Consider the following 111514-nt stretch of genomic DNA (forward strand, 5'->3'; position numbering starts at 1 on the left):
CGGGGCCCACGGTGGCTCCGCGGTAGCAGCCGTCCACGACGTCCATCAGCGCCGCGCCGACCTCGTGCACCCGGCCCGCGCCGTCCACGAACCCGTCGTACGTCAGGTCCCGCGGGCCGTCCGCGTCCCCGTCCGGGCGGCCGACGAACTCCTCCACCAGCAGCGGCCCTCGCGGCAGCGCCCGCAGTACCGCCCGGGCTCCACCCGCGGCCCGGACCCGCGCGGCCGTCACGACCGTCGTGCCCGAACCCCCGACCCCGTGCTCGGACTTCAGGACGGTGCCCTCGCCCGCCCGGGTGCGGGCCGCCAGCAGCCGGGCCGCCGCCCACCGGGTCGTGGTCCGCCACTGCCGCGGGAGCACGATGCCCGGGTGCCCTCCCCCCGACAGGATCCGCTCGAACAGCCCGTGCGCCGCGTGCTTCGACTCGTACGACAGCTCCCCGGGCCGCCACGGCGGACCGGCCAGCTCGGCGAACGCCCGGGTGCGGCCCCACGGTACGAGGGTCCGCCCGGCCCCGGTCAGCAGCGCGGCCAGCGCCGGGCGGGCCCGTACCGCCTCGCTGAGCCCCGTACCCCGCTCCGCCAGACCGTCGTACACCTCGACGCCCGTCCACCCCAGCCGGCGGCAGACCCGCTCCGTCCACGCCGCGGGCACGGCCCGCGGGAGGACCAGGGCCGCCGGGTACGGACTGTAGAAGGCCGCCAGGCAGGCGTAGTGGTCCGCGGCCGGCTGCGCGCGGCCGAGGGAGGAGTCCGCGAACTGCGCGTTGAACTCCGCGACATTGCCCATGTGCACGGCCGGCCTGCCACCGGTCCAGGCCCGCGCCCAGTCGGCGAGGGGGACCGGCTCCGTGGCGAACCGGAGCAGGGGAGGGGCCGGGGCCGGAAGCCCCGCGTCCTGCCCGGAGGGTGCGGCCACCGCCCCCATCGCCCGGTAGAAGCCGGCCGCGTGCGGATCGGAGTCGATGACCAGGTGGCGCACGCCCAGTTCGACGGCCCGGCGCAGCACCTCCCGGTACAGCAGCCGCCCCACCCCCTGCCCGATCGCGGACGGCTCCACGAAGAGCAGTCCCAGCCGCGCCCGCGGGGCGGAGCCCTCCAGGGAGGCGACCCCGAGCAGCCCGCGTGCGTCCTCGGCGACGAGGATCCGGCGCGTGGACACCTCCTCCGGCCGGATCAGCAGCTCCGGAGCGCACGCGGCCAGGTGCGCGGCGTCGTAGCCCCAGTGCGCCTTGGACCGCATCACCAGCGCCGTCAGCGCCCCCGCCTCGGCCGCCCGCGCGGCCCTGACCTCCGTCAATTTGCCGACCTCCCCATGGTCCGCCGGAGAGCCGTGCGATAGATTCGGCCTCCCCACGGCTCGTATCTTCCCACCCACCCGGAGACAGGCTTCTCAATGAGCGACATCATCAACGGACTTGGCCGCACCAGCGCCTACGGCGCCCTCGGTCTGGTCCTGCTGATCCTCGGCATCGTGCTCGTGGACGTGCTGACGCCCGGGAAGCTCCCGAAGCAGATCTGGGAGGAGCGCAACCGCAACGCGGCCCTGTTCCTCAGCTCCGCGCTGCTCGGCATCGGCGGCATCGTCTTCACCTCGATCTGGACCACCTACGACGACTTCGGCAAGGGCCTGCTGTCCACCGCGGCCTTCGGCGTCCTCGGCCTGGTCCTGATGGCGGTGGCCTTCCTGGTGCTGGACATTGCCACCCCGGGCAAGCTCGGTGCGATCGTCGTCGACCCCGAGCCGCACCCGGCGGTGTGGGTCTCCTCCGCGTGCAACCTGGCCGTCGCGGCGATCGTGGCCGCGTCGATCGCCTGACACCACGGCATCCACGGCGTCCGCCGCCGGTATGACCTGAGCGCCGCTCCGTCAGGGGAGCGGCGCTCTCGTCGTGTCCGGGGCCGTACCGGCCGTCACGCGAGACCGAGGGCGAACACCGCGAACCCCGCCGCCAGCAGCCCGGCCACGGCCCGGCGCGCCGCCGGCGCCCCGCGCCCCCGCGCCGGCGCCGGCGGCGCCTCGAACCTCCGCGCCCAGCGGGCGATGCCCACCAGCAGCACCGCGAACACGGGCATCCAGGCGATGCGCGCCGCGATCCACGCCGCGGTGTCCGGAGCGGTGGTCAGCCCGGCCACCCCGCCCGCGAACGAAGCCGGCACCGCCGCGGCCAGCATGGCCGTCTGGTGCCAGCACAGGATGGTCATGGCACACAGGTTGACCACGACCACCGGAGCCCACACCGCGGGCCGGGACAGCAGCCGCGCCAGCCGGTCGCGGACCAGGATCGCCGCCCCCGACTGCGCCGCGGCCAGCGCCAGGACCAGCAGTGACGGAGGATGCGAGTTGGTCCGCTCCGCACCCGGGACGCCCACCATCGACGCCGGGTAGTGGAACACCGCGAGCAGCACCGCGAAGAGCAGCACCCCGCCGACGGCCAGCAGCCGCGCCCCGCGCCGCCCGATCCGCCCCTCGCCCCACGAGACGCCCAGCTGGTACGCGAACAGCCAGCCCGGCAGGATGTTCAGCACCGCGATCCAGGAGGGCACCGCGCCGGCGGCGGGCCCGTAGCGCAGCAGGTCCACGACGGCCACCGAGAGCAGCAGCGGGGCGGCAGCCCACCCGCCGAGACGGCGTGCCGCCCGGACGCAGTACGGGGTCAGGGCCGTGACCACGACGTACACCCCGACGAACCACAGCGGCTGGATCACCAGCGTCGCGCCCGTCCGGAGCGACGCCTCCGGCACCCCCGCCGCGTACAGCACGGGCGCGGCCAGCGCCCATACCGCGGTGACGCCGAGCACCGGCCGCCCCAGACGGACGATCCGCCCCCGCAGCCAGGCCCGGGCCGATCCCGGACGCCGCCGGTAGGACAGTGCCGAGGCGTAGCCGCCGACGAGGAAGAAGATGCCGAGCATCTGCAGCACCCAGCTCGCCGGGGCCAGCACGCCGAACGCGGACAGCGGACTGGCGTTGTGCAGGCCGCCGTCGCCGTCGAGGGTGAATCCTCCGAGCAGCCAGTGCCCGGTCGGCACCGCCAGCAGCGCCAGCGCGCGCAGCCCGTCGACGGCCCGGTCGCGGCGGGCGGGCGTGCGCCGGTCGATGCGTTCGGCGGCGGCGCGCAGCCGGCCGGCCGGGGTGGAGCGCGCCGGAGGGGCCGCCTGGACGTCCTGGTTCACCGGGACTCCCCCTTCGCGATCGCGGCGAAGGTCGCCAGGGACCGGGAGCCGGGGGCGAAGTAGCCGGCGTGGCCCCGCACGTCACCCGCGGGCACCGGGCGGGCGCCGAAGGCGGCCGAGGCCGGGTCCGTACCGTGCCCGAGCCCGCCGACGCGGACGTGCGGGACGTCCGCGATCCAGTCCGACGGCCCCCGGGCCGCCCACACCCGGGCGCCGGTGTGCAGGGCGGCCGCGCTGCCGGCCCGCATCCCCGGGGAGCCGAAGGCCACCACGTCGGAGGCGTCCGTGTCGTGCGCCGCCAGCCCGCAGACCACCGACCCGTAGCTGTGGCAGAACAGCACCGGGTCGGGGGTGCCCACCGCGTCCAGACCGGTGGTGAAGCGGGCCAGCCGGACCGCCCCGCCCTCGGCCAGCCGGCCGTCGGCCGCGTCCAGTCCGACGCCGACCGGGGTGGTGTACCCGGTCCACGCGACGACAGCCACTGCTCCGCCGGTCGCCGTCCGCAGTGACCGGGCCATCCCGGCGGGCCCGGTGTGCGCCCGGTGCGGGGCGTCGTGCGCGGTGGCGTCGTTGTCCGACCCGGGCACGATCACCGCGACGTGTTCCGCACGCTCCAGGTCCCCGAACACCTCGGCGACCTGACCGCGCCCGCGCGGGTCGAAGGCCAGGATCCTGCGGCCGGGGGTGGCCAGGGAGGCGTAGCGGGCCTCGCCCGTCGCGACGACCGCGATCCGGTTGGCCTCGTAGCGCAGGGCGAGCGGGGCTCCGTCCAGATTGCCCACCACCAGAGGGTGGGCCCGCAGCAGTTGCTGCAGGGCGCCGTCGTCCAGGCCGTCGAAGAAGCGGGCCACCTCGGCCGGCGCGGCCGTCTCCGGATCGGGCAGCGGCCGCCCGGACACGGAGTCGGACCGCCAGGCGGCGGTGCCCGGAGGCGGCCCGGTCACCGCGGTCTGCCGGTCGCCGGACGCCCAGCCCGCGGTCCCCCCGACGACGGTCACCGCCAGCGCGGCCGTGACCAGTGTCCTCCCGATGCGGCGCATGCCCCTTCTCCTCTCCTCGTGACGAGGGGGAAGGTAGGAACACGACACCGGCGCGGACGTCCGACCGTGGAGCCAAGTCGGATGTCATACCCCGGTAGGGGGTGGTGGAGACCGGTGGGGCCACCGGGCCGCCGGCCCGATCCGCGGACAGCGGCCCCGGGTTGATGGCATGGTCGGGGGAACGGGCCGCCGGCCCGCCCGGACCGCGCACGCCACCCTCCGCGAGGACGAGGGCGTCGGCTTCGTACGAGGAGCGCAGTGAGGACACGGCAGAAGGGCCGCGGCACGCCCGAGCCGACCGAACCGTGGAACGAGGTCGTCCCCGGACTCTGGATGGGCGGCCACCACTGGACCGACCGCCTGGGCGTCCGCCACCCGGCCGTCGCGGACCGGGAGTTCGACCTGGTCGTCAGCCTGTGGACCCGGCCGGGCCACGGCCCCGCCCCGGGGGTCGAGCACCTGGTCGCCGAACTCCCCGACGGCCCGCTCGACGCGCGGCAGATCGGTGCCGTCCAGGCCCTGGCGCGCACCGTCGTCGAGGCCCTCGGCCGGGGCCGGACCGTCCTGGTCCGGTGCCACTCGGGCCACAACCGCTCCGGGCTCGTGGTGGCCCAGGCCCTCGTGGTACTCGGCCGGAGCACGTCCGAGGCCGTCGCGGCCGTCCGGGACCGGCGCTCGCCCCACGCCCTCGGCACCCCGGTCTTCGAGGAATACCTCAGGACCGGCCTGGACGTCGCCCGGCTCCTCACCGGCCTCGACACCCCGGCCTGAGGACCGCGCGCACCTGCCTCAAGCGGAATCGCCGGGGCGGACCAGGCCCGCCTCGTACGCGAAGATCACCGCCTGCGCCCGGTCCCGCAGGTCCAGCTTGGCCAGCACCCGGCCGATGTGCGTCTTCACCGTCTGCTCCGCCAGGACCAGATGGGCCGCGATCTCCTGGTTCGACAGGCCGCGCGCGATCAGCTCCAGCACCTCCGTCTCCCGCGGGGTCAGGCCCTTCAGCCGCAGCGACGGGTCCTTGCGGGGAGCCGGCCGCTGCTGCACGAAGTCCGCGATGAGCCGCCGTGTCACCGAGGGCGCGAGCAGCGCCTCGCCCGAGGCGACGACCCGTACCGCCGCGATCAGGTCGGCCGGCGGGGCGTCCTTCAGCAGGAAACCGGAGGCCCCGGCGCGCAGCGCCTCGTAGACGTAGTCGTCGATGTCGAAGGTGGTCAGCATCAGGACCTTCGGCCGGTGCACGACCCCGGGCGGGGGGTCCAGGAGCTCGCGGGCCGCCGTCAGACCGTCCATCTCCGGCATCCGTACGTCCATGAGCACCACGTCCGGGTGCGCGGACCGGGACACCTGCACCCCCTGGCGCCCGTCGGGCGCCTCGCCCACCACGTCGATGTCCGCCTGCGCGGAGAGCAGGGCGGCGAAGCCCGCCCGCACCATGGCCTGGTCGTCGACGATGACCACGCGGATGGTCAACTGCCCTCCTCGTCCGTGTCCTTCGCGGCGTCCGGGACCACCGGGCCGGTCGGCCCGTCACCGGCACCGTCGCCCAGCGGCAGCCGGGCGGCCACCCGGAAGCCTCCGTCGGGCAGCGGACCGGTGTCCAGGGTCCCGCCGGTCAACCGTACGCGCTCCCGCATCCCGACCAGTCCGTGCCCCGTGCCCGAACTCTCCACCTCCACCACCGCGTCGCGCGCCGGGCCGTTGACGACGAGGACGAGCACCTCGTCCTCGTCGGCCGTCACCGCGACCCGGGTCGTCGCGCCGGGCGCGTGCCGCACCACGTTGGCCAGCGCCTCCTGCACGATCCGGTACGCCGACAGGTCCACCGCGGGCGGCGCCACCCCGACCGCGCCCGCCGCGAGGGACAGTTCCACGGGCTGCCCGGCCCGCACGGTCGCCTCCACGAGCTGCTGGAGCCGGCCGATCCCCGGCTGCGGCGCCAGCGCCGTTCCCTCGCCGCCGCCGTTCGTCCCGTCCCCGCGCAGCACGGTCAGCAGCCGCCGCATCTCGCCGAGGGACTCCCGCGCGCTCGCCGCGATCGCCGCGAACTCCTCCCGCACCGGCTCCGGCATGCCCGCGATCCGGTACGGCGCGGAATCCGCCTGCACGGTGATCACCGACATGTGGTGGGCCACCACGTCGTGCAGCTCGCGCGCGATCCGGGCCCGTTCCTCCAGCAGCGTGCGCCGCGACCGCTCCGCCTCGCTGATGACCTCCTGCTCGGCGATCCGCTGCCGGGCGTCCCCGAGACCGCGCAGCGCCCCGGTGAGGGCCAGCACGGTCCCGCTGAGCACGAACAGCAGGGCGGAGGTGTCCGTCGTGCCCGCGGGCCGGAAGAGGGCGAGCACCAAGGAGACCGCGCCGGTCGCGAGCCAGACGCCCACCAGGGTCCGGACGGACTCGCGCAGGCCCATACAGGCCATCAGCACCAGGTAGCCGATCAGGGTCATCGGCGGCCACGGCCAGGCGTGCCCGCCGACCTCGTCGGCCCGCGTCAGCAGCAGCGCCCCCAGGACGTCCGCCCCCAGGACCAGCAGCCACGCGGGCAGCGGGCGGGTCAGGGCGAGCAGCAGCGGTACGGTCTGCGCCACCCCGAGGGCGCCCGCCCAGCCGCCGGCCGCCCCGTAGTCGTCGGTGAGCACGGTGATCGTCACCGGCAGCAGGGTCACCACGAAGATCCCGACGACGGCGTGGGGGAGCAGCCGCTGCCAGGCCTTCGGTGCCTGTGCGAACAGGGGCTGCGCGGTCCGGGCCGGGGTGCGCAGGGCCGTGGCGAGCTGGGCCGGTACGCCGCCGGCCCGCCGGAGGCGGGACCGGGCGGGCGGCGGGGCGGGGGCTTCGTCGCTCATGATCGGTCCAGCCTATGCGCCGCGGGGCCGACCGCACGGTACGGGTAGGCTGCCGTGCGGCGATCATGGGGGTCGGGCACATGGGCGGGGCGGCGGCACTGGAGAAGCTCGTGCCCGTCCTGCTGGCGTTCGGCGGCGGGGTGCTGCTCGCACGGCGCAAGACCGTCCCGGCGGAGGCCTCGAAGGCCTTCTCCGACTACGCCTTCCTCTTCGCGGTGCCCTGCTACCTCTTCGGCAACATCCACGCCAGTGATCTCGCCGCCCTCTTCGACTGGCGGGCGATCGGCGGCTACGCCGCGGCCGCCGCCCTCGCCGCGGTGATCGTGGCCGCGGGGGCCGTCGCGTACGGACGCCGGGAGCCGCGGGACGTGGCGCTGCGGGTGATGGCGGGCGTCCAGGTGAACACCGCGTACTTCGCCGTCCCGGTGTTCATCACCGTGTTCGGTACGGCGGCGCCGATCTTCCCGGTCCTGCTCTTCCAGGTCTGCGTCCTGTCCCTGGTCGTCATCGCCCTCATGGAACTGGGCCGGGACGGCCCGGCCGGGGCGGGCCCGGGCCGCCGCCTCGGCCGGGCCGCCGTGGCCTCCCTGGTCACCCCGCTGGTCCTCGCCTGCAACGCGGGCATCCTCCTCAACCTGCTCTCCGTACGGGTTCCCGCCGTGGTGCTGGACGGAGCCGCCTTCGTCGGCGACAGCGCCTCGCCGGTGGCCCTGTTCGCCCTCGGCCTCCACCTCGGCGGGACCGGCCTCGGCCTGCGGGACACCACGCGCGAGGAGCTGGCCCTCATCGGCTTCAAGTGCCTGGTCTTCCCGCTGCTGGCCTGGGTGGTGTGCGGGGCGCTGTTCGGGGTGCGGGGGGAGTGGCTGGTCTACCTGGTGCTGATCGCCGCGATGCCGACCCCGCAGAACCTGTTCATCTTCGCCCAGCGCTACGACGTGGGGGTCGGCCTCTCCGCCGCGGTCGTCATCAAGAGCTCGCTCGTGTCCCTGCTGTTGCTGCCCCTGTGGTTGCAGACTGTCCTCCCATGACCGCATCGTCGATACCGCCCGCCGTCACCCTCGGACTCCTCGCCGCCTGGGCCGTGCACGACCTCGAGGAAGTCGCCACCATGGAGCGCTGGTCCAGGGCCCGCGTCCCCGGCCTGCGCGCACGCCACCCCGAGGTGCCCGACCGGGTCTGGCGGCTCCTGGGCTCCGTGAACGGCCGGGAGTTCGCCACCGCGGTCGCCGTGATGGGCGCCGTCGTCGCGGCCGCCGCGGCCGACGGCCACCGCACCGGCGGACGTTCGGGCTTCTACCAGGCCGCGCTGAACGGCTTCGGCCTGCACGGGCTGGTCCACCTCGTGCAGGCCGCCGCGACCCGGGGCTACACCCCGGGCGTGGTCACCTCTCCGCTGGTCGTGGTCCCCTTCACGCTGTGGGCGCGCGGCCGGCTGCGTCGTTCCGGGGTGCTGCGGCCCGCCCGCGCGCGGGACGCGGTCCAGGGGCTGGCCCTCGCCGCCGCGGCCACGGCTGCCTCCCACGCGGCGGCCCGGCTCGTCCGGCGCGGCCGGCCCGCCCGCCCGGGGCCGGCGGCGGTCCGGGTCTGACGGCCAGGCCGCCGAGTGGCGGGGCATCCGCTCGTACCCCGGGCGGCACCGGCTCGTTGACCCGGCATGGAACTGCCGACCATCGCGGCGCCGGGTGTCGGTGAACGGGCCGACGCCGCGGCCGATGCCGCCTGCCACCTCTACGACGCCGTCGCCCTCTGGGGCGAGGGCGCTCCCGGGGGGTGGAGCCGGGCCGCGGCCGAGGACGCCGCCGAGGCCATCGAGACCACCGCGCACGCCCTCGCCCGCGTCGACGCGGGCGCCGAGCTGGTCCTCGCTCCGGTCCACACCGCGCTGGCCGAGCTGCGCCGCCGGCTCGGGCTCGCGCCCGCGGAGGGCCTGACCGGGGACGGGATCCCGACGGCCCCGCGCACGGTGGGCAACCCGCGCCGCACTCGGTGGGTGCGGGTGCTCACCCCGCCTTCGCCCCGGCAACCGCCTTCTCGTACAACTTCCTGACGTCCGCGCCGAAGTACGAGCTGTACGAGGTGTCCGGCTTGTCCCCGCCGGTCTTCCAGCCGCCGATCACCCCGACGACGTCGCCGGTCCCGGTGCGCGCGTCGTAGCGGGCCAGGAAGGGGCCGCCGCTGGTCCCGCCGGGGTAGCCGGTGCAGGCGATGCGCAGGAAGGATCCGGGGATCTTCGGGTCCGCGCTGGTGAACTTGGTCGTCCGGTTGGTGCACACCCGCGGCCGGGCCGCGGTGGACGGATGCCCGATCAGGGTGACCCGGGAGTGGGCGTAACCGGCCCCGGTGACCAGTCTGTTGGCGCCCACCACGTCCTGCACCCGCAGGCCCTTCGCACCCGGTGCCACCTGGGCGAAGGCCACGTCGAGGGCGGCGGCCCGGTTCACGCCCTGGGACCGGTAGCGCGGGTCGATCCAGATCCTGGAGCGCTTGGAGGCGTCCCGCACGACGGGGAACATGCCGAACGGGCGCGGCTTGGCGCGCGTGTACTGCGGGACGAAGGCCACCTGCTGGGCATCCGCGCCGAGCAGGCAGTGGGCCGCCGTGATGATGAGGTTGCGGCCGGGCGAGGCGACCACGCTCGCGGTGCAGAAGTAGGAGCCGCCGCCCTTGACGAGGAACATGCGGCCGACGACGGGGACGCCGTTGAAGTCCTGGCCGGTGCCCGGACCCAGCACCGGCACCCGGGGACCGCTGTGCCTGGCGGGGGCCGGCGCCGGGAGCAGCGAGGGCCGCGGCTCGGGCGGGGCGGGCGCCGGTGGCGGGGAGGCCGGTGCGGGCGCGGCCGGGGGGAGGGGCGCGTCCGCGGCGGGCCCGGGATCCGCCGGAGCCTGCGGGGCGGGCCGGTCAGGGGCGCCCGGACGCGACGGCAGCGGCGGGACGGTCGGCAGGGGCGGCAGCGGAACGGCGGTGGCCATCCGGTCGGCGGTCCAGAAGGACTCCGCGTCCTGCGCCCCCCACCGGCCCGCCGCGGCGGGCCGGCCGGGCTCGGCCAGGGCCACCGGCCCCGCGGACACCAGGAGCAGGGCGGCCAGCGCGGCCATGGTCAACGTACGTCGCATGCGGGAGACTCCCTCAACGGCCTGGGGGAAACGGATGAACGGATCCGGGTCGCCGGTGCGCCGGACCTCCTGCGGCCGGGCGGGGACCGGGCCGTGGTGGGCCCCGCGCCGGCGGTCGACCCCGTGGTCCGGTGCGCCGGAGTCCGGGCCCCGGGGCGCCGCGCCGACGGTGGCGTGGGCGGCCGCGGCCGCCCGGCCGGGCACGTGGCGGCGATGGAGGGTCATACCTCCTTCCTGCCACCGCCCGGCCCGAACCGGGCGCAGGCGGGTCCCGGCCGGGCCGGGGTGCCCCCCGAACGGCGCACGGCTGAAACGGTTCGATTCCTCATACGATCCGACCGGATCCGTCAACGGCAGCCGTACGCTGGCCCCATGGCCCCCGCCGATCCCAGCGCCCACGCAGCGGACTTCAACGCCGACCCCTACCCCTTCTACGCAGCACTCCGGGCCACGGGTCCCGTCCACCGGCTGGAGCTCGGAGGCACCCGGTCCTGGGTGGTCGTCGGCCACGACGAGGCCCGGGAGGCCCTGGCCCACCCGGCCCTGTCGAAGGACTGGATCGGCTCCGACTTCCCGGATGACCCGCAGGTCCCGGCCGTGGCCAGGAACATGCTCGACGCGGACCCGCCCCACCACACCCGGCTGCGCCGCCTGGTGGCGCGGGAGTTCACCGCCCGCCGGGTCGAATCCCTGCGTCCGCGCGTCCAGGGGATCACCGACGGACTGCTGGACGCGATGGAGGGCCTGCCCGGTCGCCGGGGCGACCTCGTACGGGAGTTCGCCGTACCGCTGCCGATGACCGTCATCTGCGAACTGCTCGGCGTCCCCGACCTGGACCGGGAGCGCTTCCGCTACTGGTCCGGCGAGATCGTCGCCCCGCTGGACGGAGCGGGTGCAGACCCACGCGCGCTGGAGGAGATGACGGCCTTCCTCGCCGAACTGGTCGCGGCCAAGGCCGGTGATCCCGGGGAGGACCTGCTCAGCGCGCTGATCCGGACCCGCGACGAGGACGGCGGCCGGCTCTCCCCGGACGAGCTGATCGGCATGGCCTTCCTGCTGCTCGTGGCGGGCCACGAGACCACCGTGAACCTCATCGGCAACGGCGTACGGGCCCTGCTGGCCCACCCGGACCAGCTCGCCGCCCTGCGGGCCGACCCGGACGGGCTGATGGAGGGCGCGGTGGAGGAGATGCTGCGCTACGACGGCCCGGTGCTGCACGCGACGTACCGGTTCGCCGCCGCCGACCTCGAACTGGGCGGCGTCCGGATCGAGTCCGGCTCCTCCGTCCTGGTCGCCCTCGGCGCCGCGGGCCGCGACCCGGGGCGCTACGCGGAGCCGGGGCCCGAGGTGTTCGACATCCGGCGCACCGGCCCCGGCCACCTGGCCTTCGGCCACGGCATCCACTACTGCCTCGGCGCCCCGCTCGCCCGGATGGAGGGCCGCATCGCGATCCGCTCCCTCCTGGAACGCTTCCCCGCCCTCGCCGAGGACCCGGACGCGGGCCCCCACGACTGGCTCCCCGGCATCCTGATGCGGGGAGTCTCCCGCCTGCCCCTGCACTGGTGACCCGGCCGCCCCGGCGGAGCGGGGCGGCCGCCCGCGGCCCCGCCAGGCCGCGGGGTCAGGGTTTGCGGGCCAGGAGGAAGGCCTGCGGGGAGTGTTCGTGGGCGTCCGGTGCGCGCAGCAGGCGGGCCACCTCGGTCAGTCCGGCTGCGGCGAGCAGCTCCGCCACCCGCCCGGGAGGCGTCCGGTACACGTCCAGGTCGACGGGGTGCCCGGTGGCCCCGTTCCCCGTCCCCGGGCGGATCATCCCGTCGCCCGCCTCGAAGGCGATCAGCACGTGGCCGCCGGGCGCCAGCACCCGGGCGAACTCGCCGAACAGCGGCGGAAGTTCCGAAGGCGGGGTGTGCACGGTCGAGTACCAGGCGAGGACCCCGCCGAGCACCGCGTCGGCCATGTCCAGGGAGGCCATCGACCCCACCTCGAACCGCAGCCCCGGATGGCTGCGCCGGGCCACCGCGACCATCGCGGGCGACAGGTCGATCCCGAAGGCCCGTACGCCGAGGCGTGCCAGCTGCGCCGTCACCCGGCCCGGACCGCAGCCGAGGTCCGCCACGGCCCGGCCCCCTCCCGCTTCGCCCCGCACGCACTCCGCGAAGGCGGCGAGCATGGCGCGGTCGAGCGGTCTCCCGGCCGGCTCCGCCCCGAGCGGCCGCGCGTAGTCGGCGGCGACGGCGTCGTAGGACGCCCGTACGGAACTCAGGTACGAGGAGGCTGTCATGCCCCTGAACAGTAGCCCGCCCGGACGCCCGGCTCACCCCCCGATCAGCGGATTGGGCAGTTCCGCCCACTGGTCGCCCGGAACGCCGGGGCTCAGCCGCATCAGGGTGAGCGCCTTGGTCGGCAGCGGCCGGGTCAGCAGCGCCTGCGTGTCGGCGGTGGGCGGCAGCGCGGCCGCTTCGGCGAGGGCCCCGGCGAAGGCCTCCGCCGACCCCGTCACGGCGCCGAGCGCCCCTGCCAGCAGCGAACCGAACAGCTTGCGGCGCAGCACGGTCACATCGTCGGTGACGAGCCTGCCCGACAGGGGCGGCACCGGCACTCCGTGCGCCCGCAGCCTGGCCGGGCTGATCCGGATGTCGGCGAGGTCGCGGTAGACCAGCCGCAGCGGCCGGCCGGTGGCGGAGACGACGACCAGGAGGTTCTGGCCGTGGGCCTCCAGTGCCACCCCGAGCTCCAGCACCCGCAGGCACACCGAGAGCGCGAGACGGGCGAACTCGGTCCGCCAGGCCGCCGATCGGGCCGACGGGAACGCCGCCAGCGCCGCCACCGGAATCACCCGTTCCCCCGCGGAGGCGTCCGCGTACGCCTCCGGCCGCTCGCGCAGCACCGCCGCCAGGTCGGGGCTGTGCGCGGTCGCCGCGCCCAGGGTGCGGGTGACGTGCAGACGGCCGTCGAGCCGCTCGGTCAGGCCCTGGACGAACGCGGACAGCGCCGCCGCCACCTCGACGGAGTACACGGAGATGTCCCGCACGGAGGAGGTCAGCCGGGCGCTGAGGGCCGTCTTGACGTGCGGTCCGCCGTCGGTCGGGGCCAGGGTCCGCAGGGCCATCAGCGGATGCGCCTCGAAGCCGGGCCGCACCCGCTGGTGCTTGAGCACGTGTTCCGCCTGCCACGGGTGCACCGGGACCAGGATCCGGCCCGCGTCCCGCAGCTCCGCCGGCCACTCGCCCGTGACCAGGGCCTCCTCGGCCCGTACGGAGACCAGCCCGAGCTCGACGACCGGGGCGTGCTCGGGCGCGTACGCCAGCTCCTCCGCGACGGAGAAGCCCGGCCGGGAACGGCAGTTCGGGTGGTAGGGGTGGCCGTCGACCACCCGCTGCTCCCACTCCCACAGGGTGCGCGCCGGGTGCTCCGCGCCGGGGCCGGCCGACCCGGCCCGGCCGGCCCGGGACAGGGCGAGGGAGGCCGTGCTGCCGTCCAGCTCCGCCGCGAACCCCTCGCCGTGCGGCACGCCGAGCTCCCGCACGAGAGCTCCGGCCTGCCGGTACGGGCGGCCGTCGAGGAGCAGCTCGCCGACGTACTCCGTGGTCGCGTACGGATCCGGGGCCGGGCCCTCCAGCCGGCCGCCCCCGGCCGACAGGACCGTCAGCCCCTCCGCGGACCGCTCCCTGTCCACGATCCAGGGCAGCGGTTCGAAGGCCAGCGCCCGCCACAGCCGGGTCAGCACGGCCGCCCGGGCACCGTCCAGCGCCGCGGCGTAGGACGCCGAGAGTGCGGGGCGGACGACGGCCAGTTCGGCGGCGACGGCGTTTTCGGCCCCGTTGGGGGGAAGGTTCATGCTGCGCTCCGGCCTCGGAATATCGCTTTTCGGGATGATCAAGTAATCATTGCGGATACCGAAGATCACGGCTGGTGGTGCGCGCCCCGCGCATCTCCGGCTCACCGGATGGACCGAATGGAACCAGTGGACCTCAACGCAGCCGCCGACGCGTACGCCGCCACCCCGCTCCTGAACTGCCTGCTGCGGGAAGCGGCCGATCCGGTGCCGACGCGGACGCCCGCGGGCGTGCGGCAGGAGCCCGGCGAGCCGGACGGTCCCGCACGGCCCGCGGAGCCCGCCGAGCGGCCAGGGTCCGGCGAGCCCGCCGTGCACCGGCTGCGCGGCAGCGGGCGGCTGCTGCGCGTGCGCGGAGGCCGCCGCCCCGAGCTCCCCGAACTGCGTACGGCCGACGGCTGGCACCCGCTCACCCACACCGAACTGGTCAAACTCGTCTCCGACGAGCTGGCCCGGTACACCGGCGTCCCCAACGACGAGCTCCCCGTCGAGATCACCGACAGCCGCGACGCGATCGCGGCACTGCTGGCGGCCCGACGCCTCGCCGAGCCGCCGGCGGACCCGTACGTCCTCTCCGAGCAGTCCCTGGTCATGGGCCATCCGCACCACCCCGCCCCCAAGGCCCGGGGCGGCGCCCCGGCCGGCAGCTGGCTGCCCTACGCGCCGGAGGCCCATGCCCGGTTCCCGCTGGTGTTCCTGGCGGTGCGCGAGGACCAGATCGCCGAGGAGGGCGGAGCGGCCGCCGCCGAGGCCGTCGACTCCCTCGCCGAGGTCCTCGGAGGACCGCGCCCGCCCGCCGGCCACCGGCTGCTGCCCGCCCACCCCTGGCAGCTCGACCTAGTGGGCGACCGGCCCGCGCTCCGCGACGCGTTCGCCGACGGCCGGCTGCTGCGCCTCGGCGAGAGCCGCCGCCCGGTCTGGCCCACCGCCTCGATCCGGACCGTGTACGTCCAGGACGCGGCGGCCGACCTCTTCGTCAAGTTCAGCCTCGACGTCCGCATCACCAACGACGTCCGCCGGCTGTGGCGGCACGACCTGCTGAAGCTCCGCCGCACCGACGCGGCCGTGGAGGCCGCCTTCGAGGAGCTGCGCCGCGACGGGGTGTCACAGGCGGCCTGGCTCGCCGACCGCGGCTACCGCACCGCCGCCTTCGCCTTCGAGGAGCTGGCCGTCCTGGTCCGCGACGGCCTGCACGCCCACATCCGGCCCGGGGCGACCACGTTGCTGGCGGCCGCGCTCGCCGAGGGCCACCCCGGCGGTCCGCGGGCCGAGCAGGGCGATCCGCTCCGCTGGTGGCGGGCGTACCTGCGCCAGGTGGTGCCCCCCGTCCTCGCCCTCTTCGCCCGCCACGGGATCGTCCTGGAGGCCCACCTCCAGAACACCCTGGTCGCGGTCGACGGCGAGGGCGTGCCGGTGCAGGCGCTGTTCCGGGACGCCGAGGGCGTCAAGCTGCCGTCCGACCTCCCGCGCCGGGAGGCGTGGGAGCGGCTCGTCTACTGCCTGGTGGTCAACAACCTCATGGAGATCGCCGGGGCGCTGGCCGGTCGGTATCCGGACATCTCGTCGCAGCTGTGGCGGGCCGCGCGCGAGGAACTGCTGCGCAGCAGCGAAGCCGGCGGGCCGCCCGAGGTCGCCGAGCTGCTCGCGGCGCCGGTCCTGCCGGCGAAGACGAACCTGCTGCTGCGCTGGACGCGGGCGGACGGCGCGGACGCGCGCTACCGGCCGCTGCCGAACCCGCTGGTGGGCTGAGCCGGAAGGCGCGCAGGGGCGGGCCGGGGCCTCGGCCGGTGAGCATATGCGGGCCGGGGTGCGGAATCGGCCAAGGTGGGCGGCCTGCCTTCACCTAAAGGTATAGACCAATGCTAGGTTGGTCGGGCAGACCGCGCAGTCCTTGACCACCCGTCAGAGGAGTAGCCATGCCCTCCCCTTCGCGGGGCGGCGGCCCGGCCGTCGTGCCCAAGTACCAGCGGATCGCCGCAGCGCTGCGCCGCGATCTCGAGCACGCCGCACGCATACCGGGCGGCAGACTCCCCTCCGAACGCAGCCTCGCGGCCCGCTACCAGGTCAACCGGCAGACGATCCGCGCCGCGCTCCAGCACCTGCGCGAGGACGGCCTCGTCGTCACCGGCAGGCGCGGCAGCCGCCCGGCCGTCCGCCCCGCCGCCGCCGCGCCGGGCCGTACCGCTCCGGACGCGCCCGGTACGGCCGGGCCGGCGGCGGCCCTCACCCGGAGCTGGGTGACCGTCGTCACCGTCGCGCCCTCGCTCGCCGGACTCCTCGGCATGTCCGGCGGGGACCGCACCCTGGTGCACCACCACCGCGAACGCGGCCGCGCGGGGGAGACCCTCCGGCACGCCGTCACCTACTTCAACCCGCACGCGGTCGCGCGCAGCCCCGAACTCACCGCCTGCCGCAACCGCGCCGCGTACGCCCGGGAGGAGGACCCGGGGCCGCTACGGGCCTGGCTCGACCGGGCCGCGGCCGCCGGCCGCGTCGCCGAGACCATCACCATGACGCGCACCACCCACCCCCCGGCCGCCTCCCAGGCCTGCGGCCTCACGGTGCGCCGCACCGTCCACGACGCCTCCGGCACCCTGCTCGCCGTCACCGACCTGGCCTTCCCGACCTGGGACCGGCTGACCTTCCACCGCGATCCGGCGGCGGCCGGATACCTCGTCACCTAGGGCCCGTCCGGCGGCCCAGGGCCGGGGCCGGCGGTCGGGGATCGGGGCCGGGGGTTGGCGTCCGTGGCGGACCGCGCGATCGACCGCCGACGCGCCGTCCGCCGCGCGCCACCATGCCCCTGTGTCCCGCGCCACACCGAGGGCGCCGGTTCCCGGCCCGCCGCGTGAGGTGGATCACCATAGCGTTTGCTCCGGCGAAGGCCGGGCATCGGCGCTGCTGGAGCGGAACCACGTCTTCCACCGGATGCGGGCGGAGGCGGGGCGCACGCGGGCCGATCCCGTCCCGCTCCACGGTCCGCCGGCTCCGGCCGGCGCGCGCCGTACCCCGTACGACTCGCGAGGTTCATGTGTCCACGCTCCAGGCCGAACACGTGTACAAGGTGTTCGGAAGGAACCCCGACGAGAGCGCGGCAGCCGTCCGCGCCCTCGAAAGCGGCAGCGACCGCGACGAATTGCGCGCCGACGGCGCCACGGCAGCGGTCATCGACGTCTCCTTCGAGGTCGAACCGGGCCAGATCTTCGTCGTCATGGGCCTGTCGGGATCGGGCAAGTCGACGCTGCTGCGCATGCTGAACGGACTGCTCGAACCCACCTCGGGTCGCATCCTCTTCGGCGGCCAGGACCTCACCGCACTGACCGCGCGCGAGCTGCGCCGCGTGCGGTCCGAGAAGATCTCCATGGTCTTCCAGCACTTCGCGCTGTTCCCGCACCGCAACGTCCTGGAGAACGCCGGATACGGTCTGGAGGTGCAGGGCGTGCCGCGCGCCGAGCGGGAACGCCGCGCCGCCGAAGCCCTCGCCCTGTGCGGGCTGGAGGGCTGGGAGAAGTCCTGGCCCGACGAGCTGTCCGGCGGCATGCAGCAGCGCGTGGGCCTGGCCAGAGCCCTGGCGACCGACGCCGACCTGCTGCTGATGGACGAGTCCTTCAGTGCCCTCGACCCGCTGATCCGCCGCGACATGCAGGACCAGCTGCTCGAACTCCAGCGCACCCTGCGCAAGACCATCGTCTTCATCACCCACGACCTCAACGAGGCCATGCGCCTCGGCGACGGCATCGCCGTGATGCGCGACGGACGGGTCGTCCAGCAGGGCACGGCCGAGGACATCCTCACCCGGCCCGCGGACGACTACGTCGCCTCCTTCATCCAGGACGTGGACCGTTCGCGGGTGCTCACCGCCGACGCCGTCATGGACGAGCCCGACGCCGCCGCGGACTCCTGCGACTGCCCGACCGTGCACGCCGACACCCCCATCGCGGACCTGTGCGCGGTCAGCGCCCGGGTCCCGCACCCCGTCGCGGTCACCGACGAGGAGGGCGCCGTCATCGGATCCGTCCCGCAGGACCGGCTCGTCGCGTTCATCGGTGACGAGCAACGGCCCCCGATGGCCTGCACGGAGGTGGCCGCCTGATGCCCCGTCTGCACCTCGGCGCCTGGGTCGACAGCGGTGTCGACTTCCTCCAGAGCCACCTGTCCTGGCTGTTCGACGCCATCAGCGCGCTCGTCACCGGCCTCTACGACGGCATCGACGCGGTCCTGTCCGCCCCGGCCCCGCTGCTGTTCGCCGGCATCCTCGCCGTCGGCGCCTGGTGGCTGCGCGGCCTCCTCGCGGGCCTGCTGGCCTTCGCCGGATTCGCCCTCGTCGACTCCGTCGGCCTGTGGTCCGACGCGATGTCCACGCTGTCACTGGTCCTCGTCGCGACGCTGGTCACGCTGGTGTTCGCGGTGCCGCTCGGCATCTGGGCGTCCCGCTCCGACCGGGTGAGCGCCGTCCTGCGGCCCGTCCTGGACTTCATGCAGACCATGCCGGCCATGGTCTACCTCATCCCCGGCATCATCTTCTTCGGCGTGGGCGTCGTCCCCGGCATCATCGCCACCATCATCTTCTCGCTGCCGCCCGGCGTCCGGATGACCGAGCTCGGCATCCGCCAGGTCGACGGAGAGCTGGTCGAGGCGGCCGAGGCCTTCGGCACCACCCCGCGCGACACCCTGGTGCGCGTCCAGCTGCCGCTGGCCCTGCCCACCATCATGGCGGGCATCAACCAGGTCATCATGCTGGGCCTGTCCATGGTGGTCATCGCCGGCATGGTGGGCGGCGGCGGCCTCGGCGGCGCCGTCTACCGGGCCATCGGCAACGTGGACATCGGCCTCGGCTTCGAGGCGGGCGTCTCCATCGTCATCCTGGCCATGTACCTCGACCGGATGACCGGCGCCCTCGGCCGCCAGGTCTCCCCGCTCGGCCGCCGTGCCCTCGCCAAGGCGCAGGCCGCGTCCGCGGGCGCCGCCCGGCTGTGGAACCACCGCCCGCAGCCCGTTCACGCCCTCGCGGGCGCCGTCGTGCTCGCCCTGGTCGCGGGAGGCCTCGGCGCCTTCGGCGGATCCGCCACCGAGGACGGCCCGGCCGGCGCCGCGAACGTCGGCAAGGGCCGCACCGTCTCCATGGGCTACATCCCCTGGGACGAGGGCATCGCCTCCACCTTCCTCTGGAAGGAGCTGCTGGAACGCCGCGGCTTCAAGGTGGACGCCCGCCAGCTGGAGGCCGGCGCGCTCTACACGGGCCTCGCGGGCGGCCAGGTCGACTTCCAGACCGACGCCTGGCTCCCCGTCACGCACAAGCAGTACATGGAGAAGTACGGCAACAAGCTGGAGGACCTCGGTTCCTGGTACGGCCCGACCTCGCTGGAGCTGTCGGTCCCCTCGTACATGAAGGACGTCCGCTCGCTCGCCGACCTCAAGGGCAAGGCCGACCGCTTCAAGGGCCGCATCATCGGCATCGAGCCCAGCGCCGGCGCCATGTCCATCCTGAAGGACAAGGTCCTGAAGGAGTACGGCCTGGAGGGCGAGTACCAGGTCGTCGACGGCTCCACCCCGGGCATGCTCGCCGAGCTGAAGCGCGCCTACGAGCGCAAGGAGCCCGTGGCCGTCGTGCTGTGGTCGCCGCACTGGGCGTACTCCACGTACGACCTGACCAAGCTGGATGACCCGAAGGGGTCCTGGGGCAAGGGCGACGGCATCCACACGCTGGCCCGCAAGAGCTTCGCCGAGGACGAGCCCGAGGTGGCGAGCTGGCTCCGCTCGTTCAAGCTCACGGAGGAGCAGCTGACCGGCCTGGAGGCCAGGATCCAGGAGACCGGCAAGGGCAAGGAGCAGGAGGCGGTCCGCGCCTGGCTGAAGGACCACCCGGAGATCACCACCCCGGCCTGACGGCCCCCGGTCGCCGCCGGCCGCGCGCAGGAGCACGTACGCAGCCACGCCCGCTCCCGCACGCGGCCGGCGGCGTTCCGCGGTGGGGGAGAGCGGGCCGAGGACTGCCGCCCCCCGATGGGGTGATGTTCGATCAAACCGGCGCACATGCCGGGCCGGACGCCCAGCGGGCCGCCGTCGAAGCCGAGCTGCGCGCCCGGGACAACTTCCTCATCGCCTATGTCGGGGCCGACACCCGCCGACCCCGCCCGGGGCACGGTCGCCGGGCCGGATCTGCCGGCCGCTCTGCGAGGATGGGGCGCATGGACGAGGAAGTCATCCCCACCCTTCGCGTCGCGGACGCCGAGGCGGCGGTCGCCTGGTATGCGCGGCTCGGATTCGCCAAGCAGTGGGAACACCGCTTCGAGCCGGGGTTCCCTGCGTTCGTCGAGGTGGCCCGGGGAGCGGTGCGGCTGTTCCTGTCGGAGCACACGGGCGACGCCCGCCCGGACACGTTGGTCTACCTCCGCGTACGGGACGTCGATGCCGTCGCTGCCGAGTTCGGCGTACAGCCCGAGGACGCCCCGTGGGCCCGCGAGATCGAACTGCGCGACCCCGACGGCAACCGCCTCCGCATCGGCACACCGCCCCCCTGACCCCGGGCGGCCCCCGCCGGGTCCTCCGGCGGAAGGACCGCACCGCGCCCATTCGCTTGCGCACCCTTCGTCGCGGGGGGCCAGTGTCGCCTGACACCCGACGAAGGCAGAGAAGATGACCACGCAGACCCACCCCGTCGACCATGAACTCGTCCAGGCCGCGGCCCACGTCGCCCGCACCCGCTGCCGGGGCGACAACCACACCATGGCGGCCGCGGCCCGTGCCCGGGACGGCCGGATCGTCACGGCGGTCAACGCCTACCACTTCACCGGGGGCCCCTGTGCCGAACTGGTCCTCATCGGTGCGGCAGCCGCCCAGGGCGCCTGTGAACTGGACACGATCGTCGCCGTCGGCGACCGTGACCGGGGCGTCGTCCCCCCGTGCGGCCGCTGCCGTCAGGTCCTCCTCGACTACTTTCCGACCCTGAAGGTCATCGTCGGCGGGCACGAGCACCTTCGAGCGGTCCCCATCGCCGACCTGCTCCCCGAGAGCTACGTCTGGGCCGACCACCAGCTCGACGCCGAGTAGCCGCGGCTCGCGTCTGCGCCGAAGCGGCGGCCGACGAGCCTGATTCGTCAAGCCGGCCCGTGCACGACGAGCCGGTTCTGCTCTCCGTCGAAGATACCGGCCAGCACCCTGGCCTCCCTCTGCTCCCCGCCGAACAGGCCCCGCTGGTCGACGTGCACGATGAGGACGTCGTGACTGTCGATCACATCGGAAATGCCGCGGCTCGCGATCGTGTCCGCCCACGCGTCCAGGTTCCGGCCGAACCACTCCGGCAGCCCGCACGGTTCACTCACCGCGTCCCAGAAGTCGCCGAGTGTCTCGATCCGCCGACCCCGCAGGTCAACGACCAGCTCGCTGTCCGTCATGGCAGCAGCCCAAGGGGCGTCCCGCCGCGAGCGGTTCAGCGGTCGAGGAGACGGGGCGTGGGGGGTTCCTCAGGGGTCGGGGCCTGGGGAGTGGGCGGGGTCGAGGCGCGGACGAGGTTCTGTTCCAGGCGTTCCAGGGCGCGGAGGGCATCCGTGCGTTCCTCGTCGGACAGGCCCGCCGTGGAGATGTCCTCCAGGCGGCTCCACACCCGTTCGACCTCCTCGCGCAGGGCCTGGCTCGCCGCCGTCGGCTCGATGATCGACACCCGCTTGTCGGTGGGCGACGGACGCCGCCGGACGAAGCCGGCCTGCTCCAGGCGGCGGACCGTACGGGTCATGGTGGCGGCGTCGGAGTCCAGCAGGCGCACCAGGTCGATCTGGCGCTGGGCGCCCAGCTCCCACAGGTGCATCATCACCAGCTCCTGGCCCGGGTGCAGGCCGATGCGGCGCAGCAGCTGTCCTGCGTACATGCGGTGCAGGCGGGCCAGGCGGAAGATCGCGTGGCTGATGGGACCGCTCAGGGCCGCGCCCGGGACCGGGACGGTGGGGGACGGCCGCGTCGTGCCCGTGGCCGGGTCGGCTTCAGGTCCGGACTCTTCCATGTCTTCCTCACTCTGCTGCTTGGACAGCATGATTCTAGCTTTTGCGCCCAGGGGTCGACGTACTCCCCGGTGATCGGCATGCCGTGTGGCTGGTGAATGGGCTGTTGGGAGGGCATTCGGAGGGACCGGGAATGGATCCGGGTGGGATTACTGTTCGGACAAGTGATTTACTTGTTCGGACAGGCATTGGCTGTCGGAGGCCCGCACGCCCGGGCTGCCGCAGCCGATCACTCATCCCGAGGAGCACAGCCATGACCACCGCATTCGACCCGATCGTCCTGGGCGGCACCCGCCTCGCGAACCGCCTCGTGATGGCCCCGATGACCCGCAGCCGCGCCCACGGCCCCGGCGCCGAGCCGACCGCGCTGATGGCGACCTACTACGCCCAGCGCGCGGCCGCCGGCCTGATCGTCACCGAGGGCATCCAGCCCTCCGCCGTGGGCCAGGGCTACCCCGACACCCCCGGCCTGCACACCCCGGGACAGGTCCGCGCCTGGCGCACCGTGACCGACGCCGTCCACCGCGAGGGCGGGGTGATCTTCGCCCAGCTGATGCACACCGGCCGGATCGGCCACCCGAGCCTGCTGCCCGACGGCATGGCCCCGGTCGCCCCGTCGGCCGTGGCCGCGCAGGGCCGCGTCTTCACCCACGAGGGGCCCAAGGAGTTCGTGACGCCCGAGGAGCTGGGCGAGGCGGAGATCCGGCAGACCGTCGCCGACTTCGCGCAGGCGGCCCGCAACGCCGTCGAGGCCGGTTTCGACGGCGTGGAGATCCACGGCGCCAACGGCTACCTGATCCACCAGTTCCTCGCCGACAACACCAACCTCCGCACCGACGCCTGGGGAGGCGACACCGAGGGGCGGATCCGCTTCGCGGTGGAAGTGGTCACCTCCGTGACCGAGGCGATCGGCGGCCACCGTGTCGGACTGCGGATCTCGCCCGGGAACCGGTACAACGACATGATCGAGAACAACGCGGGCGAGGTCTACGGCGCGCTGCTGGACCGGCTTGCCGGCCTGGACCTGGCCTACCTGCACCTGATGGAGGGCCCGGACCGCACCCTGACCGCCCGGCTGCGCTCCGCGTGGCCCGGCACGTTCGTCCTCAACCCGTTCACCCACCCGGACGTCACCGGACCCGACGCGCTGAAGCTCGTCGAGGACGGTAGCGCCGACGCCGTCGCCTACGGGGCGCTCTTCCTGGCCAACCCCGACCTGCCCCGCCGCCTCAGCGCCGGCGGCCCCTTCAACACCCCGGACCCGTCCACCTTCTACGGCGGCGACCACCGCGGCTACACCGACTACCCCACGCTCGGCGGCTGACCGCCGGCCCTCCGCCACCACCCCCCACCAGGAGGTTCACCATGTCCCGAGCAGTCACCTTCTCCGCGTACGGATCGCCCGACGTGCTCCGCCCGTCCGAGGTCACCCCGCCCGAGCCCGGCCCGGGGCAGGTCCGGATCCGGGTGCGGGCCGCTTCCGTCAACCCGTTCGACATCAAGCTCCGCTCCGGCCTGATGGCGGCCGGCGCCCCGGCCCGCTTCCCCGTGGTGCCGGGCCTGGACGCCGCCGGTGTCGTCGACGCCGTCGGCGAGGGGGCCCGGGCGGCGGTGGGCGACGGGGTCCTCGGCGCCACCCCCGGCGGTGGCTACGCCGAGTACGCGCTCCTCGACCGGCCCGTGGCCAAGCCGGACGGCCTCTCGTGGGAGCTGGCCGCATCACTCGTCACCGTCGGCCGGACCGCCGCTCGGGTGCTGGACGAGCTGGGCGTACAGGCGGGCGGCACCCTGCTCGTGCACGGTGCCGGAGGCAGTGTGGGCACCCTCGCGGTGCAGCTGGCCGCCGCCCGCGGCGTCACGGTCGTGGGGACGGCCGCGGAGCGCGACCTGGAGCGCGTCACCTCATACGGCGCCACCGCGGTCCGCTACGGCGACGGCTGGGCCGAGCGGGTGCGCGACGCGGCCCCCCAGGGTGTCGACCACGTCCTGGACGCCTCCGGAGCGGGCGTACTCGCCGAGTCCGTCGCCCTGACCGGCGACGCCGCGCGCGTCCTCACCATCGCGGACATGTCCGCCGCCCAGCACGGGGTCCGCTTCAGCGCGGGCGGCCCCGCTGCCTCCGGCGCGGCGGCCCCGGACCCGCTGCCGGAGCTGGTCCGGTCGGCCGCCGCGGGCGCCCTGGACCTGCCCGTCGGGCGCACGTACCCGCTGGAGCAGGCCTCCGCCGCCCACGCCGACCTGGAGGCCCGCCGCAGCCGGGGCAAGGTCGTCCTCCTGCCCTGAGCCGCACACCGCCGCAGCCGGCCCCGCACGGCCGGCAGCGGTCCCGCCCGGCGCCCCTTTTGCTGCCCCTCCCGTCGCCGTCCCCCTGCCGGGACGGTGACGGGGCGGGCCGGTCCCTGGCGGCAGCCCCGTCACCCCTGGCACCCCGTCCACCCCGCCCCCCTTGCCCGTCCCTCCCCTCCGGATCGGAGACCCCTCATGTCCGCACCCGCCTCCTCGTCGGCCTCCCTGCCGGCCGCCACCTTCGCCCGTACCGTCCTCGGCTCCGGTCCCGGGCTCGCGCTCGCCCACGGCGCGGGGAGCAGCGCCGTCGGCACGTACGGCCCGATACTCGACGGCCTCGCCGCCCGCCACACGGTCGTCGGCGTCGACTACCCCGGCAGCGGTCACACCCCCCGCTCCGCGGTACCGCTGTCCCTCGACGACCTGGCCGACCAGCTCGTGGCGGCCGCCGTCGCCGAAGGCCTGGACACCTTCGCCGTGTCCGGCTACTCCCTCGGCGGGCCGGTCGCCGTCCGCGCTGCCGTCCGCCACCCCGAGCGCGTCACCGCCCTCGTCCTGACGGCGACGTTCGCCCACCACGACCAGCGGCTCGCGCTCGCCCTGCCGATCTGGCGGGAGCTGGCCGGATCGGGCGACCGGGACCTGCTCGCCCGGTTCCTGACCATGATGGCCGTGGGCGCGGACGCGCTGGAGGCGATGCCGGCCGAACAGCTCCGGCAGGCCGTGGGGTTCACCGCCGCGGGCATCGCCGAGGGCACCCCCGAGCACGCCGAGCTGGCCTCCCGGATCGACGTCCGCGACGACCTGGCGCGCGTGGCCGCGCCGACCCTGGTCATCTCCACGACCCAGGACTGGTTCACCTCCACCCGCCTGCACCGCGCCCTCGCCGACGGCATCCCCGGGGCCAGGCTCGCGGAGCTCAGGACCGGCCACCTGCCGATGGTGGAACGCCCCGCCGAATGGCAGGCGCTCATCACCGAGTTCCTCGCCGGACACGGCGACCGGTGACGAACGACCGCTGACCGGCTACCGGCGGCCCTCGGGGCGACACCGGTGCGCCGACCGCCGCGCCCAGGACGGCGCGGCGGTCGGCGCTGCCGCCCCCGGGGGAGCGGGTCGGGCCCGACCCGGGAGCGGAGCCCCGGTCAGCCGGTCAGCCCGTCAGGGCCCGCTCCCGGTCCGCGGATCCGGCCGCCCCGTCCCCGCGGTACGGTCCCGCGTGCCGGCCGGGGTCCTGCGCATCCCCCGACGGCCGGGGCCGTACGGGCCACCAGGTGGACCGGCCGAGGAGCGCGGTCAGCGCGGGCACGAGCACGATCGACAGGACGAAGGCGGACAGCAGGATCCCGAGGGCCGTCGCGAAGCCGATCTGCTGGGTGGAGGGCGCCGGGGTGACGGCCAGGCTCCCGAAGGACGCGGCCAGCACCAGGCCCGCCGTCGCGATCGCGGGAGCCGTGTGCCGCACGGCGCGCCCCACCGCGGCGCGGGCCGGACCGGGCCGTTCCATCTCCTCCCGGATCCGGTCGCTCATCAGGATGTTGTAGTCGGTGCCGAGGGCCACCACGAACAGGAACAGCACGAGCGGCAGCGTGAAGTCCACGCCGGGCCGGCCCAGACCGTGCTGGAAGACCAGGGCCGACGCGCCGAGCGTCGCGGCGAAGCCCAGCCCGACCGTGGCCAGCAGTACCACCGGCGCGAGCAGGCTGCGCAGCAGGACGAGCAGGATCAGCGCGATCAGCGCCGCCGCCACGGGGAAGACCACCTTCAGGTCCTGGTCCACCGCGGTCGAGATGTCGGCGAAGACGGCCGCGGTGCCGCCCACGTGGGCCTCGGTGCCGGCGGGCGCGTGCACCGCCACGGTGTCGCGGACCGGACCGGTGACCAGGTCGCGGGCCTCCTGCCGGTGGGACTCGGCCGTCAGGAACAGGTCGATGCGCGCGGCCCGGCGGTCCTCGGTGAGCACGGTCTCCCCGACCCGGCCCACACCGTCGACCCGCTCCAGGGCCGTGGCCAGCCCGCCGAGGCGCCCCGACGTCAGCTCGGCGCCGTCCGCGGCGGTGACGAAGACGGTGGCCGGGTCGGACACCCCGGCCGGCAGGGCCCGCGAGATCTCCTCGGCGGTGGCGACCGCGGCGGTGCGTTCCGTGCCCGCGCCGCCCTGCCCGTAGTCCATGCGCATCCCCGCGACCCCGGCCGCGAGGGCACCCAGCAGTGCCACCGAGGCCAGCACCGGCACCAGGGGGCGGCGCGCCACCCGGTCGCCCACCCGGGCGGCCACGCCTGCCCGCGGCTCGCGCTCCAGGGCGCGGGAGGGCCAGAACATCCGGCGCCCGGTGACGGCCAGCAGCGCGGGCATGAAGGTCAGGGTGCCCAGGAGCATCACCAGGACGGACAGGGCGATGGCCGGCCCCAGCACCCGGAACTGTCCGAAGGAGGCCACGGCCAGGGTCGCGAACGCGGCGACGATCGTCAGCGCGGCGGAGGTGACGGCCGTCCCCACGCGCCCGGCGACCTCGGCGGCCGCCTCGCGCCCGGAGCTCTCCGGGTGGGCGCGCAGGTACTCGCGGAAGCGGAACAGCAGGAAGAGGAAGTAGTCGATGCCGATGCCCACCAGCACCACGTTGATCAGCCCCGGAGTGGAGTCGGCGAGGCCCGTGCCGGTCAGGAGGGCGGCGCCGACGACGACGCCGATCGCGGCGCCGCCGATCACCGAGACCGCGAGCAGCGGCAGCAGGGCGGCCAGGACACTGCGGAAGACCAGGACGTGCAGCAGGACGATGACGCCCAGCATGAGCGCTCCGACCACCGTGGTACGGGTCTCCTCGGCCTCCGTGGCGTCCACCCGGTCGGCGATGCCCCCGGTGAAACCGGTCCGCAGCCGGTCCTGGGCGAGCAGGTCGCGCGCCGCGTCCCGGAAGGCCCGGTAGGTGGCCTGCATGCCGGGATCGGCGGGGTTGCCCGTCAGCTCGACGGTCAGCAGCCGGAAGGAACGGTCGGGTGCCGTCATCGCCGGGGCGACCCGCGGGACCTGGGAGTGGTCCTGCGCCAGCGGCATGGTCTCCTCGGTCCGGGGCATGGCGACCCGGCGGCCCGCCAGTTCGGCGGCCCGGGCGTCGATCCGGGCCTCGTCGGACGCGGTGAGCGGGGCGCCGTCCTCCCGGGCCACCAGCAGGGTGAGGGCGGCGGCGTCGGGCTGCAGCCCGAAGTGCTCCTCGGCGGTCTTCATGGCGGCGGCCGAGTCGTAGTGCGCGGGCAGGAAGCCGGCCGTGCCGGGCTGGACGGCGCGGAAGACGAACGCCTGGCCCAGCACGGCCGCCGCTATGCCCAGCACGGCCCACAGGGCGATGACCTTCCACGGATTCCTCGTCGAGAATCCGGTCAGGGCGCGGATCACAGTTCTCCTCCGGTCTGTACGGTGCGGGGCGGGATCTCCCGGCCCGTTCCCAGAACACCAGCCCTGAGCAGCGAGGACGTCGTGGCGAAGGAGGAACCGCGGGCCGGTACCAGGGTCCGGGCCCCGCCCCGGACCAGGACCCTGGTCCTGGTCCGGGACCGGCCCGGGGGCCGGCGCCACGGGAGGACGGCGCTGCGAGAATGGATCACCGGAGGGCGCGGTGCGTCCGCCCCGGCACCGGCCGGGAGCGGCGGCCGCCGGGGGAGGGGCGGGTCCATGGGCGCGGGAACGGGACCAGGAACGGGAACGGAAGCGCGGGCGGGTACGACAGAGGGCACGCGCCCGGGCACCGCGCACGGGGCAGCACCCGTACCGGGACCCGGGGCCGCACCCGGACCCGTACCCGGTGGGGACCGGACCCCCTGGACGCGCGGCGACGCCTTCGTGACGGCGGCCGCCGGCACGATCGACCTCGTCGGCTTCTCCCTGGGGTCCCTCACCGAAGGCACCGCCCTCGGTGTCCCGGCCGCCCTGTTCGTGGTGGTCACTGCCCTGCCGCTGCTCGCCCGCCGGATCCACCCGGTGCCGGTGCTCGCCGCCGTACTGGCCCTCGGGGTGGCGGTGAACCTGAGCACCCCGCAGGCTCCCCACTTCCCACTGAGCCTGGTGGTCGCCCTCTACTCGGTGGTCCGGTTCGCCCGACCCGCCGTCGCCGCCGTGGCGGTCGCCGCGGCCGTGCCGCTGGTCCCGCTCGGCCAGGACGGCTGGCCGCTGCCGTTCGGCTGGTGGGGCCTGGCCGGGAACGCGCTCGCCGCGCTGATGGCCGTGGGCGCCGCCGTGGCGGTCAAGCACCGGCAACGGGAGGCCGACGCGCACCGGTTGCTCCTCGCCGACCGTGCCGTGGCAGCCGAGCGCCGCCGGATCGCCCGCGAACTCCACGACATCGTCGCCCACCACGTCACCACCATGCAGCTGATGGCGGGCGGTGCGCGGGCCAACCTGGCGTACGACCCCGAGGCGGCCCGCGAGGCACTGGTCACCCTGGAGGACTCCGGACGCATCGCCCTGCGGGAGATGCGCAGGCTCCTCGACGTCCTGCGGGCCGGGGAGGAGCCGGAGGACACGCCCGCGCCGCCCCAGCCCGGGGTCGAGGACCTCGACCGGCTCGTCACCGAGGCCCGGCTGGCAGGCACCGCGACGGTGTTCACCGTGGACGGCGAGGTCCGCCCGCTGCCCCCGTCCGTCGGCCTGACCGTCTTCCGCGTCGTCCAGGAGGCGCTGACCAACACCCGCAAGCACGCGGGGGAGGCCCGGGCCCTCGTACGGATCTGCTACGCCGGCGACGAGGTCACCGTGGAGGTCCGCGACGAGGGGACCGGAGCCCGGCAGCCGGCCGTACGGACCGCGCCGCGCTCCGGGTACGGTCTGATCGGCATGCACGAGCGCGTCGCCCTCCAGGGCGGCACCCTGGAGGCCGCACCGGCGGCCGGCGGCGGCTTCCGGGTCGCGGCCCGGATCCCGCTGCCGGTACCGGGAGCGGTGGCGGGCGGGAGAGAGGAACGGCACCGATGATCCGAGTGCTCATCGCCGACGACCAGCCGCTGGTGCGGCGCGGCCTGGCCCTGATCCTGGGCCCCGACCCGGAGTTCGAGGTCGTCGGCGAGGCCGAGGACGGCGCGCAGGCGGTGGAACTCGCCCGGAGCCTGCGCCCCGACGTGGTCGTCATGGACATCCGCATGCCCGTCCTCGACGGGGTCGGGGCCACGGAGGAACTCGCCCGGCTCCTCCCCGAGACCCGCGTACTGGCCCTGAGCACCTTCGACATGGACGAGTACGTGGTGGCGGCCCTGCGCGCCGGGGCGTACGGATTCCTGCCCAAGGACATCTCGCCGGAGGAACTGGGCGCGGCCGTCCGCATCGTCCACCGGGGCGAGGCGGCCGTCGCACCGCGCCTGCTCACCCGGCTGATCTCGGCCTACGTCCGCACCCCGGCGGTGCCGGTGCCGCGGTCCGGCGCGGTCCCCGCCGACCTCACCCCGCGCGAGGTGGAGATCTGGCGGCTCATGGCCACGGGCAGGGGGAACGCCGAGATCGCCGTGGACCTGGACATCAGTGTCTCCACGGTCAAGAACCACATCACCGGCATCTTCGGCAAGCTGGGCGTCCGCGACCGCGCGCAGGCCGTGATCGCGGCCTACGAATCGGGCCTGGTGGCGGCGGGCAGCGGGAGCGGTTGATCCCCAAGTGCCCGCCCGATGACCGGAATCTTCCTGAGGTCCCTCCCCCTGACCAGCCGGAACACTGGATGATTCGCCCGTGCGGACGAGCGCCCGTCCATGACACAGTGCGATCAGTCCGACCGCACGACCAGGGAGCCCCCATGCGCGATCCGCACGCCACACCGCTCGCGGCCGCCCCCGGGTGCCCGCCGGAGCAGGGCCCGCTGCCCTGCTGCCCGGTGTGCGAAGGCTCCCCGCAGCGCATCTCCTGGCGCCAGCGGGCCGGCCGGCCGGTGCTGCTGGCCTTCGAGCCGTGCGGTCACACCTGGTCCGCCGCGGCACCCCCGACCCTCACGGTGACCGTCCCGCACGCCGGTTCCTCCCGCCCGCACCGGGTCTGAGCCGGCCCCGGGTCGGGAGCGGGCTGCTCCCGCCCTGCACGTGGTGTTCCGACCGGTTTCCCGACGACAGTGGTGGGTCGGCACCCGTCCACGCCTCCGCCGGGGGTCCGGACCCCGTGGCAGTGGCGGGGACGGGTTGCCGCCCGGGCCCTGCACCGATCTTGATCCACCCCGAAATCCAAGTCAATCCTCCGGTTTACTCCCCACCTCCAAGGAATACCTTGGGTGTTGTGACTCTCGACGACCTCCGTGTGTTCGTTGCCGTTTGCCGTGCCGGCAGCCTCAGCGCCGTCGCCCGCGACCTCGGTTGCACCCAGTCCGCCGTCAGCCAGCATGTCCGCCGTCTGGAGCGGCAGACGGGCACGGCCCTCCTGGAACGCCACGCGCGCGGGGTCGTCCCCACCGAGGCGGGCCGGATCGTCCAGGCCGCCGCGGCCGACGGGATCGCGGGCATCGACGGCGCCCTGCGCCGCGTGGGCGACCTCGTGCGCGGAGGCGGCGGCACCGTGCGCGTCACCACCGGCGCGACGACCGTGCGCCACTTCATGTCCGAGGCGGTCGTCGCCTTCCGCCGGGGCCACCCCGGGGTGAGCCTGGAGTTCCACACCGAGAACTCCAGCCGCAGCTGCTTCGACGCCCTCGCCGCCGACGACCTCGACCTGGCCTGGATCACCATCGGATCCCCGGTGCGCGGCATCGAGCAGCGGCCCGTCATGGACCTGCCCTGGGTGCTCGCGGTCGGCGCCGAGGACCCGCTGGCCGCCCGTACGGAGCTCGCACCCGCCGACCTCACCGGCATCCGCCACATCCGCCTGCCCGAGAACTCCGCGTCCCGCGCCCATCTGGACGCCGCGCTCGCCGAGTCCGGGATCCGGATCCGCTCCGACACCAGCGCGGCCGACTGGGACACCGCGCTCCTGCTCGCCGAACTAGGCCTGGGGCACGCCCTCGTGCCCGCGCTGCCCGGCTGGCAGGTCCCCGGCTCCGGCGGCCCGCTGCGCCTGGTGCCCGTCCCCGCCCTGCCGTCCCTCGCGGTCGGCTGGGCCGCCCGCCGCTGGAGCTCGCTGGCCCCGCCGGCCCTCGCCTTCGCCGACGCCGTCTCCCGAAACTGCCGGGCGCGCGCCGCCCGGCAACAGTGACGCGGCGACCAGGCTCACGGCGGCCGGCGCGGCCGGCGCCGTCAGGGAGGCCCCCCCGCATCCCGGCGCCCGCGGCGACCGCGATGCCCGGGGACGGGCCGACGTTCATCGCCGTCTGCTCCAGACCGCCCACCACCCCCGCGTACCGGGCAACGGGCGCCCCCGCCACCATCAGCGCGGTCAGCGGCAGCACCCGCGGGGTCGCCGCCGTCGGGCCCGGCTCCTGCACGTCCTGGAGCAGGAACGTGGCCGTGAACAGCGCGCCGGACGTGCCGGCGGAGACCACCAGGACCAGCGCCGACGAGGCCGTCACGGCCGTCGTCCGGGCCGTGGCGCGCAGTGCGGGGCATGATGGAGTGGGCGGGCGCGGAGGAGAACGGGACCCCGCCGCCCCGGTGGAGGAGGTGCACGTTCATGACGGAGCACGACGGCGGCCCGAACGCGCGGAAGCTGGAGGAGGGCCGGCTCCTGAAGGAGCTGGAGGCCATCCACCGCACGCGCCACGAGACCCTGCTGCACGGGTCCGACGACGCGCTGGTGACCCACACCAAGCGGATGAACGAGCTGGAGCACGAGTACGTGCGCCGTCATCCCCGGCGGGCCCAGACCGCCGCGCGCACCCGCTCGGGCGCCCGCGCCCGCACCCCCGGGGAGCGGGAGGAACCGGCCGTGTGACGCCGGGAGCCGCGACCCGGGGGCGGGGTGGTCCGAGGAGGGGAGGGGTCAGCGTTCTTCGCGGAAGTCGACGTGGAGGCGGACCACGGGGTCGAACTTGCGCAGGACCATGCGGTCGGGGTCGTTTCGCCTGTTCTTGCGGGTCACGTAGGTGTAGCCGGTTCCCGCGGTCGAGCGGAGCCTGACGATCGGGCGTACTTCGTTGCGTGCCATGGCCCCAGTATATGAAAACGACGCCCATTTTCAATAACGCGCGAGAAGTGACTCTGCTTTGCTTCGAATGAGACAAACTTGTATCGTTCGAGGCGAAGGAGGCTCGCGCAATGATGAGTGAAGAAGAACTGCTGGACGGCGCCGCCCGCATCCTCGCCGGCGACCACAGCGCGTCGATGGTGCAGATCGCGGCGGGCATCGGGACCAGCCGCGCCACGCTCAGCCGGCGCTACGCCACCCGCGAGGCCCTGCTGAAGGCCGTCGCCGTCCGGGCGATCGAGGTCGTCGACGGCTGCCTCGCACCGCTCGACCTGGACCGGACCGCCGACGCGGCGGCCTTCGACGCCGCCGTCGAGGAGCTGGTCGTCGCCCTGATCCCCGCGGCGCACCTGTACGGATTCACCTCGCGCGACGCCACCGTCCTCGCGCACCCTGAGTTCCGCGCCGGCGTGGACCGGCAGGACCAGCGGGCACTCGCCTTCCTCGCCCTCGGGCAGCGGCTCGGGCGGCTGCGCCAGGACCTCCCGCCGTACTGGATCTGGTACTCGCTCTGGGGCCTGCTCGACGCGGCCGCCGAAGGCGTGCGCGACGGGCACCTCGCCCCCCGCCAGATCGGCCACCTCGTGCTGACGTCCTTCCTCGGCGGCACCCGCCCGCCCGCGCCCCCCGCGCAGCCCCCGCTCGCCCGCCCCCCGGCGGACGCGCCCGCCGGCGCCCGGCGGACGCCCCCCGAGCCCTGATCGGCTCCCCACCCGTGCACACACTCGAACGGAATCCCATGCACACCCCCGCGCAGGCCCCTCACCGGTGGATCGTCCTGGCGATCCTCTCCGGAAGTCTCCTGCTCATCTCCATGGACACCACGATCCTGAACGTGGCCTTCCCCTCGCTGGTCGGCGACCTCCGGCCGGGCGCCGTCCAGCAGCTGTGGATCATCGACATCTACGCGCTCGCCCTCTCCGGCCTGCTGGTCACCGCCGGAGCACTCGGTGACCGGTGGGGGCGCAAGCGGCTGCTCATGGCCGGATTCGGCATCTTCTCCGCCGCCTCCCTCATGGCGGTGTTCGCCACCGAGGCCTGGCACGTGATCGCGGCCCGCGCCCTGCTCGGCGTCGGCGGCGCCGCCATCATGCCGTCCACCGTCTCGATCCTGCGCAGCGTCTTCACCGACGCCAAGGAGCGCGCCTTCGCCCTCGCCGTCTGGGCGGCCGTCTTCGGAGGCGGCATGGCCTTCGGGCCGGTCGTCGGCGGCCTCCTCGTCCAGGACTTCGGCTGGCACTCCGCCTTCCTGCTCAACCTGCCGGTCGCCGCCGTCATCGTCGCGGCCGGCCTGCGCTACCTCCCCGAGTCCCGCGCCCCGCGCGGCTCCGGCGGCTGGGACTGGCCGGGCGTCGGCCAGTCCGTCGTCGGCATGCTCGCCCTCGCGGGCGGTATCAAGCAGCTCGGCAAGAGCGGCGTCGCCGACCCGCTCCCCTGGACCCTGCTCCTGGTCGCCGCCGTCACCCTGGCCCTCTTCGTCCGGCGCCAGCTGCGTGTGGCCAACCCCCTGCTCCAGGTCCGGCTGTTCACCTCGCCCGCCTTCAGCGTCGCGGCCACCGCGATCTTCCTGCCCATGGTCGGCATGGGCGCGATCCTCTTCCTCGTCACCCAGTGGTTCCAGTACGGCGAGGGCTACACCCCGCTGGAGGCCGGGCTGCGCCTGCTGCCCGCCCCGCTCGCGCTGATCGCCGCGTCGATGGTGGCGCCCTCGCTGATGCAGCGCTTCGCCATCCGCCACGTGCTCGGTGCCGGACTGGTCGTCCTCGCCACGGGCATGGCCCTCCCCTGGACGCTCCAGCAGTTCACCGACCTCGGCTACCCCGCCTTCGCGACGGCCCTGACCGTCATGGGGCTCGGCGCCGGCCTCGCGACCACGGTCGCCTCGGTGACGCTGGTCTCCGCGGCGCCCGCCGCCGAGGTCTCCAGCGCGGCCGCCATCGAGGAGACCTGCTACGAACTCGGTTCGGCCATGGGCGTCGCCGTCCTCGGCTCCACCGCGGCCGCGCTCTACCGGGGCAACCTGCCCGCCCTCGACCTCGACGGCCCCACCGCGGCCGCCGTGCGCGACTCCGTCGGCGAGGCCGCGCACACCGCCGACCGGATCGGCGGCGCCGTGGGCCAGGCCCTGCTCGACACCGCCTCGCACGCCTACACCCTGGCGATCACCCCGGCGTTCCTGCTGGCCGGCGGTCTCGCCGTCGCCGCGGCGGCCACGACCTGGGCGCTCATTCCCCGGGACCTGCGCCCCACCGAGAACCACTGACCCGGGCGGTCCGGAACGCGGGCGCCGCCGGGGCCGGACCCAGCGTGGTGGTCCCCGGCGCCGCCCGGTGGCCCAGGCCCGTGCGGTACGCGTCCATCGCGGCCTCCACCCGGCCCGTGCGCCGCAGCAGGTCCCCCAGCAGACGGCACAGGTCGGCGAGATCACCGCTCGCGCCGCTGCGCTCCAACAGGGCCAGCGCCTGGACGTAGTGCTCCTCGGCGGCCTCCTGCGCGCCGCGCTCCTCGGCCATCAGGCCGAGGAGCCGGTGCGCTCCGCCCGCGTGCACGGCGCCGAGACCGCCGCCCGCCCCCAGCAGCGCCGACAGCAGTCCCGCGGCCTCCTCCCGGCGGCCGAGCCGGCGCAGCACATCGGCCAGCTCCACCTCCACCTGCGCGGTGAAGAGACCGGCCCGCCGGGCCGAGAGCATGTCCCGCGCCGTGCGCAGCTCCCGCTCCGCGGAGACCAGCTCGCCGTTCTGGGCCTGTACGTAGCCGCGCATCCAGTGGCAGTGCGCCAGGTCCGTCCGCAGCTGCAACTGCCCGTAGATCTCCTGGGCCCTGGCGAGCGAGGCGTCCGCGTCGGCGATCCGCCCCTCCGCGAGGAACGTCCGGGCCACCTGCCGGTGCATGCCCGCCACCAGCGCCGGATCGCCGACCTGCGGAGCCAGCGCCAGTGCCAGCTCGGCGGCGCGGGAGGCGCGGGCATGGGCGCCCATGTCCATGTACGGCCCGATCACCGCGGCGTGCAGCAGCACCAGCGCGTCGGGATCCGCCAGACCGCTCGCGCCGAGCTCGTCGATGGCGGACTCCAGCAGGTAGCAGGCGTAGCGCAGCTCACCGGAGAGCAGGTGGGCGACGGCCCGGCCCCGGATCGGACGGGCGCGGCGGGGGAGCGGCTCGTCGGCGAGCAGCCGTTCGGCCTCCTCGAAGTGCGCGATCGCCTCGGGCAGCTCACCCGTCTCCAGAGCGCAGTCGCCCAGCCCCAGCCGGGCCTGCGCCTGCTCGGGGACCAGCTCCAGCTCCTGCGCGCGGGCCAGCAGCCCGCGGTAGCACGCGGCCGCCTCGTCGGCCGCGCCCGTGGCGAGGGTCCGCTGGGCGTCGGTGAGGGCGAGCCGGAGCTCGGTGGCGAGGTGCGCGGGCCGGCCGGTGGCCAGCTCCTCGTACGAGGTGCCCAGGCGGGCCGCGAGGAAGCGCAGCGCCGTCTCGGACGGGCGGACCTTGCCCGCCTCCAGGGTGGAGACGTAGGCGGAGGTGTACGAGGGGTGCGCCAACTGCTTCTGGGTCCAGCCGCGTTCGACGCGCATGCGCTGCACCCGGCGGCCGATCTCGCCCGGTTCGTCCATGGAATCCCCTCGGTTGCTCGAACTCCCCAGTATTCAGCCGGAGTACGCCATTGCGCACCTCCCGTGCGCCGCCTAATTTAAGCAGCCGATTCAATGCGTTTAGCGAACTGCTTAACTCCCTTTCCCTGTGGAGGACTTCATGCATCGAGCCAGACGCCAGGGCGGCGGACGCCCGGCGCTGCGCGCCGCCCTCGCGATGGTCTGCGCGACCGCCGCGCTGGTGGCCGTCGGCCCGGCCGGCACGGCCGACGCCGCGGGCACCCCGGCGGCCCCCGCCCGCGTGGAGGTGGAGATCCCGGGCCCGGAGCAGGGCACGGAAGCCGGATCGGGCCACGTGCTGGTCCCGGCGGCGGGGAGCCCCGCGAAGAGCTCGGGCCGGCTGTCGGAGTCGGGCCGGGCCGCCGACGGGACGGTCACCAAGACGGTCGACAACGGACCCACGGCGGACCGCCTCGACGTCGTCGTCATAGGCGACGGCTACACCGCGGGCGAACTGCCCCGCTTCCACGAGGACGCCCGCCAGAAGTGGGCCGAGCTGACCTCCGTCGAGCCGTACACCGCCTACCGGGACCTCTTCAACGTCTGGACGGTCGACGCGGTCTCCCGCGAGTCCGGAGTCTCGGGCGATCCCGACCCCGCGACCGTCCGCGACACCGCCCTCGGCTCGTACTTCTGGTGCGGCGAGATCGAGCGGCTGCTCTGCATCGACCAGCCCAAGGTCGACGCGTACGTCGCCAAGGCTCCCGAGGCGGACCTGGTGGTCGTCCTCGCCAACAGCGCCAAGTACGGCGGCGCGGGCTACAACGAACGCAGCACCACCCTCGGCTACGAGGGCATATCGACCGCCTCGGCCGGCCACGCCAAGTCCGGCCAGGTCGCCATCCACGAGACGGGCCATTCGCTGGGCAAGCTCGCCGACGAGTACTTCTACCCGGGCGTCCCCGACTACGAGCGGTACACCGGCCCCGAGCCCGCCGACTCCAACAGCTCCACCCTCACCGCCGACCTGATGGCCGAGCGGCGCACCAAATGGCACCGCTGGCTCGGCGAGCAGTCGCCCGACGGCGGCACGGTCGGCGCCTACGAGGGCGGCAACTACTACGTGACCGGTCTCCACCGGCCCACCGACAGCTCCCTCATGCGCACCCTGGGCAAGCCCTTCAACCTGCCTGGCGTCGAGGCCATGATCGGCGGCTTCTACCAGCACGCACGGCTCACCACCGCGCTCACCCCCACGGACCGCACCCTGCGGCTGCGCCACAAGGCCAAGGTGTCCGTGCCCCGGCTGCACGGCGCGGACGGCAGGCAGCCGGTGGTGCGCTGGTACCTGGACGGGCGGGAGCTGAAGCGCTTCCAGGGCCGCACCGAGGTCGCGGTGGCCGAGCTGTGGCTGTTCGACCTGCGCACCCACCGGCTGTCGGTCACGGCGGAGGACCGCACCCCGTCGGTACGGGACCCCGAGACCCGGCGCACCCTGAGCTCCACGGTCGAATGGAAGGTACGCCTCTGAGCGGGCAGGCGACGGCCTCCCGGCCTCCCGTGACGCCCGAGAGGCGTCACGGGAGGCGTCACGGGAGGGCGCGGCTACATCGGGTCCATGCCCCGGTCGTCCATCCGGCGCTCGGTCTCGCTCTGCTCCTGCAGCCGTCGGGCCTTGTCCTGCAGCCGGCGGCGCTCCTCCGGGTCGGTGGACCGCTCGGCGGCCGCGCTGAGCTCCTGCGCCTTCGCGCGCAACTGCTGGGACCGGCCGCGGGACTCGCCTGAAGCACTCATCGATCGCTCCTCGGATCTGTGGGGGAGAACGGGCGGAATCAGCGAACCAGCACTGCCGCGCCCCCGCATCTCGAAGGGCCCCCGCAGGTGATCCACGGCGTCCTGCATCCCCGGCCCGCGGCCCGCGCCTCGCGGCCACGAGCCCGCGGCCCGCGCCTCAGCCGAAGTCGGCCGCGGAATCCGCCCCGACGGAGGTGGTGAGGGTGAAGAGCGCGCCGTCCGGGTCGCGGAGCGTCACCCACCGCTCCATGGCGTTGGCGGTGACCTCCGACACCGCGCGGCCGCCCAGGGCCACGGCCGCGTCGATCGCCGGGCGGAGCCGGGGCACGCGGAAGTGGACGTGCCAGCGCGGCCGGGTGTGCGGGGAGTACGAGGCGATCTCGACCGGCCCGCTGTTCAGCCGGGCCACGGGTTCGCCGTCCTGCCGCAGGACCACCTGGTCCTCCTCGTACGACACCTCGCAGCAGCCGGCCCGGCCCGTCGCCCACTCCAGCACCGCGCCGTAGAACATGGCCGCGTCGAGGGCGTTGCGGGTGCGCAGTTCCAGCCAGGCCGGGGCCGGGCCCTTGCCCACCCGCCAGTCCGCCGCCACGTCGCCCTCCCAGATGCCGAAGACCGCGCCGTCGGGGTCGGCGACGAGCGCGGCGCGGCCGCCGGAGTCGAAGGAGACGGGACCCACCGCGATGGTGCCCGTCCGCTCCCGGATCCGGTCCACCGCCAGGTCCGCGTCGTCGACCGCGAAGTACGGCGTCCATGCCGCGGCCACGGCGAGGTCAGCCGCCAGCGCCCCGATCCCGGCCACCGGCACCCGGTCCTGGAAGGCCACGGAGAAGGCCTCGCCGAGCCGGGCCGGGCGGAACCGCCAGCCGACCACCTCGCCGTAGAAGCGCTGGGCCGTCGCGAGGTCGCGGGTCATCAGGCTCACCCAGCACGGAGCCCCGAAGACCTCCCGCGTCGAAATCTCCACAGCTCGCTCCGTCCCTGGGGCACCCGTCCCTACTCATTCTGGTACGTATCCTGACGATCTTCGCGCCAGCGACGGCGTACGGGCGCACAGAGTGGACGGAAAAGCACGCTCCGCGTTCATCCCCGGCGTGCGGGACCGGCGATAGCCTCGGATCCCGGACACCACCGCACCGCCTCGGAAGGCAGGGCCCATGGGCGCTTCCCGGATTCCCGTGATCGATCTCGGGCCGTGGCGGTCCGGCCCCCCGCAGGCCCGCGCCCGCACCGCCGGCCGAGTCGACGAGGCCCTGCGCGCGGCGGGCTTCCTCCTCGTCACCGGGCACGGTGTGGACCCCGATCTGCCGGCCCGGATCCGCGCCGCGTCGCGGGAGTTCTTCCGGCTCCCGACACCGGTGAAGGAGCGCTACGCCGTCACCGTCGGCGAGCGGGGCTGGCTGGGCCCCGGAGCGGAGGCCAACAGCTACGCCGAGGGCGCGGCCTCGCCCCCCGACCTGAAGGAGTCCTGGTCCTGGGCGGCGGACGAGCCCACCGGGGTGCCCTCGGTGGATGCCGAGTGGTTCCGGCCCAACGCCTGGCCGGCCGAGGTGCCGGAGCTGAAGCCCCTGGTCACGGAGTACCTCGGCCTGATGCGGGCCCTCTCGGACGAGCTGCTGGAACTCCTGGCGTCCGCCCTGGAGCTCCCGGAAGACCACTTCACACGCCACACCTCACACCCCACCTGGGGTTTCAATGTCAACCGGTACCCCGGCACGGACACCGTGGGCCCACCCCTGCCCGGGCAGTTCCGCATCGGGGCCCATACCGACTTCGGCACCGTCACCGTCCTCGACCGGGAACAGGGGGCGGGCGGTCTCCAGATCCACACCGACGCCGACGGCTGGCAGGACGCCCCCTACGACCCGCGGGCGCTGACCGTCAACATCGGCGACCTGATGGCCCGCTGGACCGGCGACCGGTGGCGGGCGGGCCGCCACCGGGTGCTGCCGCCGCCCGCGGACACCCCGTCCGAGGAGCTGATCTCCCTCGTCTACTTCTACGAGTGCGACGCCCACACCCGGGTGGAGTCCCTGCCCGCCCCGATCGGCCGGGTGGTCCACGACCCGGTCGACTCCCACGCCTACCTGCGCGGCAAGCTCGACGCGATCAGCGTCACCACCCCGACCGACTGACCGCGCCGCCGTCCCGCGCCCTGCCGGGGGACGCCCGCTCAGACCACCGTGACCGGATGGCGGACGACGGCGTCGAAGAGGTAGCCCTGCGTGTTGTGGACCGCGCGCTCGGGCTGCGTACGCCCCGTCGCGTCCGTCGCCCGGGCCAGCAGAGCCGTCGCACCCGTCGCCCGCGGCGTCCACGGCACCGACCAGCGCACCCAGCCGCCCCGGCGCGGCGCGTCGTGCATCCGGGCCGTCCGCCACCGCCCGCCGCCGTCCGTACTGACCTCCACCCGTGTCACCGCGGCCGCGGCCGACCAGGAACGCCCGGTCAGCAGCCGGGTCCGGTGCACCGGGACGGTCGCCCCCAGCTCCAGCTCGAAGGCGCTCTTCAGGGACTGCCGGGTCAGCGGGGCGCTGCCCTGCGCCGGGTGCTCGGGCCCGAACAGCCGGTACATGTCGGTGTTCCACGGCGAGTACAGCGGCTCGTCGCTCACCTCGATGTCGCCCACCCACTTGATCGACGCGATGCCCACCCAGTCCGGGACGACCAGGCGCACCGGGCCGCCGTGGTCCGGCGGCAGCGGCCGGCCGTTCATCTCGTAGGCGAGCAGGACGTCGTCCAGCGCCTTCGCGACCGGCAGCGGGCGCCGCACCCGCCCCAGGTCCACCCCGTTCGCCACCACCGCGTCGTCCAGCCCGCGCGGCAGCACGTCGACCGCCCCGCGGCCGACCCCCGCCAGCCGCAGGACGTCCGACAGCCGGGCGCCGCGCCAGCGCGCCACACCGATGGCCCCCAGGGTCCAGGACGTGCCGCTGACCTGCTGCCCCTGCTGCGTGGTGTAGAAGCTGCGGCCGTTGCCCGCGCACTCGATGAACAGGGTCCGCTCGACCGGCCGCAGGGCGCGCAGCCGGTCGTAGGAGAAGTCCACCGGGCCGCCGGTCAGCCCGTCGCCCCACACCGTCAGCCGCCAGGCGTCGGCGTCGATCCGCGGCGTCGAGGTGTGGTTGCGCACGAAGAAGCGGTCGACCGGGGTGAGCGGGCCCGTGCCGCGCAGCGCCGTGAAGTTCGTCTCCGCGTTCGTGCCGCGGACGGTGAACAGTTCGGGAGGCAGCGCCTTGACGATGCCGGGCGCTGCCGCGGCCCCGGGCGCGGGCGTCCCGGCGGCCGCGGCGGATCCGCCCGCGGCCACCGCCAGCGGACCGGCCGCCGCTCCCGCGGCGAACAGACGCAGCAGGTCACGGCGGTCCACACCGGCCGAGCGGGCCCGGCCGCGGGCCCACTGCCGCAGGCGCGTGCGGTCGTAGCGGCTCTCGTCCGACAGATCGAAGGGCATGACGGGGGCACTCCTTGGTCGAGGTTCCCGACGGACCGTATTGGTCCGGGGCGGGCCGCCGGAACCTTCCCGCGCGCATGGCCACGAACCCGCAACACCACCGCAACGGTCGATCGCCACCACGACCGCCGGCCGTCGGGCGCCGACCACCGACCCGGCCGATTACCGCCGTCCCCGCAGGCTTCGGCAGGATGGGCGCATGACCGAGATCCGCACCCCCCGACTCCTCCTCCGCCGCTGGACCGACGACGACCTCGTCCCCCTCTCGGAGATCAACGCCGACCCCGACGTGATGCGCTGGACCGGCGACGGCTCCGCCATCGGCCTGGACGGCACCGCCGAGGACATCGAACGGTGGGAGGAGGAGTGGGACGAGGAGGGCTTCGGGGTCTTCGCCGTCGAGCTCCTCGGCTCCGGCGAGCTCATCGGAGCCGTCGGCCTCTCGGTGTGCGAGTACCTGCCCGACGCGCCCGGCGACATCGAGATCACCTGGCGGCTGGGCCGCCAGTTCTGGGGCCAGGGCTACGCCTCGGAGGCCGCGCACGCCACCTTGGAGTTCGCCCTCCAGGACCGCGGTGTGGACCGGGTCGTCGCCATCGCCCGGGTGGGCGACGAAGCCTCGGCGAACGTGATCCGCAAGCTCGGCATGGAGCCCGCACGGGAGACCACGGACCCCCGCCACGGGCACGCCGTGCAGATCCACCTCATCGACCTCACCGAGTACGAGGCCTGACCCGGCCGTCCCCCCATCGGCCGATCGGCCGACCCCGCCGTCCACCACTGCGCCCGCCGGCCGTGTCCGCCCGGCGGACCGGCCACCCCCTCGGCCGCCGCGAGCCTGGAGGCGGGGGAGCGGGCGGAGCACACGGGCCCTCTCCGACCCGGAGCCGAGAGGGACACCATGAACGCGCACGACCGACTCCTCCTGGACGCGGCCCGCCCCGAGGGCGGGGCCGGCCGGTGAACCGCCGCGCCCGGGCCACCCGTACCGCCTGCGGCGTGTTCGCCGCCGCCCTACTGCTCGGCGCGTGCACGCGGGACGGCGCGGAGCCCCCCGCCGCGGCGCCGGGCACGGCCCCGTCCGCCGCGGCGCAGCCCCTGGCCGGGCCGACCCCGCGGGGAACGCTCCTGATCGCCGACTCCGGCGCCGACACCGTCACCTTCGTGGACCCCCGGCGCGGCGCGACCGGCTCGGTCACCGTCGGCCGGGCCCCCTACGCCCTGGCCGTCGGAGCCGACGGACGCGCGTGGGTCGCCACCGCCGAGGGCGTCGCCGTGGTCGACACCCGCACCCGGCAGCGCCTCGCCCGCATTCCCCACCGCACCGTCACCGGCCCCGTCACCGACGGCGAGTACCGGGGCGGCGGCATGGGCATCGCGCTCTCGCCCGACGGCACGCGCGCCTACGTCGGGGTCAACGTCCCGGGCGGCAACGGCGTACTGGAGGTCGTCGACACCGCCACCCGCGAGGTCACGGCCGCCGTACCGGTGGGCCGGCGCCCCTTCGACGTGGACGTGTCACGGGACGGCACCGAGGTCTACGTCACCGGGCACGACTCCTTCGACGTCACCGTCGTACGGGCCGACACCCTCCGGCTCCGCCGGATCGAGGTCGCCCCCTACGGCACCGAGGGCGGGACGGCCTCCTGGCTCAAGCCGCACTACACGGTCGTCCGCGCCTCCGACGGGAAACTGCTCCTGCCCTTCGAGGGCGAGCGGCTCGCCGTCGTCGACCCGCGCACCGGGCGCACCGCGATCGAGACGATGACCGCCGACACCCACCAGCACGGCGCCGTGGCGACCCCGGACGGCGGCCTCCTGGTCGTCGGCACCGGGGCGGTGCGCCCCGGAGAGGGGAAGGGGCCCTCGCTGACGGTGCGTTCGGCCGACGGCACCGAGCGGATCGTCCCGCTGCAGGGCCCGCACGAGGACGTGGCCGTCTCCCCGGACGGCAGGACCGCGTACGTCACCGGAGGCCACACCCGGGACGGCCACTGGGACGGCATCACGGTCGTCGACCTCGGCACGGACGCCACCCGCCGCCTCCCGGCGGGAACCAGACCCCTGGGCATCGCCGTCCTCTGACCCCCCCGCCGGACGCCTGCGGGACCACCGGGGGTCAGGCGGGGGCGGCGCCGGGGGCGCAGGCTCCGCCGCCGTCGCGGATCGCGGCGAGGGCCGCGGCGTGCAGGGCGGCCGGGCGGCCGTGATGGGGCCGGGGGCTGCCCGTGAGCGTGTACCACTCGTCGGCGTCCTCGTACTGGACGTCGAAGCGGGCGAGCCCGCCGTCCGCCGCCGTGGTCCGCAGGGTCAGCGGGCCGGTGATGACTCCGACCTCGTCGGTCATGGCACCGCCCGGTCCGGCGAGCACACCGTCCTGCCACGGCCCGGCCCCACCGCCGTGCGCTCCCGTCATGAGGCGCAGGTGTCCAGCATCGTGGTGAGCATCTTCTTCTCCGCTTCGGTGACGGTCAGCTCGTAGGAGGACTTGACCGTGATCCAGGCCCGGCCGTACTGGCACCAGCTCGCACGGTCCGGAGGCTGCCACAGGTCGGGGCTCTGGTCGCCCTTGGACCGGTTCGAGGACGCGGTGACCGCGAGCAGCTGCGGATGCGTCAGGTCGTTGGCGAAGGCCTTGCGCCGGGCGGCGTCCCAGCCCGACGCCCCCGAGCGCCACCCCTCGGCCAGCGGCACCATGTGGTCGATGTCCATCTTCCCCGCGTCCGTGACGACGACCCCGTCGTACAGGCTCTTCCAGGTCCCCGACACCGCCCGGCACTCGGCGTCCTGCGCCACGTCCCTGCCGTCCCGCTTCAGCACGGTCTCGCGCGTGTCGCACTTGCCGCCCTGCTCGGCCCAGTGGGTGAACCGGGCCCGGCTGTAGCCCGCCATCGTGCCCGCCGGCGCCACCTTCAGCGCGGCCAGCCGGGTCCGCGCGGCCGCCGTGTCGGCCATCCCGGGCAGCACGTCCCCCGCCGCGCCGCCCGCAGGGGCCCCGGCCGGCGGAGCGGCGGGGGAGGGCGCGCCGGACGAAACCGCCCCGGAGGGCGAGGCCTTCGCGTCCGGCCCTCCTGGCGCGCCCACGGTCGAGCACCCCGCCGCCGCGGCGGTCAGCAGCACGGCCGCTAGGACCGCACCCGGCACACGTATCTGACGTCCCATAACCCCACCCCGAGCCGGTACCGCTCCGCACACTGTCCGGGAAAGCCTACCCAGAACCGGACAATCGACCTACGGAGGCCCCTCCGGGCGGCGTTGTCAGTGGGGCTCGCTAGTCTCCCCGCATACCGCAGCTCAGGGGCCCTTCCGGACCCCCTGTCAGAGCTGCGCGCACCCAGTACGGACAGGCGGAGGGGCAAGGCCGATGGCATGGCTGGCGGCGGGCGAGGGGTACGAGATCGCCCTGGTGGAAGGGCGGGTGGCGGCGAGGTCCGTCACCGGCCGCGCGGCGGGAAGGCAGTTGAAGTCCCTGCCCAAGGCGCTGAAGGACCATCCGGAGGTGGACCGGCTGCGCCGGCTCGCCGAATGGCTCGACCGGCACGCCGACGCCTGCGTCGCCCAGGTCGACGGCTGGATGGTGTCCTCCCTGCCGGTGCCGACCGAACTGCTCGCCCGGGTCTGGCCCGACGAGGCCTGGCAGAACGCCCTGCGCGACCTGGCCGTCGTCGGTGACGACCCCGACGAGGTGGGCTTCCTGCGGGACGCCACCGCGGACGGCGAACTGAAGGTGGTCAACCTCGACGGCGAGACCGTGCGGCTCTCCCCGCGCACGGTCACCCTGCCCCACCCGGTGCTCCTGCCCGACCTCGAGGACGTCCGCGAGTTCGCCGCCGAGCTCGGCATCGAGCAGCGCGTCGAGCAGATCCACCGGGCCACCTGGATCAAGCCCGCCGACCTGGCCCCCACCGCCACCGAGGTCCGCGACTACGCGGGCGGGGTCTTCCCCACCCGCTTCGGCCTCGCGGCCCGCGCGACCTCCCTCGGATACCGGGTCTCCGGCGGCTACGCCACCTGCAAGGTCCGCGACACCGGCGCCGGCGGGGCCGTGGAGGCCGCCGTGTGGATCGGCGAGCCCTACTACGAGGACGAGACCACCACCGGATCCCTGACCTGGCACGACGACGAAGGCCGGTCGGTACGGCTGACGAAGGTCGGACCGGTGGCCTGGTCCGAGGGAATGCGGATGGCCGCGGCACTCTACGCCGGGCGCAAGATCGAGGAGGGCCGGGACGCGTGAGCACCAACCTGAGAGACGCAGAGATGAACACCGACACCGTGAACACCGCCGAAGCGGCCGAACTGCTTCTCAAGGCCGGCGCGGTCCTCCCGAGCGGCACCCACGGCGCGGGCGCCACCGCCGTCGACCTCACCGCCCGCACCTACCGCCACCCCGGCCTCGGCGACGGACGCGTCGTCGTCCGCCTCGCACCCGCCGAGCTCGGCGCGGCCGAGGACCTGGCCGCCGGTTTCCTGGGACTCGTACGCGACGAGGCCGAGCCGCCCGTCGTCGGCCTGAGCCGGCGCCAGGCCCTCGGCTTCCCCGAATGGATCCTCGTCCACCACCCCGAGGACGGCCACCACGCGCTCGCCGTCGTACCGGAACTGGAACGGATCGCCCAGCAGGCCAAGACCAAGCCCAAGTTCGCCCTCGACGCCTGCCTCGAGCTGGCCGACCGCCTCGCCGCGTCCGTCCCGCACTTCCTGCCGCTCTTCCACGAGCAGGCCGCCCGCATCTTCCTCGCCGTCGAGAACACCACCTACGCCGCCCAGCTCTTCGGCCGCGCCCGCACGGCGGAGGCCCAGAACGGCCTGGCCGTCGACGAGGACCGGCTCGACGCCGTCTTCCTCGAGTTCGCGCTGGCCGGCGCCCTGCCGGTCAAGGTCCTCAGCGGCTATGGCAAGGCACTCGCCGTCCGCGTCAGCCCGGCCGAGGCCTACGAGCGCTTCCGCCGGCTGTGCGTCCGCCGCACCGCGGGAGGCCTGCCGCCCTCCGCCCAGGCCGCCACCGAACTGCGCCGCCTCGCCCGCGCGGCCGGCCTGACCGGCACCGAGCCCGAGCAGGACTACCTCGCCGAACTCCTGCCCCTGCCCGCCACCCTGCGCGCCGCCCACGGCTGGTGGAAGGCCCACCGCAGCGCACTCGTGGCGCTCGCCCGCCGCGTCCCCGCCGTACGGGGCACCCTCCTCGGGCTCACTCCGCCGAGCGGCGGCGACGGGGAGCTCAGCGACCTGTGGCTGGACATCCTGGAGGAGTCCGGCGCCACCGCCGGCCTCGCCGACGGCGGCCTGCCCGCCGAGGAGCGCTGCACCGACGGCACCGCCGGCTGGCTCGAGCGCTTCCACTCCGCCCGCCACTCCGGCTGGGGCCGCCGCCGGCCCCTGCCCACCCTCGTCACCGTCGTCGAACGCTCCGCGGAGCAGCTGCGCGCCGAACTCTCCGCGCCCGGCCGCGAAACGGGCCTGCGCATCGGCCTGGAGGACGTGGACCTGCTCGACCTGCTGCTCGCGCTGGAGATCCCCGTCGCCGACCCCGTCGCCAAGAACGGCAACGGCCGGCACGGCGCGCTCAACCTCTCCGAATGGGCCGACGGCGACCAGCGCCGCGACCTGCTCGCCCTCGGCGCCGACCCGCGCTTCCACCCCGCCTTCCACCAGGCACTGGACAACTTCGGCGAGGGCTCCGCGGAGGACGTCCGGCGGATCGCCGCCGCCCCCGGCGGACGCCCCCTGCTGACCACCTGGATGCGCCGCGTCGCGAACGCCTCCACGGTGGCCGGCCTGCCCGAGGTCCCCGACGCCATCCGGCGCCTGACCTGGCTGCCCGCCGAAGCCCTGGAACTCGCCCGGGACGAGGTCGCCGAAGCGGCCGCCGCCGACCTCGCCGCCACCATGACCCGCACCCTGCGCGGCGGCCTCTTCGAGGAACTGGCCTGGCCGGCCTGGGAGACCGCCCTCGCCGAGCTCGGCCCCGACCGGCAGCGCCAGGACCTCACCGTGATGGAGGCCTGGCCCTACCTGATCGTCGCCAACCAGACCCAGGTCCGCGTCATCGACGCCGACTCCACCGTGCTCACGCACGACCTGCGGGTCCCGAACGGCAGCGGCCACCACCGCGTCGGCTTCCACTACGTCGACGGCGAACTGCTCGTCTTCTGGAGCAGCTGGCAGCAGAACGAGACGCAGGGCTACTGGCACAGCTCGCCCGGCACCGTCTTCAGCCTCGGCTCCGAGCGCAACTACTGGTCGCTGCGCAGCGACCACATCTCCCTGCCGCTGCCCGGCGGCGGCCGCACCACCGGCGGCGGCGTCCTCCACCGCGGCGACACCCGGCTCCCCGCGGAGCGGGCCGTCGTCTCCGACGGCGTCTCCTACTGGGTGTGGCAGAACCACGACCGGGACACGGGCCAGGAGTCCGGCTGGCGCGAGTACGACCCCGTCGGCTCCGCTTACGGGCGCCTCTCCCAGCCCGCCTTCCTGGCCGACGCCCTCGTCGGGATGCCGGCCGACTCCCGCCCGGGCGGCCACAGCTGGCTGCGGCCCACCCCCTCCGTACCCGGCTCCGCACTGGGCACCCCCGTGGACGGGCTGCTCGGCTGGCGCACCGTCCGCGTCCCCGGCCGCGGCTGGCAGGGCACGGACACCGCAGGCCGCACCGTCACCCGGCCCGCCACGGACAACACCCCCGTCGCCGCCCTCGCCTTCCCCGGCGACGACCGGCCGCGCGCGCTCACCCAGCAGTGGCGCGACCTCCAGATCAGCGACCCGGACGGCGTCGTCACCAACAAGTCCGACAGCGACCACCGCCGCCACCACAACACCTTCGGCACGAAGAGCGTGGACCACCCGCCGCTGTCGCACTGGTACGCCCTGCGGCCCCGCGACCTCGACGGCTCGGCCGCCCTGCGCGCCGCCGACCGCGACACCGTCGCCGGGCTGCTGAAGGCGGCCGCCACCGCGGCCACGGCAGCCGACCTGCCCGAGCTGGTGGGCGCGGCCCTGCCGCAGGTCACCGACCCCAGGCTGATCGGCGGCATCGTCGAGATCCTGCAGTTCACCCTCACCCAGCAGAAGGCGCTCGACCGGGTCGCCGCCCGGCTCGCCGGGGGCACCGCCACCGCGGCCGTGCGCGAGCAGGGCCCCTCCGACCGGCTGTTCGGCAGCGCGGTCAACGGCCTCATGGGCTCCGCGGCCCACCGCTGGGGCGGCGACCACGACGGCGCCCACCACACCCTCACCCTGCTCGGCGCCGCCCGCACCCGCACCGACGCCGTCCAGGTCCCGGGCCTGCTCCACTTCGACACGCCGGCGCTGCCCCACTACACCTTCTGGTGGACGCAGCTCCTCGACGAGCCCGCCGCCGTCGCCTACCGCGCGGCCGGCGTCTGCGTCACCGACGAGGAACGGACCGCCCTGCACAGCCTGCTGCGCGAGATCGACGCCCTCGGCCTGGACTCGGCCCAGGGCTCGGCCGGAGCCTGGCGGCGCGTCCTGCTGCACCTCGGCGCCGGCAACCTGAGCGGCCCCGACGGCCGGGACCGCAACGTCCACCACCGCAGCCTGCTGCCGCTCGGTGGCGGAGCCTTCCTCGCCCTCACCGAGCACGGCCGGTCGGTGCCCGACGGCCACGAGTTCGGCGCCCTCTTCCACGACCCCACCGGCGCCTTCACCGCCCCCGGGCCCTACACCGTGCGCGGCGCGGCCCCCCTCGGCGACCGGACCCGGGACGCCGGCTGGCTGAGCGCCCTGCTCGGCGCGGCCGACGCACACGGCCCGGCGCCCTTCCACCCGGACGCCGCGGACGAGTTCTCCCGCCTGACCGGTACGTCCGGGACGCTCGCCCGCCTGGTCGTCGCCGGCCTCCCGTACGTCGACAGCCACGAGCGCAACTTCCTGCCCGCGCAGCTGCGCACCGCCCTCGGGGTCAAGGCGGCCGAGGCCGCCTACGCCCGCGACGAGCTCAGGAACGTCGACGACGCCGTCCGCCGCGCCGTCGTCGCCGCCCTGATGCCCGCCGACCCGGCCCGGCTGTGGAGCGACGGCCCCGACGTGGCCGAAGCCGCCCGCGTCTGGAACGAGCGCGTCGGCCGGCGCACCCCCGTGCCCGAATGGCTCGCCACCGAGGCGGCACGCGCCGTACGCGGCGGCCGTCCCGCACACCGCAGCCTCGCCGCGGTCCTCGACCCGGCGGCCGCCCGCGAGCTGTCCGTCGACGTCCCGTGGACGGTCAAGGGCGACCAGGCCGTGCCCGCCGAACCGGCGACCGACCCCTTCGACGCGCAGGTCCTGACGTCCACCGTGGCCATGACGGCCTGGCTCGCCCACCGCCTCCCCGCCGGGGACCCGGTGCGCGCCGCCCTGCCGCCCGCCCTGACCGCCGTGCGCCAGCGGCTCGCGGCGCCCGAACTCCTCATGGAGATCGCCCACTACACCAGCCTCCCCGACTTCCGGAAGGCGGCCGGCACGCCGACGGAGACCGCGGAGGGGTACGAGCGCTACGGCGCGGTGGTCATGGCCACCCACGACGACCGGCCCAAGCCCGCCGTGCGCACCGCACTGCTCGACTCCACCGGCTCCGACCCGTACCTGCCGGCGCTGCGGGGCGAGGACCAGCAGCCCTCCCGCATCGAGGCCGCCCTGCGCACCGCCCACGACCCGCGCTTCGCCGCACTGCTCGCCGACCCGGGCGCACCTGCCGCGGGCACGGCCGGCGCCGACGGGACCTGGTGGCCGCAGGACGCGAGCCGCTCGGTGCCCGACCTCGTGGAGGAGGTGGCCGCCGAGCACGGGCTGGGCGCCGACGCGGCCGTCCTCTACCTCGCCCTGCTGGCGATGCCCGACCCCACCGACCGCAACACCGCGCGGTGGACGGGCTGGAAGCCGGCCCGCCTGAAGGCGGCCCGCGCCGAACTGGCCGCCACCGACCTGGTGGTGTCCGCCGACCGCAGCCGGGCCGGACGCTCGCTGTTCCTGCCCGGCGGATGGGCCGAGATGCAGTCGCCGACCCTGCCGGTCGAGCAGTGGAAGCTTCCCCTGTACGGTCTCGGCACCGACGGAAGGCCCCCGCTGGGCGTCCTGGTCCCGGTCGAACCGGTCGCCGCGCTCTACCGCCGGGCCTGGCAGCGGGTCCGCGAGGGCGACGCGCCCCGCTTCCAGGAGCTCAAGGTGAAGCGCACCCGCGCCCGCCGCCGCTGACGCCCCTGCCGGCCCCACGGCCGGACGCCCCGACCCGCCGCAGCGCGGCGCACCCGACACCGGATGCGCCGCGCCCGGCGGGGCACCACCCCTTCGCACCCCTTTTCGAGGACCCCTGATGACCGTCACCGAACAGACCGCCCCCGCAGCCCGGCAGGTGCTGCCCGCCGAGGAGCGGTACGCCGCCGAGCTGGCCTTCCTCGCCGCCCAGGACACCGGCCCCCGCCCGCCCGGCTGGGCCCTGACCCCGCGCGCCGTCGTCACCTTCGTCTGCGGCAGCGACGGAGCCGAACTGGCCCTGCCGGGGCGCCGCGCCGGACTGCCCGCCAAGCTGGTCATCGCACCGAAGTTCGTCGGCGAACGCGCCCTCGTCGAGCGGTGCGTCGTCACCCTCGCCGGGGAGCGGGGCCTGCTCCTCACCGGCGAGCCCGGCACCGCCAAGTCGATGCTCTCCGAGCTGCTGGCCGCCGCCGTCAGCGGCACCAGCGCCCTGACCGTCCAGGGCACGGCCGGCACCACCGAGGACGCCTTCCGCTACGGCTGGAACTACGCGCTGCTGCTCGCCCAGGGCCCCACCCCGCAGGCGCTGGTGGACTCCCCGGTGCTCTCCGCCATGCGCACCGGCCGGGTGGTCCGCGTCGAGGAGATCACCCGCTGCCTGCCCGAGGTGCAGGACGCCCTCGTCTCCATCCTCTCCGACCGCCGCCTCAGCGTGCCCGAACTGACCGCCACCGAGGACGCGGTGGTCTCCGCCGTCCCCGGCTTCACCGTCATCGCCACCGCCAACCTGCGCGACCGCGGCGTCTCCGAGATGTCCGCCGCCCTCAAGCGGCGCTTCAACTTCGAGACCGTCGCCCCGATCGCCGACGCCGACGCCGAGGCCACGCTGATCCGCCGCCAGGCCGTCGCCGCCGTCCAGCGGGCCGGTGCCGCCTTCGGGGTGGACGACGCCGTCCTCGACGCCCTCGTCACCGTCTTCCGCGATCTGCGCTCGGGACGCTCCGCCGAGGGCTGGGACGTCGAGCGGCCCGGCACGGTCATGTCCACCGCGGAGGCCGTCCAGGTCGCCGCCTCGCTGGGCGTCGCCGCCGCCTACCTGCCGGGCGGGGACGTGCTCGACCTCCTGCCGGGCCACCTGCTGGGCGTCGTGCGCAAGGACGACCCCGCCGACCACGGCCGCCTGCTCGGCTACTGGGACGGCCCGGTCCGCCGCCGTGCCGAGGAGGGCTCGGCCATGTGGCGCCGCCTCTGGGACCTGCGCGGGAGCCTGCGTTGACGCACACCGCCCGGCACGCCCTCCGGCACACCGAACCGCGCGCCGCCGTCGACGCGCTCGCCGGGACCCGCGCGCCCTACCTGATCGGGGTGCGCCACCACAGCCCCGCGCTGGCCGCGGTGGTCCCCGCCCTGCTGGACGCCTCGGGGGCCGACGTGGTCTGCGTCGAACTCCCCGCGGACTTCCAGCCGTGGCTGGAACATCTCGCCGACCCGGAGACCGTCGCCCCCGTCGCCCTGGCGGGCACCGGGGAGGACGGCCGCCTGGCCTTCTACCCGTTCGCCGATTTTTCCCCCGAACTGGCCGCGATCCGCTGGGCACGGCGGACCGGGGCCCGCGTCGTCGCCTGCGATCTGCCCCTGGGCGACCGGGGCTGGACGGCCGAGGCCGGACCCGCCCGCCCGGCGGACCCCGACCCCGCCGCGGGCGGGTACGCCGAGGAGGACCGCGCCCCCGGTCCGGGCACGACGGCAGTACCCGGGTCCGGACCGGGCGCGGAGCCCGGCACCGGCCCCGACGGGGAGTCCGGAGCCGCGCCGCGCGGCGGCACCTTCGCCGACGCGCTCGTCGCCGCCGGCACGGGCCGCGACGGCGACGACATGTGGGACCGGGCCGTCGAGGTCCTGGCTCCCGGCTGTACCCCGGAGGCCGTCCGGCGGGCGGCGCTGGGCGTCGGCTGGGCGCTGCGCGAGGACTCCACCGTCCCGGGCCGTGACCTGGCCCGCGAGTCCCACATGCGCGCCGTCATCGCCGAGGCCGCCACCGGGGGTTCGCGCGTGGCCGCGGTCGTGGGCTCCTTCCACGCCGCTGCCCTGCTGGACTGTGCCGGGCCCGGCACGGAGGACGCGCCGGACCGGGCCGAGGCCCGTGCGGCCGTGCCGTCCGCCGCCGTGCCGCCGGATTCCGTGCCGTCGGATTCCGGTAAGGTGCCCGCCCTGCCGGCGCTCTCCGTGCCGTCCGCCACCGGTACGCGCGGGCCGGGCTCCCCGTCCCGGAGCGCCACGCCGCGGCAGGAGCCGGTCACCTCCTTCGTGCCGTACTCCTTCGACCTGCTCGACGCGCGCTCGGGCTACCCGGCGGGCATCCGCGACCCGCGCTGGCAGCAGGCGGTCCTGGAGGCCGGCGGGGATCCCGTGCGGGTCCGGGAGGCAGCCTCCGTCGCCCTCACCGGCCTGTGCCGCGAGCTGCGCCGCGCCGGCCACACCGCCGGCACCGGCGAGGCCGCCGAGACCCTGCGCCTCGCCTGCGACCTGGCCGTACTGCGCGGACTCCCGGCCCCCGGCCGCGGCGAACTGCTGGAAGCGGTCACCACCGTCCTCGGCCAGGGCGAACCCCTCGGTCGGGGCCGGGCCCTGGCCCGCGCCCTCGAAGCCGTCCTCGTCGGCACCGCCCGCGGCCGGATCACCCCGCACGCCCCGCGGTCCGGCCTCGGCCCCTCCGTGGAGGCCGAACTCACCGCGCTCAGGCTGCCGTCCCCCGAGGACCCGGCACCCCGCGAGGTCCGCCTCGATCCGCTCCGCTCGCCGCTCGACGGCCGCCGTGAGGTCCTCCTCCAGCGGCTCCTGGTGTGCGGCGCCTCCTACGGCGAACCCCTGGCCGTCGCCGCCACCGGCGACGGTACGGCCCTCGGCACCAAGTGGCGGCTCTCCTGGACGCCTTCCGTCCCGGCCCGGCTGGACCTGGCCGGGGTCCGCGGGGTCACCGCCGCCCAGGCCGCTGCCGGGACCCTGCGGGACACCGCCCGCCGCGCCGCCGCCGACGGCGGCCCCACCCCGGCGCAGACCCTCGCCGGGCTGGCCGCCGCGGCACGGTGCGACCTGCCCGAACTGGTCGTCGTGCGGCTCCGGGAGGCGGCCGCCGTCCTGCCGCGGTCCGCGACCCTGCCCGAACTCCTCGACGCCCTCGACCTCCTGGAGGCCCTCCACCGGGGCCACCTGCCCGGCACCGACGACGCCTCCCGGGCCGCGTGCGCCGAGCTCACCGGGGAACTGCTGGAAGCGGCCGTCCGCTCGCTGCCCGGGCTCGCCGGCAGCGAGGACCCCGCGGACGCCGCCGCCCTGGTCGCCCTCGCCGACCGCGCCGCGGCCCACCACCTCGGCCTGCGCACGGACGACGCGCTCGCCGCCCTGGCCGCCTCCGCGTCCCCGCTGATGCAGGGAGCGGCCCTGGCCGTACGGGTCCTCCTCGACCTGGACCCGGCCGCCGGGCTGGGCGAGCGTGCCGCGGGCTGGATCGACGGCGCGACGACCGCCGACAACCGCCGCGCCCTCACCCGCCGCCTCGCCGGCCTGCTCACCGCGGCCGGCCCGCTGCTGCAGTCCTCCCCGGCCGCCCTCACCCCGCTCCTCGACCGGGTGGACCACAGCGCCGACCAGGAGTTCCTGGACCGTCTCCCCGCCCTGCGCGGCGGCTTCGACGCCCTCTCCCCGGCCGCCCGCGACCGGCTCCTGGCCACCGTCACCGAACGGCTCGGCGACCGGGTCGACCTGGCCCTCGACGCACCGCCCGCGCTGCTGGCCCTCTGGGCCGCCGCCGACGCGGCGGGCCTCGCCGCACTCAAGGCCCTCCCGCTGCCCGGGACAACGGGACCCGGGGACGAACACCCCGGGGCGGAGCTCCCCGACCCGGCCGGGCTCGCGCACGGCACGCCCGCCTCCCGCACGGCGCCGGCGGACGACCGGCGGCTCTCCCCGGCGGACCGCTGGCGCCTGCTCCTCGGCCGCGAACGCGACCGGCTCCCCGCCGGCGCGCGCCGCTACGCCCACGCGCTGGACGAGCTGTACGGCGCCGGCCGCGGCGAGGGCTCCGGCGACCTCGAGGGCGGCCGGGGCCCGGGCGGGGGCGGTGGCCAGGAGGCCTCCTTCCCGACCGCCCGCGAGTGGTCGGAGGAACTCGAGGCGCTGTTCGGCGCGGACGTGCGCGAGGAGGTCCTCGCCGGCGCGGCCGAAGCGGGCCGCACCGACGTGCTCGCCCAGCTCGACCCCGCCTCCGTACGGCCCTCCGTGGAACTGCTGAGCTCCGTGCTCTCCCTCGCCGGGGGCCTCCCCGAGGCCCAGCTCGCCCGGCTGCGCCCGCTGGTGCGCAGGCTCGTCGACGAACTCTCCAAGGAACTGGCCACCCGGCTGCGCCCCGCCCTCAACGGGCTCGCCACCCCCCGCCCGACCCGCCGCCCCGGCGGCACGCTCGACCTGGCCCGCACCCTGCGAGCCAACCTCGCGCACACCCGGCGGCAGCCCGACGGCACCGTGGTCGTCGTACCGGAACGGCCCGTCTTCAGCACCCGCGCGAGCCGCGAGGCCGACTGGCGGCTGATCCTCGTCGTCGACGTCTCCGGCTCGATGGAGGCCTCCGTCATCTGGTCGGCGCTCACCGCTGCCGTACTGGGCGGCGTGCCGACCCTGTCCACCCACTTCCTGGCCTTCTCCACGCAGGTCGTGGACCTCACCGACCGGGTCGACGACCCGCTCTCGCTGCTCCTGGAGGTCCGCGTCGGCGGCGGCACGCACATCGCCGCCGGCCTCGCCCACGCCCGCTCCCTGATCACCGTCCCGAGCCGCACCCTCGTCGTCGTGGTCAGCGACTTCGAGGAGGGTGCCCCGCTCGGCGGCCTGCTCGGCGAGGTCCGGGCCCTGGCCTCCTCCGGAGCCCACCTGCTGGGCTGCGCCGCGCTCGACGACTCGGGGACCCCCCGCTACTCGGTCCCGGTCGCGCGGCAGCTCGTGGCGGCGGGCATGCCCGTGGCCGCCCTCAGTCCCCTCGCCCTCGCCCGCTGGGTGGGCGACCGACTCCGTGGAGAGTCCCGTTGAGCACCGAACTGCCGCCCGTAGCACCCGAGGTGCTGGCCGGGGCGGTCGAGAACCTCACCGCCCGCCTGCGCAAGAAGCTGGACGCCGCCATCGCGGGCTGCGCGGACGGCGCCACCCGCGGGCCGGACGGCAGCGTCACCCTCCGCTTCGGCGAGGACGCCGTGGTCACCCTGACCCCCGGACCCGGGGGCGCCGTCACCACGGCCGAACAGGCCACCTGCACCTGCCTGCTGGCGCCGCGCTGCCTGCACCGGGCCGCGGCCCTCGGCGCTGCGCCCCTCGCGGACGCCGACGCCCTCGCCGGAGCCCCCGCACCGGACCCCGAGGACACAGCAGCCGCACCGGACCCGGACGCGGCCGGCGCCGGAGAGCGGCCGGAGGCCGGACCCGCGCAGGCCGGCCCGGCGCAGGCCCCGGACCATGACCGCGCCGAGCCGGGCCCCCAGGACGCGCCCGCGCTCACCCCCGCCCAGCGCACGGCCGCGACCGCCCTGTGGCACGCGGCGGCCGAGGCCCTCGCCGCCGGGGTCGTCGCCGGCGGGGCGGTCGTCCAGGCCGAACTCCTGCGCGCCGCGCACACCGCCCGTCTCGCGGGCCTGCCGCGCGCCGAAGCGGCCGCCCTCCGGGTCGTACGCGGCCTGCGCGCGGCCCGCGAACAGTGGACCGCCCACCGCCTGGGCGACCTCACCGGCGCCTTCCGTGAACTCCTGCACGCCGCCGGGGTGCTGGCGTCCGGCACGGCGGACCCCGCCCTGACCGCCGCCGCCCGCCGCACGTACACCCCCGGCGGCAGCCTCCAGGTGCACGGCCTCTGCCGGGAGCCGGTGCTCTCCGCCACCGGTTACGGAGGCGTGGTCACCCACGTCCTGGCGCCCGACGGCTCCCGCTACACGGTCTCCGACGTCCGCCCCGGCGGCCTGGCCCGCGCCCGGGGGGCCGGCCGCGCCCCCGTGGCCCTCGGCGGCGCCACCCTCGACCACGGCGGCCTGTCCCGCGGCGGCCTGCGCATCGTCGGCGCGACGGTCTCACCGGAGGGCAGGCTCGGCGCCGGACGCGGGGTCCGGGCCACCCCGCTGGCCGGGGCCCCGTGGACCGGGGAGCCCGCGGCGCGGCTGTTCGCCCGGCCCGCGGCGGAGGCCGTCGCCGAGCTGCTGGCCGACCCGGAGGGCTCCGAGTCCGCCCTGATCGGCCTGGACGTCGCCGTCGCGGGGGTGGCCGGCGAGCACCTCCTCGTCCGCGAACTGCGGCCCGACGCACCCCTGCTGCGGCTGCTGCCCGCGCATCCGCACCCGGAGCTGCCGCACACGGAGAACCTGCGCCGGATCGCCTCCCACCCGGGCCTGCGGCTGCGCGTCCTCGGCCGTCCGGACCTCGACCGCGCCGCCACGCTGCGCCCGCTGGCGGTGGGGCCGGCCCCCGGCGAGACGTACACGCTGCGCCTGCCGGAGGACTGGGCGGGCCGCGCCGACCTCGGGTACGACCGCCTCCAGGGCGAGAACTTCCCGCCGCCGGGCACACCCGCCCCCGAGGCCGCCCCCGCGGCGGCCGGACCGGACCCGCTGGCCGACTCCCCGCTGTGGAGGGTCCGCCGGCTGCTGGAGTCCGGGGTCGCGGGCGGGCGCCGGGCCGTCGCCGAATCGGCGCGCGGTACGGCCCCCCGCACCGCGTACGGGCTGCTGCGCCGGGCCGGTCTCGGGGCCGCGGCGGACCTCGCCACGGCCCTCGCGGCCGAGGCCGACCGCCGCCCCCGCGACGTGTTCGGCCGGCTCGCCGACCCCTCGCCCGACGGCTACGCGTGGGCCTGGCTGGCCGCCGCAACCCACCTCGCCGCCGCGGAACGCTGCCTGGTCGCCGCATCCTGGACCCCGTCCCCGGAGGCGGCCGCCCTCGCGGCCCCGGTGTAGTCCGCCCCCGGCACGACCGTGGGCCGGGGCTGTCGGCGCCGCCGGGTCACAGCGCGCGCAGCCACGCCTCCGGGACTCCGCAGTCCTCGCCGGTGAGGCCGCGCCCCGGATCGACCCGGTGCAGCAGCGCCGGGCCCGGGTGCCGGGCGGCCACCCAGGCCCGGTCGGCCTCGCGTATCTCGTCGTCGACCCAGACGAAGGGCCGCCCGGCGGCGTGCGCGAGGAGGGCGGGCGCCTTCCAGTGCACGCCGTCCGGCTCGTCGTCCGACGGCTCCGGCCAGTCGACGACGGGCAGCGGGGGGATCCCCAGCCGGGGAGCGACGCACTCGTTGGCCTCGTCCCCCCAGGTCGTCGCCCACCACAGTGCACAGGGCAGCGCGGCCAGCAGGGGGCCGAACGCCGGGTCGACGCGCGCCAGCAGGGGGTTGCCGGCGGCCCCCGGGCGAGGTCAACGGCGGCCGGTGGCCGCGGTCCCGGGCCAGTGCGCGTCCCACAGGGCGCAGTGGTGCGCCGCCCGGGCGTCCACCGGGTGGATGCCGTCGGCGCCCGGTGCCAGCGACAGGACGGTGCCGGTCCGCTGCTGCCGCGGCCAGGGCGGTGCTCCCGGCGCCGTCGGAACGCCCGTGCGGGCGAAGGCCGTCCAGTAGTCGGCCATCCGGTCCGCGAGCTGCCGCTGCGGGGCGGTGAGCGCCGCCAGCGTGAACAGGTAGGGCAGTTCGAAACCGTGCGAGGCCCCGAACGGCAGCCCGGGCGCCGGCAGCAGCCCGGTGAAGTCGGGCGCGTCACGGTCGTCGAACCGGTAGCCGTACGTCGGTACGTGCCGTCCCAGCGCCGCGCCGTCCCGCAGCGCCGGGCAGACGAACGAGGCGTCGGTCAGCAGGGTGGCCCACGCCACCGCCGGGCTCGGGTACGCGGACAGGGGATAGCGGGCCGTGACGGCCCGGGCGGTCGCCGGTCCGAAGGAGCGTTCCGCACGGGCCAGGTAGGCGCGCTCGTCGCCCAGCGGGTACACCGCCAGGGTCTGCGAGAGGAACAGCCGCATCTCGTCCCGGGTGGTGCCCTGCACCACGGGCACCCGGTGGAAGCTCCCGGCCGCCAGCGCCCGCCGGGGCTCCAGCGGCAGCGTGCCGTTCCCGTACGGGAGCACGGAGAAGCGCTGCATCAGATCGGCGGTCGCCAGGGTGCGGGCGTCCAGGGCCCGCAGGCAGTCCAGGGCTCCCGCGGGCCGCCCGCACCCCAGCCGGGCCGCCGCCGCGGCGCCCTCCTCGACGGTGCGCCGCTCGGGGACGAAGGGCTCGTAGGTGCCGAGCCCCGGCAGCAGCGAGTGCGGCGGCGCGGTCGTGGAGCACGAGCCGCTCTGCACGACCGCCCGCCGGAACAGGCCGGCCGAGGGCGGGGAGACGAGGTGCGCGCACACGGAGAGCGCGCCCGCCGACTCGCCGAACACGGTGACGGCGTGCGGGTCACCGCCGAACCGCCGGGCGTTCTCCCGCACCCACCGCAGCGCAGCCCGCTGGTCCGCGAGGGCGAAGGCGGGGGCCCCGCCGAGTTCCGGGTGGGCGAACAGCCCGAACACCCCCAGCCGGTAGTTGACCGTCACGACCACCGCTGCCCCCCGTACGGCGAGCCGGTCCGGCCGGTAGTCCTCCCCGGAGCCGCTGAAGAAGCCGCCGCCGTGGAACCACACCATGACGGGGCGCGGCCGGCCCGCCGCTGACCGGCCCGCCGGGACAGTCACGTTGAGGTACAGACAGTCCTCGGAGCCGAGGGGTGCCCCCGGCCCGGTGGCGGGCAGCTGGACGCAGCGGGGCCCGGGGGCCCGGGCGTCCCGTACGCCCTGCCAGCGGGGCGCGGGCTCCGGAAGCCGCCAGCGCCGCGCGCCGGTCGGGGGAGCGGCGAAGGGGATCCCCTCGTACGTGACGTACGCGCCGTGCGGACGGCCGCGCACCGGCCCGCGGTCCGTCTCGACGACCGGATCCCCCGGCGTGCCCGCGGCACCCGCGAGCAGCAGCACGACGGGCAACAGGAGGGCGCAGCGGTGGCGCAGGACGCGGGAGTACGGCACGGCCGGGGCCTTTCGCCGTGGGATCCGGGAGGGGACCCCCGTTTGCCCGCCCCGAATGGCGCAGTGGGCGGAAGTGGCACTCAATGTAACAAAGCGTGCGCATCCCATGACGCACGATGACCGGCGCGCGATTGCGTAGACCCGCGCGTCGGCGAACGGAGCTTTCGATGAATGACCCCATCACCCTGGCGACGACGCAAGACGAAGGCCGCCACGGTCCCCCCGACACCACCGTCCCCGACACACCGCCGGCCGCCGGGTCCCCCGACGCCCCGGACGGACCGAGTACCGCCGACGCGCTCGCCGCGCTCGACGAGTCCGACGCCCCCCACACCGAATCCATGCGGACCCTCCTGGCGACGGCCGCCACCTGCCGTCCCGTCGAGGACGTCACCGCACTCGTGAGCCTCCTGAAGGAGGACGGCCGGCTGCCGGACGCCGGGAACGAGGCGCTGCGCACGGCCGCCGTCACCCGGCCCGTCCAGGACGTCCAGCGGATGGTCAGCCTCCTCGGCGAGTCCCCCGACGAGGGCGCGGAGGCGGACATCACGCTGCGCGCGGCCGCCGTCGGGCGGTCCATCGAGGACGTGGCCCTGCTGGTCAGCATCCTCGGCAAGGACGAGCCCGCCGAACCGCAGCAGCGGCCCCGGACCGCCGCGCCCGCGGGCCGCGGCGAGCCGGCCCGGCCGCCGGCCGGCGCACCGGCCCCCGAGCGGCGCCAGGAGCCGTACGGCCTCCCGTACACGCAGCTGTACGACGCGCCGTACCAGGCACCGCCGCGCCGCCCCGCCCCGGCCGCCCCTGAACCGGCCGGCGGCTCGGCCCTGCGCCACGTGCTGCGCTGGCCCGTGGCGGTGGCCCTGCTGGTCAGCGGGGTGCTGCACCTGCCGCAGGACCTGACGGCACTGCGGTCCGCGGCCGCCGTCGACTACCTGCCCCTGCTGGTCACCGTGGTCTGCGCGGGCATGGGCCTGCTGCTGGCGCTGCGGGACACCGCCCCCGTGTGGCGCGCCGGTGCCGCGACGGCCCTGGGCGTCGCCGCCCTGCACGTGCTCGGAGGCTCGGTGGGCTTCGACCCGCTCGCGGGCACCCTGGGCGGCGCGCAGGGCTGGGCCGGAGCGGCCGTCGTGCTGTGCGCGGCGGCCGGCGCGGTCCTGGCCGGGCTGGCGCTGCGCACCCCCCGGGAGGGCTCGGCCTGACGGCCGGCCACCCAGGACCGGACGGCGCCCCGCGCTCCGAGCGCGGGGTGCCGTCCGCGTGTACGGGCCTGTACGGGCCGTCAGGCGAGGAGGTTCACGGCGCCCGTGAACACCCGCGGGAGCCGGGCGGCGAGCGGCACGATGCGGGGGGCGAGACGGGGCCGGTGACGGGCCCAGAGCAGCGACGAGGTGAGGGTGCGGTAGCTGCGGGAGAGGTCCCGCCAGGCCCGTTCGTACGCCTGCGGTCGCCCCGCCGCCACGCAGCGGACCAGTTCGCCCGCCGCCGTCACGGCCAGGGTGAGGCCCTCCCCGGTGAGCGCGTCCACGTAGCCGGCCGCGTCCCCCACGAACAGCACCCGCCCGGCCACCCGCACCCGGGCGCCCTGGCGCAGCGGGCCGGCCCCGCGCACCGGGCCGTCCTCGTGCCCGGCGAGCCGGGACGCGAGCCGCGGGAAGCGGGCGAGCTGCTCGGCGAAGGGGGCCTGGTCGGCGGTGAGGACCGCGACGCCGATCCGGTCGGGAGCGAGCGGGGTGACGTAGGCCTCGCAGCGGGCGGACCAGTGCACTTCGACGAGGTCGCTCCACGGCGCGGTCCGGTAGTGGCGGCGCAGGCCGTAGCGTGCGGGCCGGCCGTCCGCGGGCCGGGCCGACAGGCCGAGTCCGCGGCGGACGGGGGAGTGCAGTCCGTCCGCCGCCACGAGGTAGCGGGCGGTGAGCCCGGCCGCGGTGACGTGCCCCTCGCCCTGGTGCACCTCGCCGACGCGCCGCTGGAGCACGGACACCCCGAGGGCCGCCGCCCGCTCGGCGAGGGCGGACTGCAGCGCGGTGCGGCGGGTGCCGAGGCCGGGGCCGGAGCGGAACAGCCCCTCGGCGGAGCGGCCCGTCAGGCCGTCGACGTAGCGGATGCCCCGGAACGGCTGCCCGCCGACGTGCACCCCGAGGCCGTGGAGCCGGCGTACCGCCCCCGGCATCAGCCCCTCCCCGCAGGCCTTGTCGATCGGCGTGGGCCGTGGTTCCACGACGACCGCCTCCAGCCCGGCGAGCGCCCCGTGGATGGCGGTGGCCAGCCCGGCGGGACCGCCGCCCGCGATCAGCAGATCGATCATGACGGGGCACCCGCCGACGCCGTGGAGGCGGGGGCGCGGAGCCGGCCGGCGTCCATGAGGGCCGCGTCCTCGCAGCCGATCCTGACGCGCAGCAGCGCCAGGTTGAGCACCGTGAAGCCGAGCGCGGTCAGCCAGGCGCCGTGCACCAGCGGCAGCGCGACCCCTTCCGCGACCACTGCCACGTAGTTGGGGTGGCGCAGCAGCCGGTACGGCCCCGCACCCACCAGGGGCAGCCCGGGAACGACGATCACCCGGGTGTTCCAGCGCCTGCCGAGGGTGGCGATGCACCACCAGCGCAGGCCCTGCGCGCCGAGCGCGACGGCGAGTGCCGGCCAGCCGAGCAGCGGCAGGAAGGGCCTGCCCGTCGCCCAGGGCTCGGCCACGCACCCCACCAGCAGGGCGGTGTGCAGGGTGACCATGGCCGGATAGTGGCCGCGCCCGTACTCGCGGCCGCCGCGGGCCAGGCTCCAGGCCGCGTTGCGGCGGGCCGTCACCAGTTCGGCGAGTCGCTCGGCGGCGACGAGCGCGACGAGGACCAGGTACAGGGTCAGGGACGGGGGGAGGGACGGCACGGCGAGTCCGGCGGACAGCGTGTGCGGGGCGTCCGGGTGCGAGAGGGCCACCGGGGTCACCAGCGCAGGAGGACGAGTTCGGAGGCGAAGCCCGGACCGAAGCCGAGCATGAGGCCCACCGATCCGGGGGCCGGCCCTGCGTTCTGGAAGCCGTCCAGGATGTGCAGGACGGAGGCGGAGGAGAGGTTGCCCACGGCGGCCAGCGACCGGCGGCTCGCGGCGAACGCCGACTCCGGCAGGCCCAGTGCCCCGGACAGGGCGTCGAGGATCCTCGGGCCGCCGGGGTGGCAGATCCACGCGTCGACATCGGCCGGCTTGAGGTCGTGGGCGGCGAGGAAGGACTCGATCTCCTCGGCCACGTGCAGCCCGACCAGGTCGGGGAGTTCGCGGCCGAGGACCATCCGCATGCCCCAGTGGCCGATGTCCCAGCCGAGGAGGTGCTCCGTGCCCGGGTAGAGGCGGCTGCGGGCGGCCACCACCTCGGGACCGGCGGCGGACGCGTGCAGGGGGTGGTCCGCACCGACCGCCAGCAGGGCGCCCGCCCCGTCGCCGAAGAGGGCCCCGGCCACCAGGTTCGCCATCGAGGTGTCGGTGGCCTGGAGGGTGAGGGAGCACAGCTCGGTCGACAGCAGGAGGGCCGCGTGGCCGGGCCGGCCCGCCAGGTGGTCGTGCAGGTGGCCGACCCCCGCGGCGCCGGCCGCGCATCCCAGGCCGAAGAGGGGCACCCGCCGCACGTCGGGGCGCAGCCCGGCGCGCGCGGCCAGGCGGGCTTCCAGGGAGGGCGTCGCGAGCCCGGTGACGGTCGTCGACATGACGAGGTCGAGCTCGCCGGGTGCCAGGCCGGCGTCGGCGAGGGTGAGTTCGAGGGCCAGGGTGCCCAGTCGCAGAGCCGTTTCCAGGAAGAGCGCGTTCGTGGTGCCGAAGTCGTTCTGCGGACCGTAGCGCTCCAGGGGGAGGGCGAGGTGGCGGCTGTCCACGCGCACCGAGTCGTGGACCCGGCGCAGCAGGGCGGTGTCGGGTCCGGGGGGCAGGAAGCGGGCCAGCGCCTCCGTGATCTCGGACTGGCGGTGCCGGTGGGGCGGGAACACGCTGCGCACTGCAAGAACACGTGTCATTCGGTCACCATAGGAAATAACTGACACATCGTTATGAATCAGTCGATTCCGGCGCGGCGCCGCATAGCGTGTCGGCATGTCCGGGCGAACCACGCAGACCAGCGACAGCGGCCCCACGACCGGCACGGGCCGGGCCCGGCCCGCCGGCGCCCTCGGACCGGCCGCCCGGCCGTCCCGGGCCTCGCGCGCGTCCGGGCTGGCGGCGGCCTGCCACCCGCTTCCCGCCGCGGCCGTGACCCTCTTCGCGGCCGTCCTGTCGGCGACCGCCGGGCAGCGCCTCCCGGCTGCCGCCCTCACCGTGGCGGCCGTCGCCACCGGCCAGTTGTCGATCGGCTGGTGCAACGACCGGGCCGACCTGCGCCGTGACCTGGCGGCGGGCCGCCGGGACAAACCCCTGGCCGCGGGCACGGTGTCACCCGCCGCCGTGAGCCGGGCCGCGGCCCTGGCGCTGCTCCTGTGCGTCCCGCTCTCCCTCGCTGCAGGACCGCTCGCGGGCGCCGTGCACCTGGCCGGTGTGGCGGCCGCCTGGGCGTACAACCTGCGCCTGAAGTCGACCGCGGCCTCCTGGGTCCCCTACGCCCTGGCCTTCGGCCTGCTGCCCGCCTTCGTCACCCTCGGGCTGCCCGGAGCACCCTGGCCGCCGGTGTGGCTCACCGCGGCGGCGGCCCTGCTGGGGGCGGGCGCGCACTTCGCCAACGTGCTGCCCGACATCGCCGACGACCTCGCCACCGGGGTGCGGGGCCTGCCCCAGCGGCTCGGGTTCCGCAGGTCGGCCGCGGTGGCCGGGCTGCTCGTCCTCGGTTCGGCGGCGGCCCTGGTGGCGGGACCGCCGGGCGCGGTGACCCCGTACGGCTGGGCACTGCTGGCCGCGACGGCGTTCACACTGGTGCTCGCCGCCCTGCGGCCCGTGGGCACGGTCCCGTTCCGCGCGGTGATGGCCGTGGCGGGAGCGGACGTGGTCCTGCTGGCCGTCGAACTCCGGCCCTGAGCCCCGTCCGCCACCCGCCGCCGTCTCACCGGAGGAGACCGTGAGGGGCGGTGTCGGAGCGTCATGGCATCATGCCTGCATCAGGCCCCCACCCGGCGGCGTCACCGCCAGGTTGCCGGTGCGCCTCGAACTTCTGTGCAAGGAGCGCCACGCGCATGTCCATACCCCCGTCGTTCCCCGAGCCCAACCCGCAGTCGGGGCCGTACGGTCAGCAGGGTCCGCCCGGGCCCTACGGTCAGCCCGGCCAGCAGGGTCAGCAAGGGCCGTACGGAGGTCAGCCGGGGCCCTACGGCGGCCAGCCGGGCTGGTACCCGCCCCCGCAGGCGTCGCAGAAGACCAACGTGCTCGCCGTCGTCGGCTTCGTCATGTCGATCGTCTGCGCGATCCCGACCGTCCCGCTGATCCTCGGTTTTGTCGCCCTCTCCCAGATCCGCAAGACCGGCGAGAAGGGCAAGGGGTTCGCGATCGCGGCCATCGTCCTGCACGGCCTGACGATCCTCTTCTACGTGCTCGTGTTCACCCTCGGCCTCTCCGGGGTGCTGGACGGCGGTTCCGAGCCGAAGCGCGACACCGGCGGCCAGGTCACCGGTTCGGGCACCAGCGACGTGAAGGACATCCGCGAGGGTGACTGCTTCGACATGGACGACGACCTGACGGAGTACCAGGACAAGGACGGCGGCCGGGCCGCCCTGTCGGTCCGCATCCTGCCGTGCGACCAGCCCCACAAGGGCGAGGCGTACTCCGTCTTCGACCTGGAGGGCGGCGCGTACCCGGGTACGGACAAGGTCGCGGCGACCGCCGAGGAGAAGTGCGGCGCGGCGCTGCCCGGTTACGTCGGCGAGAACGCCAAGCTGTCGGACTCGCTGGAGGTCTACTACTACTTCCCGCAGGCCGCCACCTGGGCCCTCGGGGACCGTGAGGTCACCTGCTTCATCGCCGACTCCAGCGGCTCCAGCACCGGTTCGGTCCGCGCCGCCGGCGCCTGACCTCCCGCCCGCCGGCCGGGCACCCCGGGGAGCGGGCCGCGGCACACGCCGCGGCCCGCTCCCGTCGGTCGCGCCCCCACCCGTTGCGCCGGGGAGGCCCCGTCACGGCGCACGCCGGGTGCGGGTCCAGGCCAGGAGCTGCGGCGCCGGCCAGGTGTTGACGACGCGCTCCGGCGGGACCCCGCACTCCACGGCGCGTTCGCAGCCGATGCCCTGCCAGTCGAGCTGGCCCGGTGCGTGCGCGTCGGTGTCGACGGCGAAGAAGGTGCCCGCCTCGACGGCGAGCGCCAGCAGCCGCCGGGGCGGGTCCAGCCGTTCCGGCCGGCTGTTGATCTCCACGGCGGTACCGGCTTCCGCGCAGGCCGCGAAGACCGCCCCGGCGTCGAACCGGGACTCCGGCCGGGTCCGGCCCGTGACCAGCCGCCCCGTGCAGTGGCCCAGGACGTCCATGAGGGGGTTGCGCACCGCCGCCAGCAGCCGCCGGGTCATCGCGGACTCGTCCATCCGCAGCTTCGAGTGCACCGAGCCGACGACGAGGTCGAGGCGGTCCAGCAGTTCCGGTTCCTGGTCAAGGGAGCCGTCGTCGAGGATGTCGCACTCGATGCCGGTCAGCAGGCGGAAGGGCGCCCACTCGGCGTTGAGGGCGGCCACCACCTCGAGCTGTTCGCGCAACCGGTCGGGGGAGAGGCCGCGGGCGACCGTCAGCCGCGGCGAGTGGTCGGTGAGCACGGCGTACTCGTGGCCCAGCGAGGCCGCCGCCCGGCCCATCGTCTCGATCGGACTGCCCCCGTCCGACCAGTCGGAGTGCACGTGGCAGTCCCCGCGGAGAGCCGCTCGCAGGGCGGCGGCCGCGGGGGAGGGCGGAGGCCCTTCCGGGAGGGCGGCGGCCTCGTCCTCCAGGCCCTGGAGGTAGGCCGGCACCGCCCCGCCCAGCGCCTCCCGCACGGCCTGCGCCGTCTTCGGCCCGAGCCCCTTCACGGCCTCCAGGGTCCCCGCGGCCGCCCGGTCCGCCACCTCGCGCTCGCCCAGGCGCACCAGGGCGGCGGAGGCGGTGCGGAAGGCCCGTACCCGGTAGGTGGGCGCCTGGGCGCGCTCCAGCAGGAAGGCGATGCGGTCCAGCGCCGCAACCGGGTCCATCGGCCACCTCCCGCGTCCAGGACCCAGTGTCCGCCGCCCGGTGCGGCTACGCCTCCTCGGCCGCTTCCCCTGCCGCGGCCGGCACGGCCGCGTCGAGGGCGGCGGTGAGCCGGCTCAGGCGGGCGTGGAGGTCGGCCACCTCGGCGAGCTCGAAACCGGTCGCGGCGGCGATCCGGCGGGGCACCTCCGCGGCGCGGACGCGCAGCGCGGCCCCCTCCTCGGTCAGCCGGGCGCGCACGGAACGCTCGTCCTCGGTGCTGCGCTCGCGGCGCACGAGGCCGGCCGCCTCGAGCCGCTTGAGCAGCGGGGAGAGGGTGCCGGAGTCGAGGCGCAGGTGCTGCCCGATCTCCTTGACCGGCATCTCGCCGTGCTCCCACAGCACCAGCATCACCAGGTACTGCGGGTAGGTGAGCCCGAGGTCCTTGAGGACGACCCGGTAGAGGCCGCCGAACGCGCGGCTCGCGGCGTTCAGCGCGAAGCAGATCTGGCCGTCCAGGCGGAGGAAGTCCTGGTCGGAGCGGGTGGCGGTCGGCTGGTCGGTCATGGCCGCCAGTGTACCCGGGGCACGCTTGCGAGGCATTGAGTTGTGCGCAACTGAATTGCGTGCTCTACTTGTGGAGCGCGGTCGACCACCGGCCGCCACCCAGGCTCATCTCTGGAGAGGAACTCCCATGGACGCGCTCTACACCGCTGTCGCCACCGCCAACGGCCGCGAGGGCCGCACCGTCAGCTCCGACGGTCAGCTCGACCTCGCCCTGGCCATGCCCCCGGCGCTGGGCGGCAACGGGCAGGGCACCAACCCCGAGCAGCTCTTCGCGGCCGGCTACGCGGCGTGCTTCGCCAGCGCCCTCGGCCTTGTCGGCCGTCAGGCCAAGGCCGACACCAGCGACGTCTCCGTCACCGCCGAGGTCTCCATCGGCAAGGACGGCGCCGGCTTCGGTCTCGCCGTCACCCTCCGCGTCGAGCTGCCCGAGTCCCTCGCCGGCGAGACGGGCGCCCTGCTCGTCAAGCAGGCCCACGAGGTCTGCCCGTACTCCCGCGCCACCCGCGGCAACATCCAGGTCGACCTCGTCGTCGAGTAGTCACCCCGTGACCGGGTGAGGATGCCGGACGCCCGGCGGGCGGCCACCATGGAGAGGCACACCGACTCTCACGGGGGCCGTACGCCGGGAGGCGCCAGTGGCGCACCACACCACGACCGACGTCCTCGTCGCCGGAGCGGGCCCGATCGGCCTGACCGCGGCCGCCGAGCTCCGGCGCAGGGGCGTGTCCTGCCGGATCGTCGACAAGCTGCCCGCCCCGCTGCCGTACGCCAAGGCCGTCGGGATCCAGCCGCGCACCCTGGAGATCTGGGACCGGATGGGCATGATCCGCCCGGTCCTCGACGCCGCGGTCCCGCTGCGCGGCCAGCTCACCTACGTCAACGGCGCCGAACAGCCCCGCGTCGACCTCGTCCTGCCCCCCGAGGTCCCCTACGGCTTCGCAGCCCTGCCGCAGTACGAGGCGGAACGGATCCTCGCCGACCAGCTCGCACGCTGGGGCACCGCGGTCGAACGCGGCACCGAGCTGCTGTCGTTCCGGCAGGACGACGAGGGCGTCACCTGCCGGTTGCTCACCCCTTCGGGCGCCGAGGAGGAGCTGCGCACCCGCTACCTCGTCGGCTGCGACGGCGCGCACAGCACCGTCCGCAAGGGACTCGGACTCTCCTTCGAAGGCGGCGCGCTCCCCGAGGAGTTCATGCTCGCCGACGTCGAGGTCGACTGGGACCTGCCGCACGGCTACACCGTCCGGTCCATGCACCACGACGATGCGGGCGCCGTCGACGACGTGCTCGTGTGCATCCCGCTGCCCGGCAGCGGCCGCTACCGGATGTCCACCCGGGTGTCGCCCGAACTGTCCGCCACCGCCCCGGCGGACGCCGGTGTCGCCCACGGCCTGCAGAGCGGACGCGGCCCCGGGCTCACCGACATCCAGGCCGTACTGGACCGTCTGTCACCGGTGCCGACCACCGCCTCCACCCTGCGCTGGTCCTCCGTCTTCCGGATCAGCCACCGGATCGTCGACCGGTACGGGCGGGGGCGGGTCTTCGTCGCGGGAGACGCCGCGCACATCCACCCGCCGACCGGCGCCCAGGGAATGAACACCGGGATCCAGGACGCCTGGAACCTGGCCTGGAAGCTCGCCCTGGCCGTCGCGGACGCCGCCGCTCCCGGTCTGCTCGACAGCTACGACGCCGAACGCCGCCCCGTCGGCGAGGAGGTCGTCGGCCGCACCCTGCGCCACGCCACCGAAGGCGTCCAGGCCGACACCGAGGACCCGCAGACCCTGATGCTGCGGGAGGCGCAGCTCCTCGTCGCCTACCGCGGCAGCCCGATCGTGGACCCGCCCGGGGACGGACCCGTCCCCCGGCCGGGGGACCGCGCGCCGGACTGCAGCGGACTCACCTCGCGCATCGCCGCCTTCCCGCTGCGGCTCGCCGACCTTCTGCGCGAGCGCGGACACGTCCTCCTGCTGTACGGGGCGGGCCTCGACGCACTCGCCCGCACTGCCTGGGAAGCCTCGGGCGGCCGCGTCGAGTCCTGTGCGGTGCTCCCCGCCGACGCCGCGCCGGACGCCCGTGACACGGTGCCCGCCGGGCCCGGGATGCTGCCGGTCTACCACGACATCGCCGGGGAGTTCGCCCGCCTCTACGGGGTGACCGGGCCGACCGCGTTCCTGATCCGGCCGGACGGCCACCTCGCGGGCCGCTTCGAGGGTCCGGACCCACAGCCGCTGACCGCCCGGCTCGCCGCGGTCTTCGCCCCGCCGCCCGGGGACTGACCGGTCGGCCGGGCCCGGGGCGGCGCGCCCCGGGCCCGGCCACGGGCCGGCGGGTCAGGCGGCGCCGCGGGCGGCCTCACGCCGCTGCCGCTTGCCGAGCGGCGCCGAGGACATGTCCTGCGCCTGCGACCGCAGCTGCTTGAAGCCGTAGCCGCGCTCGGCCAGCCAGGCCTCCGCCGCGAGCTCCGCACGGGCCGTCGCGTCGAGGACGTCCTCCTCCTTCTCGCCCTGTGCCAGGAAACGGAAGGTGAAGAAGGGCCGCGCCGCGATGTCGTACGTGAGGTGCCCCTCGGTGGTGAACTCGGCGCGCAGCATGTCGTGTGCGGGCGCGGCTGCCAGCAGCTCGGCCCGCTGGCCCTCGGACAGCCCGTCGAACGAGCCGCGGACGGTGATGCGGAAGGTACGGGTACTCATCCGGGCACCCTAGGCGGGGCGCCCCGCCCCACGCATCCGGATATCCGCCGGACCGCCCCGGACAGCGTTTTTTGGATTGCCGGACGATCCTCAATACGATCCGGCGATGATCACAAGAAAACGGCTCGCGGTGAGGGCCTGCGGCCTGTTCGCTGCTCTGGCCGTCGGGCTCTTCCCGGCGAACGCCACGGCCGCCGACGGACCGGCGGCGAAGGAACCCCCCAAGGTCGACCTCGTCCTGGACGTCAGCGGCTCCATGCGGGCCAACGACATCGACGGCGGGTCCCGCATGGCCGCCGCGAAGCAGGCTTTCAACGAGGTCATCGACGCCGTACCCGCCGAAGTCCAGCTCGGCATACGCACCCTGGGCGCCGACTACGCCGGCGACGACCGCACGCTCGGCTGCAAGGACACCAAGCAGCTCTACAAGGTGGGCCCCCTCGACCGGACCGAGGCCAAGACCGCCGTCGCGACCCTCGCACCGACCGGCTGGACCCCCATCGGGCCCGCGCTGCTCGGCGCCGCCCAGGACCTCGAGGGCGGCAACGCCACCAAGCGGATCGTCCTCATCACGGACGGCGAGGACACCTGCGCCCCGCTCGACCCGTGCGAAGTGGCCCGCGACATCGCCGCCAAGGGCATCCACCTCGTCATCGACACCCTCGGCCTGGTCCCCGACGCCAAGACCCGCGCCCAGCTGACCTGCATCGCCGAGGCGACCGGCGGTACGTACACCTCCGTCCAGCACAAGGACGAACTCTCCGGCAGGGTCCGCCAACTCGTCGACCGGGCGGCCGACCCGGTCGTCAACCCGGTGGCGACCGAGGGCGCCAAGCAGTGCGCGGGCGCCCCGCAGCTGCGCCCCGGCCTCTACAGCGACCGCGAGACCTTCGGCGAGCACCGCTGGTACCGGGTGGACGTCCTGCCCGGACAGGAACTGCGCGCCTCCGTCAGCATCGGCGCGGACCGCGCCGTCAACAACGACTACGGCGTCATGCTGCGCGCCACGACCGTCCACGGCCGGGAGATCGTACGCGGCTCCGAGGCCGGTGACGGCCGCACCGACGTCCTCTCCACCGGCCTGCGCTACCCCAAGGCCGACACCGACGACGCCGACTCGGACGCGAAGCCCGCGGCGGAGACCGTCTGCCTCCAGGTCTCCAACTCCTTCTCCGCCCCCGCGTCCGTCAAGACCGCCCCGGGCATGCCCGTCGAGCTGACCATCGACGTGGTCGACGGTCCCGGCGGTTCCTCGGACGTCGCCTCCTTCGGCCTCGGCCGCGGCTGGTGGACGCTCGGCGTGCTGGTGCTCGCCGGCCTGCTGGCCGGCCTGGTGTGGGGCTGGATCTCGCGCTGGCGCATCTCCGTCTGGAGGACCAACTGATGCGTACCGTACGCAGACTGACCGCGGGCCTGCTCGCGGCGGGCGCCGCCCTCGCGGTGGCCGGCACGGCCGCGGGCACGGCCTCCGCGGACACCCCCTCGCCGAGCGCCAGCGCCACCACCGGCGGGGCCGGCGCCACGGCCGCCCCGACGGAGGCGGGCACGAGCTTCCGCACCGCCACCCCCTTCCGGCCCGGCCAGAAGGCCACAGCCGGCGCCTCCAGCGGCGACTACCTCTACTGGGTCCTCCCGGTCGACGCGCAACAGCGCGTCACGGTCAAGGCCGCCGTCACCCTCCCGGAAGCGGCGGCCCGCCACGGCGCCTCCACCTGGCAGATCGACGTGTACGACGGCCTGCGCCGCCGACAGGCCTGCACGTACGGCACGCAGACGCGGGCAGCCGCCAAGGAAGCCGCCTCGGTGGAACTCTCCTGCACCCTGCGCACGGTCCGTTCCGGCGCCGAGGCGTGGGCCAACGACCCCCTGCCGGGCAGCTACTACGTCCGGCTGACGGTCGTGAACGCCCCGGAGGAGGATCTCGGCCTGCCCGTCCGCGTGGCCGTGGAGGCCGACGTGCACGAGTCCGGCGGGGCGCACGCCGTGGACGGCGCCCTGTCCGCCCCCATCGTCCCGGCCACCGTGACCGGAGCCCTGAGCGAGCCGGAGGACGGCTGGTCCGGCGGCTGGTGGTCCGACCGGTGGATCTGGACCGCGGCCGGCGGGGTGCTCGGCGCCCTCGCGGGCATTAACGGGTACGGCCTGACCCGCGGCGCCGGCCGGCCCACCCGGGTGCCGCCCCGCGCCTGAGCGGACGGCACGCCCGCGGGCCCGCCCACCCGGCGGGCCCTCCGGGCACTGGGCCAACCGAGCCCCGGACCTCAAGGCCCGGCCGGGCCCGTCCGAAGGAGTGGAAGGCCGCCCCCGAGCACCGGCGGAGGGGCGGCCGTCTCCCGACGACCGCCCCTTCCCCGGAGTCCTCCATGAGCCTGCTCGCCCGTCTGACCACAGCGGCCCTGCTCGCGATGGCCCCCGCTCTCGCCGGCTCGGCGGTGGCCGACGCACCGGAGCCGGTTCCGCATCCGGCCCCGCTCCACCTCTCGCGCCACGCCGTACCCGGCGAGTACATCGTCGTGCTCGACGAGGACGTCGACGCCACCGGCCTGGCGGAGCGCCTCGACCTGCGGCCCACTTTCGTCTACGGGGCGGCCGTGAACGGCTTCGCGGTCGCGCTGACCCCGGCCGAACTGGACCGCGTCCGCACCAGCCCCGGGGTGAAGTCCGTCGAGGCCGACACCGAGGTGTTCGCCCCGCCCGCACCCGTCACCGCCGGACCCGCTCCCACCGGCGGCAGGGCCACCGCACCCACCTGGGGCCTGGACCGCATCGACCAGCGGACACTGCCGCTCGACGGGGAGTTCACGACCCGCGGTGACGGCGCCGCGGTGACCGCCTACATCCTCGACACGGGTCTCGACTACGGGCACGCGGAGTTCGAGGGCCGTGCCGTCCCCGGCTTCGACGCCGTCGGGGACGGCCGGAACGGCCTGGACTGCCAGGGCCACGGCACGCACGTGGCGGGCACGGTCGGCGGCCGTACGCACGGCATCGCCCCCGCGGCGGGCCTGGTCAGCGTCCGGGTGCTCGACTGCGAGGGCAGGGGCACCTACTCGGGGGTCGTCGCCGGACTGGACTGGGTGGCTCGCAACGCCGTCCGTCCGGCCGTCGTGAACGTCTCGCTCGGCGGTGAGCGGTCCGAGGCCGTCAACCGGGCCGCGACCTCCGTGGTCGAGGCGGGCATCCTGCCGGTCGTGGCCGCCGGCAACTCCGCGGCGGACGCCTGCGAGACCTCACCGGCCTCGGCCGAAGGCGTGGTCGCGGTCGGGGCGAGCAACGCACGCGACGAGGTGAGCGGCTTCTCCAACCAGGGCGCCTGCCTCACGCTCCACGCACCCGGCGAGCAGATCGACTCGGCGCGCCTCGGCGGCGGCAGCGTCTCCCTGAGCGGCACCTCGATGGCCGCCCCGCACGTCACCGGGGTCGCCGCGCTGCACCTGGCGCAGGATCCGGCGGCGACCCCCGAGGACCTCGCCGGACGGTTCCGCGGAAGCTCGACGCAGGGAGTCCTCACCGGAGTCCCCGCGGGCACCCCCGACCGGCTGCTCTTCACCGACGGCCTGTGACCCGTACGGGCCGCGGCGGCCGCACCCGCCCCGGAGGGAGGTACGGCCGCCGCGGCCCGGAACGCGCGTCGGCGCCGGCGCCTCAGCCGACGCGGGTCAGCCGCGTCCCGAACGACGGTTCCGCCAGCGCCCCCTTGACGGCCACGGGGACGCTCTTGGCGCCGTCCCCCTCACCGGCCGTCAGCGTGCCGACCTCCGTGCCGTCCTTCGCCGTGTGCGGCAGCGGGGAGGCGCCGCCCTTCAGGGTGAGCCGGAACGGCTGGCCCGGAACGCCGATCACGTTCAGGTCCTTCGTCGCCACGAGCGGGGTGCGGCCACCGAGCCCGTCGTCCACGTGACCGACGACGTCGCCCTTGCGGACGAGCGGGGCGGACGCCAGGGCACCCCGCACCCCTTCGATGATCTTCCTGCTGTTGGCCAGCACCAGGGCGAGGCTGTTGCCCCCGTCCGGGTCCGGTCCGTCCACCCGCTGGTCCATCAGCGTGCCGATGATCAGCGGGGTCTCGTCGCCGACCGACTTGTACGCAGCCCACATCAGGGCCCCGCCGGCCGGTGTGCTGGAGCCCGTCTTGATGCCGCGGACACTCAGGTTCTGCACGCTGAGCAGGGTGTTGTTGTTCACGAGAGGCTGGGGCAGTCCCTTGATCGGCGCCTGGGGCAGGGCGACGATCGCGCGGAACGCCTCGTCCTTCATCACCGCCTCGGCCAGCTTCAGCTGGTCGGCCGCCGTGCTGACGGTCTTCGCGTCCAGGCCGCTGGGGTCCGTGTACGTGGTGTTCGTCATCCCGAGGTCCCGGGCGGCGGCGTTCATCTTCTCCACGAACGCGGCCTCGGAGTCGGTGCCCGTGTCCCAACGCGCCAGCAGACGGGCGACGTTGTTGCCCGACGGGATCATGAGCATCTTCAGCATGTCCTGCTGGCTGAACTTCGTGCCGGCGTTCAGCCCCTGGATGCGGGACTCGTGCTCGGAATTGCCCTCCGACACGGTCCGCGCGTCGACCGTGATCTCGGGACCGGCCTCGTTCTTGCGCAGCGGATGGCCCTTGAGGATCACATAGGCCGTCATCACCTTGGCGACGCTCGCCGTCGGAACGGGCTTCTGCTCGCCGAAGGTCCCGACGTCACCCGACCCGGGGATGCGGACGGCCCCCTGCCCCTTGGCGGGCCAGGGCACGGAGAACTGGCCGTCGACGGACTGGGAGGCCTCGGCGGCGACGAGCCGCGGCGTCGGGAGCGGGCGCAGCATCTGGGCGCCGACCGCCCCGCCGACGAGGACCAGCAGGATCGGGGTCCACACCTTGACCCGCCGTACCGCGGTGCGGCGGGGGGTCTCCGGCGGGGGAGCGGTGTTGGTGAGCTCGGCCAGCAGGTCCAACGGGGGCAGGGGCGCGGGGGCCGGCGCGGCGGGCTGCCGGACCTCCGGCCGCCGGGCGTCCGGCGCCCCGGTGGGCCGGGGGCGAGGCGCGGCGGACGGCGGGGCGTCGAGCGGCTTGAGCGCGACGAACCGGCTCGTCCGCTCGGAGTCGCTCTCGCCGCCCTTTTCGCTCGGCCGGGACTTCGGGTCGGCCTGCGTGCCGGCCTGCGTGCCTGCCTTCGGCTCGGCGGCCTTGGCGCCGCCGTCCCGCTCGCGCGCCCACGAGGGGACCCGCGCGTCGGTGTCGCCGGAGCCCGCGCCGGGCGGCGCCGCGGGACCCGCCGGGCCCCGGCCGGTCGGGCGGGTGAGGACACGCGTACGGTCGCCCTCGCCCTCTCCCTCACCGCCGTCCTGCGCCCCGTCCGAGCCCTTCCCGTCCGAGTCCTTTCCGTCCGTCCGCGGCTTCTTCTCCCCGGTGCCGGTGCCCGCGGTGGTGCGTCCGCCCTCCTGGGCCTCGTCCGTCTTCTCGGGTCGGGCCGTGTCGGTGGAGGTACGGGGGATGCGCAGCAGCTGGGTCCGCTCGGCGGCGGCGGATGCGGCCTCCTTCGCGGTCCCGGTCCCGGTGCCGGTTCCGGTGCTCTCGGTGGCGCCTCCGTCCTGTTCGGCCTCGTCGGCCTTCTCGGGGTGGTCCGTGTCGGTGGGGGTGCGGGGGATGCGCAGGAGTTGGGTCCGCTCGGTGGCCGCGGATCCGGCTTCCTTCGCGGAGCCGGTCCCCTCCTCGGGGGTGGCCGCGTCCTTCGACGGCGTGCTGTCGGCCGGCTCCTCGTCCTCCTCGGTGTCGGCGTCGCCGTCGCCGTCCTCGGGCGCGGATTCGGGCGCCGTCTCCGTGTCCGTGTCCGGGGCCTCGTCCGATGCGGCGGGGGCATCGCTCCCCGCTGCGGGCGGGGCCGTGGCTCCGGAATCGGCGCCGCCGTCCGCGTCGGCCGTGTCGTCGGCCGCGGCGGGGTCCGTGTCCGCCTCGCCGGTCTCGCCCTCGGCCGCGTCGGCCTCTGCCTCCGCCTCCCGTGCGGGCCGTTCGGGCGCGCTCGCGGCGTCCGGCTCGGGCAGCTTCAGGACGCGGGTGGCGTCGGCCTCGGCATCGGCCGCCTCGGGTTCGGACGCGGTGCGGCGGGGGTCCGCCGCGTCCGCGGACGCGTTGTCAGGGTCCGCCCCCGCAGCGGTGGTTTCCTCGCGCGCGTTGTCGTCCGAGGAACCGCCCGCCACCGTTATCGCCTTCATCCCAGCCCCGCCTTGCCGTTCACACTGTGCAGATACCGTGCGGCGGAGCCCACAGGGCTCCGCCGCACACCTAGATGTACACCGCGCGCGACCCGTTCCCTGCGCTCGATCTTGTGACCGTTCGGTCATATTCGGTTGAGTACGGCTACTCATGACCCGGCCCCCGCCGCCGCCGACCATGGAGCGACAGACCACCGCACCACCGAACGGGGCCCGCTCATGCTCAGCCGTCTCGCCGCCGCCCTGGTACCCGCCTTCGGGCGGCTCACCGTCTCCGCCGACCCCGGCGCCCGGCCCGTCACCGGTTCCATCCTGGTGGCCAACCACACCTCGCTCGCCGATCCCGCCGTCGTGGTCGCGGCGCTGCGCCGCCAGGGGATCGAGCCCGTCATCCTGGCCGCCGCCGGCCTGTGGCGGGTACCGCTGCTCGGGCGGGCGCTCCGCCGCGAGGGGCACATCGCGGTGCACCGCGGCACCGCTCGCGCCGCCGCCTCCCTGGACGCCGCGGCCGTGGCCCTCGCCTCCGGCCGGAGCGTGCTGGTCTACGGCGAGGGCGGACTTCCGGCGCGCCGGGACGCGGGGGAGTCGGAGCCGGGCCCCTTCCGCAGCGGGCCCGCGCGGCTCGCCGCCGCCACCGGAGCGCCCATCGTGCCCGTCGGCCAGGCCGGTGTCCGCCGACTGTGCTCGGGCAGCCGTACGAAGCAGCTCGCCGGCGTCTTCACCGCACCGCTGCGCAGGCCGTGCGTGCACGTCCACATCGGTGCGCCGCTGCACCTCCCCGACCGGGTGGCGGAGGCGACGGACCGGGCCCGGGAGGCCGTCGTCGCGGCCTGGCGCACGGCCGCCTCCGCCGTCGGGGAGACCCCGCGCGCGGAGGTCAGCGCAGCGGCTTCTCGAAGCTGAAGGCGGTCACCGCCATCCGTTCCCGGAAGTAGAAGCGGTGCGCGTCGGTCCGCTGCGTACCGGAGTCCAGGGTCAGCGCGGTGCAGTCCGCGGCCACCGCGTGCTCCTCCAGGTGGGCCAGGAGCGCACGGCCCACACCGCCCGAACGGGACGCCGAAGCCGTGACCAGGTCGTCGACGTACAGCTTGCGGATCATGGACGTGGTGGCGACGGTCCGCCAGCCGGCCGCACCCACGCAGGTCCCGGCCTCGTCGTAGGCCGCGGTGAAGCGCAGGCCCTGGTCCCGCCCCTCGGCGAGGACCGCGAGGAACAGCTCCTCGGTCAGGTGGGGCCGCAGCTCCCGCAGGACGGGCAGCAGGTCGGTGGTGAGCCGGGGGTCACCGGGCTCCAGGTCGATGATCTTCATGGGGGCCAGCGTACGGGCCCCCCTGCGCCACCCGGCCGGGGCGCCTTCGCGGCCCCTCGGCGCGCCCGCCGTCGCATTCGTGCCGCCGACGTGTCGAAATGGGAGGGACGGCTCCGACGTCCCGTGCGAGAGGCTCCCGGACCGGGGGCCGAGCAGACCGGAAGGGTGGCATCCCCCATGAAGTACATGCTGATGGTCCTCGGACGGCAGGCCGACTACGACGCGATGGGCGGCACGGCGGGAGGCAGCGGCGGCCCCGCGTGGTCGCAGGCCGACCTCAAGGCGATGTTCGACTACATGGGAGCCCTCAACGACGACCTCGCCGAGTCGGGGGAGTGGGTCGACGGCCAGGGACTCGCCGCACCGCGTCAGGCGCGGCTCGTCACCGCCGCGGCCGACGGCACACCCGTGGTGTCCGACGGGCCGTACGGCGAGGCCAAGGAGGTCCTCGCGGGGTACTGGATCGTCGACGTCGCGGACTTCGCCCGGGCCGCCGAGATCGCCGCCCGCGCCTACGCCTGCCCGGTGCCGGAGGGCGCCGCGAACTACCCGGTGGTCGTCCAGCCGGTCGGCGGTGGCCCGGAGTCGGAGATCTGCTGACCGTGCCGGAGCCCGCGGACGGGTGGTTCGCCGCGGACGGACCGCCTGCTCCGGACGGGCCGCCTGCCGCGGACGGGCCGACCGCCGCCGACCGCCCGTCCGCCGCGGACGGGCCGGAGCCCGCCCCCGCGGACGAGCCCGTCGAGGACCTGCTGCGCCGCCTGACGCCGCAGGTCATCGGGGCGCTCGTGCGCCGCTACGGGCACTTCGACGAGGCCGAGGACGCCGTCCAGGAAGCCCTGCTCGCCGCCGCACGCCAGTGGCCGGGCGAGGGCCGGCCGGGCAACCCGCGCGGCTGGCTGATCCGCGTCGCCTCCCGGCGGCTGACGGACCGGCTGCGCAGCGAGGAGGCGCGCAGGCGGCGCGAGGAGACGGCCGCCGCACTGACCCCGCGCGACGCGTTCGTCGCCCCGCCGCCGGGCGAGGGCCGGGCTCCCGCCGCCGACGACACCCTCGCCGTGCTCTTCCTCTGCTGCCGCGCCGAACTGCCCGCGGCGGGCCGCATCGCCCTCACCCTGAGGGCGGTCGGCGGGCTCACCACCGCCGAGATCGCCCGCGCGCTGCTGGTGCCCGAGGCGACGATGGCGCAGCGCATCAGCCGTGCGAAACGCCGTCTCAAGGACTCGCCGACGCCCTTCGGCGCGCAGCCTCCGACGGGGGACGAGGGCGGGTCCGGCCCCGAGGCGCTGTCCGACGTGCTGCACGTCCTCTACCTGATCTTCAACGAGGGCTACACCGCCACCTCGGGCCGCGACCTGCAGCGGCCCGACCTCGCCGCCGAGGCGATCCGGCTGACCCGCGCCGTCCACGAACTGCTGCCCGAGGACGGCGAGGTGGCGGGACTGCTCGCCCTGATGCTGCTCACCGACGCCCGGCGCGCCGCCCGTTCGGCGCCGGACGGCACCCCGGTCCCGCTGGCGGAGCAGGACCGCACCCGCTGGGACCGTGCCGCGATCACCGAAGGGGTGGCGCTCGTCAGCTCCGCCCTCACCCGCACCCAGCTCGGCCCCTATCAACTGCGTGCCGCCGTCGCCGCCGTGCACGACGAGGCGGCGAGCGACGCGGACACCGACTGGGCGGAGATCCTCGCCCTGTACGAGCTGCTCGTACGGATGGTGCCGGGGCCCGTCGAGCGCCTGGGCCACGCGGTCGCGGTGGCCATGGTGCACGGCCCCCGCCCGGCCCTCGAACTGCTCGACGCCCTCGACGCGGAGGGCCGGCTCGCCGGCAGTCACCGCCTGGAAGCCGTACGGGCCCACCTGCTGGAGCGGGCGGGCGACCGGGAGGCCGCCCGCGCGGCGTTCGCGAAGGCCGCCGGTCTCGCGCTGAGCGCCCCCGAACGCCACTACCTCCGTACCCGGGCCGCCCGGCTCGCGGAGGGGAAGGGGTGAGCACCGTCCGCATGCCGGACACGGTCCACGACTGTCGGTGCGGCCCCCTACTCTTGATCACGTGAGCAAGACCCGTGACGACCAGCCGACGCCCGAACGCACCCTCGCCGAGATCAACGCCGACATCCGCTGTCTCTTCGCGCGGGCCGCGGGCCGCCTCTCCGACGCCGAACGTCTGCGCCACGCGATCCTGCTGGAGGAATGGGCCGCGGCCATGCGGGCGTCGGTGGTCCCGGCGGCGTAGCACGGCCGGCCCTGCCGGACGCGACGGAATCCCTCCCGCGACCGCCCCGCCACCGCTGCCCGTCAAGGGGGTTCCCCCGTTCGGGTGCACCGCGACCCGGGATCAGCGACCTCTCAGCCTGTACGCGGCGGCGCGGGAGCTCCGGGCTCGGTGGGGGTGTCGAGGATGCGGCGGAGCCAGCGGGTGCGGGCCTCCTGGGCGTCGCGGGTGATGCGGGCCTGCGGGGCGAGGGAGTCGAAGCCGTGGAACGCGCCCGGCCACACGTGCAGTTCGGCCCGGCCCCCGGCCCGCCAGATCGCGTCGGCGTACGCCACGTCCTCGTCGCGGAAGGTCTCGGCCGATCCGACGTCGATGTAGGCCGGCGGGAGCCCGGACAGGTCGGTGGCGCGGGCGGGGGAGGCGTACGGCGGCAGGTCCGGCGAGCCGTACCGGTCGCCGAGGAACGCCTGCCACGCGGTGGCGTTGGACGTCCTGTCCCAGGTGTCGGTGCCGGCCATCTGACGGCTGGAGAAGGTGCGGCCGCGGTCGTCGAGCATCGGGCACAGGAGCAGCTGGCCGATCGGCACGGGACCGCCCCGGTCCCGCAGGAGCAGGGCGAGGGCCGCCGCGAGTCCGCCGCCCGCGCTCCTCCCGCCGATGACGACGCGCCCTGCGTCGAGGTCCAGTTCGGCGGCGTGGTCCACCAGCCACACCAGTCCGGCGTAGCAGTCCTCGACGGCGCCGGGGTACCGGGTCCGCGGCGCCAGCCGGTAGGCGACCGAGACCACCGCCAAGCCGAGCGGGAGAGCCCACTCGCGCAGCAGCTGCGGCATCACGGACGCCGCGTTGCCCATGACCAGCCCGCCGCCGTGCAGGTAGTAGAGGACCGGCAGCGGCCCGGCCGCCCCCGCGGGGCGCGCACAGAGGAGGGTGACCTCCGGCCCGTCCGGCGCCCCGGGCGCGCGCAGCTCCGCCACGTCGAACAGGCCGCCGTCGCCGAGCTCCGCGAGCGTCGGCCGCGGCCGGGCGGCGGCATCCCGCTCCTGGACCTCCGCGAGGTTCCCGGGGGTGATCGGCGTCCGCGGCCCGGTCTCCACGCGGCTCAGCGCCGCCCGCAGCTCGGCGTCGAACGGCGGCACCGCACCGGGGGCCGGCCCGGTCCCGGCCGGGGCGGTCTGTTCGGGCTCCATACGGCGTAGTGAACCACCTCCGCATGCGGTCCGCGGGTGGTTCGGCGCCCCGCACCGGGCGCTGCTGCCGTGCCGGGAAGGCCACTTGTCGATCGTAAACCGTACAGCCGGTAAAGCCTCGGCCCCTATGGAGTGAATCCCACCGGTACCCCGTGACCGCCCGTCGGAACCTTCCGTACGTTGGCCGCTCTTCGCTCATCACCACAACTGGGGGGCCGGTGCGCAACCACCGACTCGTAATGACCGCTGCCTTCGTGGCGGCCGGTCTCGGCATCATCCCGGGAGCCGCGCAGGCGGCGGATCCCGTACCCGTACCCGTGGCGGCCGGGGTGGCCGAGGCCGTGAAACAGGCCGCCACCTCCGAGGGCTTCCACAGCCCCGCCGACCGCACGATCCGCACCACCCTGCCCGCCGCCGGCGGGAACGCCAAGGCCGCCCGCGCCGCGGCACCGCAGACGGCGCAGGCCGCGCCGGGGGCACAGGCCGCGCAGGGCACCCAGGGCGCGGTGGCCGCCGAGGCGGGGGCCAACGCCGCCCTCGCGGTGGACGTCAGCGGCACCAGCTACACCGCGCACGGGATCGAGCTCACCGCCCTGATCACCAGCGCCGACTTCGCGCTCGACGTGGTCATCGACTGGGGCGACGGGAAGACCGAGGCGCTCACCGCCCAGGGCACCGCCGAACTGCACCGTTCGCACACGTACGACAAGTCGGGCGAGTACCAGGTGAAGGTCACCGTGACCGACGCCGCCAACGCCGTCCAGGCCGTCAACGGGGGTGCCTTCCTCACCCCGGGCGCTGACTTCACCCCCCACACCCCGACCCGTCTCCTCGACACCCGCTACGGCACCGGGGCGCCCGTCGGCAAGGTCGCCGGGCAGGGCTCGGCCCGGGTGAAGGTGGCGGGCAACGCCGCCGTCCCGGCCGGCGTCACCGCGGTCGCCCTCAACGTCACGGTCACCGAGACCGTCGACAGCGGGTACGTGACCGCCTGGCCCGGCGCCGGCTACGACCGCCCCGGCACCTCGAACCTGAACTACACGGCGGGCCGTTCCGTCCCGAACCTGGTCATCGTGCCGGTCGGCGAGGACGGGTACGTGGAGCTCCACAACGGCGGCCACCAGCCGGTCGACCTGATCGCCGACGTGACCGGCTACTTCACCAGGGCCTCGGCGGACGGCTACACCTCGATGACGCCCGCCCGCTTCGTCGACACCCGCGAGGGCGTCGGCGCCCCGCTGGGCCGGCTCGCCGCCCGCAGCGCGTTCACCACCCGGATCGGCGGCCTCCAGGGCGTGCCCCCGGGCATCTCCGCGGTCGCCCTGAACGTCACGGTCACCGAACCGGAGGGGCCGGGCCACCTCACCGCCTACTCCGGCGCAGGCGCCGTCCCGACGGCGTCGAACCTGAACTTCGTGCCCGGCCAGACGGTCGCCAACGCGGTGATCGTGCCGGTGGCCCCGGACGGGACGATCAAGGTCTTCAACGGCTCCTGGTCCCCCGCCCACGTCGTGGTCGACGTCGTCGGCTACTACAGCAAGGACAGCAAGGCCGCCTTCCTGCCCTTCTCGCCGCTCCGTACGCTCGACACCCGCGAGGAGGCGTACGGCTGGCCCGGCGGCCGCTTCCGGGCCCGCGAGTACGTCTCGCAGGGCTTCACGCCCGAGTCGGCGGACGGCGTCGAGGCCTACGTGCTGAACGCCACCGTCACCGAGACCGGCGGGACGGGCTACCTCTCGGTGGCGCCGGGCAGCTCCCCGCTGCCCGCCGACGGCGGTCCCGCGGCCCCCGCCGAGACCCGCCCCGGATCGTCCACCCTGAACTGGACGACCGGTGATACCGTCCCGAACCTGGTGCAGGCGAGCGACGGCTCGCACGGCGTCATCACCTTCTGGAACCAGGGCCACCAGGACGCCGACCTGGTGATCGACGTGTTCGGCGTGTACCAGACGAAGTGACCACCCGGGGGCGGCGCGCACGGGTCCGCGCCGCCCCCGGACCGCGTCCGCGGCACCACGGACCCGTGCGTAGAATGCGCAGATGATCTTCATCGTGGTCAAATTCCCCGTCAAGCCCGAATACGTCGAATCCTGGCCCGCCCTGGTGGCGCCGTTCACCGAGGCCACCCGCGCCGAGCCCGGGAACCTCTGGTTCGAGTGGTCGCGGAGCCTGGAGGACCCCGACACCTACGTCCTGGTCGAGGCGTTCCAGGACGGCGCCGCCGAGGCGCACGTCACCTCCGACCACTTCCGCGCCGCGCTCGAGACCATGCGTCCCCTCGTGACGCGCACGCCCGAGATCGTCAGCACGACCATCGAGGGCGCCCACGGCTGGAGCGCGATGGGCGAGCTGCAGATCGACCCGTCGGACGGCGCCGCCTAGGACTCCGCCCGCGCCGCGGCGGCCCGTTCGCGCAGCCGGCGCCGGTCCGGCTTGCCACGGGCCGTCAGCGGGATCGCCGGCAGCCAGAACACCGCGGTCGGCCGGTGCGCCGGCGCCAGCTCCCGCTCCACCAGGTCGCAGGCCGCCCCGGCCACCTCGGTGCCCGGGGCGCACCCCGGCGGCGCGACCAGGAAGGCGCACACCTCCTCACCGGTGACGTCGCTGGGCCGTCCCACCACGACGGCCCGTGCCACGCCCGGATGGCGGGTGAGCGCCGCCTCCACCGGCAGGCAGTAGACGTTGTCCCCGTCGACCATCACCACGTCCTCGGCCCGGTCGTCGAGGTACAGGTAGCCGTCGCCGTCGAAGTGCCCGAGGTCCCCCGTGCGCAGCCAGCCGTCCCGCAGCACCTCCCGGGTGAGTTCCGGCCGTTCCCAGTAGCCGATCGTCATCGCCGCGGACCGCGTCCACACCTCACCCGTGCGACCGGCGGGCACCGAACGGCCCCGCCGGTCGCGGACCTCGACGCGTACCCCCGGCACCGGGCGGCCGACCGAACCGAGCAGCTGCGGCCGTCCGGCCACCGCGGCCTGGTGGTCGCCCGGCGTGAGACGGCAGATCACCGAGGCCTCGTTGGTGCCGTACCCCTGCTGCCAGGCGCCTCCCCAGCGGGTCACCGCCTCGGCCAGCCGCCGGGGATGGACGGGCGAGTCCCCGTACGAGACCGCTACCAGGCCGGGGATCCCGCGCGCGGTCGCGGGATCGTCCAGCAGCCGGTAGACCATCGAGGTGGTCAGGTAGGTGGACACCGGCCCCAGGCGCCGGCAGGCGGCCGCGAACTCCCTTGGCGCGAAGGGTTCCAGGACCTCCACCCGGCCCCCGGCCCGCAGCTGCTCCAGGCAGCGCCCGCCGGACCGCTGCGCGAGCGAGGTGACCGACAGGTGGACCGTCCCCGGCGCGTCCGCCGGCCGGCCCGCGACCCGCGCCGCCATCGCCCCGAAGGTGGAGGCCACCCCCTTGGGCCGGCCCGTCGTCCCGCTCGTGTACGTCACCCGGGCCACGTCCTCCTCGCGGGCCCGTACGTCCACCGGCCCCGCGGCCCGCCGCTCCGCCCGCAACAGCAGCTCCTCCAGGCCGAGCAGCGGCGTCCCGGTCCCGGGCACCGGAACGTCGTGCACCACCAGGTCCGGCCGGCAGTCCCGCAGGACGAAGTCCAGGCCGTACAGGGCCGGTCCGGACACCACCTGCGTCAGCCGCGCCCCCAGCAGGTGCGCGGCGATCCGCACGAGCAGCACCTCGTACCGGTTGCCGCCCGCCACGCAGGCCAGCCCCGAGCCGCGCCCGACCCCCGCCGCGGAGAGCTCACCGGCCACCCGCACGGCGCCGTCGAGTACCTCCCGGAACGTCAGGACCACCGGCCCCGTCCCCAACGCGGGCCGGTCGCCGTACCGTTCGAACGCCCCGACCAGTTCCGTGACGTAGCGCGCGGCCACCATCGACGATCCGCCTCTCCGAGTCCCGCGGGCGATCGTACGGGTCCCGGGGCCCCGGCCCCGTCCCACCACACGGGCGGCCCCCTGCCCGGGTGCCGGGCCCGTCGGCATGATGGGCGCCATGACGAACGAATCCCGTGCTCGTTCCTTCGGTTCCGCCGCCGCCCGCTACGCCGCCCACCGCCCCTCCTATCCACCCGAACTCTTCGACCTGCTGGTCAGGCTGACCGGCTTCCCCCTGGCGGGTGCCCGGGTCGCCGACGTGGGAGCCGGTACGGGGATCGCCACCGCACTCCTGGAACGCCGCGGGGCCCGGGTCCTCGCCGTGGAGCCGGGCGAGGGCATGGCCGCCGAGTTCCGGCGGCGCAACCCCGCCACCCCGCTCGTCCGCGCGGACGGAAACCGGCTGCCGCTGGCCTCCGGCTGCCTGGACCTGCTGACCTACGCGCAGTCGTGGCACTGGACCGACCCGGACCGCGCGGTCCCCGAGGCCCTGCGGGTCCTGCGGCCCGGCGGGGCGCTGGCCGTCTGGCAGAACGACCCGGACGTCGGCGTCGAATGGATCGCCGAGCAACAGGCCCGCATCGAGAAGCGGTTCGGCCCCGGCTGGTACATCAACGAGCGTGCCCGCTCCCAGGAGGGGCTGCGCTTCACCGACCACCGCCTGTGGTGGTCGCGGCGGGTGCCGGTCGCCACCCACCTCGCCAAGCTCTCCACCCATTCCCTCTTCCTGATCGGCGAGCCGGGCACGGATGCCTTCCTGGCCGACGAACGGGCTCTGCTCCTGCAGCGGTTCCCGGACGGCTGGGTGGAGGAGCACTACGTCGTGGAGCTGAACCTCGCCGTGCGCAGCGGATGACCGCCGGGTGCGGCCGATCGGGTGAAGCGGGAGAACCACCGGCGGCCCCGGGCGTTGATCAAGGCGCTCACCCCCATGCACTTGTGTCACCAAAGGACCACTGATGCTGAAGAAGATTATGGCCACCGCCGCCGCCACCGCCTCCATCGTCGGCGCGGGTGCCGCCGTGGCTGCTCCGGCCATGGCCATCGGCAACGACAATGGCGTCAGCACCGTCAACGGCAACGGTGCCGTGCAGGCCTACGGCAACCAGAAGACCCACGGCGACCAGAGCCCGCAGCTCGGCCTCGTCCAGGGCACGCTGAACAAGCCCTGCATCGGCCTGCCGGCGAAGGTCAACGCCCAGTCGATCCTCGCCCTGGTCAACGTCGGCGTCCAGGACATCAACGTCCTGTCCAACCCGCAGAACCAGCAGTGCACCGAGAACTCCACCCAGGCCAAGGGCGACGAGCCGCTCTCCCACATCCTGGACAACATCCCGGTCCTCTCCGGCAACCTCTCCGCCGGCAGCTGACCCAGGCCCCTCGTACGAGCCGGGACCCGCGACGCCTGCGCGAGTGCCCGCGGCCCCGGCTCGTGCCCCCAGGATCCGCGGATCCACGCCGCGGGTACCGGACCCCTGCGAAGCCCCCCGCCCACCCGGGCAGGGGGCTCCGTGCCGTTCCCGCCCGGCGGTACCGGCGGGGCGCCGCGTCGTGTGCGGCGGGTCCGGAAGCGGGCGATCCGGTAGCGTCGGAGCATGACCACTGAGCCGCAGCGCTTCGAGATCCTGCTGGTCCCCGAGCACATCGAGAACCTCCGCGGAGCCTCCCCGGCGGACCGCGCGCTGCGGGCGGCCGTGGTCGAGGCGACCGGTGAGACCGGGGCCTCCGGCTACCCCCGCTACCGCGGGCAGGGCATCGAGGCCGACATCGACCCCGAGACCCGCACCGTCGAGGCCCTGCTCGTCGACGGCGCGGAGCTCGACTACGGGCTGCGGGCGATGGTCGCTCCCGAGCGCGGCCCGGGCGGCCGTACGACGTAGCCGCCCCGCCCGCGGGACGGTGCCCGCGCGGGCGTCCGGCCCGGCCCCCGTACGCGGGAGCCGGGCCGGACGCGTGCGTTCACCGGGGCGCCGGGGGCCTCAGCTCACCCGGACTGTGACGTCGTCCACGACGAAGGAGGTCTGCAGGGACTGGTCCTCCACGCCGTTGAACCTCAGGGTGACGGTCTGGCCCGCGAAGGCCGAGAGGTCGTAGGACTTCTCGACGTAGCCGGAGGCGGCGTCCAGGTTGGAGAAGGACGCCAGCGTCTGGCCGGCCACCGTGACGGTGAACCGGTCGTAGACCACGTTCTCGTTCTCGTCCGTGTCGATGTGGAGGAAGAACGCGAGCCGGTAGGACGCGCAGCCCGTGGGGATGGCCACGGCCTGCGCGGCGCTGTCGGAGTGGGTGGATCCGTACCCGTTCAGCCAGGCCTTGTAGCTGCCGCCGTGCGGGGCCTGGCCCGCCTGGTTGGTGATGACGCCCGAGGTGGCGTTCCACGGGCTGGAGCCGTTCTCGAAGCCGCCGTTGACCACGAGCTGGCGCGGGGTGCAGGAGCCGCCGCCACCCGTCACCGTCAGCGTGTAGGTGGTGGTGTGACTGACGGTGCCCGAGCCGGTGACCGTCAGGGTGTAGGTGCCGGGCGCGGTGCTCGCGCCCACCTGGACGGACAGCGTTGAGGAGCTGCCGGACTGCACGGACGTGGGGCTGAGCGTGGCGGTCGCGCCCCCCGGCGCGCCGGACACGGTCAGGGCCACGTTCTGTGCGGCGCCGCTGACGGTGGCGGTGTTCACCGTCGCCGAGACCGAACCACCGGGGGCCGCGCTGCCCGCGGAGGGGCTGACGCCGATGGAGAAGTCCTGCGCGGGCGTCTCGCCACCGACGGCCTGCTTCCAGACGGCGTAGGCCACGCCGTCGGCGCTGCGGTTCAGCACCGTGGCGTTGATGTTGTTGGTGGTGTCGCAGGAGCTGTGGTAGCAGGGGTCGTAGGCCGCGTTGGCGGTGCCGCCCCACTTGGCGGCCTGCGCCGAGGTCTTGCGGGCGCTGGCGCCGGCCGCGTAACCGGAGGTCGGGATCCCGCCCTGCTGGAAGGAGTAGTCGTCGCTGCGGCCCTGGCCCTCGGTGTTCTCCTCCGGGGCGAGGTTGAGCGAGGTCCAGTACGCCTTCAGTGGGGCGGCGGTGGCGGAGTTGACGTTGTTGATGAAATAGCCGCCGTTGACGGAGCCGACCATGTCGAAGTTGTAGTAGCCCTTGATGGCCGAACGCTGCGCGCTGCTGAGGCTGTTGACGTAGAAGCGGGAGCCGTTGAGCCCCTGTTCCTCGTCGGTCCACCAGGCGAAGCGGACGTGCTTGGTCATCGTCGGGTTCTTCTGCGCGAGGACGAGCGCGTTCTCCAGCAGGGTCGCGGAGCCCGAGCCGTTGTCGTTGATGCCGGGCCCGGCCGAGACGCCGTCCAGGTGGGCGCCGAACATGACGGTCTGGTCGGTGGGGCCGCCCGGCCAGTCGGCGATCAGGTTGTTCGACGGGTAGGTGCAGGAGGAGCAGTTCTGCTCGGTGACCGTGTAGCCGGCCGCCTGCAGCTTGCCCTTCACGTACGCCAGCGACTGGGTGTAGCCGGCGCTGCCCGCGCGGCGGTGGCCGCCGTTCTGGGAGGCGATGGTGCCGAACTGCGCCAGGTGCGCCTGCACGTTGGCGACGTCGATGTCCGGCGGGTCGTTGCCGGGCTGCGTCCCGCCGACGTTCAGGGTGTAGTCCACCGTGTGCGACAGGGCCGTTCCCTGGCCCTTGACGACCACCGTGGAGGTGCCGGGCGCCGTGTTCGCGCCGGCCGTCAGGGTCAGCACCGAGGACTGCCCGGACTGCACGGTCGCCGGGTTGAAGGAGGCGGTGACCCCGGCCGGCAGGCCGCTCGCCGTCAGCGTCACCGACTGCGCGGTGCCGGTCGTGACGGTGGTCCCGACGGTGGTCGTGACCGAGGCGCCCTGCTGGACGCTCCCGGAGGACGGGTTGAGCGACATCGAGAAGTCGTTGTTCTGACCGCTCGGCGTGCACGTCGGGTCGGCGGACTGGGCGGGCACGCTGATGCCGTCCCACGCCGCCTTGGTCCGGGTGAAGAGGTCGCAGGTCGCGTCCAGGGACTTGGCCGCGCTGAGCGTCGCCGTGCGGTACTTCTTGTAGCTCATGCCGCTGGTCTTGAGCAGCATGCCGCCGTAGAAGATCTTGCCGGCGGTCTGGATGCCCACACCGGTCAGGCTGGTCTGGTTGCAGGTGCTGCTGCTCGGTTTGCCGCCGCCCGGGTTGGTGCCCTCCGCCAGCAGGTAGAACCAGTGGTTCAGGGGGCCCGCGGCCGCGTGCACCTCCGTGCCGGGTATCGCCGAGCTGTAACAGGCCGGGTCGTTGTTGACGGCCGGCGGGTTGTACATGTTGCGGATCGGCCCGCGGCCCTGGAGGTTGATGACCTCGCCCACGGTGTAGTCGGGGGTGTCGTAGGGGGCCGGCTGGTTGATGTACGCCTCGGTCAGCGCGCCGAAGATGTCACCGGTGGCCTCGCCGAGCCCGGCCTCCTGACCGCTGGTGCCGCCGGGGGTGTTGGAGTCGATGGCGTGCCCGTACTCGTGCGCCACCACGTCCACGCCGGCGATCCACTCGTTGGCGCTGTTGCGGCCGATGGTGACGGAGCTCCCGTCCCAGTAGGCGTTGAGGTCGTTCAGCCCGACCTTCGCGGGGAAGCTGCGCCCGTTGCCGCTGACGCCGTTGCGCCCCAGCCACTGGCCGAGCATGTCCCACTGCTTCTGCGCCGCGAACATCAGGTCGACGCAGCCGGTCTCCTTGCTCGTGGGGTTGCCGGTGCCCCAGGAGTCGGAGGACTTCGAGAACACCGTGCCGGTGCTGTAGTCCGCGCAGCTCAGACCGGTGCGGCTGGGGTCCCGCAGGGTGAACGTGGAGCCCGAGGCGGTGGTGTCGATCGAGACCGGGCCGGGCCCGTTCCACTTGCTGTTGCCGGTGCCCGCCACCACGTCGTCGTAGCTGTCGACGACGGCGCCGGTGCGCGCGTCGACGAAGACGTGCAGCTTGCTGGGCGCGTTCTTCGTACGGCCGCTCAGCACGGTCTCCCAGGCCAGCACCGGCTTGTCCTGCCGGAGACGGACCACGAGCCGGCTGCTCTCGACCTTGTCGACGGCCGCCAGTTGCGTCCGCGAGGTGGTCTCGGCCGCCTTCGCCGTGACGGACGGGCGCGTGGCGACGTCGATGCGCACGGCGGAGGCGGACTGGAGCGCGCGGACCTTTCCGGAGCCGTCGGCGAGCACGACCGCGTCGCCGCCGACGACCGGCAGTCCGCGGTAGCTGCGCTCGTACGACACCGAGTAGAGGTCCTTGACCCAGGGGGTGACGAGGCGTCGCTCGTACTGTTCCTGGGAGGAGTTGACCAGGGAGTCGAGACCGCTGTCGACGGCCTGGTCGGCGGCCGCGACCGCGCGTGCGGCGGGGGTGTCCTGCGGGGACGGGGCCGACCGCGCCGTTGGCGCCGCCGATGCCGTCCCGGCCAGGGTTCCGGCGAGGCTCGCGGTCAGCGCCATCGCTGCCACGGCCGCCGTCCATCTGGTGGGCTGCAACGTCCACTCCGATCGTGGGGGGTGTCGGGGATGCGTTCGCGGCCGAGTATGAGCGTGGACATGACGTGAATGGGACATCTCGGCAGGCATAAGGCCCGCGTTATGGTGCGGCGGCGGCCGACTGCATACGCTGCCCGGATGCAGCTGGAGTTGAGGCATTTGCAAGCCGTCCTCCGGATCGCGGAGGCGGGCAGTCTGGGGGGCGCCGCACGGCGGCTGGGAGTCTCCCAGCCCGCACTCTCCGCCCAGCTGCGGCGCATCGAACGGGTCACCGGCGGCGACCTGTTCGTCCGGGGCCAGGACGGCGTCGTACCCACCGCCCTGGGCCAGTTCGTCCTGGACCGGGCCCGCCGGGTGCTGAGCGAGATGGACGCCCTGGGGGCCGAGGCGCGGGCCTTCTCCAAGGACGGCCCGCTGCGGCTCGGCTGCATCCTGCTGGTCCTGCTCGACGGCCTGCTGGCCGAGACCGACCTGGCGATGTCAGGCCGGGAGATCGCCGTGGACCTGGAGGACTCGGTGACCGCGCTGGCCCGCATGCTGGGCGCGGGGCGCTACAACGCCATCGTCTACGGGGAGGTCAACGACCACGAAGTCCCGCTGCCGGAGGGGACCTCGGCCCGGACGCTCATCCCGAAGGAGCCGTTCTGCGTACGGCTCTCGGCGCGCCACCCGCTCGCCGCGCTGGACCGGGTCGACCTGGCCGACCTCGCGGGCGAGACCTGGATGGCGCCGGTGGAGGAGGACGACGGGGGACCGGAGGCGCTCACCGCGGCCTGCGCGAAGGCGGGGTTCAGCCCGTCACTGCGCTACCGGATCACCGACCGCAAGATGCACTACGACCTGATCGCGGCGGGCCGGGCCGTCTCGCTCAGCCAGCCGACCGCCCCCACCGCCGCGGGTACCGTGCTGCTGCCGCTGGTCGGCACCCCCGTCACCGGCCGTATCCGCCTGGCCTGGAACCGGTCGGCGCTGTCGTCGGCGGAGGCGGAACAGCTCTACCGGGCGGCCGCCCGCGCCTACGTCGCCAACGTGGACGCCAACCCCTTCCACCGGCAGTGGTGGGACGCCCACCCGGAGGTGCATCCGGTCCTCGACTGAGGGCCGGACGCGGAGTGCGGACCTCAGCCCCTGCGGTGGGCCGTGAGCAGCAGGTACTCCCACTCCATGACCCCGTCCGCGGTGTGCTCCGCGGCCAGGGCGTCGAGCGCGGCGTCCAGCTCGGCCACCCGCTGCGGATCGTCGCCCACCGCCCGGTAGACGGCGATCGTCGGGCCGTAGCAGGCCTTGAAGAACTCGCGGAAGTCCGGGGGGTTCACGAAGCGGTCCACCCGGACGGTGCGGCGGCTGGTGACGACGTCGGTGACCGCGTCGCCCAGCAGCTCGTGCACATGCTCCTCGTCCCCCCACAGCGGCGGGGGCTGCGCCCCGGGCGGCGGCGGGGGAGCGAAGGGCTTCATCGTGGCGAACAGCCGTCCCACGAACCCCTCGGGCGTCCAGTTGACCAGCCCGACGGTCCCGCCGGCCCGGCACACGCGCAGCATCTCGGCGGCGGCGGTGCGGTGGTGGGGCGCGAACATGATCCCGACGACGGACATCACGACGTCGAACTCCCCGTCGGCGAAGGGCAGGTCCTCGGCGTCCGCCTCCCGCCACTCCAGCCGGGCACCGCGTACGGACGCCAGGTGCCGGCCGACCTCCAGCAGATCGGGGGTCAGGTCGGACGCGACCACGTCCGCCCCGGCCAGGGCGGCGGGAATGGCGGCGTTGCCCGAGCCCGCCGCGATGTCCAGCACCCGGTCGCCCGTCCGGACGCCGCACTCCTGCACGAGGAGGGGCCCCAGCTCGGGGATGACGTGGGAGGCCACGGACGGATAGTCGCCCAGCGCCCACATCGCGCGGTGCTTCGCCTTCAGGGCGCGGTCGGCCAGCCGCGCCTCGCTCGCCTCGGTCATGACAGCCGTCCTCCAGGGCTCGGGAGTCCCTTCCCCGAGCCTAGGGAGGTTTCACCCCACCGGCATGTCGGCGGCCAGGCGGACGCGCCGCGGCGACCGGGTCATCCGGGCGGGGTGCGGGGGCCGAAGTCGCGGGCGAAACCCTCACGGAAGCCGGGGCGCGCGAGCGCGCCCTCGAAAGCGCGTGCGGCGTGGACGAGCGCGGCCTCGTTCTCCTGGGCGGTGGCGAGTTCGGCGAGGTAGGCGCGCAGGCTCAGCCCGCGGGCGGCGGCGAGCACGGAGAGCCGGTCGTGCACGTCGGTGTCGACCTCGACTGTGGTGGTGTCGGCCATGGTGAGAGTATGCGCGCCCGGGGCCCGGCCGTGGGCCCGTTCGCCGTGGTCGGCGTCCCCGGCGGGCGGCCTACGGCGCCGTGGGCGAGCCGGACGACTCCGACGCGGTGGGGGCGGGCGGTGGCGCCTGGCTGAGGGAGTTCCCGGGTGCGAGGAGGTCGGCGATGCGCCCGGCGATGGTCTGGGCCGTGTTGTTCCCCGGGGCCTCGGGCCCCACGGTGGTGGAGACGGCGATGGCGAGCCGCTGCGACGGCAGGTAGGCCTGGATCGCCGCGTATCCGGCGAAGGACGGGTTCGACTGGATCCAGCCGTTCTGCACGATCACCCCGTACCCGAAGTGGCGGGCCGGGAGCTGACGGAAGCAGTCCCGGGGCGGGCAGCCGGGCGTGTCACCGCCGAGGCCGACCGTGCCCGGGTCCAGCTGGGTCCTGAACCCCTGCGGCGAGAGCAGCTCCCCCGTGCCGACCACCTCGGCGGACCGGGCCAGGTCGCAGATGTGGGTGTTCAGCACCGCGCCGGGGGCCGTGGTCCAGGAGGGGTTCCAGTAGGTCGAGTCCTCGTAGACCCCGCGTTCGGAGTCGTAGGAGTGCAGGACCGGCTCCTCGCTCTCCGGCGTGAAGCTGTTGCGGGTGTTCGCCAGCCCCGACGGGCCCGTGATCCGCTCCTCGATCAGCCGGGCCAGCGGCATGCCGGAGATCTTCTCCAGGGCCTGCCCGAGCAGGACGAAGTTGGCGTGGGAGTAGCTCCAGCTGGTACCCGGCTCGTACAGGAGCGGGTGGGAGGCGGAGATGCCCACGAGCTCCGCGGGCGTCCACTGGCGGAACGGGTCCGCGTAGAGCGCCTTCAGGAACTTCGGATCCGGCACGTAGTCGCGCAGTCCCGAGGTGGAACTGCCGAGCATCCGCAGGGTGATCTCGTCCGCGTGCGGGGCGTCCGGAAGCCAGCGCGAGACCGGGTCGTCGAGGGAGGCCTTGCCCTCGTCGACGAGCTGGAGCATGGCCATGCCCATGTAGACGATGGCCACCGAACCGGCACGGAAGTGCATGCCGGCCGTGACCGGGACGCCCGCCATCGACTCGCCGAGCGCGACGGTCACCACCTCGCGCCCGTCCCGGGTGACCTTGACCAGGACGCCGTTCAGATCGAGTTCCCGCTGCGCGTCCTTGGCGATGTCCAGGATCCGGCGGGCGTCGCCGGCCGCCGGCGAGGGGGTCGCCGTACAGGCCGCGGCGGCCGCCCGCGGCCCGGCCGCCGCCCACGCGGGCCCGCCCGGCAGGGCGGTGGTGAGCAGCGCGGCGGTGCACAGCAGGACCGTCCGGGCGCGACCCGGGCGCGTGGTCATGGCGCCGGTGTCCCGGCCGGGAGCGCTGCACGGGGTGCGAGGATCATGACGGCCTCCTGCCGTGAAGCCCCTGCACCGCCCCGGGGGCCGGATTCCGGCCGGGGAGCGCCCGTACGGACGCCGCGGCCGCGCAGGGGACCGGACCCGTCCTTCGATGGAACGCCAGGGCGGCGGCCCGGGCCAGTCGGGGCGCGCGGCCCCGGTGCTCAGCCCGCCCAGCGGCCCGTCAGGAAGGTGATGGCGACCGTGACGCAGACCGGCCCCACCACGTACAGGTACGTGCTCTCGATGCGCGGGCGGCGGGCGCTCCAGGTGGCGAGGGCGATCCACAGCGGCCACCACAGGAGCGTGGAGCGGGGGATCGACGTGTACCAGTACGAGGTGCCCAGGGCCCAGAGCGTCAGGGCGATGTACAGGGCCTCGGGCCAGCGGCGGGCGCGCAGCAGCACGGCCAGCAGGACCACGCCGACCAGCATGGCGAGGAGTTCGGCCTGCCACATCAGCGCGTACCCGGTGGGCTGGGTGTGCTGGAAGGCCGCGGTCCAGGTGTTCGACCAGGCCTCCCAGGGCGTGTGGAAGTCCCGGTACCAGCCCCGCTCCTGGGCGTGCTTCCAGGCCATCCAGTCGCCCGTCCGGGACTGCAGGAACCACGAATAGGCGCCCGGGGCGAGCGCGGGCAGCAGCAGCCACGGGGCCGCCCGCCAGTCCCGTCGGCCCCGCGCGGTCAGGACGAAGTGCAGGGCCAGGGCGGCCACGAGGAACAGCCCGGTGATGCGGACGGAACAGGCCAGGCACGCGAGCACCGCGGCGGCCGGCCGGTTCCCGCGCTGCGCCGCCAGCCAGGCGGGCAGGGCCAGCGCCAGGAACAGCGACTCCGTGTAGCCCGCGGCGAGGAACACCGCGCACGGGGACACCAGGAGGAAGAGCACGGCGCGGCGCCCCGCGTCGGTGTCGGAGAGCCGGTCGCGGGCGATCCGGGCCAGGGCGAGGACGGCGACGGCCCCCGCGACGAACGAGATCAGCGCCCCGGCGGCGGCCCAGGACGGGACCACCGCGTGCACGGCGCGCAGGGTGAACGGGAAGCCGGGCAGGAACGCCTCGCGGTTGTCCCAGCCGGTGGTCCAGGGGCCGGCTCCGGCGGGGAAGTAGCCGTCCTGGGCTATGCGGAGGTAGAGCCCCCAGTCCCACTGCTGCCAGGGCCCGAGCAGCGAGGCGGGCCTGCGGCTCTGGCCGTCGGCGGGGAAGAGCCAGCCGACGGCGCCCGCCGTGGCCCAGATCCCGATCCGGGTCGCCAGGTAGAGCCAGAGGACCTCGCGGTCGGCGGGGCCGAGCCGGAAGCGGGTCCGGCCGGCGCGGCGCGGTTGCGGGGGGTGGGCCGGGCGCGCCGGGCGGGCGCCGGCGGGGGAGCCGTCGGCGGGGGCGGGCGCGGGGGTGGTCGCGGCCCGCCGGTGCGGGGCGGAAACGGGCATAAGGGAACTCCTGGCCGTCGTGAGGGCGTGCGGGACCGCCGGCCGGGGTCCGGGGCCGGTGTCCGAGGTCTGGGGAGGGGCGGAAGGGAGGGGGAGGTGAGGGGAGGAGTGGCGTGGCCGGGACGCCGGGCCGGAGGGGCGCCTAGCGATTACCGGCCGGCGCCGGGGCGAGCCGGGTCGCGGCGTTCCGTACCGGCACTACCGCGGGCGCTGGGTGCCCGTGGCCGAGGTGTTCGGGGTCGGTCCGCCCGTCGAGGACGGCGGAGCGGTGATCGTCGCGCCGGTGGTCGTGGTGGACGTCGGGTCCGTGGTGCGGCGGGGCGCGGTCGGCCAGGCCGTGGACGTGGCCGTGGCCGAGGCGCCCGGCGAGACGGTCTCGCGCGGCGCGGGCGGCGCGGTGGTCGGAGGTGCGGGAGAGGGTGACGGGGTGGTGGCGGGGAGGGTGGGCCGGACGGGCTCGCCCGGCAGCAGGGCGGCCACGGTCGCGCCGGTGCCGCCGAGGAGCAGGCAGCAGGCAGCGGCCAGGACGGCGATCCGGCGACGGCGGGCCCGGTCGCCCCGCTGTTCGATCGCGGAGACCGGCGGGAGCGTGGTCGCGGCCCGCCCCGCGGAGGCCGCCTCGTGGAACAGGGACCGCAACGGGTCGTGGGTGTCAGGCATCGGGGGCCTCCTCAATGCGGGGGTCCTGCAGATGACGGGAGAGCGCGGCGCGGCCCCGGGACAGGTGGGTCTTGACCGTGCTCGCGGACAGCGAGGTCTCGGCGGCGATCTGTTCGACCGTCAGGTCGCACACGTAGTGGAGCGCCATGGTGCGGCGCTGTTTCAGCGGCAGCAGGCGCAGGGCCTCCACGAGCGCCACCGCCTCCGGCCCGGGTCCTTCGACCCGGGTGGGCGGCGCGGTGCGCCGCCAGGCGTCGGCCGTGCGCCGGCCCACCCGCCAGCGGCTCACCGCGAGCCGCCAGGCCACCGTGCGGATCCACGCCTCCGGGCGGCCTTCCTTGTCCAGCTGGCGCCGGCGGCCCCAGCCCCTGACGAAGGCCTCCTGCACCACGTCCTGTGCCTCGTGATGATCACCGAGCATCACGTACAGCTGTCCTGTGAGCCGTCCTGCCGCCTGTGCGTAGAACTCCTCGAACTCCTCGACGGTCAAAAAATCGCTCCCGAATCCATGTGTCCCTCTCACCGTGCATACGCCCGGCGCGCCGCATCCGGTCGACACCGGACGACGGGAAATTGTGTGACTGCGGTCACACGTCGAAGGGGGTGGGGCGGGGCGCGGGGGAGGGGTCCCACCCGGTCGGCGGTGCGCGGCCCCGCCGACAGCGCGCCTCGGAACGCCGGGTTCCGGATCCCGCCGGGCCGAAAAGGTCGGTATCGAGCCGCGAAGGCGAGATCATTCCCCCTGGTGACAGTGCGTGCAGGCGTGTACCTTCTCCGGTAGCTGTCGTGGTTCCAAGTGCCTTGCCCGCGCCTTCCGGTGTGGGCAGTTTTGCTGTGTTGTGCCGTAGGACCAGGGCGATCACCTCCGTTCTCCACGCCGTGTGGAGGACGTACGTCAACGGGAAGGCATGAACATGGCTACGGGAACCGTGAAGTGGTTCAACTCGGAAAAGGGCTTCGGCTTCATCGCCCAGGACGGCGGCGGCCCGGACGTCTTCGCCCACTACTCGGCGATCAACGCCTCGGGCTACCGTGAGCTCCAGGAGGGTCAGGCCGTGACCTTCGACATCACGCAGGGCCAGAAGGGCCCGCAGGCGGAGAACATCACCCCCGCCTGATCCTCGGCCGGTCCGGACGGACGTCCGGCCTCCGAAGAACCGTTTCCCCCGCCGTTCACCGAACGCGGGGAGCCCGGGGCCGTACGGCGACAGCCGTACGGCCCCGGGTCGTTTCCTGAGGCGGGTGCGGCCCGCGACCGCGGCACCTTCCGGGGCCTCACACGGCCGGCGCCGCCACCGCCCGGCGCCTGCTCCGGGCCCTCAGCGCGGCCCCCGCGAGGGCCAGCGCGACCGTGGCGGCCCCCGACGCCGCCAGCACCGCCCGCGGGCCCATCAGCGCGGTCAGCGGCCCGCCGAGCGCCATGCCCACGGGGCCGGCGGTGAGCAGGACCGCGCTGCGGGCCGCGAGGACCGTCGTGAGCCACGCGGCCGGGGTCCGCTCCTGGAAGAGCGTGTAGGACAGCGCGGTGAACGGCCCGTAGACCAGACCGCCGAGAGTGAAGCAGGCCAGGGTGACGGGCGCGGACGCCCCCAGGCCGAACGGGACCAGCGCCAGTCCCCAGCCCGCCACGATCCCCAGGGTCACCGGCCACAGCGGGAAGCGCCGCAGGGCGCCCGCGGTCAGCCCGCCCAGTACGGCGCCCGCCCCGAACAGCGTCCAGTACAGCCCGAGCAGACCCGCCCCGGCGTGCAGGTCGTCGGTGACGTGCAGCGGCAGGGCCACCTCGGCCGGTCCGTAGAGGAAGTTGAAGAACCACGTCAGGGCCAGTACGCCGAGCAGCTCGGGCTGCCGGCGCAGCAGGCGCAGTCCGGCCGACGGCGGCTGCGCTCCGGCACCGTCCCCGGTCCCGGCCCCGTCCTTGGTCCCGACGGCCGGCCCGCGGAGCCGGCCCACCATGACGGCGAGCACGGCGAAGGACAGGGCGTCCAGCCCGATCAGCCAGGCGGGGCTCACCACCGCGACCAGGAATCCGGCCAGGGCGGGGCCGATCACGATGGAGGCGGAGACGCTCGCGCTGAGCAGGGCGTTGGCGGCGAGGCGGTGCTCCGGCGGAAGCATCTCGGCGACCAGTGAATACCGTCCGGCGTTCCCCCAGGCGTGCAGGACGGAGGAGCCCGCGAGCAGCGCGACGTACAGCACGGGGTGCAGCGTGCCGGTGGCCCAGGCCAGAGGTACGCACCCGAGCAGGACCGCGCGGATCCGGCTGTCGGCCGCCAGCAGGCGCCCGGGCGGGAGACGCCGCAGCAGCCGTCCGAAGAGCAGCGCCCCGAGTGCGCCGGGCAGGGCGTACGCGGCCAGTGCGGCACCCAGCAGGAGGCCGGAGCGGCCGGGCGGGGCGATCTCGATGGCCAGCCAGGCCACGGCGACCACGCTCATCCCGTCACCGAGGTCGGAAGCGGCCAGGGCGGGCAGCAGCCGCCGGAAACCGGAGTGGGCGAAGAGCGGACGGTAGGCCCGGGGGAGGAGACGAGTTGTCAGTGCGGCAGTCACCGGGTCAGACTCCTGGTTCAAGCGCACTTGAGGTCAAGGGGGAGTGATCGGTGCGACAGCTCGGCATAGGCGAACTCGCGCGGCGGGTGGGGATGCGGCCCTCCGCGCTGCGCTACTACGAGAGCGTCGGCCTGCTGCCGCCCGCCGAACGCGCGGCGGGCCGCCGGGTCTACCCGGTGGCGGTCGTACGGCGGATCGCGCTGATCAGGATGGCCCAGCGGGCCGGGTTCACCCTGGCGGAGATCCGCCGCCTGCTGGAGGCCGACACGGGCCGCGGGGCGACCCGGCAGTGGCGGGCCCTCGCCGAACGCAAGCTGCCGGAGCTGGACCTCTTCATCCGCCAGACGCAGATGCTGCGCGACGCCGTCGCCGACTGCCTGGCCTGCGGGTGCATGAACTTCGACACGTGCGGCCTGCTCGCCGGTCCGGACGCCGGGGCCTGAGGCCGTGACGGCCGGGCGGACCGCACGGACCGGGTGGGCGGACCCGGGCGGGTGGACCGGGCGCGGGGACGGCGGGCCCGGCGGATGCGGCATGATCGGGGGATGTCCGAACGCATCATTGCCGCCTGTGACGGAGCGGCGAAGGGTAATCCCGGCCCCGCCGGCTGGGGCTGGGTCATCGCCGATTCCGAGGAGCGACCCCAGCGCTGGGAGGCCGGCCCGCTGGGCCGCTCCACCAACAACATCGGTGAACTGACCGCCCTGCAGAGGCTGCTGGAAGCGGTGGAACCGGAGACGCCCGTCGAGGTGCGGATGGATTCGCAGTACGCGATGAAGGCCGTCACGCAGTGGCTCCCGGGCTGGAAGCGCAACGGGTGGAAGACCGCCTCCGGCGGGCCCGTCGCGAACCGCGAACTCGTCGAGGAGATCGACCGGCTGCTCTCCGGCCGTGACGTGACCTTCCGCTACGTGCCGGCGCACCGGGAGGACGGCGACCACCTCAACGCGATCGCCGACCGGGCCGCGAGCGACGCCGCCCTCACGCAGCAGGCCGACGGCACCGCCCTCGGGTCCGCGATGCCCGTCCCCGAACCCGTGGCCCCCGCCCGCGAGAAGTCCGCCAGGGCGAAGAAGCGGACGGCGCCGGGCAGCACGCCGGGCCGCCCGGCACGGGCCATCAAGGCGAAGTTCCCCGGCAGCTGCCCCTGCGGCGGGTCCTACGCCGCCGGTGACATGATCGCGAAGAACGGCAGCCGCTGGGGCCACGAGGCCTGCGCCTCCGCCACCGCGGCCGACGGCGGCACGGCGTAGCGGACCCACCGCTTCGGCCCCCTCCGAGGACCGTTCCTCGGAGGGGGCCGACGGCCGTGCCGCGGCCGGATCTACGGCCGGTACACGCGCAGGTAGGCCACCTGGTACGACATGGCCGTCACGCCGGGCTCCGGCGCGGGGTGGTAACGGCCCGCGCACACCGACAGGTTGACGATCAGGTACGCGCGCCAGTGGCGTCCGACCCCGCGCCGGTCGGCGTAGACGCGCTTGCCGTTGACCCACCAGACGACGGACCGCGCCCCGAACTCCACCTTCAGGTCCACCCAGGCGCCGCGGGAGACCGAGGGGTCCCGGTGGTAGCGGTAGCCGCCCTTGACGTGGTTGGAGAGTTCGAGCAGGTCGGGGTTGTCGGGGTGGTACTCGAAGACGTCGATCTCGTTGTCGCCGTCCAGCCAGGTCCAGATGGCCGGCCAGGCACCGAGCTCCGAAGGCAGCCGTACGCGGGACTCCAGGACGTCCCCCGCCCGCACCATGAAGCCCTCGTCGCTGCCCTCCGTGGTCAGCAGGCCGGCGTTCCACTTGCCGTCGGGACGGCGGACGGCGCGGAACGTGCCGCTGCGGCTGTAGGACGGATCCTGCACCAGGTAGTCGAGTTTGTTGTCGCCGGGGTTGGTGGGGCCGCCGCCCGGATAGGCCCAGGAGCGTCCGGCGACCCACTGGGTCGTGGACGTGAAGTCGGCGGTGAAGACCGGGTCCCGGGCGGCCAGCGGGGCGGTCTGTTCGGGGGTGCTGTCGCCGGTGGGGCGCTTCACGAGGCGTCGGAGCCAGTCGAGAACCTGAGTGAGCACATCGCTCCTTCCCGAGAACGCGAGTTCTGGGAGCATGCCCGCCCGGGGCCGTTCACATACCGGTCCACCGGTTTTTGAACCGGCTTTCGCGCACCGTACCCACCGGCCCCGCACGCCGCGCCCGCGGACCCTCGGTGGACCCGCGGTGGCCCCGGACGTCCGTTCGCCTCCAACATGACTTCTCCATAAGCCAGTTGGCCGTTGCCGCGGCGGGGTAGCATCCCAGCCGTGGGGGGACCTGAGACACGTGGACGTTCCATCGGGCTGCGCGCCTGCGGCTGCGCGGCGGCCGGCCTGCTCCTCCTCCTCGGGGGCTGCACCTCCGGCGAGGGCACGGAGGAAGGGAAGGCGGCCGGCCGCACCACGGCCGCCTCGCCCACCCCGCCGACCCCGGCTGCCGTCGCACCCTCGCCCACGGGCACGGTGCTCTCGCTCGTGCCCGCACTCGACGAGTCCAAGCAGCCGAGGACATCCGCCGAGGCACACGAACTCCTCGCCCGGATCGTCATCGCCGAGGACGCCCTCGGCCCCGACGTCGTCCGCAGCGCCCCCTTCGAGAGCGACCCCGGCCGGTGGCCCGTCCTCGACGCCGACTGCGTCTGGCAGACCGAGGGCCTGCCCCCCGACGTCCTCGCGACGAACACCCGCTACTTCCACATCCCGGCGGCGAACGGCCACGGCCGAGTACGGATCAACACCACCGTGACCGTCCACCGCGACCGGACGGAATCGGGCTGGGAGACCGCGCGCGCCATGGAGGAGGTCCTGCGCTGCCCCGACCAGAAGCTGCGCGAGGGCGAGCACCTCAAGGGCCTGCTCGGCAACTCCGTCTACCAGGGCGAGCAGGGCAACAACTGGAGCGAGGACGCCTTCAACGAGCTCGGCACGCACACCGAGGCCGGAGGGGGCGAACCCCAGCGCTACTTCTGGTACCAGGCGCAGTTCGGCCCGGTCACCGTCGCCGTCGCCGGAAAGAACGCCGCCGGCTACGCGGAGAACGCACTCATGACCCTCGTCGTCCAGGGCAACAGCCGCATGATCTCGCAGGCCAAGCAGGCGCTCGGAAAGGCGGCCGGCTGATGGAGCCGCTCCTTCCCTCCGACCCCTCCCGGATCGGCGGCCACCGCCTCCTCGGCCGGCTCGGCGCCGGCGGCATGGGCGTCGTCTACCTCGGCCGCACCGACGACGGCGCCCTCGCCGCCGTCAAGGTGATCCGCGCCGAGTACGCCGACGAGGCGGACTTCCGGGCCCGCTTCCGCCGCGAGGCCGAGATCGCCGCCGAGGTCGACAGCCCCTGGGCCGTGCGGATCACCGGCGCAGACCCCGACGCCCACGACCCCTGGCTCGCCACCGCGTTCGTCCCCGGCCCCTCCCTGGCCGAGGCGGTCTCCGCCCACGGACCGCTCCCGCTGCGCGCCGTCCGGATCCTCGGCAAGGCCCTGGCCAAAGCCCTCGCCGTGATGCACGCGCAGGGCCTCGTCCACCGCGACGTCAAACCCGCCAACGTGCTCCTCGGCATGGACCGGCCACGCCTGATCGACTTCGGCATCGCCCGCGGCGGTGACCACACCGTCCTCACCTCCGCGGACGCCGTCCTCGGCACCCCCGGATTCCTGCCGCCCGAACAGGCGGAGGGACGGCCCGCCGAACCCGCGGGCGACGTCTTCTCCCTCGGCTGCCTGCTCGCCTACGCCGCCACCGGACGCCTGCCGTTCGGCACCGGCACCGTCGAGGCGGTGCTCTACCGCACGGTCCACGACGAGCCCGACCTCGGCCCGCAGGTGCAGGCCGACCCCGAGCTGGCCGCACTCCTGCGGACCTGCCTCGCCAAACACCCCGACGCCCGGCCCGCCGCGGACGCACTCGACCGCGCCCTGATCGAGGACGCCCCGGGCGAGGGCACCGACTGGCTGCCCGACCCGGTCGTCGCGACCATCGCCGCCCGCGCCGCCGCCCTGCTCGCCCTCCCCGGCATCGAGGAGACCGCCGCCGACCCCGCGGCCGCACCGGCGCCCGGGACCGGCTCCCCCTCCCGCCGGCGCTTCCTCGGCTGGGCCGCGGCCGGCACCGCCCTCGCCGCGGGCGGCGCGGCCGCCACCTGGCTGTCGCTGCGCGACGACGGGCCGAAGACCCCCGCGGCGTCCGCCCCCCGGCCGTGGGTGATCGGTGTGCACGCTGACCTCTCCGGACCCCAGAAGGCCGCCGGACAGGCTCAGGAACGCGGGGTGCGGCTCGCCGTGGACGCCTTCAACTCCCGCGCGGACCGGCCCTTCACCCTCGCGGTGGCCGTCGCCGACGACGTCGGGGCCGCCAACCGTTCCGCGTCCGCCGCCGCCGGCCTCATCGCCGACCCGGACGTGCTCGCCGTCATCGGCCCCACCGGCAACGCCTCCGTGACCCCCTGCCTGGAGCTGTACGGCGAGGCCGGGCTGCCCCTCCTGACCGTGTCGGCCCTCGCGAGCGCCTTCGGCGTCGCGGACCGGCGCAGCTTCTTCCAGGTCAGCCCCATCTCGTTCGTCCAGGCCGCGGCCCTGAACCACCAGCTGGCGGGGAAGAACGGCGCCCGCCGCCTCGGAACCCTCTGCGACCGCGACGGCGACGTCGAAGGATGGCAGGCCGTCCTCCACGCCACCCGCACCTTCGCCCACTACGGCCGAGGCGGCACCGTGTACCCGCGGGTCGTCCCCCGCGGTACGCAGGACCTGGCCCCGGTGGTCACCGACATCCTGGCCCACGGGGTCGACGCCCTCTTCTACTGCGGCACACCCGCGGGCGCCGCCAGGACCGCCCGGCTGCTGGCCGCCGCGGGCTTCCAGGGGCATCGGGCCGTCGACTACACGGTGATGGGACCGGAGTTCCTGGCCGCCGCCGGCCCCGCGGCCGAAGGCTGGCAGTGCGTCGCCCCGTACACCGGGCCCGACGCCCCCGAAGCCGCGGAACCGGCCCGCGCGCACCGGGCGACGTACGGCACCGCGCCCGACATCTGGACGGCCGAGGCCTACAACGCCACCCGCCTGGTCGTCGACCGGCTCGTGACGGCCGCCCGCGGCGGCACCCGCCCCGCCCGCGCCGACCTGCTCACCGCCCTCTCCCAGGGCACCTTCCGCGGCCTGACCAAGGAGTACACCTTCGCCGCGGACCGGGTGGTGAAGGACTACTCCTTCCACCTCCACCGCGTGGAGGGCGGCCGGATCCGCTACGCGGGACCCGCCGCGCTGCCCTCCGCCGGATAGCGGCGGATGCGCCCCCTCCACCCCACCGATCCGGCCGCGATCGGCGGGCACCGGCTGCTGGGCCGCCTGGGATCGGGCGGCATGGGCACCGTCTACCTGGGCCGTTCCCCCGAAGGCGTCCTGGTCGCCGTCAAGGTGATCCGGGCCGACCACGGCGGCGACCCGGCCTTCCGGGCCCGGTTCCGCCGCGAGGCCCGGGCCGCCGCCGGGCTGTCCGGGCGCTGGATCGTCCCCGTGGTCGCCGCCGACCCCGAGGCCCGCGAGCCGTGGCTGGCCACACCCTTCGTCCCCGGCCCGTCGCTCGCCGAGGCCGTCGCCGGGTACGGGCCGCTGCCCGTACGGACCGTACGGATCCTGGGGACCCGGCTGGCCGAAGCCCTGGCCGAGGTGCACGCCGCCGGACTGGTCCACCGGGACGTGAAACCGGGCAACGTCCTGCTCGCCCCGGACGGCCCCCGCCTGATCGACTTCGGGATCGCCCGGGCGGCGGGCGCGACCGCGCTCACCGCCGCCGACGCCGTCGTCGGAACCCCCGGCTACCTCGCGCCCGAACTCGCCCGCGCCGGCGGACCGGCCGCGGGTCCGCCCGGCGACGTGTTCTCCCTCGGCTGCGTCCTGGTGTACGCGGCGGCCGGCGCCCACCCCTTCGGCGGGGGACACGCGGCCGCGGTGGTCTTCCGTACCGTCCACGAACCACCCGCACTCGACGGCGTGCCGGGCGAACTCCTCGAAGCGGTCGGGGCCTGTCTGGAGAAGGACCCGGCCGCCCGCCCCACCCTCGACGGACTCACCGCGCTGCTCCGCGCCGGCGGCGGGGGCGACCCGCACACCGCCGGGGACTGGCTGCCGCCCCCGCTGCCCCGGATCATCGCCGAGCGCTCGACCCGGGCCCTGGACCTCCCGGCCCCCGAGCCCACCCGCATCGACGCGCCACCGGTCCCGGGCGGCCCCGCACCCGGCCCGTTCACCCGCCGCCGGCTGCTCGCGGCGGGCGCGGCCGTGCTCGCGGCCGGGGCACCCGTCGCCTGGTTCACCCGGGGCGGCCGCGGCGGCTCCGCCGCGCCGCAGGCCGGCGGCGCGCGCGACCGGGCCGTCCACACCCTCGCCCTGCAGGCCGACCTCACCGGGCCCGGCCGGGCCACCGGGCAGGCCCACGAACGCGGCATGCGGCTGGCGGTGGACCGGCACAACGCCCGCGCGGACGCCCCGTTCCGGCTCGCCCTGCGCGTCGCCGACGACGGCGGTGACCCGGCGCGCGCCGCACAGGTGGTCAAGGAGCTCGCCGCCGACCCGGCCGTGCTCGCCCTCACCGGCCCCACCTGGGACGCGGCCGTGCCCGTGCTCGCCGAGGCCTGCGTGACGGCCGATCTGGCACTGCTGCTGGTCTCGGTGAACAGCGACCTGAACTCCCAGACGCGCTGGCGCACCACCTGCGCGACCCGCCCCACCGACGAGGGGCTCGGCATGGGCGTCCTCCACTACCTGTCCCGGGTGCACCCCTCGCGCCGCACGGCGGTCGTGGAGGACGCCTCGGACGGCTCGCCCGCCTGGCTGGTCACCCGGGTCCTCCAGCAGAGCCCCCCGGCACAGGGCTCGGTCACCGTCCACCGCATCCCGCAGGGCGGCTCCGACCACGCGGGAGCCGTCCGCGCGCTGACGGAGGCCGGAGCCGAGGCCGTCGTCTACACCGGCACCTCGCCCCAGGGCGCGGCACGCCTGGCCCGCGCCCTCGCGGACGCCGGTTTCCGGGGTCCCCGGATGGCCGTCCAGCACGCCATGGAGCCGGCCTTCGTCACCGCCGCGGGCGCGGCGGCGGAGGGCTGGGTGTTCAGCACCCTGTTCACCGACCCGACGGGGGTGCCGGCCGCCGCGGACTTCGTCGCGGACCACCGCACCGCGTACGGCGGACCGCCCGCCCGCTGGGCCACCGAGGCCCACGACGCCGTCGGGCTGCTCGCGGCCGCCCTCACCGCCCTGGAGGGCGGGACCCGCGACCGTGCGGGCCTGTCCCGCCGGGTCTTCCGCACGACCCACCGGGGACTGGCCAAGGAGGTCTCCTTCGACCCGGGTACCCGCGCCCTCACCGCGGACGGCCTCGGCCACCTCTACCGGGCCGAAGCGGGCGCCTTCCGCTACCTGGGGCGGTACACGGACGTGCGCGCCGACCCGTGACCGGGGCGTGGGGGCAGGGACGGCCCGGCCCCCACCCGTACGGGCTACTCGAACCGGGAGGTGTCCCCGGCGCCCCGGCGCACGATCTCGGCCTCGCCGCTCGAGAAGTCGATGACCGTGGTCGGCTCGGTGCCGCAGTCACCGGAGTCCAGGACGGCGTCCACCTCGTGGTCGAGCCGTTCCTTGATCTCCCAGCCCTGCGTCAGCGGCTCGTCCTCGTCCGGGAGCAGCAGGGTGCTGGACAGCAGGGGCTCGCCGAGCTCGGCGAGCAGCGCCTGCGTGACCACGTGGTCGGGGATGCGGACCCCGACCGTCTTCTTCTTCGGGTGCAGCAGCTGGCGCGGCACCTCCGAGGTCGCGGGCAGGATGAAGGTGTAACTGCCGGGCGTGGCCGCCTTGATGGCCCGGAACACGTTGTTGTCGATCTGTACGAACTGGCCCAGCTGCGCGAAGTTCTGGCAGACCAGGGTGAAGTGGTGACGGTCGTCGAGGTTGCGGATCGACCGGATCCGCCCGATCCCCTCGCGGTTGCCCAGCTGGCACCCCAGCGCGAAGCAGGAGTCCGTCGGGTACGCCACGAGCTTTCCGGAGCGGATCAGGCCGACCACGTTGTCGATGGTGCGCCGCTGAGGGTTCTCGGGGTGCACGTCGAAGTATTTCGCCATCCGCCGAGCCTACGCGCTCGGGGCGCGGCCCCGGGCCGGACCGCGGCCCCGGCACCCCCGGCATGGCCGGCACGGTCGTCCCCGGCCCGCTCGGGACGCTCTCCGGGCCGTTCCGGGGGACGATGAGAGGGAGCCGTGCGTCCCGGACGCCCCGGAACGACCGCCACGGAGCGTCCCGGGTCGGGCGTACGCCGGGCCGACGGCGGCGACGGTGCCGGAAGGGAGCATCGCCGATGAGCACGATCGACGGTTCGTGGGCCGCGGGCAGGAGACCGGCCGAGGCCGGGCTCTCCCCGCCGAGCGGACTCCTCGACGTCCTGAACGTGGCCGCGGTGGTCCTCGACGGCCAGGGACGGGTCGCCCTCTGGAGCCCGCAGGCCGAGCAGCTCTTCGGCTGGACGGCGGAGGAGGCGCTCGGCGAGCCCGCCGCCCGCCTGATGGCCTCCAAGGAGCACGTGGGCCTGGTCACGGACCTGTTCGCGCGGGTCATGGGAGGCGCGGGGGACTGGGCGGGCGCCTTCCCGGTGCGGCACAAGGACGGCAGCAACCGCCTGGTGGAGTTCCGCAACATGCGGCTCCTCGACGAGCGCGGCGACCTCTACGCCCTCGGCATCGCCACCGACCGTACGACGCTGCGGCAGCTGGAGCGGGACCTGGCGCTCTCCGCCCGCCTGGTGGCACAGTCGCCGATCGGGCTCGCCGTGCTCGACACGGAGCTGCGCTACGTCCTGGTCAACCCGACCCTGGAGCGGATCAACGGCCTGCCCGCCGCCGAGCACATCGGCCGCGGAGTCCGCGAGGCCCTGTCCTTCCTCGACGACGCGGAGGCGGCCGAGTCGGCCATGCGGCAAGTCCTCGCGACCGGCACCCCGTTGCTGGAGCAGTTCACCGCCGGCCGCACCCACGGCGGCCACGGGGCCGAGCACGCCTGGTCGGTGTCGTACTACCGGCTGGAGGACGCCACCGGCCGGGTCCTGGGCCTGGCCACCTCCGTGGTCGACGTCACGCAGAGTCACCAGGCGGCCCTGGAGATCGCCCGCAGCCGCCGGCGCCTCGCCCTCATCGCGGACGCCACCGTGCGCATCGGCACCACCCTCGACCTGGACCAGACCGCCCGGGAGCTCGCCGACGTGGTCGTGCCCGAACTCGCCGACATCGCGGCCGTCGACATCCTCGACTCGGTCCTCGAAGGCCGCCCCACCCTGCGCTCGTCGGCCCACGAGCCGGCGGTCTTCCGCGCCCTGGCGGTCGCCGCCGCCTACCCCAGCGAGGCCGTACGGGCCGCGGACCCGCCCGGGGACATCGCCCGCTACGCGGCGGACCGGCTGGTCACCCAGTGCGCCACCACCGGCCATCCCGTCCTCGTCGCCCACGTGCAGGCGCGCGACATCTCACGGATCGCCCGCGACAGCGCCGCCGCCACCCTGCTGACCCGCGCGGGACTGCGCTCCTACCTCGCCGTGCCGCTCATCGCCCGCGGAGAGGTCCTCGGCGCCCTGGACCTCAAACGCACCCGCAACCCGCTGCCGTTCAACGACGACGACATCGTGCTGGCGGGGGAGCTGGCCGCCCGCGCCGCCGTGTGCATCGACAACGCGCGCTGGTACCGCAACGCGCACCACACCGCGCTCGCCCTCCAGCACCACCTGCTGCCCCACCACCCGCCCCACACCCCCGGTCTGGAGGTAGCCTCCCGCTACCGGCCCGCCGCGGCGAGCAGCGAGATCGGCGGCGACTGGTTCGACGCCATCGCCGGACCGGACGACACCACCGTCCTCGTCATCGGCGACGTCATGGGCAGCGGCATCAACGCCGCCGCCAGCATGGGGCAGTTGCGCACCGCCACCCGTACCCTCGCCGAACTCGCCCTCGACCCGCCCCAGGTGCTCCGGCAACTGGACCGCACCACCGCGGCCCTGGAAGAGACCATCGCGACCTGCGTGTACGTCGTCCACGACCCGCACCGCGCGCAGTGCCGCATCGCCGTCGCCGGGCACCTGCCGCCCGTCCTGATCCGCGCCGGCCACCGGCCCCGGCTGCTCGACCTGCCCACCGGCGCGCCGCTGGGCGTGGGCGGCATCCCCTTCGAGGCCACCACCGTCGCCATGGAGCCCGGCGACGAACTCGTCCTCTACACCGACGGCCTGGTCGAGACCCGGGACCAGCCGATCGACGAACGGCTCGAACTCCTGCTGCGGCTGCTGACCGACACCGGGCGCCCCCTGGAGGAGACCTGCGACCGGCTCCTGGACTCGCTGCGCCGCGCCGACGACCACGACGACGTCGCCCTGGTCATCGCCCGCGCCACCCCGCTGGCCTGACGGCCGCCGGGCCCTCGCCGCGCGACCCCGCCGGTGCGGGCCTAGGCTGTTCTGGACTGCTCCGGCCCCGTCCCGGTCCCCGTACGGCAGGAGGCACGCGGTGAAAGCGATGCACACAGGGGCGCGGGGGGCCCTCGCGGCCGCCCTCGCCACAGGCCTGCTCCTCCTCCCCGCCGCCACCGCCCCCGCGCACGGGTCGGCCGCACCGTACGCCGCCGCGCCGACCCCGACTCCGCCCCAGGGGGCGGGCGAGGACTTCCCCGAGCTCACGCCCGCCGTGGCGGCCCGTCTCGACGCCGCGATCCGGCAGGTCCAGCGCGAGACCGGAGTACCGGGCGTGACGGTGGGCCTGTGGACCCCCGGCAAGGGCAGCTACCTGAAGTCCTTCGGGGTGGCCGACAAGGCGACCGGTGCGCCCATGGCCCCCGGGCTCGGCATGCGCATCGGCAGCGAGACCAAGACCTTCACCGTCACCGCGCTGCTGAAGCTGGTGGACGCGGGGAAGGTCGGCCTCGACGACCCCGTCGGGAAGTACGTCAGCGGCGTACCGAACGGCGACCGCATCACCCTGCGGCAGCTCGCCGGGATGCGCAGCGGCCTGTTCAACTACAGCGAGGACGCCGACTTCGACAAGGCCTTCGAGGCGGCACCGCGACGGCCCTTCACCCCGCGGGAGTTGCTCGGCTACTCCTTCAAGCACCCGGTGAACTTCGCCCCCGGCGCGGAGTTCGAGTACTCCAACACCAACCTGATCCTGCTGGGACTGGTCATCGAGAAGGTCACCGGGCGGCCCCTGCACGAGGTCGTCCAGCGCGAGGTCCTCGACCCGGCCGGGCTGCGCCGCACGGCCTTCCCCACCAACGCGGACATGCCCGACCCGCACGCGCAGGGCTACACGAACCAGACGGCCTCGGGCCGGATCGTGGACTCGACCGACTGGAACCCGTCCTGGGCCTGGGCGGCCGGTGCGATGACCTCCGACGTGCAGGACCTGCGCCGCTGGGCGCCGATCCTGGCCGAGGGCACGCTGTTGACCCCCGCGACGCAGGCCGAGCGGCTGAAGACCACCTCCATGAACATCCCCGGTGACGGCTACGGGCTGGGCATCTTCGACGTCCAGGGGTGGCTCGGCCACAACGGCTCGATCCCGGGCTACGAGTCGCTGACCGTCTACCTGCCGCAGACGCGCACCACGATGGTCATCCTCCTCAACACGGACGTGGAGACGGACGGCCAGGAGCCGAGCACCCTCTTCGGCGAGGCGGTCACGGGCATCGTCACCCCCGGCCACGTCTTCCCGGGGCACAAGCCCCACAGCGGCTGAGCGGGAGCCGGCGACGTCTCCGGACCGGCCCCGGCCGGCTCCGGGCCGTCCGCGTGCCGTTCGCGGGCCGTCCGCGAGTCGGATGATCCTACTGTTAGGGTCCCGGGTATGCCCGAGCTCCTCAGCCCTACCCCTGACCTGCACCGTTCCTGGACGGCGGCGCGGCGGGAATGGGGACCCGACGCCCATCTGGACGGAGCCGGTCCCGGCTACGAGGACGACGTGGAGTCCCCCGAGGGCTTCGCCGCCTGGACGGAGAAGCTCCGCGGGTACGCGGACCGCTCCCGGCCGGTCGGACACGGCAGCGTCCACGCGACCCACTGGTGGATCGCCGAGGGCGGCACCTACCTCGGCGCCATCGACCTGCGGCACTACCTCAACGGCTTCCTGCTCGACGCCGGCGGCCACATCGGCTACGGCATCCGGCCCTCGGCCCGCCGCCGAGGGCTGGCCACCTGGGCCCTGTCGGAAGTCCTGCACGAGGCGCGGATCCTGGGCATGGACCGCGTGCTGCTGACCTGCGACCCGGACAACGAGCCGTCCGTGCGCACCATCGAGCGGTGCGGCGGCGTCCTGGAGGACGTCCGCGACACCCTCGTCGGGCCCAAGCGGCGCTACTGGATCGACCTGGGCGCCTCCGGCCCCCGCCGCTGAGCCGGCGCGGAAACCCTTTGACGGGCGGCGTACCGTACGGTCGGATGGCGCCTCGTGAGCACAGCGCAGATGCACCCCGGTGAACATCCCCTCGGCGAAGACCTCGTACTCCGGCTGATCGCCGGCCGGTTCCCCCGCTGGGCCGGGCTGCCGGTCCGGCGGTACCCGTCGGGCGGCACGGTCAACGGCATGTACCGGCTGGGCGAGGACAAGGTCGTACGGCTCCCCCTGGTCGAGGACGGCGCGCAGGACGTGCCGCGGGAGGGGGAGTGGCTGCCGCGGCTCGCACCGCTGCTGCCGGTGGCCGTGCCCGAGGTCCTCGGCACCGGCGGGCCGGCCGAGGGGTACCCGTGGCAGTGGTCGGTCCTGAGGTGGCTGCCGGGGGAGAACCCGGAGCCCGGTGCGCTCCGCGACCCGGTGGGGCTCGCCGGGGACCTGGGCCGGTTCGTGAGCGCCGTGCGCGGCCTCACCCTGCCGGGGGGCCCGCGCGCGCACCGGGGCGGGCCGCTCTCCCTGCTCGACGCGGCGACCCGGTCCGCGATCGACGCGCTGCGCCGCATCCCCGACGAGGGCGTCGACTGCGACGCCGCGACCGCCCTGTGGGAGGAGGCCCTGAACGCCCCGGAGTGGTCCGGGCCGCCGGTGTGGCTGCACGCCGACCTGACGCCGGGCAACCTCCTCGTGGAGGGGGGCCGGCTGACCTCCGTCATCGAC

Annotated in this window: 98 protein-coding genes and 1 pseudogene (2 of these 99 only partly in view); 59 read left to right on the plus strand and 40 right to left on the minus strand. The window is 75.2% G+C overall.

Features of this window, described 5'->3' with window-relative positions; translation table 11 throughout:
• Positions 1-1300: the 5' portion of a GNAT family N-acetyltransferase gene (locus ACPU2J_RS33780; protein WP_420078237.1), read on the minus strand. It extends 488 nt beyond the left edge of the window; 1300 of the gene's 1788 nt are visible here — the first part of the coding sequence; its start codon is at positions 1298-1300; its stop codon lies beyond the left edge, outside the window.
• Positions 1301-1396: 96 nt separating this feature from the next.
• Here ACPU2J_RS33780 and ACPU2J_RS33785 point away from each other — a divergent pair, with 96 nt between their 5' ends.
• A complete protein-coding gene (locus tag ACPU2J_RS33785) occupies positions 1397-1819 on the plus strand; it encodes a DUF350 domain-containing protein (RefSeq protein WP_420078236.1) in 423 nt (140 codons plus the stop codon).
• A 95-nt stretch (positions 1820-1914) separates the two neighbouring features.
• On the opposite strand, the gene ACPU2J_RS33790 is transcribed toward ACPU2J_RS33785, so the two are convergent.
• Both ACPU2J_RS33790 and ACPU2J_RS33795 read right to left on the minus strand, forming a co-directional pair.
• Positions 1915-3123: an acyltransferase family protein gene (locus ACPU2J_RS33790; protein WP_420082274.1), complete on the minus strand. Its 1209-nt coding sequence runs from the start codon at positions 3121-3123 to the stop codon at positions 1915-1917.
• A 50-nt stretch (positions 3124-3173) separates the two neighbouring features.
• On the minus strand, positions 3174-4217 hold the full coding sequence (locus tag ACPU2J_RS33795; protein WP_423834771.1) for an alpha/beta hydrolase: 1044 nt from the start codon (positions 4215-4217) through the stop codon (positions 3174-3176).
• Between the two features lie 258 nt (positions 4218-4475).
• Between ACPU2J_RS33795 and ACPU2J_RS33800 the strand changes: the two genes are divergently transcribed.
• Positions 4476-4988, plus strand: coding sequence for a protein-tyrosine phosphatase family protein (locus tag ACPU2J_RS33800; RefSeq protein ID WP_420078234.1), 513 nt, complete (start codon positions 4476-4478; stop codon positions 4986-4988).
• An 18-nt stretch (positions 4989-5006) separates the two neighbouring features.
• Here ACPU2J_RS33800 and ACPU2J_RS33805 read toward each other — a convergent pair whose 3' ends face one another.
• Together ACPU2J_RS33805 and ACPU2J_RS33810 are read right to left on the minus strand one after the other, a co-directional pair.
• Positions 5007-5687 (minus strand): response regulator, encoded by a 681-nt coding sequence (locus ACPU2J_RS33805; protein WP_361606332.1) that lies wholly within the window; start codon positions 5685-5687, stop codon positions 5007-5009.
• Positions 5684-7063, minus strand: a complete 1380-nt coding sequence (locus ACPU2J_RS33810; RefSeq protein WP_420078233.1) for a sensor histidine kinase — start codon at positions 7061-7063, stop codon at positions 5684-5686. The genes ACPU2J_RS33805 and ACPU2J_RS33810 overlap by 4 nt, the downstream gene beginning before the upstream one ends.
• A 65-nt stretch (positions 7064-7128) precedes the next feature.
• On the opposite strand from ACPU2J_RS33810, the gene ACPU2J_RS33815 reads away from it, so the two are divergent.
• From ACPU2J_RS33815 to ACPU2J_RS33825, 3 genes are all read left to right on the plus strand, one after another.
• Complete coding sequence (locus ACPU2J_RS33815) at positions 7129-8091, plus strand: AEC family transporter (protein ID WP_420078232.1); 963 nt, start codon at positions 7129-7131, stop codon at positions 8089-8091.
• On the plus strand, positions 8088-8651 hold the full coding sequence (locus ACPU2J_RS33820) for an HXXEE domain-containing protein (RefSeq protein WP_423834772.1): 564 nt from the start codon (positions 8088-8090) through the stop codon (positions 8649-8651). The genes ACPU2J_RS33815 and ACPU2J_RS33820 overlap by 4 nt, the downstream gene beginning before the upstream one ends.
• A 66-nt stretch (positions 8652-8717) precedes the next feature.
• Positions 8718-9110, plus strand: a complete 393-nt coding sequence (locus ACPU2J_RS33825) for a hypothetical protein (RefSeq protein WP_365490600.1) — start codon at positions 8718-8720, stop codon at positions 9108-9110.
• On the opposite strand, the gene ACPU2J_RS33830 is transcribed toward ACPU2J_RS33825, so the two are convergent.
• Positions 9064-10404 (minus strand): trypsin-like serine peptidase, encoded by a 1341-nt coding sequence (locus tag ACPU2J_RS33830; RefSeq protein WP_423834773.1) that lies wholly within the window; start codon positions 10402-10404, stop codon positions 9064-9066. The two genes, ACPU2J_RS33825 and ACPU2J_RS33830, sit on opposite strands and share 47 nt — an antisense overlap.
• Before the next feature lie 147 nt (positions 10405-10551).
• Here ACPU2J_RS33830 and ACPU2J_RS33835 point away from each other — a divergent pair, with 147 nt between their 5' ends.
• A complete protein-coding gene (locus tag ACPU2J_RS33835; protein ID WP_420078229.1) occupies positions 10552-11745 on the plus strand; it encodes a cytochrome P450 family protein in 1194 nt (397 codons plus the stop codon).
• A gap of 55 nt (positions 11746-11800) precedes the next feature.
• Here the strand turns inward: ACPU2J_RS33835 and ACPU2J_RS33840 are convergent, their stop codons facing one another.
• Positions 11801-12460, minus strand: coding sequence for a class I SAM-dependent DNA methyltransferase (locus tag ACPU2J_RS33840; RefSeq protein ID WP_420078228.1), 660 nt, complete (start codon positions 12458-12460; stop codon positions 11801-11803).
• A gap of 33 nt (positions 12461-12493) precedes the next feature.
• Positions 12494-14017, minus strand: a complete 1524-nt coding sequence (locus ACPU2J_RS33845; RefSeq protein WP_420078227.1) for an IucA/IucC family protein — start codon at positions 14015-14017, stop codon at positions 12494-12496.
• A 108-nt stretch (positions 14018-14125) separates the two neighbouring features.
• Here ACPU2J_RS33845 and ACPU2J_RS33850 point away from each other — a divergent pair, with 108 nt between their 5' ends.
• The 6 genes from ACPU2J_RS33850 to ACPU2J_RS33875 all read left to right on the plus strand — a co-directional run bounded on the left by ACPU2J_RS33850 (position 14126) and on the right by ACPU2J_RS33875 (position 21064).
• Complete coding sequence (locus tag ACPU2J_RS33850; protein WP_423834774.1) at positions 14126-15763, plus strand: IucA/IucC family protein; 1638 nt, start codon at positions 14126-14128, stop codon at positions 15761-15763.
• 167 nt (positions 15764-15930) lie between these two features.
• Complete coding sequence (locus ACPU2J_RS33855) at positions 15931-16698, plus strand: GntR family transcriptional regulator (protein ID WP_423834775.1); 768 nt, start codon at positions 15931-15933, stop codon at positions 16696-16698.
• Positions 16699-17045: 347 nt separating this feature from the next.
• The gene (locus ACPU2J_RS33860; protein ID WP_420078224.1) at positions 17046-18107 is read left to right on the plus strand and encodes a quaternary amine ABC transporter ATP-binding protein; all 1062 of its coding nucleotides are present in this window, start codon (positions 17046-17048) and stop codon (positions 18105-18107) included.
• Positions 18107-19900, plus strand: coding sequence for an ABC transporter permease/substrate binding protein (locus ACPU2J_RS33865; RefSeq protein WP_423834776.1), 1794 nt, complete (start codon positions 18107-18109; stop codon positions 19898-19900). Before ACPU2J_RS33860 ends, ACPU2J_RS33865 begins: the two co-directional genes overlap by 1 nt.
• Positions 19901-20202: 302 nt before the next feature.
• Positions 20203-20535 carry a glyoxalase superfamily protein gene (locus tag ACPU2J_RS33870; RefSeq protein ID WP_423834777.1) on the plus strand — a complete coding sequence of 111 codons (333 nt, stop codon included), beginning with the start codon at positions 20203-20205 and terminating at the stop codon, positions 20533-20535.
• A 115-nt stretch (positions 20536-20650) separates the two neighbouring features.
• A complete protein-coding gene (locus ACPU2J_RS33875; protein WP_365490573.1) occupies positions 20651-21064 on the plus strand; it encodes a cytidine deaminase in 414 nt (137 codons plus the stop codon).
• Between the two features lie 47 nt (positions 21065-21111).
• Here ACPU2J_RS33875 and ACPU2J_RS33880 read toward each other — a convergent pair whose 3' ends face one another.
• Positions 21112-21408 (minus strand): barstar family protein, encoded by a 297-nt coding sequence (locus ACPU2J_RS33880; RefSeq protein ID WP_423834778.1) that lies wholly within the window; start codon positions 21406-21408, stop codon positions 21112-21114.
• Positions 21409-21443: 35 nt separating this feature from the next.
• A complete protein-coding gene (locus tag ACPU2J_RS33885) occupies positions 21444-22010 on the minus strand; it encodes a MarR family winged helix-turn-helix transcriptional regulator (RefSeq protein WP_420082273.1) in 567 nt (188 codons plus the stop codon).
• A 251-nt stretch (positions 22011-22261) separates the two neighbouring features.
• Here ACPU2J_RS33885 and ACPU2J_RS33890 point away from each other — a divergent pair, with 251 nt between their 5' ends.
• The 3 genes from ACPU2J_RS33890 (at position 22262) to ACPU2J_RS33900 (ending at position 25302) form a co-directional block, all read left to right on the plus strand.
• Positions 22262-23332 (plus strand): alkene reductase, encoded by a 1071-nt coding sequence (locus ACPU2J_RS33890; RefSeq protein WP_420078220.1) that lies wholly within the window; start codon positions 22262-22264, stop codon positions 23330-23332.
• Between the two features lie 41 nt (positions 23333-23373).
• The gene (locus ACPU2J_RS33895) at positions 23374-24291 is read left to right on the plus strand and encodes an NADP-dependent oxidoreductase (protein WP_423834779.1); all 918 of its coding nucleotides are present in this window, start codon (positions 23374-23376) and stop codon (positions 24289-24291) included.
• Between the two features lie 198 nt (positions 24292-24489).
• Positions 24490-25302, plus strand: a complete 813-nt coding sequence (locus tag ACPU2J_RS33900; RefSeq protein ID WP_423834780.1) for an alpha/beta fold hydrolase — start codon at positions 24490-24492, stop codon at positions 25300-25302.
• Between the two features lie 145 nt (positions 25303-25447).
• Here the strand turns inward: ACPU2J_RS33900 and ACPU2J_RS33905 are convergent, their stop codons facing one another.
• Positions 25448-27688: an MMPL family transporter gene (locus tag ACPU2J_RS33905; RefSeq protein ID WP_423834781.1), complete on the minus strand. Its 2241-nt coding sequence runs from the start codon at positions 27686-27688 to the stop codon at positions 25448-25450.
• 444 nt (positions 27689-28132) lie between these two features.
• Here ACPU2J_RS33905 and ACPU2J_RS33910 point away from each other — a divergent pair, with 444 nt between their 5' ends.
• The 5 genes from ACPU2J_RS33910 (at position 28133) to ACPU2J_RS33930 (ending at position 32122) form a co-directional block, all read left to right on the plus strand.
• On the plus strand, positions 28133-29260 hold the full coding sequence (locus ACPU2J_RS33910) for a sensor histidine kinase (RefSeq protein WP_420078216.1): 1128 nt from the start codon (positions 28133-28135) through the stop codon (positions 29258-29260).
• The gene (locus tag ACPU2J_RS33915; protein ID WP_420078215.1) at positions 29257-29925 is read left to right on the plus strand and encodes a response regulator; all 669 of its coding nucleotides are present in this window, start codon (positions 29257-29259) and stop codon (positions 29923-29925) included. The genes ACPU2J_RS33910 and ACPU2J_RS33915 overlap by 4 nt, the downstream gene beginning before the upstream one ends.
• A gap of 143 nt (positions 29926-30068) precedes the next feature.
• Positions 30069-30308, plus strand: a complete 240-nt coding sequence (locus ACPU2J_RS33920) for a hypothetical protein (RefSeq protein WP_420078214.1) — start codon at positions 30069-30071, stop codon at positions 30306-30308.
• Between the two features lie 230 nt (positions 30309-30538).
• The gene (locus tag ACPU2J_RS33925) at positions 30539-31447 is read left to right on the plus strand and encodes a LysR substrate-binding domain-containing protein (RefSeq protein WP_420078213.1); all 909 of its coding nucleotides are present in this window, start codon (positions 30539-30541) and stop codon (positions 31445-31447) included.
• Between the two features lie 414 nt (positions 31448-31861).
• Complete coding sequence (locus tag ACPU2J_RS33930) at positions 31862-32122, plus strand: DUF6158 family protein (RefSeq protein ID WP_361607430.1); 261 nt, start codon at positions 31862-31864, stop codon at positions 32120-32122.
• A gap of 48 nt (positions 32123-32170) precedes the next feature.
• On the opposite strand, the gene rpmG is transcribed toward ACPU2J_RS33930, so the two are convergent.
• Entirely contained in the window at positions 32171-32335 is a 165-nt protein-coding gene (gene rpmG / locus ACPU2J_RS33935; protein WP_420078212.1) for a 50S ribosomal protein L33, read from the minus strand.
• Positions 32336-32445: 110 nt separating this feature from the next.
• Here rpmG and ACPU2J_RS33940 point away from each other — a divergent pair, with 110 nt between their 5' ends.
• Together ACPU2J_RS33940 and ACPU2J_RS33945 are read left to right on the plus strand one after the other, a co-directional pair.
• Positions 32446-33075 carry a TetR/AcrR family transcriptional regulator gene (locus ACPU2J_RS33940; protein WP_423834782.1) on the plus strand — a complete coding sequence of 210 codons (630 nt, stop codon included), beginning with the start codon at positions 32446-32448 and terminating at the stop codon, positions 33073-33075.
• A gap of 38 nt (positions 33076-33113) precedes the next feature.
• On the plus strand, positions 33114-34637 hold the full coding sequence (locus ACPU2J_RS33945; protein WP_423834783.1) for an MFS transporter: 1524 nt from the start codon (positions 33114-33116) through the stop codon (positions 34635-34637).
• On the opposite strand, the gene ACPU2J_RS33950 is transcribed toward ACPU2J_RS33945, so the two are convergent.
• Positions 34600-35979 carry a helix-turn-helix transcriptional regulator gene (locus ACPU2J_RS33950; protein ID WP_361607418.1) on the minus strand — a complete coding sequence of 460 codons (1380 nt, stop codon included), beginning with the start codon at positions 35977-35979 and terminating at the stop codon, positions 34600-34602. The genes ACPU2J_RS33945 and ACPU2J_RS33950 overlap by 38 nt on opposite strands.
• Positions 35980-36118: 139 nt before the next feature.
• Between ACPU2J_RS33950 and ACPU2J_RS33955 the strand changes: the two genes are divergently transcribed.
• Positions 36119-37489, plus strand: coding sequence for a M64 family metallopeptidase (locus ACPU2J_RS33955; RefSeq protein WP_420078209.1), 1371 nt, complete (start codon positions 36119-36121; stop codon positions 37487-37489).
• A 74-nt stretch (positions 37490-37563) separates the two neighbouring features.
• Here ACPU2J_RS33955 and ACPU2J_RS33960 read toward each other — a convergent pair whose 3' ends face one another.
• Complete coding sequence (locus tag ACPU2J_RS33960) at positions 37564-37752, minus strand: DUF6381 family protein (protein ID WP_361607413.1); 189 nt, start codon at positions 37750-37752, stop codon at positions 37564-37566.
• A 157-nt stretch (positions 37753-37909) separates the two neighbouring features.
• The gene (locus ACPU2J_RS33965; protein ID WP_420082272.1) at positions 37910-38668 is read right to left on the minus strand and encodes a VOC family protein; all 759 of its coding nucleotides are present in this window, start codon (positions 38666-38668) and stop codon (positions 37910-37912) included.
• A 241-nt stretch (positions 38669-38909) separates the two neighbouring features.
• Here ACPU2J_RS33965 and ACPU2J_RS33970 point away from each other — a divergent pair, with 241 nt between their 5' ends.
• Positions 38910-39887 (plus strand): isopenicillin N synthase family dioxygenase, encoded by a 978-nt coding sequence (locus ACPU2J_RS33970; protein ID WP_420078208.1) that lies wholly within the window; start codon positions 38910-38912, stop codon positions 39885-39887.
• A 38-nt stretch (positions 39888-39925) separates the two neighbouring features.
• Here ACPU2J_RS33970 and ACPU2J_RS33975 read toward each other — a convergent pair whose 3' ends face one another.
• Positions 39926-41206: a sulfite oxidase gene (locus tag ACPU2J_RS33975; RefSeq protein ID WP_423834784.1), complete on the minus strand. Its 1281-nt coding sequence runs from the start codon at positions 41204-41206 to the stop codon at positions 39926-39928.
• A 199-nt stretch (positions 41207-41405) separates the two neighbouring features.
• On the opposite strand from ACPU2J_RS33975, the gene ACPU2J_RS33980 reads away from it, so the two are divergent.
• Both ACPU2J_RS33980 and ACPU2J_RS33985 read left to right on the plus strand, forming a co-directional pair.
• Positions 41406-41939: a GNAT family N-acetyltransferase gene (locus ACPU2J_RS33980; protein ID WP_391343088.1), complete on the plus strand. Its 534-nt coding sequence runs from the start codon at positions 41406-41408 to the stop codon at positions 41937-41939.
• Positions 41940-42166: 227 nt separating this feature from the next.
• Positions 42167-43291: a YncE family protein gene (locus ACPU2J_RS33985; RefSeq protein WP_423834785.1), complete on the plus strand. Its 1125-nt coding sequence runs from the start codon at positions 42167-42169 to the stop codon at positions 43289-43291.
• 34 nt (positions 43292-43325) lie between these two features.
• Here the strand turns inward: ACPU2J_RS33985 and ACPU2J_RS33990 are convergent, their stop codons facing one another.
• Entirely contained in the window at positions 43326-43622 is a 297-nt protein-coding gene (locus ACPU2J_RS33990; RefSeq protein ID WP_420078204.1) for a hypothetical protein, read from the minus strand.
• Entirely contained in the window at positions 43619-44161 is a 543-nt protein-coding gene (locus ACPU2J_RS33995) for an HNH endonuclease family protein (RefSeq protein ID WP_423834786.1), read from the minus strand. Before ACPU2J_RS33995 ends, ACPU2J_RS33990 begins: the two co-directional genes overlap by 4 nt.
• A 409-nt stretch (positions 44162-44570) precedes the next feature.
• Here ACPU2J_RS33995 and ACPU2J_RS34000 point away from each other — a divergent pair, with 409 nt between their 5' ends.
• The 5 genes from ACPU2J_RS34000 to ACPU2J_RS34020 all read left to right on the plus strand — a co-directional run bounded on the left by ACPU2J_RS34000 (position 44571) and on the right by ACPU2J_RS34020 (position 57384).
• Positions 44571-45443: a DUF4132 domain-containing protein gene (locus tag ACPU2J_RS34000; RefSeq protein ID WP_423834787.1), complete on the plus strand. Its 873-nt coding sequence runs from the start codon at positions 44571-44573 to the stop codon at positions 45441-45443.
• The gene (locus tag ACPU2J_RS34005; RefSeq protein WP_423834788.1) at positions 45440-50398 is read left to right on the plus strand and encodes a DNA-binding protein; all 4959 of its coding nucleotides are present in this window, start codon (positions 45440-45442) and stop codon (positions 50396-50398) included. The genes ACPU2J_RS34000 and ACPU2J_RS34005 overlap by 4 nt, the downstream gene beginning before the upstream one ends.
• A 118-nt stretch (positions 50399-50516) precedes the next feature.
• A complete protein-coding gene (locus tag ACPU2J_RS34010) occupies positions 50517-51674 on the plus strand; it encodes an ATP-binding protein (protein WP_365490503.1) in 1158 nt (385 codons plus the stop codon).
• Positions 51671-55480, plus strand: coding sequence for a vWA domain-containing protein (locus ACPU2J_RS34015; RefSeq protein ID WP_423834789.1), 3810 nt, complete (start codon positions 51671-51673; stop codon positions 55478-55480). Before ACPU2J_RS34010 ends, ACPU2J_RS34015 begins: the two co-directional genes overlap by 4 nt.
• Positions 55477-57384, plus strand: a complete 1908-nt coding sequence (locus ACPU2J_RS34020) for a hypothetical protein (protein WP_423834790.1) — start codon at positions 55477-55479, stop codon at positions 57382-57384. The genes ACPU2J_RS34015 and ACPU2J_RS34020 overlap by 4 nt, the downstream gene beginning before the upstream one ends.
• A gap of 46 nt (positions 57385-57430) precedes the next feature.
• On the opposite strand, the pseudogene ACPU2J_RS34025 reads toward ACPU2J_RS34020, so the two are convergent.
• Both ACPU2J_RS34025 and ACPU2J_RS34030 read right to left on the minus strand, forming a co-directional pair.
• A pseudogene (locus tag ACPU2J_RS34025) lies at positions 57431-57832 on the minus strand (HAD domain-containing protein); the annotation flags it as partial.
• The gene (locus tag ACPU2J_RS34030; protein ID WP_423834791.1) at positions 57833-59449 is read right to left on the minus strand and encodes a carboxylesterase/lipase family protein; all 1617 of its coding nucleotides are present in this window, start codon (positions 59447-59449) and stop codon (positions 57833-57835) included.
• A 167-nt stretch (positions 59450-59616) separates the two neighbouring features.
• Here ACPU2J_RS34030 and ACPU2J_RS34035 point away from each other — a divergent pair, with 167 nt between their 5' ends.
• On the plus strand, positions 59617-60648 hold the full coding sequence (locus ACPU2J_RS34035) for a hypothetical protein (protein WP_420078197.1): 1032 nt from the start codon (positions 59617-59619) through the stop codon (positions 60646-60648).
• A gap of 80 nt (positions 60649-60728) precedes the next feature.
• On the opposite strand, the gene ACPU2J_RS34040 is transcribed toward ACPU2J_RS34035, so the two are convergent.
• The 3 genes from ACPU2J_RS34040 to ACPU2J_RS34050 all read right to left on the minus strand — a co-directional run bounded on the left by ACPU2J_RS34040 (position 60729) and on the right by ACPU2J_RS34050 (position 63441).
• The gene (locus tag ACPU2J_RS34040; RefSeq protein ID WP_365138048.1) at positions 60729-61754 is read right to left on the minus strand and encodes an NAD(P)/FAD-dependent oxidoreductase; all 1026 of its coding nucleotides are present in this window, start codon (positions 61752-61754) and stop codon (positions 60729-60731) included.
• Positions 61751-62305: an isoprenylcysteine carboxyl methyltransferase family protein gene (locus tag ACPU2J_RS34045; protein WP_420082270.1), complete on the minus strand. Its 555-nt coding sequence runs from the start codon at positions 62303-62305 to the stop codon at positions 61751-61753. Before ACPU2J_RS34045 ends, ACPU2J_RS34040 begins: the two co-directional genes overlap by 4 nt.
• A 77-nt stretch (positions 62306-62382) precedes the next feature.
• Complete coding sequence (locus ACPU2J_RS34050) at positions 62383-63441, minus strand: type III polyketide synthase (RefSeq protein ID WP_423834792.1); 1059 nt, start codon at positions 63439-63441, stop codon at positions 62383-62385.
• A 76-nt stretch (positions 63442-63517) separates the two neighbouring features.
• Between ACPU2J_RS34050 and ACPU2J_RS34055 the strand changes: the two genes are divergently transcribed.
• Entirely contained in the window at positions 63518-64429 is a 912-nt protein-coding gene (locus ACPU2J_RS34055; protein WP_420078195.1) for a UbiA family prenyltransferase, read from the plus strand.
• 155 nt (positions 64430-64584) lie between these two features.
• Positions 64585-65415 carry a DUF4190 domain-containing protein gene (locus tag ACPU2J_RS34060; protein WP_423834793.1) on the plus strand — a complete coding sequence of 277 codons (831 nt, stop codon included), beginning with the start codon at positions 64585-64587 and terminating at the stop codon, positions 65413-65415.
• A 102-nt stretch (positions 65416-65517) separates the two neighbouring features.
• Here ACPU2J_RS34060 and ACPU2J_RS34065 read toward each other — a convergent pair whose 3' ends face one another.
• The gene (locus ACPU2J_RS34065) at positions 65518-66552 is read right to left on the minus strand and encodes a PHP domain-containing protein (protein ID WP_423834794.1); all 1035 of its coding nucleotides are present in this window, start codon (positions 66550-66552) and stop codon (positions 65518-65520) included.
• Positions 66553-66598: 46 nt separating this feature from the next.
• On the minus strand, positions 66599-67096 hold the full coding sequence (locus ACPU2J_RS34070; RefSeq protein ID WP_365075200.1) for a MarR family winged helix-turn-helix transcriptional regulator: 498 nt from the start codon (positions 67094-67096) through the stop codon (positions 66599-66601).
• A 127-nt stretch (positions 67097-67223) separates the two neighbouring features.
• On the opposite strand from ACPU2J_RS34070, the gene ACPU2J_RS34075 reads away from it, so the two are divergent.
• Positions 67224-67634, plus strand: a complete 411-nt coding sequence (locus ACPU2J_RS34075) for an organic hydroperoxide resistance protein (protein WP_361602537.1) — start codon at positions 67224-67226, stop codon at positions 67632-67634.
• 97 nt (positions 67635-67731) lie between these two features.
• Positions 67732-69372, plus strand: a complete 1641-nt coding sequence (locus ACPU2J_RS34080) for an FAD-dependent monooxygenase (RefSeq protein ID WP_423834795.1) — start codon at positions 67732-67734, stop codon at positions 69370-69372.
• 54 nt (positions 69373-69426) lie between these two features.
• On the opposite strand, the gene ACPU2J_RS34085 is transcribed toward ACPU2J_RS34080, so the two are convergent.
• Entirely contained in the window at positions 69427-69786 is a 360-nt protein-coding gene (locus tag ACPU2J_RS34085; RefSeq protein WP_420078191.1) for a DUF6204 family protein, read from the minus strand.
• Positions 69787-69892: 106 nt separating this feature from the next.
• Here ACPU2J_RS34085 and ACPU2J_RS34090 point away from each other — a divergent pair, with 106 nt between their 5' ends.
• The 3 genes from ACPU2J_RS34090 (at position 69893) to ACPU2J_RS34100 (ending at position 73349) form a co-directional block, all read left to right on the plus strand.
• Positions 69893-71170: a VWA domain-containing protein gene (locus tag ACPU2J_RS34090; protein ID WP_361602546.1), complete on the plus strand. Its 1278-nt coding sequence runs from the start codon at positions 69893-69895 to the stop codon at positions 71168-71170.
• Positions 71170-71976 (plus strand): hypothetical protein, encoded by an 807-nt coding sequence (locus ACPU2J_RS34095; protein WP_423834796.1) that lies wholly within the window; start codon positions 71170-71172, stop codon positions 71974-71976. Before ACPU2J_RS34090 ends, ACPU2J_RS34095 begins: the two co-directional genes overlap by 1 nt.
• A gap of 173 nt (positions 71977-72149) precedes the next feature.
• Entirely contained in the window at positions 72150-73349 is a 1200-nt protein-coding gene (locus ACPU2J_RS34100) for a S8 family peptidase (protein WP_420078189.1), read from the plus strand.
• An 82-nt stretch (positions 73350-73431) separates the two neighbouring features.
• Here ACPU2J_RS34100 and ACPU2J_RS34105 read toward each other — a convergent pair whose 3' ends face one another.
• Entirely contained in the window at positions 73432-75981 is a 2550-nt protein-coding gene (locus tag ACPU2J_RS34105) for a serine hydrolase (RefSeq protein WP_423834797.1), read from the minus strand.
• Positions 75982-76200: 219 nt separating this feature from the next.
• Between ACPU2J_RS34105 and ACPU2J_RS34110 the strand changes: the two genes are divergently transcribed.
• On the plus strand, positions 76201-76884 hold the full coding sequence (locus ACPU2J_RS34110) for a lysophospholipid acyltransferase family protein (RefSeq protein ID WP_423834798.1): 684 nt from the start codon (positions 76201-76203) through the stop codon (positions 76882-76884).
• Here the strand turns inward: ACPU2J_RS34110 and ACPU2J_RS34115 are convergent.
• The gene (locus ACPU2J_RS34115; RefSeq protein WP_361602561.1) at positions 76859-77290 is read right to left on the minus strand and encodes a GNAT family N-acetyltransferase; all 432 of its coding nucleotides are present in this window, start codon (positions 77288-77290) and stop codon (positions 76859-76861) included. The genes ACPU2J_RS34110 and ACPU2J_RS34115 overlap by 26 nt on opposite strands.
• 177 nt (positions 77291-77467) lie before the next feature.
• Here ACPU2J_RS34115 and ACPU2J_RS34120 point away from each other — a divergent pair, with 177 nt between their 5' ends.
• The 3 genes from ACPU2J_RS34120 to ACPU2J_RS34130 all read left to right on the plus strand — a co-directional run bounded on the left by ACPU2J_RS34120 (position 77468) and on the right by ACPU2J_RS34130 (position 79525).
• Entirely contained in the window at positions 77468-77890 is a 423-nt protein-coding gene (locus tag ACPU2J_RS34120; RefSeq protein WP_420078186.1) for a YciI family protein, read from the plus strand.
• Positions 77891-78039: 149 nt separating this feature from the next.
• On the plus strand, positions 78040-79281 hold the full coding sequence (locus tag ACPU2J_RS34125; RefSeq protein WP_423835038.1) for an RNA polymerase sigma factor: 1242 nt from the start codon (positions 78040-78042) through the stop codon (positions 79279-79281).
• Between the two features lie 61 nt (positions 79282-79342).
• Positions 79343-79525 (plus strand): hypothetical protein, encoded by a 183-nt coding sequence (locus ACPU2J_RS34130; RefSeq protein ID WP_361602567.1) that lies wholly within the window; start codon positions 79343-79345, stop codon positions 79523-79525.
• A gap of 113 nt (positions 79526-79638) precedes the next feature.
• Here the strand turns inward: ACPU2J_RS34130 and ACPU2J_RS34135 are convergent, their stop codons facing one another.
• The gene (locus ACPU2J_RS34135; protein WP_423834799.1) at positions 79639-80694 is read right to left on the minus strand and encodes an alpha/beta hydrolase; all 1056 of its coding nucleotides are present in this window, start codon (positions 80692-80694) and stop codon (positions 79639-79641) included.
• A gap of 239 nt (positions 80695-80933) precedes the next feature.
• Here ACPU2J_RS34135 and ACPU2J_RS34140 point away from each other — a divergent pair, with 239 nt between their 5' ends.
• Both ACPU2J_RS34140 and ACPU2J_RS34145 read left to right on the plus strand, forming a co-directional pair.
• On the plus strand, positions 80934-82652 hold the full coding sequence (locus ACPU2J_RS34140) for a PKD domain-containing protein (RefSeq protein ID WP_423834800.1): 1719 nt from the start codon (positions 80934-80936) through the stop codon (positions 82650-82652).
• 82 nt (positions 82653-82734) lie between these two features.
• Positions 82735-83076, plus strand: coding sequence for a putative quinol monooxygenase (locus ACPU2J_RS34145; RefSeq protein ID WP_423834801.1), 342 nt, complete (start codon positions 82735-82737; stop codon positions 83074-83076).
• Here ACPU2J_RS34145 and ACPU2J_RS34150 read toward each other — a convergent pair.
• Positions 83073-84572: a class I adenylate-forming enzyme family protein gene (locus ACPU2J_RS34150; protein WP_423834802.1), complete on the minus strand. Its 1500-nt coding sequence runs from the start codon at positions 84570-84572 to the stop codon at positions 83073-83075. The two genes, ACPU2J_RS34145 and ACPU2J_RS34150, sit on opposite strands and share 4 nt — an antisense overlap.
• A 109-nt stretch (positions 84573-84681) precedes the next feature.
• On the opposite strand from ACPU2J_RS34150, the gene ACPU2J_RS34155 reads away from it, so the two are divergent.
• The 3 genes from ACPU2J_RS34155 to ACPU2J_RS34165 all read left to right on the plus strand — a co-directional run bounded on the left by ACPU2J_RS34155 (position 84682) and on the right by ACPU2J_RS34165 (position 86452).
• Positions 84682-85428, plus strand: coding sequence for a class I SAM-dependent methyltransferase (locus ACPU2J_RS34155; RefSeq protein WP_420078181.1), 747 nt, complete (start codon positions 84682-84684; stop codon positions 85426-85428).
• A 103-nt stretch (positions 85429-85531) separates the two neighbouring features.
• Positions 85532-85942, plus strand: a complete 411-nt coding sequence (locus ACPU2J_RS34160; protein ID WP_360867415.1) for a rodlin — start codon at positions 85532-85534, stop codon at positions 85940-85942.
• Positions 85943-86167: 225 nt separating this feature from the next.
• The gene (locus ACPU2J_RS34165) at positions 86168-86452 is read left to right on the plus strand and encodes a hypothetical protein (protein ID WP_365490435.1); all 285 of its coding nucleotides are present in this window, start codon (positions 86168-86170) and stop codon (positions 86450-86452) included.
• A gap of 99 nt (positions 86453-86551) precedes the next feature.
• On the opposite strand, the gene ACPU2J_RS34170 is transcribed toward ACPU2J_RS34165, so the two are convergent.
• Positions 86552-90028 carry a M28 family peptidase gene (locus tag ACPU2J_RS34170; protein ID WP_423835039.1) on the minus strand — a complete coding sequence of 1159 codons (3477 nt, stop codon included), beginning with the start codon at positions 90026-90028 and terminating at the stop codon, positions 86552-86554.
• Between the two features lie 174 nt (positions 90029-90202).
• On the opposite strand from ACPU2J_RS34170, the gene ACPU2J_RS34175 reads away from it, so the two are divergent.
• Positions 90203-91162 (plus strand): LysR family transcriptional regulator, encoded by a 960-nt coding sequence (locus tag ACPU2J_RS34175; protein WP_423834803.1) that lies wholly within the window; start codon positions 90203-90205, stop codon positions 91160-91162.
• 23 nt (positions 91163-91185) lie between these two features.
• Here ACPU2J_RS34175 and ACPU2J_RS34180 read toward each other — a convergent pair whose 3' ends face one another.
• The 6 genes from ACPU2J_RS34180 to ACPU2J_RS34205 form a co-directional block, all read right to left on the minus strand.
• A complete protein-coding gene (locus ACPU2J_RS34180; protein ID WP_420078179.1) occupies positions 91186-92016 on the minus strand; it encodes a class I SAM-dependent methyltransferase in 831 nt (276 codons plus the stop codon).
• Positions 92017-92117: 101 nt separating this feature from the next.
• Entirely contained in the window at positions 92118-92348 is a 231-nt protein-coding gene (locus ACPU2J_RS34185) for an antitoxin MazE7 (protein WP_361602600.1), read from the minus strand.
• A gap of 70 nt (positions 92349-92418) precedes the next feature.
• On the minus strand, positions 92419-93690 hold the full coding sequence (locus ACPU2J_RS34190) for a serine hydrolase domain-containing protein (protein WP_423834804.1): 1272 nt from the start codon (positions 93688-93690) through the stop codon (positions 92419-92421).
• Positions 93691-93896: 206 nt separating this feature from the next.
• The gene (locus ACPU2J_RS34195; RefSeq protein WP_423834805.1) at positions 93897-95159 is read right to left on the minus strand and encodes a mannosyltransferase family protein; all 1263 of its coding nucleotides are present in this window, start codon (positions 95157-95159) and stop codon (positions 93897-93899) included.
• A gap of 198 nt (positions 95160-95357) precedes the next feature.
• Positions 95358-95819 (minus strand): hypothetical protein, encoded by a 462-nt coding sequence (locus ACPU2J_RS34200; protein ID WP_420078176.1) that lies wholly within the window; start codon positions 95817-95819, stop codon positions 95358-95360.
• Positions 95812-96309 (minus strand): SigE family RNA polymerase sigma factor, encoded by a 498-nt coding sequence (locus tag ACPU2J_RS34205; RefSeq protein WP_389077242.1) that lies wholly within the window; start codon positions 96307-96309, stop codon positions 95812-95814. Before ACPU2J_RS34205 ends, ACPU2J_RS34200 begins: the two co-directional genes overlap by 8 nt.
• 424 nt (positions 96310-96733) lie before the next feature.
• Between ACPU2J_RS34205 and ACPU2J_RS34210 the strand changes: the two genes are divergently transcribed.
• Positions 96734-96937: a cold-shock protein gene (locus ACPU2J_RS34210; protein WP_030384970.1), complete on the plus strand. Its 204-nt coding sequence runs from the start codon at positions 96734-96736 to the stop codon at positions 96935-96937.
• A gap of 157 nt (positions 96938-97094) precedes the next feature.
• On the opposite strand, the gene ACPU2J_RS34215 is transcribed toward ACPU2J_RS34210, so the two are convergent.
• Positions 97095-98369, minus strand: a complete 1275-nt coding sequence (locus tag ACPU2J_RS34215) for an MFS transporter (protein ID WP_420078175.1) — start codon at positions 98367-98369, stop codon at positions 97095-97097.
• A gap of 50 nt (positions 98370-98419) precedes the next feature.
• On the opposite strand from ACPU2J_RS34215, the gene ACPU2J_RS34220 reads away from it, so the two are divergent.
• Both ACPU2J_RS34220 and ACPU2J_RS34225 read left to right on the plus strand, forming a co-directional pair.
• Positions 98420-98812 (plus strand): MerR family transcriptional regulator, encoded by a 393-nt coding sequence (locus ACPU2J_RS34220; protein ID WP_361607833.1) that lies wholly within the window; start codon positions 98420-98422, stop codon positions 98810-98812.
• 102 nt (positions 98813-98914) lie between these two features.
• The gene (locus tag ACPU2J_RS34225; protein WP_365137993.1) at positions 98915-99622 is read left to right on the plus strand and encodes a ribonuclease H family protein; all 708 of its coding nucleotides are present in this window, start codon (positions 98915-98917) and stop codon (positions 99620-99622) included.
• 71 nt (positions 99623-99693) lie between these two features.
• Here ACPU2J_RS34225 and ACPU2J_RS34230 read toward each other — a convergent pair whose 3' ends face one another.
• Entirely contained in the window at positions 99694-100350 is a 657-nt protein-coding gene (locus ACPU2J_RS34230; RefSeq protein WP_420082267.1) for a beta-glucanase, read from the minus strand.
• A gap of 309 nt (positions 100351-100659) precedes the next feature.
• Between ACPU2J_RS34230 and ACPU2J_RS34235 the strand changes: the two genes are divergently transcribed.
• From ACPU2J_RS34235 to ACPU2J_RS34245, 3 genes are read left to right on the plus strand one after another with little or no spacing between them, the layout of a single operon-like run.
• Positions 100660-101511: a hypothetical protein gene (locus ACPU2J_RS34235; RefSeq protein WP_420078173.1), complete on the plus strand. Its 852-nt coding sequence runs from the start codon at positions 100660-100662 to the stop codon at positions 101509-101511.
• On the plus strand, positions 101511-103664 hold the full coding sequence (locus tag ACPU2J_RS34240; protein ID WP_423834806.1) for a bifunctional serine/threonine-protein kinase/ABC transporter substrate-binding protein: 2154 nt from the start codon (positions 101511-101513) through the stop codon (positions 103662-103664). The genes ACPU2J_RS34235 and ACPU2J_RS34240 overlap by 1 nt, the downstream gene beginning before the upstream one ends.
• A 6-nt stretch (positions 103665-103670) precedes the next feature.
• On the plus strand, positions 103671-105836 hold the full coding sequence (locus ACPU2J_RS34245) for a bifunctional serine/threonine-protein kinase/ABC transporter substrate-binding protein (RefSeq protein WP_420078171.1): 2166 nt from the start codon (positions 103671-103673) through the stop codon (positions 105834-105836).
• Between the two features lie 44 nt (positions 105837-105880).
• On the opposite strand, the gene ACPU2J_RS34250 is transcribed toward ACPU2J_RS34245, so the two are convergent.
• Positions 105881-106501 (minus strand): L-threonylcarbamoyladenylate synthase, encoded by a 621-nt coding sequence (locus ACPU2J_RS34250; RefSeq protein WP_361595833.1) that lies wholly within the window; start codon positions 106499-106501, stop codon positions 105881-105883.
• A gap of 233 nt (positions 106502-106734) precedes the next feature.
• Between ACPU2J_RS34250 and ACPU2J_RS34255 the strand changes: the two genes are divergently transcribed.
• From ACPU2J_RS34255 to ACPU2J_RS34270, 4 genes are all read left to right on the plus strand, one after another.
• Complete coding sequence (locus tag ACPU2J_RS34255) at positions 106735-108822, plus strand: SpoIIE family protein phosphatase (protein ID WP_420078170.1); 2088 nt, start codon at positions 106735-106737, stop codon at positions 108820-108822.
• Positions 108823-108931: 109 nt separating this feature from the next.
• Positions 108932-110146, plus strand: a complete 1215-nt coding sequence (locus ACPU2J_RS34260) for a serine hydrolase domain-containing protein (protein WP_423835040.1) — start codon at positions 108932-108934, stop codon at positions 110144-110146.
• Between the two features lie 108 nt (positions 110147-110254).
• Positions 110255-110800, plus strand: coding sequence for a GNAT family N-acetyltransferase (locus tag ACPU2J_RS34265; protein WP_365075111.1), 546 nt, complete (start codon positions 110255-110257; stop codon positions 110798-110800).
• Positions 110801-110869: 69 nt separating this feature from the next.
• A protein-coding gene (locus ACPU2J_RS34270) for an aminoglycoside phosphotransferase family protein (protein WP_423835041.1) crosses the window boundary here: on the plus strand, positions 110870-111514 show its 5' portion. The gene runs 240 nt beyond the window's last position; the window shows 645 of its 885 coding nt (coding positions 1-645); the start codon lies at positions 110870-110872; its stop codon lies beyond the right edge, outside the window.

The organism is Streptomyces manipurensis (assembly GCF_049570255.1).
Lineage (GTDB): Bacteria > Actinomycetota > Actinomycetes > Streptomycetales > Streptomycetaceae > Streptomyces > Streptomyces manipurensis.

Excerpts from the sequence above, each read along its gene's own strand:
- ACPU2J_RS33785 (WP_420078236.1), top strand. The coding sequence starts at position 1,397 with ATGAGCGACATCATCAACGGACTTGGCCGCACCAGCGCCTACGGCGCC.
- ACPU2J_RS33795 (WP_423834771.1), bottom strand. The coding sequence starts at position 4,217 with ATGCGCCGCATCGGGAGGACACTGGTCACGGCCGCGCTGGCGGTGACC.
- ACPU2J_RS33810 (WP_420078233.1), bottom strand. The coding sequence starts at position 7,063 with ATGAGCGACGAAGCCCCCGCCCCGCCGCCCGCCCGGTCCCGCCTCCGG.
- ACPU2J_RS33815 (WP_420078232.1), top strand. The coding sequence starts at position 7,129 with ATGGGGGTCGGGCACATGGGCGGGGCGGCGGCACTGGAGAAGCTCGTG.
- ACPU2J_RS33820 (WP_423834772.1), top strand. The coding sequence starts at position 8,088 with ATGACCGCATCGTCGATACCGCCCGCCGTCACCCTCGGACTCCTCGCC.
- ACPU2J_RS33825 (WP_365490600.1), top strand. The coding sequence starts at position 8,718 with ATGGAACTGCCGACCATCGCGGCGCCGGGTGTCGGTGAACGGGCCGAC.
- ACPU2J_RS33830 (WP_423834773.1), bottom strand. The coding sequence starts at position 10,404 with ATGACCCTCCATCGCCGCCACGTGCCCGGCCGGGCGGCCGCGGCCGCC.
- ACPU2J_RS33835 (WP_420078229.1), top strand. The coding sequence starts at position 10,552 with ATGGCCCCCGCCGATCCCAGCGCCCACGCAGCGGACTTCAACGCCGAC.
- ACPU2J_RS33840 (WP_420078228.1), bottom strand. The coding sequence starts at position 12,460 with ATGACAGCCTCCTCGTACCTGAGTTCCGTACGGGCGTCCTACGACGCC.
- ACPU2J_RS33845 (WP_420078227.1), bottom strand. The coding sequence starts at position 14,017 with ATGAACCTTCCCCCCAACGGGGCCGAAAACGCCGTCGCCGCCGAACTG.
- ACPU2J_RS33850 (WP_423834774.1), top strand. The coding sequence starts at position 14,126 with ATGGACCGAATGGAACCAGTGGACCTCAACGCAGCCGCCGACGCGTAC.
- ACPU2J_RS33855 (WP_423834775.1), top strand. The coding sequence starts at position 15,931 with ATGCCCTCCCCTTCGCGGGGCGGCGGCCCGGCCGTCGTGCCCAAGTAC.
- ACPU2J_RS33865 (WP_423834776.1), top strand. The coding sequence starts at position 18,107 with ATGCCCCGTCTGCACCTCGGCGCCTGGGTCGACAGCGGTGTCGACTTC.
- ACPU2J_RS33870 (WP_423834777.1), top strand. The coding sequence starts at position 20,203 with ATGGACGAGGAAGTCATCCCCACCCTTCGCGTCGCGGACGCCGAGGCG.
- ACPU2J_RS33875 (WP_365490573.1), top strand. The coding sequence starts at position 20,651 with ATGACCACGCAGACCCACCCCGTCGACCATGAACTCGTCCAGGCCGCG.
- ACPU2J_RS33880 (WP_423834778.1), bottom strand. The coding sequence starts at position 21,408 with ATGACGGACAGCGAGCTGGTCGTTGACCTGCGGGGTCGGCGGATCGAG.
- ACPU2J_RS33885 (WP_420082273.1), bottom strand. The coding sequence starts at position 22,010 with ATGGAAGAGTCCGGACCTGAAGCCGACCCGGCCACGGGCACGACGCGG.
- ACPU2J_RS33890 (WP_420078220.1), top strand. The coding sequence starts at position 22,262 with ATGACCACCGCATTCGACCCGATCGTCCTGGGCGGCACCCGCCTCGCG.
- ACPU2J_RS33895 (WP_423834779.1), top strand. The coding sequence starts at position 23,374 with ATGTCCCGAGCAGTCACCTTCTCCGCGTACGGATCGCCCGACGTGCTC.
- ACPU2J_RS33900 (WP_423834780.1), top strand. The coding sequence starts at position 24,490 with ATGTCCGCACCCGCCTCCTCGTCGGCCTCCCTGCCGGCCGCCACCTTC.
- ACPU2J_RS33915 (WP_420078215.1), top strand. The coding sequence starts at position 29,257 with ATGATCCGAGTGCTCATCGCCGACGACCAGCCGCTGGTGCGGCGCGGC.
- ACPU2J_RS33920 (WP_420078214.1), top strand. The coding sequence starts at position 30,069 with ATGCGCGATCCGCACGCCACACCGCTCGCGGCCGCCCCCGGGTGCCCG.
- ACPU2J_RS33930 (WP_361607430.1), top strand. The coding sequence starts at position 31,862 with ATGACGGAGCACGACGGCGGCCCGAACGCGCGGAAGCTGGAGGAGGGC.
- rpmG (WP_420078212.1), bottom strand. The coding sequence starts at position 32,335 with ATGGCACGCAACGAAGTACGCCCGATCGTCAGGCTCCGCTCGACCGCG.
- ACPU2J_RS33940 (WP_423834782.1), top strand. The coding sequence starts at position 32,446 with ATGATGAGTGAAGAAGAACTGCTGGACGGCGCCGCCCGCATCCTCGCC.
- ACPU2J_RS33945 (WP_423834783.1), top strand. The coding sequence starts at position 33,114 with ATGCACACCCCCGCGCAGGCCCCTCACCGGTGGATCGTCCTGGCGATC.
- ACPU2J_RS33950 (WP_361607418.1), bottom strand. The coding sequence starts at position 35,979 with ATGGACGAACCGGGCGAGATCGGCCGCCGGGTGCAGCGCATGCGCGTC.
- ACPU2J_RS33955 (WP_420078209.1), top strand. The coding sequence starts at position 36,119 with ATGCATCGAGCCAGACGCCAGGGCGGCGGACGCCCGGCGCTGCGCGCC.
- ACPU2J_RS33960 (WP_361607413.1), bottom strand. The coding sequence starts at position 37,752 with ATGAGTGCTTCAGGCGAGTCCCGCGGCCGGTCCCAGCAGTTGCGCGCG.
- ACPU2J_RS33965 (WP_420082272.1), bottom strand. The coding sequence starts at position 38,668 with ATGACCCGCGACCTCGCGACGGCCCAGCGCTTCTACGGCGAGGTGGTC.
- ACPU2J_RS33970 (WP_420078208.1), top strand. The coding sequence starts at position 38,910 with ATGGGCGCTTCCCGGATTCCCGTGATCGATCTCGGGCCGTGGCGGTCC.
- ACPU2J_RS33975 (WP_423834784.1), bottom strand. The coding sequence starts at position 41,206 with ATGCCCTTCGATCTGTCGGACGAGAGCCGCTACGACCGCACGCGCCTG.
- ACPU2J_RS33980 (WP_391343088.1), top strand. The coding sequence starts at position 41,406 with ATGACCGAGATCCGCACCCCCCGACTCCTCCTCCGCCGCTGGACCGAC.
- ACPU2J_RS33990 (WP_420078204.1), bottom strand. The coding sequence starts at position 43,622 with ATGACGGGAGCGCACGGCGGTGGGGCCGGGCCGTGGCAGGACGGTGTG.
- ACPU2J_RS33995 (WP_423834786.1), bottom strand. The coding sequence starts at position 44,161 with ATGGCCGACACGGCGGCCGCGCGGACCCGGCTGGCCGCGCTGAAGGTG.
- ACPU2J_RS34000 (WP_423834787.1), top strand. The coding sequence starts at position 44,571 with ATGGCATGGCTGGCGGCGGGCGAGGGGTACGAGATCGCCCTGGTGGAA.
- ACPU2J_RS34010 (WP_365490503.1), top strand. The coding sequence starts at position 50,517 with ATGACCGTCACCGAACAGACCGCCCCCGCAGCCCGGCAGGTGCTGCCC.
- ACPU2J_RS34035 (WP_420078197.1), top strand. The coding sequence starts at position 59,617 with ATGAATGACCCCATCACCCTGGCGACGACGCAAGACGAAGGCCGCCAC.
- ACPU2J_RS34040 (WP_365138048.1), bottom strand. The coding sequence starts at position 61,754 with ATGATCGATCTGCTGATCGCGGGCGGCGGTCCCGCCGGGCTGGCCACC.
- ACPU2J_RS34050 (WP_423834792.1), bottom strand. The coding sequence starts at position 63,441 with ATGACACGTGTTCTTGCAGTGCGCAGCGTGTTCCCGCCCCACCGGCAC.
- ACPU2J_RS34055 (WP_420078195.1), top strand. The coding sequence starts at position 63,518 with ATGTCCGGGCGAACCACGCAGACCAGCGACAGCGGCCCCACGACCGGC.
- ACPU2J_RS34060 (WP_423834793.1), top strand. The coding sequence starts at position 64,585 with ATGTCCATACCCCCGTCGTTCCCCGAGCCCAACCCGCAGTCGGGGCCG.
- ACPU2J_RS34065 (WP_423834794.1), bottom strand. The coding sequence starts at position 66,552 with ATGGACCCGGTTGCGGCGCTGGACCGCATCGCCTTCCTGCTGGAGCGC.
- ACPU2J_RS34070 (WP_365075200.1), bottom strand. The coding sequence starts at position 67,096 with ATGACCGACCAGCCGACCGCCACCCGCTCCGACCAGGACTTCCTCCGC.
- ACPU2J_RS34075 (WP_361602537.1), top strand. The coding sequence starts at position 67,224 with ATGGACGCGCTCTACACCGCTGTCGCCACCGCCAACGGCCGCGAGGGC.
- ACPU2J_RS34085 (WP_420078191.1), bottom strand. The coding sequence starts at position 69,786 with ATGAGTACCCGTACCTTCCGCATCACCGTCCGCGGCTCGTTCGACGGG.
- ACPU2J_RS34090 (WP_361602546.1), top strand. The coding sequence starts at position 69,893 with ATGATCACAAGAAAACGGCTCGCGGTGAGGGCCTGCGGCCTGTTCGCT.
- ACPU2J_RS34095 (WP_423834796.1), top strand. The coding sequence starts at position 71,170 with ATGCGTACCGTACGCAGACTGACCGCGGGCCTGCTCGCGGCGGGCGCC.
- ACPU2J_RS34100 (WP_420078189.1), top strand. The coding sequence starts at position 72,150 with ATGAGCCTGCTCGCCCGTCTGACCACAGCGGCCCTGCTCGCGATGGCC.
- ACPU2J_RS34105 (WP_423834797.1), bottom strand. The coding sequence starts at position 75,981 with ATGAAGGCGATAACGGTGGCGGGCGGTTCCTCGGACGACAACGCGCGC.
- ACPU2J_RS34110 (WP_423834798.1), top strand. The coding sequence starts at position 76,201 with ATGCTCAGCCGTCTCGCCGCCGCCCTGGTACCCGCCTTCGGGCGGCTC.
- ACPU2J_RS34115 (WP_361602561.1), bottom strand. The coding sequence starts at position 77,290 with ATGAAGATCATCGACCTGGAGCCCGGTGACCCCCGGCTCACCACCGAC.
- ACPU2J_RS34120 (WP_420078186.1), top strand. The coding sequence starts at position 77,468 with ATGAAGTACATGCTGATGGTCCTCGGACGGCAGGCCGACTACGACGCG.
- ACPU2J_RS34135 (WP_423834799.1), bottom strand. The coding sequence starts at position 80,694 with ATGGAGCCCGAACAGACCGCCCCGGCCGGGACCGGGCCGGCCCCCGGT.
- ACPU2J_RS34140 (WP_423834800.1), top strand. The coding sequence starts at position 80,934 with ATGACCGCTGCCTTCGTGGCGGCCGGTCTCGGCATCATCCCGGGAGCC.
- ACPU2J_RS34145 (WP_423834801.1), top strand. The coding sequence starts at position 82,735 with ATGATCTTCATCGTGGTCAAATTCCCCGTCAAGCCCGAATACGTCGAA.
- ACPU2J_RS34150 (WP_423834802.1), bottom strand. The coding sequence starts at position 84,572 with ATGGTGGCCGCGCGCTACGTCACGGAACTGGTCGGGGCGTTCGAACGG.
- ACPU2J_RS34155 (WP_420078181.1), top strand. The coding sequence starts at position 84,682 with ATGGGCGCCATGACGAACGAATCCCGTGCTCGTTCCTTCGGTTCCGCC.
- ACPU2J_RS34160 (WP_360867415.1), top strand. The coding sequence starts at position 85,532 with ATGCTGAAGAAGATTATGGCCACCGCCGCCGCCACCGCCTCCATCGTC.
- ACPU2J_RS34165 (WP_365490435.1), top strand. The coding sequence starts at position 86,168 with ATGACCACTGAGCCGCAGCGCTTCGAGATCCTGCTGGTCCCCGAGCAC.
- ACPU2J_RS34170 (WP_423835039.1), bottom strand. The coding sequence starts at position 90,028 with ATGGCGCTGACCGCGAGCCTCGCCGGAACCCTGGCCGGGACGGCATCG.
- ACPU2J_RS34175 (WP_423834803.1), top strand. The coding sequence starts at position 90,203 with ATGCAGCTGGAGTTGAGGCATTTGCAAGCCGTCCTCCGGATCGCGGAG.
- ACPU2J_RS34180 (WP_420078179.1), bottom strand. The coding sequence starts at position 92,016 with ATGACCGAGGCGAGCGAGGCGCGGCTGGCCGACCGCGCCCTGAAGGCG.
- ACPU2J_RS34185 (WP_361602600.1), bottom strand. The coding sequence starts at position 92,348 with ATGGCCGACACCACCACAGTCGAGGTCGACACCGACGTGCACGACCGG.
- ACPU2J_RS34190 (WP_423834804.1), bottom strand. The coding sequence starts at position 93,690 with ATGACCACGCGCCCGGGTCGCGCCCGGACGGTCCTGCTGTGCACCGCC.
- ACPU2J_RS34195 (WP_423834805.1), bottom strand. The coding sequence starts at position 95,159 with ATGCCCGTTTCCGCCCCGCACCGGCGGGCCGCGACCACCCCCGCGCCC.
- ACPU2J_RS34200 (WP_420078176.1), bottom strand. The coding sequence starts at position 95,819 with ATGCCTGACACCCACGACCCGTTGCGGTCCCTGTTCCACGAGGCGGCC.
- ACPU2J_RS34210 (WP_030384970.1), top strand. The coding sequence starts at position 96,734 with ATGGCTACGGGAACCGTGAAGTGGTTCAACTCGGAAAAGGGCTTCGGC.
- ACPU2J_RS34225 (WP_365137993.1), top strand. The coding sequence starts at position 98,915 with ATGTCCGAACGCATCATTGCCGCCTGTGACGGAGCGGCGAAGGGTAAT.
- ACPU2J_RS34240 (WP_423834806.1), top strand. The coding sequence starts at position 101,511 with ATGGAGCCGCTCCTTCCCTCCGACCCCTCCCGGATCGGCGGCCACCGC.
- ACPU2J_RS34245 (WP_420078171.1), top strand. The coding sequence starts at position 103,671 with ATGCGCCCCCTCCACCCCACCGATCCGGCCGCGATCGGCGGGCACCGG.
- ACPU2J_RS34250 (WP_361595833.1), bottom strand. The coding sequence starts at position 106,501 with ATGGCGAAATACTTCGACGTGCACCCCGAGAACCCTCAGCGGCGCACC.
- ACPU2J_RS34255 (WP_420078170.1), top strand. The coding sequence starts at position 106,735 with ATGAGCACGATCGACGGTTCGTGGGCCGCGGGCAGGAGACCGGCCGAG.
- ACPU2J_RS34260 (WP_423835040.1), top strand. The coding sequence starts at position 108,932 with ATGCACACAGGGGCGCGGGGGGCCCTCGCGGCCGCCCTCGCCACAGGC.
- ACPU2J_RS34265 (WP_365075111.1), top strand. The coding sequence starts at position 110,255 with ATGCCCGAGCTCCTCAGCCCTACCCCTGACCTGCACCGTTCCTGGACG.